Below are 103,578 nucleotides of genomic sequence, written 5' to 3' on the forward strand. Positions count from 1 at the left end.
TAAAATCTAGGGACATTGTTTTGTTACATGATCACCTCAAAGTGACCGCCGATTCGCTGGAAGATGTTATTGAGCATTGTCTGCAAAAAGGCGTCAAGATAGTTCCCCTACATCAACTGATTCAAAAAGAGCCTTATGATCAAAATTAAATTAGAGATCATCCTTCTTTTTGTTTTTCTGAGTTTGCATTTGGCGGCCCAATCCTTCAAGCCAGTTGCAAATCCTGAAAAGATACTCGCCGAGCTACGGAAAACTTCCCAGGCGACAACCTCCATTCAGGCATCATTTAGTGAGGAAAAGCATTTAGCAGTTCTCAAAGATCCTAAGCGATCAGAGGGTGCTTTTTTTTATGCAAAAAAGGATAAAATGCGCTGGGAACAGAAAGAGCCTGTTCGGTATGTGATATTAATTAACGGTGATGAATTAAGGATTCAAGAGGGGGGTAAGGAAAAAAATGTAGGACAGGCCCGAAGAATGGCTGCACAGATCAAAGAGTTGATGATCGGATTGGTTAATGGTGATTTTCAGCAGAATAAGGCTTTTTCATTAAGCTGTCTGGAAAATGATGATGAGGTGATGGTGGTATTGACGCCGGTAAACCGACGATTAAAAAATATATATTCAAAAATATCAATGGTTTTCTCTAGACAGTCATCAAGATTGAAGGAGCTTTCCTTTTTTGAAAAAGGAGGCGACAAAAGCATTATGAAGTTTCAGAATGAAAAATTCAATCAAAAGATCAATGATGGCCTATTTCTGAATTTGTAAGAAACATTATTCCAAAATGCTGGAAAACGACTTATTTTCTATCCTCAAAATGGACCGGGCCGACGGAGAGATCGTTTCAGAAGTCAGTATTAACGCGACACACCCTATTTACAAAGGGCATTTCCCCGGATCGCCCGTCACTCCCGGCGTAATCCTGTTACAAATGGTTAAAGCGGTCATGCAAAACCATCTGCAGCGAGATCCTAGGTTAAATGCCATCAAAACATGCAAATTTTTGGAAATACTCAATCCTGATAAGACGAAATCTTTCAATATAAAAATCTCGTTCAAACAGCTGGAAAGGCTTGAAGTGGTTGCTACCGGCTATTCGGCTGACGTTGTTTTTTTCAAGCTGCAAGCAACATATCATTAGTTCGCAAGCTATCTCGTGATACTAAAACGGACACATTTAAATCCAGGCAAACAGTCCACCCCTTTTCATGACCCTCTCAGATATTCAGTGCTGCATTATAATTCCAACCTACAATAACCAAAATACGCTTCGAAGGGTTATTGACAGTGTATTGCAATTCGCTGATAAGGAAACCATTATCGTGGTCAATGACGGCTCCACGGACGAAAGTGTTTATACGCTGGCTTCATATGGTCTGAAATTGATGGTTTTGAATAATAGTGAAAACCGCGGTAAGGGGTATTCACTTCGGAGAGGGTTTCTGGAGGCCATCAAACTCGGCTATAAAAATGCCATTACAATCGACTCAGACGGGCAGCATCTGGCGTCTGACATTCCGGTTTTTATTGAAGCTGCCCTTCGGAACCCGGGTGCTGTGCTGATGGGCTCCCGCAATATGGAGCAGGAGGGCGTTCCCGGAAAAAGCTCATTTGGAAATAAATTCTCCAATTTTTGGTTCAAATTCGAAACGGGCATTACGTTACCCGATACTCAAACTGGTTACCGGCTGTATCCATTGGAACCTTTAAAAACCACAAAGTTATTCACCACTAAATTCGAGACTGAAATCGAGGTGATCGTGAAGCTGGCCTGGAAAAATGTGCCTATAATTCCGGTAAATATCAATGTCATTTATGATAAGAAAGAGCGCGTAAGTCATTTTCGGCCGTGGCGCGATTTCACAAGGATCAGCATTCTGAATACCTGGCTGGTCATCCTGACACTCCTGTATTACCTTCCTAAACGGCTTTGGATTGATCTACGCAAGAAGGGTTTGTGGAAGTTTATTCTGCACGAAGCCATCAAACCAGAAGAGTCTAATATGATTAAAGCTAAATCTATCGCATTCGGCTTTTTTATGGGTGTACTGCCAATCTGGGGTTTTCAATTGCTTATTGGGATCCCGCTTTCGATTTATTTTAAAATGAATAAAGTACTTTTCCTTACTGCGGCCAACATCAGCATTCCCCCAATGATCCCCTTTATCATTTTCGGAAGCTATCAATTCGGAGGGTTATTTTACAGAAACGGGGTCCAGCTAACCTCGGTGAAGGACCTCACATTGGAATCGATTCATGTCAATTTCGTACAATATTTTCTGGGCGGGACATTACTCGCAGTTCTCTTTGGCGGGCTGAGTTTTATCATATCTTACGCCTTGCTTTCTGTGCTGCGATCAAACCGTAGAAATGACTAGTTTTTGATCGCAACACCTCAATGTTTGTCTACAAAATTTCATAAAATCTATACGAATTAATCAAAAATAAGGCTTTTGCGATTTTGTTATGAGGTGTCATTCTCTATATTTACGGAATTATAAAACCTTTAACCAAATACTGTAACGCGCATGAGTAACATTACCTATTTAGTGCCGGCATTAGGTCTTATTGGCCTGCTGGTTATGTTCTTTAAAAGAGGCTGGGTCGTCAAACAGGATGCAGGGAGTCCTGAAATGAAAGAAATAGCGGATGCAATCGCTGACGGCGCCCTCGCCTTCCTAAAAGCCGAATGGCGTGTACTCATTGTCTTTGGTATCATTGTAAGCATTTTATTAGGTTATTCAGGCACGCTGGTTGCGAATTCAAGTGCCTTCATTGGTATATCGTTTTTGGTCGGTGCTTTTATTTCCGCTTTCGCTGGTTATGTAGGGATGAATATTGCGACAAAGTCGAATGTTCGCACGACCCAGGCAGCACGTACCAGCCTCACCAAAGCATTGGAAGTTTCTTTCACAGGAGGTTCAGTGATGGGTATTGGCGTTGCCAGTCTGGCCGTAATTGGTCTCGGAGGTCTTTTCATTATTCTCTATTCCGTTTTTGTAGATCCTGCCGATGTGAATGGCCTGGGTATGGAAAAGGTGCTTGAAGTGTTGGCCGGTTTTTCGCTCGGTGCCGAATCCATTGCGCTTTTTGCACGTGTTGGGGGTGGCATTTACACTAAAGCGGCTGATGTTGGTGCCGACCTTGTGGGTAAGGTGGAAGCTGGGATTCCCGAAGATGATCCGAGAAACCCTGCTACCATTGCGGATAACGTAGGTGATAACGTAGGTGACGTGGCAGGTATGGGAGCCGATTTGTTTGGCTCTTATGTGGCGACGATCCTGGCTACGATGGTTTTAGGACGTGAGATTGTTGCAGAGGGAGTGGATAATTTTGGCGGTATTTCACCAATTCTTTTGCCCATGGTGATTGCCGGAATGGGCCTGATCGCTTCGATTATCGGAATGCTGCTTGTTCGTGTCAGCGATGACAACGGCAATGTTCAGGGCGCGTTGAATCGTGGTAATTATGCTTCCGTCATCATTGTGCTCATCGTGAGTTATCCGTTAACCATGTGGATGTTGCCGGAAGGTAATCTGACAATCCGTGGTGTTGACTTTAATGCAATGGACGTTTATCTCGCTATTTTGCTGGGCTCTATTGTTGGCGCGATTATGTCAATGGTGACTGAGTATTATACTGCAATGGGCAAGCGCCCGGTGCAATCGATTGTAAATCAATCTTCCACAGGTCATGCTACCAATATTATCGGCGGACTTTCGGTGGGTATGGAATCTACCGTAATTCCAACGTTGGTCTTGGCCGCCGGAATTTATATCAGCTATGAATTTGCAGGATTGTATGGTGTAGCTATTGCAGCTGCGGGGATGATGGCAACAACCGCGATGCAATTAGCGATTGATGCATTTGGTCCTATTGCGGATAATGCAGGTGGTATTGCTGAAATGGCACATTTGCCCGAAGAAGTGCGTGGACGGACGGACATCCTGGACGCGGTTGGTAACACCACTGCGGCCACGGGAAAAGGTTTTGCTATCGCATCTGCGGCACTGACCTCACTAGCGCTTTTTGCAGCATTTTGCGGGGTAGCAGGAATTAATTCTATTGATATTTATAAAGCGAATGTGCTGGCGGGGTTATTTGTCGGCGCCATGATTCCATTTATATTTTCATCCCTAGCTATTGCAGCTGTGGGGCGCGCAGCGATGAAAATGGTAGAGGAAGTACGGAGGCAATTCCGCGAGATTCCGGGCATTATGGAAGGTACTGCAAAGCCTGAATATGACAAATGCGTTGCGATTTCTACCCAAGCTTCAATCAAAGAAATGGTTGCGCCCGGTTTAATTGCATTGATAGTGCCTGTACTGGTAGGTTTCCTTTTTGGACCTGAGGTACTTGGCGGCACGCTTGCCGGGGTTACCGTTTCAGGCGTATTAATGGGTATTTTCCAAAACAATGCGGGCGGTGCTTGGGATAATGCAAAAAAATCGTTTGAAAAGGGTGCTGTGATCAACGGGGAGACGTTTTACAAAAAATCTGAACCCCACAAGGCTGCGGTAACTGGTGATACAGTTGGTGATCCTTTCAAAGATACTTCAGGTCCTTCCATGAACATTTTAATTAAGCTTATGTCCATCGTTTCACTGGTAATTGCCCCGCACATTGCCGTTGACAAATCAGATGCTCATAGCTTAGATGTGAAAAAAACCAATCAAACTGTGACCGCTAAAGCCTCGACGGTAAAGGCAGCAGATAAGGGTGATAAAGTGTTTGCCTCTTATCAAGCTGCGAAGGTTTTGAATTAGATACTAAAAACGTGAGTAAAGGTGCTCGACATTTTGTTTGAGCACCTTTTTTTTGTTTAATAAGGACTGCAATCATTATTTTTACAAATACAAAATATCATAGGGAACTCTCAATGCTTCACAAATCAGTCATAAAACAAATCTTATTATCTTCTAAACCACAGTTGCAGGCTTGGGGAGTATCCAAGTTGGGTTTGTTCGGCTCTGCGCAGCGGGACACAATGAATGAAGAAAGCGATATTGATATCTTAATTGATTTTGAAGACGACCGGGAAACGTATAACAATTGTATCAACACATGTGACTTTCTCGAATCAGCTTTTCAGGGAAGGAATTTGGACATTGTTCACTAAAGGGGTTAAGTCCTTTTATTGGGCCACATATTTTAAGAAATGTTGAATATGTCTAAGGAATACGTTGAATACCTACGCCATATTTTAATTGAGTGCGAGTTCATCAGCTTGGCGATAACCGAAGAAACTCTCAGAGATAATTTCCTTCAAGATGAAGTTATGAAAAGAGCGGTGGTGAGGAGTCTTGAGATTATTGGAGAGGCGACCAAGAAAATCCCTGTTGACGTTAAATTATCCTGGAACAACATTGCCTGGAAAAATATGGCGGGCATGAGAGATAGATTATTCACGATTATATGGGGGTTAACTACCTCATAGTTTGGGATGTTGCAAAAAATATAATCCCGGACATCAAGCTACAGATTGGACAAATAATTTTGGAGATGGATTAAGGGAATGATTTTTGTTGAACAAGAAACCGTCGGGGACATGAGAACGGATTAACCTTCTAAACATCCCGGCAATTATTTCAACAAAACAGGAAATCATGAAAAAAGTATTTGTTCTGGCTGCATTGGTAATAGGATTGTCAACAGCCGCGTTTGCTCAGGATGCAGATCAGACTAAGGGAGAGAAAGCGGTAAGCGAAACGAAAGCTGCCGGGAAAAAAGCAGGTAAGGAGATTAAAAAAGACGCCAAGATCGTAGGTGAAAAAACCGAAGAAGGCGCAGAAGCTGTTGCTGACGGAGCAAAAAAAGGTGCAAACAAAGTAGCGGATGGTACTGAGAAAGCGTACGACGCAACTAAAAAAGGCACAAAAAAAGCTTATAAAGCAACCAAAAAAGAAGCAAAAGAATTGAAAGAGGATGTGAAGGATAAAACAGATAATAAATAATCTGACCTTAATGCATTGAAAAATCCCGGCCACATCAGCCGGGATTTTTTTTGCGCTTATAGATAGATATTCGTATAAAGAAGGTGGTCAGAACTAATGACGCAGGAATCGTAGGAACTTAAATCGGATCGATGCCGGTTAAGAATTTAATACTTTTAGGCCATGAGTCACAAGCAATACTTTTACCTTATTCTGATTTTAGGATCATTGGCGACCGTTAGTCCGTTTTCCATTGATATGTATCTGCCGGGTTTTCCAAGGATCGCCGCAGACCTTCACACGACGATTGATAAGGTTCAACTTTCCTTAACCAGTTATTTTATTGGAATTTGTTTCGGGCAAATGTTATACGGCCCGCTGGTTGATCGTTTTGGACGAAAAAAACCTTTATACACTGGACTTGTCGTTTACATTATCGCCTCTTTCGGCTGTTCGCTCACTTCCTCTGTCGATGCGCTTATTGGTATGCGCTTTTTGCAGGCCATAGGTGGTTGTGCAGGTATGGTGGCTTCTCAGGCACTTGTAAGCGATCTTTTCCCAGTCGAAAGAAGGGCAGAAGCGTTTTCGTCTATTACGCTGGTTATAGCCGTTTCCCCGATGATAGCGCCAACAGTAGGCGGATATGTTACATCTAATATGGCATGGCAGTGGGTCTTCATTATCCTGGCAGGGATCGTGAGTCTTATCGTTGTTGCAGTTTATTTTTTTCTGCCCACCGGCAAGGAACCTGACAACTCAGTTTCATTGCGTCCAAAAGCTGTGCTAAATGGATATGCAACGGTCATCAGGCAGCCGCAATTTGCCATTTACACGTTCGCCGGCGGGCTTGCCAATGCTGCTACTTTTGCCTACATCGCCGGATCTTCTGATGTTTTTATGAACATTTATCATGTTACAGAACAACAATACGGATGGATTTTTGCATTTCTGGCTTTTGCTATGATTGGCTCGACGCAGCTTAACCATTTGCTGCTCAGGAGGTTTAAGAGTGAGCAGATTATTAAAGCAACGCTGATTTATCAAAGCGTATTAGGTATAATCCTGATTCTGGGTATTTACAACAACTGGTTTGGTTTGCTGTGCCTGATCGGAATGATGTTCCTCTTTCTGACGGGACAAGGGTTGACAGGCCCCAATACTTCTGCACTGTCGTTAGCGCCGTTCAGGAAACACACTGGAAGTGCCTCGGCATTGCTGGGCAGCTGGCGGATGGGTACAGGTGCTTTGCTTTCCGGCGTAGTTAGTTTTCTTCATAACCAAACGGCCATGCCAATGGCTGGAACGATGGCCTTTTGTGTAATGGGCGGCTTGGTCATCCTGTTTACCGGAAATGCGGTTGTCAAACATCAGGCAAGAGGAAGAGATATTGAGGATGAAATTTCCGTTCTGTTGTAGAGATTTACAGCAGCTTCACCGATCTTATTGATTGACCAGGATCCCCAAACCAAAATGCTGAGGGTAGTTATAAAGCTTTTGCCCTGTGGCTTTGGCAAGATCTTTCACTGCCTGCCTGACAGCCGGAAAGCTTTCGGTATCGTGAAAAATCGTACAGTCGCTATGCTTGGCTGCCCATAATCCACACTCATAGGTTTCCTCGTAATTGTGGACAATGTCCACATGGGCCAGGTTATATCGTGAGTTATCCTGTGCAATCCAGTCTTTATAATCCGATTTGATTAATTCGATATTGGGATATACGGCAAGCTGGGCGCTGGTTTCAGCGAAATGCTCACTTTTATTGATGGTATGCTCGTCTCCCTCAAATGTGTCGACGCCGGTTACGGATTTGAAATAATTCGAAAATACGACTGACGAATACCCAAACTCTACGCCAAACTCAATGCACCGGTCCTTTTTAAGATCGAATTGATTGATAATATCTTCAATAATCAGCTCTAATCCTTTCCACGCAGAAACGATTTCAAGCATCTTCTCAGGCCTACTCAAGTGCTTTGGTTTATAGGGCTTAATGTCCAGTATGAAGTTTTCTCTGATGTAGGTTCTTAGTCCCATAGCTTTCAGCCTATTTCTTGCCTTGTACGATTTGTACATTTGTAACGCGGCCTTCTTCCACGACTTCGGGATTATGGGAGCAAATAAAAAGACCGACGAGCACCTTATCCGTCAAATTCTTCATTTCATGCGCGCCAACAGTCTGTAAGGGAGCGCCTTTGGCAGCTGCTCTCATGGTATATTCAGTCCCTTTTCGCTCCACCTGTGCGGTTTGAATATTCTTTTCTTTGCTGAAAATCTCATCTTCCGGATCTCGCATTTTCTCCCCTTTGGCAACCCGCCATTGCAAAACAGTAAGTCCGTCGCCATGGACTACTGCACTCAAATGCGATGCGTCCCCGTCAGTGGATTCTCTCACCATCCAACCTACTTTCCGGTGTGCGTCGGTACCTTTTCCGGTCAGCTCAAAATCTGCGGTTACCGTAAAATCGCCGGTCATTTCGCGGAACAAGTATTGAAATTCATCCCTTTCAAACCAGATATTATAACCGGCACCTTTCAGGATATATGATTTTGTCGCTGCGTCATATCGGGAAGAGCCTTCCAATTTTGGCTTGCCGATATCCGCGCTCTTTTCAAAAACCCCGATTTTGGCAGGGGCAAAGCTTGTTAGGACAACTATGGTCAGTAAAATCGATAAAAGGACTCGTTGTTTCATCAGGATTTAATGTTAGAATTTGGTAGGAACAGTATAGAACAGGATAGTTAATAAACAGGAAATGTGCATTATTGCATCAATAAATGTACATTTTTTTAGTTAATTATTTATATTGACGATAAAGAGTACACTGAATCCTGAACCGTATCATGAATTTTAAGTTAATATTTGCCTTTGCCTCTTTCTGGGCTTGTGTCGCATTGATTTTTCAATCCTGTAACCAAACCCCTTCGGGTCAGCCTGCTGAAGAAAAGCTACCCGAACTAGTCAGCTACAATTTTGATATCAGGCCAATCCTTTCCGATAAATGCCTGGCCTGCCATGGGCCGGATGCCAATAAACGGGAAGCCGGATTGAGACTGGATGTTGCGGAAAGCGCTTTCAAAGCATTACAGGAAAATCCAAAAGCCCATGCCCTTGTGGCAGGCAAGCCGGAGCTTTCACAGGCATACATTCGAATTGCGACCGAAGATACGTCACTTAAAATGCCTCCCCCCGCATCCAACCTGAAACTTAGCCAGCGGGAAGTAGACCTGATCGAGAAGTGGATCAAGCAAGGCGCGAAATATGAAAAACATTGGGCGTTTGTGGCTCCAAAGAAACCAGCCCTTCCGGAAGTGGATGACGAGAAATGGCCAAGAAACGAAATTGACCGTTTCATTCTTCAAAAACAAGAGCAAAAAGGTCTGAAACCAAATGAAGAAGCTGACAAAGAGCGGTTATTGAAACGCCTGAGCCTTGACCTGACCGGATTGCCGCCCACTTTAAAAATGATGGACGATTTCCTGGCTGATAATAGTGCTGATGCCTACAAGAAAATGGTTGATCAGCTTTTGCAAAATCCAGCTTATGGCGAGAAAATGGCGATTCACTGGCTGGACTTGGCCCGATATGCCGATTCGCATGGATATCAGGATGATGGTTATCGTACCCAATGGCCCTGGAGGGATTGGGTGATCCATGCTTTCAACAAAAACATGCATTATAATGATTTTGTAACCTGGCAAATCGCAGGTGATCTGCTGCCTAACTCGACAAAGGAACAGCTGTTGGCAACCGGTTTCAACCGGAACCATAAGATTACTGAAGAGGGTGGGGTCATCCCTGAGGAATACAGAACGATGTATGTGACGGACCGTAATGACCTGTTCGGGAAAGGGCTTCTGGGCGTCACGTTGGAATGTGCCCATTGCCACGATCATAAATACGATCCATTTTCCCAAAAGGAATATTATCAGATGTTCGCCTTTTTTAATAACGTCAAAGAAGTTGGGATTGAATCGGTTATTGGTGGTCCGGAGACCTATGCGAAGAAACCGTTGATGGAGATCAGCAATGACGATGTCAAGAATATCCTGACGTTTGTAAACAAGCCTGACACCAACCGACTGATCGTTTCTGTCATGGGCGACCTGGATACCACAAGGAAAACTTACATTCTAAAAAGAGGGGTTTATGACGCCTTAGGGGATGAAGTGCAGCCTGGAACACCATCCTCGATTTTGCCTTTTGATAGCAAATACCCTAAAAACCGCCTCGGACTTTCCAAATGGCTTTTTGACAAAAAGAATCCATTGACTGCAAGGGTTTACGTGAATATTTTATGGCAGGAATTCTTTGGAAAAGGGATTGTGAAGACATCCGGCGATTTTGGTATGCAGGGTGAATTGCCAAGCCATCCTGCATTGCTGGACTGGCTGGCGGTTGATTTTATGGAACATAACTGGGATATCAAGCGATTGGTAACACAAATGGTTACCTCCGCTACCTACCGTCAATCTGCGATCGTGACAAAAGAGAAACTTGGGGTGGATCCTGATAACATTCTTTTGGCAAGAGGCCCGCGCTATCGCATTCATGCTGAATACATTAAGGATCTGGTACTGGCAAGCAGCGGCCTGCTTAATAAAACCATTGGCGGGCCCAGTGTCAAGCCCTATCAGCCGGCCGGGCTTTGGGAAGGAGCTACCTCAGGCCGGGGATTGCTTTCGGTTTACAACCAGGATCATGGTGCAAGTCTTTACAGGAGAGGAATGTACACATTGATAAAAAGGACGGTGCCGCCACCGACAATGAGCATTTTTGATGCCAGTAACAGGGATTTGTGTGAGGTGAAACGGTTGAAAACCAATACCCCCTTGCAGGCATTGGTAATGATGAACGATCCGGCAGTATTGGAAGCGTCGAGAGTGCTGGCGACCAAGCTTTTACAAGAAAAATCTGACAGTAAGGAAAAGCTGAGCAAAGCATTTAGGCTCATTGTATGCCGCACGCCCAATGAAAAGGAACTGGAAGTTTTGACCAGTTATTACAACCAGCAGCTCAAAATCATCAAACCTCAAACCGCAGAAAAAATGATCGCAGTGGGAGAGTATCCAATGATAAAGAACCTGGATAAGAAGACATTGGCATCATTAATGCGGGTGATTTCGACGATTTATAATTTGGAAGAGACGATAACGAAGTCGTGAGGGAGCTGTTGGCTATAAGCTATTAGCTATTAGCCTGTAGCTTCGGTTAACTGAGTAATAACATTGGATTGAAAATGGCAAGAATCGTGATAGCAAACAAAAAAGCTAATAGCTAAAAGCTAGCAGCTAATAGCTCAAGAATATGGAAAAGGAAATCTTAGAACACGGGTTTAATTTTAATAGGAGACGTTTCCTATCCACCATGAGCCTGGGGATTGGCGGCGTGGCTTTGGGGTCATTGTTAATGCCGGATCTGTTGAATGGGAAAGGGTTGGAGGAGGACGGCTTGGCGCCAGGGATTCCACATTTTGCCCCTAAGGCGAAGAGGGTGATTTATATGTTCCAAAATGGTGCTCCTTCGCAACAGGAATTGTTTGATTATAAGCCCAAGCTGCGTGAGATGCTGGGCCAGGAAATTCCGCCATCGGTTCGTGGTACACAGCGTTTGACGGGCATGACGGCCAATCAGGCTTCTTTTCCGTTGGTAGGTTCTTTTGTGGATTTCAAACAATATGGCCAATCACAGGCTTGGGTGAGCAATCTCTTGCCCTATACTTCCAAAATTGTCGACGACCTCTGCATTGTGCGGTCTATGTATACCGAGGCGATTAATCATGATCCGGCTTTAACATTCCTTCAAACCGGTTCCCAGCAAGGAAACAGGCCCAGCATGGGTTCTTGGCTAAGTTATGGTTTGGGAAATGAAAATAAAAACCTTCCAAATTTCACTGTTTTGCTTTCGCGAGGAGTGGGTAATGGACAAGGAGTTTATTCCAAACTGTGGTCAAACGGTTTTCTGGACTCAGTTCATCAGGGCGTGCAATTTAGTAAGGGTGAAGACCCTGTATTGTATCTGCGCGATCCGGAAGGAATGGATCGCCATGATCGCCGGGATATGCTCGATAACCTTTCTCAGTTGAACGAACTGTCGTACCAGGAGTTCGGTGACCCGGAGATTACTGCGAAGATCAAGCAATATGAAATGGCTTATCGCATGCAGACTGCGGTGCCCGAGGTGATGGATCTTTCCAAAGAATCGGATGACATTATCAAGCTTTACGGCCCTGAATGCCTTGTGCCGGGCACTTATGCGGCCAATTGCCTGCTAGCTCGTAAACTTTCCGAAAACGGCGTTCGTTTTGTACAGCTTTATCACCAAGGATGGGACCAGCATGGAAACCTGCCTTTTGAAATAAGCAAACAGGCCATGGATGTCGACCAGGCGTCCGCGGCACTGGTTACCGACCTCAAACAACGGGGTTTGCTGGACGAAACATTGGTGATTTGGGGGGGTGAGTTTGGACGAACTAGTTATACGCAAGGCAAACTGACGGCTGATAATTATGGGCGTGACCACCATCCGAGATGCTTTACAATCTGGATGGCCGGTGGAGGAATCAAACCAGGGATTGTGTATGGAGAAACGGATGAATTGGGTTACAACATTGCGAAGAATCCTGTGCATGTACATGATTTTCAGGCTACTATCCTGCATCAGCTGGGCCTTAACCATGAAAAACTTATTTTCAAACATTTGGGAAGAAGATACCGGCTCACCGATGTTTCCGGTAAAGTGGTAAAGGACATTATTAGCTAATTACCTTCTAATTTATATAGTTACTCAAATTTTTCGGGTCGATTTTAAATGCATTTACGATTTAGGGTTTTTGCGGAACAGGTTTTAGTAGCTTCCAATATTTTTATTTTATTTCTGCTGCTTTTTGAGAACAAATTGGTTATTCCGGCCTGGCTGCAAACTGTGGGCCGCATGCATCCGCTGATCCTGCATTTCCCAATCGTAATTTTGCTGCTTGCGATGCTGCTGGAATTTTTTCGTTTCCGGGCCGATTATGCCACAAACCCTTTCTATAAGAATTTTTTACAGAATTTGCTTTTGGTAGGCGCCCTGTTCGCGGCGGTTACTGTCATAATGGGTCTTTTTCTTTCCAGGGAGGAAGGTTATGAGGGTGCGACACTTACTTACCATAAATGGACAGGCGCGGGTATTTTTTTCATCTCATCCCTTATTTATTGGGTCCGAAACACCAATTGGTATAAAGCACCGTTTGCCAAAACTGCTGCTTTTGTAACTGTCGTAGCTCTTATTATGACAGGACATTATGGTGCGGCATTAACCCACGGAACTGATTTTATCTGGGAGCCTGTCTTAATCGAAAAAGAAATGGCTGCTGTTCCGCTGGACCAGGCTGTGGTTTATACGAATGTGATCAAACCCATTTTCGATCAGAAATGTACCAGTTGCCATAATCCTGACAAGCTCAAAGGAGAATTGATCCTGACCGATCCGGAATCGATTTTAAAAGGAGGGAAATCCGGAAAGTTATTGGTTCCGGGCGATCCAAAAATGAGCCTGCTGCTGCAAAGGGTGCATTTGCCAACAGAAGAAAAAAAGCATATGCCGCCGTCGGGTAAGTCCCAACTTACTTTGCAGGAAATTTCATTGTTGGCATTATGGGTCAAACAGAAGGCGGATTTTAAGAAAAAGCTGACGGATCTGCCACCGAATGATTCATTGCGGATCATAGCATCGGCCTATTTGTTACCTGCCCAGCGGGAGGAAGAATATGATTTCCCGGCTGTGGATCAGGAGGACATCACAAAGCTGAATACAGATTACAGGACGATACTTCCCTTGGCCAGGGAATCGCCTGCGCTGGCAGTCAATATTTACAATGGCAGCGCTTACACTGTGAAGCAACTCGATGACTTAAGTGCAATTAGAAAACAGGTTATCTCTTTGAATCTCAATAAGATGCCTGTGAAAGATCAGGATGTGAAGAGTATTGCGCAATTTGAGAATCTGCAAAAGCTGGACTTGAATTTTACAAATGTTACTGCCCTGGGATTGAAGGAGCTTTCCTCTTTAAAACATTTGCAAAACCTCACACTTTCGGGTACCAAGCTGGATTTCAATGATTTGAAAGGGTTGCTTCCAAATCTGAAAAGTTTGAAAACCGTTGCTGTCTGGGATACGAAATTATCCGCCGCAGACGTGGAGCAATTAAAAAAGACTTATAGGAACCTGGAAATCCTGGGTGGTTTCAAGGACGATGGAATGAATCCTTTGCAATTAAATCCTCCTCAGGTTAAAAATAGCTCGACCATTTTCGCGCAGTCGCTTCCGCTGGATTTGAAGCATCCCATTAAAGGTGTTGATATTCGCTACACCACAGATGGAACGGAGCCGGACAGCATCAATTCTCCATTATTTGAACGTAAGACCGTTCTGACAAAGAGCCAAATCATTAAGGCAAAGGCTTACAAAAAGGGTTGGTATGGAAGCGAGTTGGCCACTTTTGACTTCTTCAAAAGTGCATATAATCCGGATAGTGTGAATTTACTGGCTCCGCTGAACCGGGTGCATCAGGCTGAGGGTGCAAAGACATTTTTCGATCATAAATTGGGTGTTATCGGTGCTAACAACCCCGCCTGGGCTAACAACTGGGCGGGAGTTAAAGATAATGATATGGCATTTGTCTCTGAATTTAAAAAGCCAATTCTGCTGTCGTCAGTGGGCTTGCATTATATGGTGGAAGAAGATACCGGAATATTCCCGCCGGAGCTGGTCGAAGTTTGGGGAGGTGATAATGCCGGGAATTTGAAACTCCTAACCAAATTCAAAGCAACATTGCCCGTCAAAGGCGACAAGCCAACGTTGAAAAGCATAGAGGGAACATTCAAGCCACAAAGTGTTTCTTATCTCAAAATCGTAGCAAAACCACTAAATAAAATACCGGATTGGCACCGCAGCAAAGGAAACAAGGCACTTTTGTTAGTCGACGAAATGTTCCTGAACTGATATAAATTTAAGCTTTTGAAACCCTTCTCCACATTTCTGCGCAGGCGCGCGCATTGTGATAGGGACATTTCCAAAAGTTGATCTTATCACCTTTCACAGGCGTTCCATCTTCTTTTACGGTCCCATACCATTCGCCTTTGTCATTATCAACAAACTCATTGATAATGTAATCCCAGCTTTTCTCGGCCTTCACTTTAAACTGATCCTCCTTAGTGAGTTGATAAGCATTATAAAAACCGACTAATTGTTCCGCAGCAACCCACCAGCTGCGGTCTGTTTGCAAATGTTTTGTCTCGGGATCAAATTCGTAATTTAGCGCCCCATCAGCACTCAATCCTTTGCTGGCGGCAGTCGCCATACGTATCGACTTTTGCTTCATTTTCTCAATCAGCTTCTCATCATGCAGAATTTCGGCGGTTTCAAAAAGCAGCCATGAAGCCTCAATGTCATGTCCGTAAGAAATAATGTTGTCCTTCGCTTTCCACTTTTCATCGAAGAACAATTGCATGCTGTCTGTCTCGGGATTTACAATGTGGGTAATGATTGCATCCAGCATGTCCGCGGTCTGCTTTTTAAGCTTTTTATCCGGCCATACACTGTATAGATTGGTATAGGCCTCTACCAAATGCAAATGTGTGTTCATGCTCTTGATCCATGGGCTTTTACTTAAAATATAATCATCAGTAGCAGACCAATCTCTGGAAAATGCTTCTCTATATCCACCGTTTACGGAGTCGAAAGCATGTTTTTCAATGACATTAAAAAGATCTATTGCCTTTTCCAGCGCAGGTTTATGGTGTGTTATGCGATAATATTCGCTGAGGCCGTACATGGCAAATGCGTTACCATATATTTGTTTTTTTGTTTCCAAAGGCGACCCATCTGCTTTCACAGACCAGTAAACGCCACCATGTTCAGGATCGAAGAAGTTTTTGACAAGTTGCTGATAAGCCCGGTCTGCAAGTGTGAGGTATTTGGCTTCTTTGAAAAGCCGATGCGCGAGCGAGAATGTCCAGAGAATGCGTCCGGTCAAAACCACTGAGCGATCTGAGTCTTTAATCGGTTGGTTTTCGTAATTCACCCGACCATAAAAGCCGCCCTTTTCAGGATCAGGGCCATATTTCTCCCAATAATCCAGAATGGCAACTAATTCTTTTTTAAATGCTTCGGGAGTAAATTCGGCCATGGGACTGATCTTTTTCTAAGAAAAAGCAACCGGCTGATTATTCATACTTATTAGCGTTTGGGCCCAGCTATTTTAACTGGCAATGATTCCTGGACAAAAAAACCTTCCAGTTGTCTGTCATTAGTTTTATACAAATCAGCGCTTCTTCCAAGAACCGAAGCGCACGCCAATTGGATCCCATCGAGAGTTCGAAGACCATTTACGCCATGCCTATTCAGGAGATAACGGGTTTGCCGGATTACGATTTCATCAATTAAAATAAATGAAAATTGAGAGTAATCACTCTCAAACAGGCTAATGATCTTTGCTGCAACCGAATGACTTAGCTCACCAGTGCGGGTCTTTTTCCAGAATGCTGATGCAAATTCAACTTTTGAAATCTCAGACAAATAAATTTTGGAAATAGAGTAGTTCTGAAACAAAAAGTCTAGTTCTTCTGTGCCCTGTTCTTCATGATATAACTTTATCAAAGAAGAAGTATCTAGAAACAGGTTCATCAATAAACTTTCCTGTCTTCAATGACGACGTCGCTTAAAGAGCCGCGATAATTTTTGAGTAGCTTACGAGATGCCAGAAACGAGAAATCGGATAGTTTCAGGCCTTTTTGATCCTCGGAATTTTGATGGATACCAGAATTGCCGGTTTGGTTTACATGTGGAGTTGATAGCATAGTTGTGTTTTTAAATTTTTACAAACGTATCAATTTTTTCCAATATAAAAACCCCCCAAATTTTGAGGGGTCTTGGTCTGCGTAATTCGGAAGAACAATATCAATCTCCCTGGTTTTCTTCCTGAGCCTCGTGATTATCTCCGCCTAGGCTGTAATAATTATTTTCCTCGTCTTCGTTTCCGACGATTTCGTTTTCATCATCAAGCTCGGAGCCGGGTACATCCAGGTCGTCACCTACCAGATCTTCCTCAAAGGTTTTTTCATTCCAATCTTCCGCATCCAATTCGGTAGGAGTTTTTGTGCGGGTGATGTCTTCCGGGTCGACATCATTATCGATCAGACCCTGGCTGAACACATCCTCATTTGCTGGATAGTTTCCGGGTAGATCGTCTGCAAATTGTTCATCATCATCATTCGGGCTCATAATAGTAAAGATTAAAGGTTACCAATTCATTTTCACTCAAATACATATTGAGCGATTATCAGTATCACAAAAAATTATTCCAATCACACGCGTTTACGGAAAAATAATGATCAAGCCAAGTAACAACCTTTCTATCCGAGGCTTTTATGGAAAGTTGAAATTATACAGTCCTCTACCAAATTATCACAACCTCAATTTAACCATTGCATGCAAAAAAATTTAATTAAAACAGCAGGCGCATTTTTAGCGTTGGCCGTCACCACAGGCCTGTTTGCTTATCAATCAATTACCACCATTCCCCTTTTTAACGATACTCGTTTTGCTCCTATCGAAGCCAAAGACCTCAAACTTCCCGAAGGATTTTCTGCTAAAATTCTTGCGACTGACCTGGGCGCTACACGGCACCTTGCTATTGCGAAAGGTGGAAGTATGTATGTCAAATTGTCCAAATTAAAAGATGGGAAAGGAATGTACCTGCTTCGGGATACCAATGGCGACGGAAGCATTGATGAGCAAAAGCTTTTTGCGGATTATCCCGGAACGGGCATATCCATCAAAAACGGCTACTTATATAGTTCATCCAACAAAGGGATTTACCGCTACAAATTGAATGATAAAGAAGAGATCGTTGATTTCGAAAATCCTGAAATGATCGTTGCAGGGTTAGTGGATCACGGGAGGGACAACGCCAAACCTCTGACACTGGATAATAACGGCAACATTTATGTGACCGTGGGTTCATACAATGACAATTGCAGGCAAGCCGGATCGGGAAAAGGAATGTCACCTTGTACCATTCTCGACTCGGCGGGTGGGGTTTGGAAGTTCAAAGCAGATCAGTTGAATCAGAAATTTTCAGATGGTGTGCGGTACGCAACAGGTGTTAAGAATGCAGTTGGGATTGATTGGGACAACAAGACAAATGCACTTTATGTAACGGTGCACGGGAGAGGGAAATTTGATGATATGTATCCGCAATACTACACTTCGAAACAGAGCGCCGAGCTTCCGGCTGAAACCATGTATCGTTTGAAAGAAGGCGACGATGCAGGTTGGCCGTACATTTATTATGATCATTTTCAGAATAAAAAGATGATGGCGCCGGAGTATGGAGGCGATGGTAAAAAGGTTTCAGGAGAAAAGGCAATTAACCCGCTCGTGGCATTTCCCGCACATTTGGGTCCTAATGCATTGCTGTTCTATTCTGGTTCTATGTTTCCTGCGCGCTATAAAAACGGCGCATTTATTGCATTTCACAGCCAATCTTCCGAATTGAAAAAAGGCTATATGGTGGCATTTGTACCCTTTGTAAATGGCAAGCCGGGCAAGTGGGAGATCTTTGCTGATAATTTCGCGGGTGTTGACCTGGTAAAACCTACCGGCCCGATCCAGCATCGACCGTGCGGATTAGCCCAAGGACCCGACGGCGCACTTTACGTGACCGATGACCTGAATGGGACGATTTTCAAGATTGATTACAAAAAGAAATAGAACTTGCCAATAATGTCATCGGGCAAATTTTTTGTCCCGTGACATTATGATACCGTTGCAAAAGCACGCACAGGAAATGTCCCAACTCCTTTGAATTTCGGAGGTACGGCGCTGAAAAGGTAATTGTTCGCAGGCAGCAAATCCAGGTTGCAGAGGTGTTCGACAATTAAAATATCCGCACCTAACAAAATGGTATGAACAGGTCTGCTCTTACCTCGGGTGTCGTCAATATTGTGACTGTCAATGCCTACGAGCTTAACCCCACAATCACGCAGATACTCCGCTGCCCCGGCGGTCAGGAATGGGTGATTTTCATAGTAAGCGTCCGTATTCCAGTTCAGTGACCAATCTGTTCTGACAATTACCGCCCTATTCCTAATTTCCCGATCCTTAAATAAAGAAATTCCGATTTCAAGTTGCCCAGCAGCATCAATGGTGATTGCATCGAGATTCGCAAATGCTTCCAATTCTACTTCGGACAAGTCCTTTCCGTGCGCATAGCGATGGAAAGGGCAATCGATATAAGTGCCTGTGTTGCTTACCATTTCGATCTTCCCAATCTGGAATTCCGTTCCTTCCTCGTACTTACCTCTGGAATCTTCCCGGCTGAGAAAATCACATATGATTGGAGCTGGCAGTCCTTTGTAGGTAATCAGTCCATCGAATATAGTATGACTGAGGTCAATCAGCTTCATAAAATCAATTTTGATTTAGAAGTCAGTATCTGGCTTTTCAAGTTCCATTTCCTTAATCCAAATATTCCTATAATAAACGTCATGGCCTTCCGATTGTAATTTCAGCCCACCGGGTGTGTCGGTAATACCTTTTCCACCTTCGTTACCTCCGTCAATACCTGAGTTCGGGCCTCCCCAAACCTGGCTGATTTTTTGGTTCGTATGAACTTTTTTACCGTTAAAATAAAGCGTAACCATAGGTTGTTCCACGCGCTTGCCATCCTTGAAACGAGCTGCACGGAACAGGATATCATATGAATTCCATTTTCCAACTCCGTTATACGCATAGTAAGGAGATTTGGATTCATTGATCACAGCAGCCATTCCATGTGAAGTGGTGTCGCCATCCAATACCTGGATTTCGTAACGGTTTTGAAGATAAACCCCACTATTGCCGCCTTCTTTGGTGATAAAAAACTCAACATGCGCGCGGAAATCCTTGAATTGCTTTTTGGTAACGATATCAGCAGAGCCATATAATCCGCCCACGGAAGCAGGGTCATTGCAGTTGATAACCGTTCCTTTATCCACAGGATCATTTACAACAGTCCATTTAATAGGTGCTGTTGCTTTCAGTCGTGGGCCTGCCCAATAAATCCATTTTTCGTCCAGCATTTTCCGGCTGCCGTCGAGATACACTTCTGCACCATTCGGCGCTTTCGTACCTACTCCAACCTGCGCGTGGCCACTGGAAATTGACAAAATAGCGAATGCCGCTTGTGCCAAGACTAATGCGCTTAACTTAGAAAAATATCGGTTCATCTCGATGGTCTGGATTAGTTAATAACCGGAAACCTCCGGCAACGGATATAAGCATAAGCATTTTTGTAATTACTCTTTTCTATCATCATTTTTTGTTTTTGTGGAACAAACACCTCACGAAATTGAAACCTACCCGCACCTGGAAACCTTATCTGCTGCCTCAGCCAAACGTATAGTAGATCTCGCTACTTACGGCACGGAAATGGTAAGACGAGGTGCTAATCACACATTTGATAAGATACTTGCAATAGCGAGAAACAAGCTACAAGTTACCAGGTTCCCGGATGTGTATGGAAGGTTTGTGGCGGTTCCGGGACTGGCACTTGTATTGATAGGCAATCTGCATGTGGGCGGTCTCAGTCGGTAGTGCCGCTTAAAGTTTCTCTTCAAACAATTTGAATATTCGCTTATATTCATCTGTCCAGGATGAGGCTTCCGAAAACCCATGATCTTCCATAGGATAGGATGCCAGCTCCCAATTGTTTTTCCCAAGTTCAATCAGTCGTTGCGACAAACGTACAACGTCCTGATAATGAACATTCACATCCACCATTCCGTGGCAAATCAATAAAGGATTTTTTAAACCGGCTGCATAGTAAATCGGAGAACTTTTGCGATAAGCAAGACTATCCGCTTGCGGCTCATTTAGGATATTGGCAGTATATGGATGATTGTAGGCTGCCCAATCCGTCACCGGACGTAGTGCTGCTCCCGCACTAAATATGTCGGGTGTTGTGAAAAGGGCCATTAATGTGATGAACCCGCCATATGAGCCGCCGTAAACCCCAATGTTTTTCGAGTTTATACCGTAAGTTTTTGTAAGCCACCTGGCCCCGTCTATATTATCAGTTAAGTCCTTTCCGCCCATAAACCGATAAATGCCCGTTCGCCAATCTCTACCATAACCGGAGCTAGCTCGATAGTCCAAATCAAGGACAGTATAGCCCTTATCAGTCAGCAAGTTATGGAACATATATTCCCGGAAATATTGGCTCCACCATTTATGCGCGTTTTGCAGATAACCTGCGCCATGGACAAATACTACTGCTTTTCCATTCGATTTTTTAGGTTCATAAATTCGTGCATAAATCGGCAAACCGTCGCTTGACTTGATCGTCACGACCTTCGCTTCACGCCAGGCATACGACAGAAATTCCTTTGAAACAGAATTGGTAATGCGTTCTGGTTGAACATTTTTTGAGGAAGAAGAGGGATTATCCATCCAGAATAACTCCCAGGGCACATTGCTTTTGGAATAGCGAATGGCCAATTTGGTTTCGTCGGGTGATAATGTTACTTCGTGGGCGCCTGGATTTTGTATAAGCCGTTCCCGTTGTCCGCCCGTTGATGCCATGCGGTATAAATGCTGCTCGCCAGGATGTACCTCATTGGTTATCAGATAAAATGTCTTCTTATCCTTTGAAAGTGTAACATTTTGAACTTCGAATTTCCCGGATGTAAGTGCTATCTTTTTGCCAGTCAGCACATCCACTGAATACAGATGCGAATATCCGGTTGCTTCACTCTGAAAGTAAAATGTGTGATCATCCAGCCAACCCGTTTCTCCCGCACTCAATGGATAACCCCCTATGCCAGGCCCGCCAATCCATGCTTCATCCCGCTGCCGATCCAATAGTTTCAATGATAAAGAATCGGAATTGAAGGTCATGATCCAGCGATCTTTGCCATCCAGAGAGCGAATAACTACAACCGCGTTTTCTCCATTTTCTGACCAGAATGGCCCATGTACAACAGTTTTTCGCTCCTTATTTTTCCAGGCTGAATCCTGTTTAGGATAGTCTTTCAGATAATCGGGCTTATCATGAATTCCGGGAATGTCCTTCATGCTGACCTTCCGGGCTGTATCTTTTTTAATATCATAAACCCAGAATTCATAATCTGAACCAGGAGCACCTACCTTTGTTCTCGCGGGCAGATCCTCAGTGAAACCGGATTCGGTGACATAGTTGGGGACAATGGTTGGCTTAGCAGACTTATCCATTTGCGTAAGCCGGTATGCGACAAACTTGCCATCCGGACTCACCAACTGATTGGACACATTCTTTTCGCCAAGGTAAATTTCTTTGGGATGCGCTGGCTTTTCGGCCTCAGTCGTTTTTTCGCCTGCTTCCTTTTTATCTTTCCGCTGTTTCAGTACTTCAAACATGGCGAGCTGATCTTCTTTGAGGAATTTCTCCTGCTCACCTGGTTTCGATTCCGGTTTTTTTGCCCCTGATTTAAAATCAGTTAGTTGACTAAGCAAGCCGGTTTCAAGGGATATGCTGAACAAATTATTGCCACGGGTAAAAATAATGCTTTGCTCATTTCCGCTGAAAATGGGATTAGTTTCGCGCTCGACAGTATTGGTTATCTGGCGAATCGCGAAATTTTGATACCCGATTAAATGTATATCGCCATTTTTTTCATAGAGCCGTAATGTATGCTGTCGATTATAAACGCCATTTCTTCCCGCCATCTTTTTTCGTTCAGCAATAGGGATTTTTGTTATTTTTTTGTCGGCTATTGAAAAGCCATACAAGGAATCAGAAGGATTTTTATCAGGATTCCAATTGAAATAAATGGTCCTGGAATCATCGGCCCAGGTAACGTCACTCGGTGAAGTGCCAATCCAAATCTTAGGATCCCGCATTATTTTTTCAACTGAAAGAGGGGTTAGTTGTTGGGCTGATGAGGTGAAAGTAAATAGTGTACTCGTTATAAAAAATAAGCGCAGAAATTGTTTCATAGGAGTAAAGGCAATGTATTTGAAGCTATATTAATGACCCGTATTTTCGCGGTCTTGGTAGGGAATGGATTTGATTAGGCGGATGTTGTTGTATTCTTCGATCACGACCATGTTTTCTTCCGGGATTATCCCGCGTTTGATCCAGTTACTAACAGTTTGCGTATTGGGGATGTGGAACCGCTTACAGTATTCGGCGATGGTAATCCAATCATGTAGTTCGTATTTCTTCCCATCTTTCGACAAGTAGTTTTGCGCTTCGGCCAATGCATCCCTGCTTTCAGATAACAGTGTTTGCAGGTCATCCTGAGTGTTGGTTATTTGTGGCATGATGCTATTACTACCTTTTGTTTTCCAATTCGTTTAAAACTTCAAGAATTTTTGAAATGACGTCCAGAATTTCGTCAACTTGATCGCTTGTGAGCATTTCAAGATTGTCCCTGAGATATTGGCGCAATGCAGCCAAGCGCATTCTGAGATCAAACTCGTTCATTGTGTGTGTATTAATGTAAATATAATCAAAATTGTTACGACACGTAACAAGTGCTTGTGCCCAATGAAGAATCGAATATAAAGAATTGCTATTTTTAAAGAAATCAGAAATTTGCAAATGAAGATTTTACCGTTACTTGTTGCCCTTGGCCTGACCATTATCTCCTGCAAAAACAAAATCATAATTCCGGAAAAAGGCGTTTCATTCGCGCTTAATGAGTATCGCAAGAAAACGATCGATAGCATTCAGTATGCAATTGAACTGGACATTCCCGATAAAAAAGCGGAGAAAATCATTGGCATAGAAATCATAACCTTCAACTTATCGTCACTGGATTCAGCACTTGTGCTGGATTTTAATTCCGATAGCTCCCACATTCTTGAAGTTCAAGCCAATGATCAGAAAGTTGATTATTACTTTTTGAATGAACACCTTGTAATTCAGACCAAGTTTTTAAAAAAGGGCGAAAATCAACTAAATATATCTTTTATCGCAGGCAATCAGTCTCTGAACAGAAGCGACGAATACCTCTATACGCTTTTCGTTCCCGATCGCGCCTCCACCTGCTTCCCACTTTTCGACCAGCCTAATCTGAAAGCAACCTATCAACTTACCCTGAAAGCACCGAAGGATTGGGAGGCGATTTCCAATGGCAGTCTGGAATCCAAAGTCGTTGAAAGTGGTAAGAGTATTTCTCATTTCGCGCCGACCAAACCCATCAGTTCTTATCTTTTTGCATTCGCTGCAGGCAAATTTTTTAGGGCTTCTAAAAAAGTGGGTGGCCGTGAAATGACAATGTATTATCGCGAAACGGACACGAGTAAGGTGAATCGCAATCGAGACGAGGTTTTTAGTCTACACGCGAAGTCGCTGGCTTGGCTGGAAAGGTATACGACCATTGTTTATCCTTTTGGGAAATTTGATTTCGTGCTGATACCCTCTTTCCAATATGGCGGAATGGAACATCCAGGATCTATATTTTACAATGAGTCCTCGCTTTTTTTGGATGAAAACCCTTCTGTTAACCGATTGCTTTCACGGGCAAGTGTGATTGCGCATGAGTCTGCGCACATGTGGTTTGGGGATCTGGTGACGATGGATTGGTTCAATGATGTGTGGCTCAAAGAGGTGTTTGCCAATTTTATGGCCGCTAAAATCGTGCACCCAAGTTTCCCTGAAATCAATCACAATCTGCGATTTTTGCTGGCACATTACCCCAATGCTTACGACATTGACCGTACCGCAGGAACGAATCCAATTCTTCAAAACCTTGGAAATTTAAAAAATGCGGGGACACTTTATGGTGCGATCATATATATGAAAGCACCGATTGTGATGCGCAAACTCGAAAAGATGATTGGAGAAAACCTGATGCAAAAGAGTTTGCAGGAATATCTCAAAACCTATGCGTTCAAAAATGCTCGCTGGGATGATCTGATTGGGATTATAGATAAAAACTCGTCGCAGGACATTGCGCTTTGGAGTAATGTATGGGTGAAGACCCCGGATATGCCCGAATACGAAATTGTAAAAGATGGTGTATCATTAACTCAGACGAAAGACTCTGTTTCAGGTCGGATTTGGGGCCAGCCGTTGGTTTCCAAGGAAATGATGGCGGATTCTCAAAAAATCGTTTTTCCTAACGCCGACGGTACAGGCTATGGCCATTTTAAAATGGATAGTGCCAGCAAAGCCTATTTCATTCAGCATTATGGAGATAAGGATTCCGTTTTCGCCGATCCGGTCTTTCGGGGAGCCATGTTGGTCAACATTTGGGAGGGGCTGCTTAGGGATGGTAACCCTCGCCCGGAATTGCTGGTTACCAATGTCCAACAAACCCTTCATAAGGAGCAAAATCCGCTACTGATCGATTATATGCTGGGAAATTTGCAAACAGCTTGGTGGCTGTTTTTATCCGAGCAGCAAAGGAAAACACATCAGAATGATGTTGAAAAAACCATTTGGGACCTCTTAAATAATACCAAAGACAAAGGGGTTAAGACATCCTATTTCCGGTCGTTTAAAAATCTGGCTGTGAGTGATGATGGCCTGAAAAAGCTGAAATCACTTTGGGACGGCCAATTAAATATTAAAGATCTTATCCTTTCTGAGGATGACAAGATTTCGCTTGCCTGTGAGCTCGCTTTGAAAAGTTCCGACGGGTCAACAGCGATATTGACTGAACAGTTAAAAAACACCAAAAACCCGGACCGTAAAGCTAAAATGCAGTTCGTTATCCCTGCTCTGAGTCCTGAGGAGGCCAAACGTGATGCTTTTTTTGAAACATTAAAGAAAGAAGAGAACCGGGAAAAAGAGGCTTGGGTATTAGAGGCATTGGGTTATCACCATCATCCATTAAGGCAACAATCCGCTATCAAATATTTGCGCCCTTCCCTCAATCTGCTGAAAGAAATTCAGCTGACGGGAGATATCTTTTTTCCAACCCGCTGGCTGCATAACACATTCTCAGGGCATTCATCAAAAGAAGCCGCCGACATTGCACAGGCATTTTTGAATGAAAATCCGGATTATCCGTATTTTTTGAAAAACAAGATTATGCAGGAAACGGATATGTTGAAAAGGGCGGTAACGGCTAGAAAAGCAGCAGTTGATTTGACCATTCATTAAAAGTAGTACTTTACCTATCAGCTTCTTTTGGTTAAAACTGGCCGCAAATCTTATGACAAACTCCCGGCGCAATTTCATTAAGAACAGTACCACATTAGCAGCCGCCTCTGCGTCCGGACTGAATCCGACATTTAGCTCGTCTTCGACTAAGAAAGATTACATCCAGGACGGCGGTATCCAGTTTTGCCTCGCCCATTTCTTTGGCATGGATAAGCGGCGCATCGAGTTATCCAAACAAATGCGGGTTTTGGGTGCAGTTGGAGGCATTAATCCGAAAAGTGTTGGACTGAATGATGTCAATCCCTGGGATTATGAAGCCGTGATGGCCGTCAAAGAAGCTTGGGTGAAAGTTGGCCTTACATTAAAAGTAATTGAAGGCCCACCCGCGCTATCTGAAAAAACGAAGCTGGCATTAGATGGACGAGATGAAGAGATCGGGCATTTCATCACATTAATGAAGAACCTGTCCAAGGCGGGAATTGATACCATTTGCTATAATTGGATGCCTGTGATCAGCTGGGCACGTACTACCATGGACAGGGTAAGCCGGGGCGGTGCGCTGGTAAGCGCATTTGATTATGAGGACATTAAGGATAAATCTGAAACAAAGTATGGCTCTTTTAGTAAGGAAACCATGTGGAAGAATCTGGAATATTTTCTAAAAGCGGTCGTACCGGAAGCGGAGAAAGTCGGGATGAAACTGGCATTGCATCCCGACGATCCACCGGTAGATTCTATTCAAGGTATTTCGAGAATCATGACATCCGCTGACGCATTTAAGCGGTTAATTGACATTGTGCCCAGCCCGAGCAACGGGATTACATTATGTCAGGGCACATTTGCAACCATGGGCGAGGATATTCCCTCGGTTATCAAATACTTTGGTAAAAAGGGAAAGATCCACTTCGTGCATTTTCGTGACATTCGTGGCAACAAAAACAACTTCGAAGAAACCTTCCACGACGACGGAAAAACGGATATGTACGAAGCCATGAAAACCTACTACGACATTGGCTTTAAAGGCCCAATGAGGCCTGACCATGTCCCGACAATGTCCGAGGATAGCAATGAACATCCGGGTTACAGCAACATTGGTGCACTGTTTGCGATAGGGTATATGCGCGGATTGATTGAATCGATTGCGAAAGGCTGAACGAATTGCGTGATTGGGCTACTATGAATTTTTAACCCATATACTGATCCCAAAAGCCTTCTTTAGGTTCGATTTGTTCCACAACATCCACATGCATTCCATTTGGGTCTATTACGGCGAAACGAAGCTGGCCCCAATCTTCTAGTTTTAAGTGATAGCTTATTTCCATTCCTGCACTAGCCATCCCGTCATATAAATTCTTTGCGTCGGCAACCTGAAAAGTAATGAACGCCCCATTTCCGTTCATGGCCTTTGGCGCAGGCGGAAAGCTCGGATGTTCCTCATTCATGAAAGCGAGCAGACTTCCTTTTTCTCCCGGGGATTGCATTAGTATAAACCAGGATGATTCGAAAAGTGTGGAAAAGCCAAACCAGCGCGTGTAAAATTCCTGACATTCCTTTACATCATGCGTTACAAACACAGTGTACACGTCTTGCAGGTTTTGAGTTAATTCAGCAATATGTTTTGAGTTGTTCATGACTTTAGCTTTTTGATGATGACTAGATCGTTTTTACAAAGCTCCGAATCTTGACAAAAGAAACATTGTAAAAAACGGACAAAATCATTTGTCAAGAGCTTTACCCGGTGTAATTCCATAAAGATTTGTGAACTCTTTGATAAAATGTGCCTGGTCGTAATAACCGTTCATGAGAGATTTGCCTGAATGTAAGATTTGTGAAGGCATACCTCGCAGGATGTTTTGAAACCGGACGACCTTACTAAAAGTTTTGGCTGAGTCGCCAATGTAAAAATGAAAGAGCCTTCGCAGTTGCCTGGGACTTAGACCAGTATCTAAACCGGTTTCTATGTTAACCGAGCCGTCTTTTGCCAAAATGATTGAAATGGCATTGTGTAAACGCGGGTCTGGCTGACTATCAACATGGTGTAGCAGTTCAGTAAAATATTTATCAAATATGATTTTGATTTGAGGATTTGCGATGCCAGGACAAAAATGAGTCTCAATAAAATGAGCTATTTGCGGGATAACTAAGTTCAGGCTTTCAAACCGATTACTCAATTCAGATGCATCGATCCGAAAAAGCTGCGGAAACATGGTCGGCAGAAACCGCACGCCAACATAATTGAAAGAATTATCAAGCTGGAATTCCGTGTATTTTTTGCAAAAACCCATCACAAAACTCTCCTCGGGATTATTAAGCTCAAAGAAAATATCGATACACCCGTCAGCAACAACGCGGTAGAAAAACGGATCATCCAACGGCCGGGAGGTTTTTAACTGCCAGTAGCAATAGATATAGCTTTGAATAGATTGATCTGGCAAAAACTCCTGATAAGTCACATTGCCAGCCGATTGCTTAACCGTCGGCTGGATAGGGTTATAGAGGTTTCGGATGTTTTTGATTAAGTCCAATAGGCTATTGTTGTAGTTCTACCCATTTTTCCTTCCTCCCAATCGATTGAATATTCCAGTAAGTCAAACTCCGCCAAATCCATTCGAATGGGCCCATTCGGAAATAATGCAGCCAGATGTAGCTGAAGACAACGTTCAATGTCCAAACGCAGGGAACGATAAGATAAAGCTGGTAACGGTCGAGATCGTTGAAATAATTGAAGCCGAAACCGTAGAAAATCAAGCCGCAAGTAATGTTTTGAAGCAGGTAATTACTGAAAGCCATCTGACCAACTTTTGCCCAAATGTTGAAGATCCATTTGAATAGGCCGGATTTGTAGAGTAACATGAGCAGCCCCAAATGCCCTATTGTAAGCCCAAGTCGCCGGATCTCATAGGTTTGGATCATGAACCGCTCCAAAAATTTGATCACATCAAATCTGATAGCTACTGACATTTTTAATTGGAAATAAATTAACGGGAATGCGACTAAATATCCCGCAATAGCAAAAAGAAGGTAGAAAGATGGCGTCCTTTCACCGGTTATGATTTTCAATTTATAAAAAGCAATACCAATAATCATGAAGATGAGGCAGTCGAGAAACCCGGTCTGATAAAAATCGGTGGCTTCCAGATAGGTATTTACGTCGGCATAGTGAGACCAAAGTGTCGCATATGAACCTTTGGTTTTTCTAACCTCCTTCGTTACCTGTTTTTTCTTGTTTTCAAGCTTCTGCCTTTCCTGAAACCCCTTCCACTTTTCGATAATTTCTTTTTGTTCTAATGTTTGTCTCCCGGGAGCTATCTTCTTTTTAATGATTGCCTCGGCAGCGATCTTATTTCTCAGCGGCTCACTGCGTTGATAGCTGATTTTAGCAACAAAAAATACCATCAAAATGCCGGCAATGAGGAACAAATACCTTGGTTTAATACTTCTGAGCGGGAATAGAAACAGGCCACAAATGGCGTAGGAATAGAGAATATCACCCGGCCACAGTATCAGATACGCATCAATCAGCCCGAATAAAAGCATCCAGATCAGCCTTCGATAATAGATTTCTGCGGCACTGTCAACATGCATATTTTTAGCTAATCGGGAGGTTAGCAGTACCATCCCTGCACCAAACATCATGGAAAAAAGTCCCCGCATTGACCCCTCAAAGAACATGTTGATGATCCACCATGCATAGTAATTCAGGCCGGAATATTCATTGCGGATGTTCAGATTGGAGACGGTTTCTTCCGGAAAAGCGAAGTAAGGAATGTTCATCAAAAGGATTCCCAGGAGCGCAAAACCGCGGACGGCATCAAGCACATGAATACGTTCGGAAGGCTTAACTGGCTGAATCAGAGTAGAGGTTTCCATAGCAGGAGGTGGGGGGTAGGCATTATTTTTTTGGGAATTTAAAGAAAAAAATCATTGCTTATGGACAATTCAGCATTTGTAAACGCCTACATCAAAGAATTGGAAACGGAATATACGTCTTCCAAAAAATGTCTCGAAAGAATTCCAGAAACGTCATATGCCTTTAAGCCACATCCAACCTCGATGGAAATGCGTTATCTGGTTTTATTAACAGCGGAAATCCCTTTGTGGATTACTTTTATGATAAAAGATGGCGAAGTGGATTTTGCGACCTACAAACGTTTTGAGTGGGAAACCAAAGAAGAGTTGGTTGCCCATTATGAAGAATGCTTCAAGGGAGCTATTGAATCATTAAAGAGCGTAACAGACGAAGATTTAAATGGTGATTTCCACTTGAAAAGTAACGGAAAGATCCTATTCACACAATCAAAATCAGAGGGTATAGCCTCTACGATTAACCACTGGGTGCATCACCGTGGGCAGCTAACGGTTTACATGCGGATCAGCGAAATCCCCGTCCCAAGTATTTACGGGCCGTCTGCTGATGATAAAACTTTCTAATTTCTTTCAGTTCGCCAGACCAATTCTGGCGAACTGTTCTTGTTTAAGGTCTTCTAGTATTGCTTTGGTAGACTCAAAATCTTTGTGCTGGAACGCCCGCAGCCCAAGTGTTTTGGCAAGACTCGCAAACATGATCCGATCATCGAAATATACACATTGACTTGGTGTGGCTTGGGCGATTCCCATTGCAAGCTCAAAAATCCGTGGATCGGGCTTGCGCATCTTCACTTCGCAGGATGATATAAATGCATCGAAGCAAGTGTGCAATTTGAATTTTTGAACGCGGTAATCATTCAATTCTTTCCCTTCATTATTAATTGAAATAATCCGAAAACCGCAATCCCGTTTCCATTCTTTCAGCCAGGCCAGCATACCAGGCAACTCTACGGATTGGGAATACATGAATTCCTTGAAATCTTCCCTGACAAAATCTCTTGGATGGTTAAAGATCACAGTATCAAGATATTGATCCAGCGTAATGCTGCCTATTTCATACACATTGAAAATGAAATTGTGCAGCTGGTCCATTTCCTTATAATCCAGCCCAAACTTTTCAGCTGCCAATATCCGGGATTCATGCCCCCAGCCATTGCTCAGGAGCACACCACCAATGTCGAAAAAGAGAATTTTGAGGTCGTTGACTTGCATAATTTATCTGTTGAATATTCGCATAAACCGCGATCGAATATAACGTATAACTAGTTTGGAAAAACTATCTGCCGGCCGCCAATTTGTGAGTAAGTATTGCTTTGGGGTAATCCAGTGCTTCACTGAAAATGAAAAAACCGTCTCAGTTATCTGAAACGGGTTCTTCATTTTATTCAAAAGGTGTAATAATCAAAAGCTGCTGCATTGTGGTAACCTTCACTTGATTGCCAGATTCAAAACCCAAATTTCGGAGCCATTCGCCGGAAAGTTTGATTTCAGGGACAAACTTTTCTCTGTAGAAACTTTGCCTGATTTTAGGCTGGATTTTGAGGCTTCGCACCTCAGGGCGCTTTGGTTTGACTGCTTTTGGGGATGGTTCTTGTTTTTTTGCTCGCATATTGTTTTTGATTTATCAAATATGCCTGGCGGTGCCGCGAACAGCAAAAACGAACTGCTAATCTGGGACTTGCACCCAGTCTCCGCCAGACGATATTTTCAGTGATTATTAGTTTTAAATGTTCCATTTATTACAGTTGTACTATTCGCACCGGCAATATATGAGATGACATTTTTGTCCTTTAAGTTTTGGTGGTAGGACTTTTCTATCGGCAGTGATGGGTTAACTAACGGTTATTATACCATTTCCGGGCTGAAGCTTTTGACTCGATCGATATAATACTCAGGACGACAATGCAAATGCCACTGACAAGCTGGTGCGAACGTCCAAGTTCGTACCCACTATTTGCAGGCCTCCGGCCGGTCTAACTTGGAAGAACGGCCGGAGGCCTGCAAATAGAAGGCACGAAGGTGACCTTCGCGCCAGCCTTGTAGGTGGCGTTACATTATTTTCAATTCCGTGTCCGGATTGGCACTGCTGTAAATGTAATGCTGCGGCTCGATCACAATTCCTGCCTTGACTGGATTGTTCCAGATATACCTTGTCCTTTGTATAATAAACTTCCGGGATACCAAAGAAACTGGATGATTACTGTGCTGCCAGAATTGAAATTCACACATCGGACTTGAACCTTTGGCAAAATACCTGAACATATAAAGCAACCACTCCTTTCGACTTTCCTGCGGATTTTCATCAATAAGCCGGATGATTTCCTTGGCGGTAAAGCTTTTGAAATCTCTGACTAGTTTCCCTACTTCACCGTCCTTTGCTGAGCAAATTAAATGCAGGTGATTGGACATAATGCAGAATTCGTAAACTTCAAGGCCTTTATGCTCAATACAATAATTGAGGTTTTTGATGATTTCATCGGCGTATTTCTTTCTGGTGAAAACGTCGATCCAGCCGACAACCGTTATTGTGACGAAGAAGAGTCCGTCTTTGTGAAACTTGTATTTTTCAGACATAGCTTGTGTTTTATCACTTTGACGAGCGTTATCTGGAAAAGTAACGGGGTTGGTGTAAGTTTTTTTCGGCAGGAGGCAGTGGAGTTTGTTGGCCGGAGGCCTTGGAATAGGAGGCACGAACCTGGAGGTTCGCGCTAGCTTCGCTTGTTTACTTCACCACCCTCTTCGCCCAGTTAATAATAGTCGAGTAAACTTCGTCACGGACAGCTTTTCGGGATAGGATCAAATCATGCATACCGCCCGGAACAGCTTGAATGCTATATTGCCCAACAATATTTCGTGCCTGCAAATCGATTTGCGCAACATTTATTACGGCATCGCCTGTGAACATCACATCACTCCATTTCTTTTCATCGATCGACTTTGCTGCATGCAGTACAAGAACGGGTTTGCCGATTTGAAGACCCTGAGCAACCTTTACCTGTGCTAAATGTACTGCCCTGATCCAGCCAAAATTAACCGGCGGCGCAATGTGCGGTTTGTAACCCAGGCTGTAAGACCATTCGCCATGCGCATCTTTATGCAGACTTTCGCCGTAAAGCGGACTCAGTCCTGCATCAATACCCATATCAGGATGTTTTTCTGCCCTTTTTACAATCAGCGGAAGCGCGGTTTTTTTTAGACCTGACTTTGTCGGCAAATCAAAAAGTGGGCTGTTCAGCAAAACTGCATCAAACAATTCTTTGCCATTTTTGGCGTCAGCATACAATGAAATGACGAGACCGCCGAGAGAATGTCCACTTAAAAGGATTTTTTCGGAACCCTCACTTTTGATAATTGCTAATGTCGTATCCAGATCGGCGAAATATTCAGACAGGTCCCGGACATTGTTGAATTTTTGATTGGAAAGCCATGATCTTCCATATTTTCGAAGGTCGACAGCGTAGAAGTTATAACCCTCACTGACAAACCTTTCTGCCATTTCTTCCTGGAAGAAATAATCATTGAAGCCGTGAACATAAAGAACGGCTTTTGTGCTTTTTTCGGGAGTCAGCTTTTTAACGATCGTACAGGTTACGCTACCCTCATAATCAGACGGTTGGACGATCGTGGCCTGTTTGAAGCCATTACCAAGAATATCCGCAAAATAAGTGATCTGTCCATAAGCATCACTAACGGACAAAAGCATTAAAAGTAAACAGCGGATTCCAGTTTTCATTCTTAGCAAATTATTCAATTTTCTTCAATTCTGCCCCGCGGTCTGGTTTCAGGTTCACTTTTTTGAACTCCTCATTTGTATTGTTTTCAATTGTAAAACCTTTTGCCATATCAACTTCAATGACGATCGAGTCCGTGGTGAAGTTGAAAATATGCCCGCCCGCTTTGTGATCGCCAGCCAGATAATGCAGATGAAATCCCGGAACATTGGTCCTTGCCAGATAAGGCGGGAGCAGGAAACCATTGCAAATGCCTTCGGAGTTTTTCAGATTGAAAACAGTTTGATTTACTTTGAGATGGTCGGGTAGAGTAGTGTATGGACGCTTGGCAGGCTTTTCAGCACGGGTCGTCATGGTTGCAAATTTGCCTTTTATCCGCAATGCATAAATGGAATTGGCATTCAGATTTTCCAATAAATATTCCTGCACCCTTTCGTAAGTCAAATCCTTCCCTGCCAGGTTGATGATGGTATCTGCATTGAAAAATTTGACGAATGCTGCGGAAGTGCTGTCCGAGTCAGGTACTTCTTTTACCGACCCATCATAAAGGATTTTGTATACATGGCCCTCATCCATCATCAATTCTCCGTCAATCCTATTAAATGTACCGACGCCAAAATCGCCTTTCTTTTTCAGTTTGCCGATCGTCAGGTCACCATCAAAAACGCCCGCCATCAATGCATCGATAATAGAGTACTGGTACATGAAGTCCTGCTCGGAATCATTATTTTCCGATTTTAAAGAAGTGTTTTGTGCTGACTTGCAAGCTGTGAGCGCAAGTTGTGAAAGGATTGGGATGGATATTAACAGGAATTTAAATGAAAAGATTTTCATGGACAGGTTCAGGGATTGCTTGGTAATGCGCATTATTACACAAATAGATGAAGATTTTTCTAAAACGCTAAAAAAGGCTTATGAATAGAATCTAGCCGTCAATATTTAGGAGTATCCCAGGGAATGCCCGGCAACAGTTGATTTTCCAGAAAAAAAAGGTCAACTTAAAACATCTGGTTTTTTGTTAATAATCACTCATTACTGACCATCCCAATGAAACAGCTTTTACTTTTCCTAGCATTGCCAATGCTTGCTTTTGGGCAGAGTGCACCTGTCACGATGTCTCCCAAAGCCGCGAAAATTCATGAAAAAGCGTTAACCATCGATACGCACGCCGATGTTCCCATTAATATGATGAAGCCTGGCTTTGATATTGCAGTCGCCCATGACTATGAAAAGGACAGGTCACAGATTGACTTTCCAAGAATGGTCAAAGGCGGAATGGATGGCATGTTCTTCGCTGTGTATCTGGGGCAGGGAAAACGTACGGACGAAGCCAATGCCGAGGCGAAGAAGAAAGCTCTTGCCATTTTTGATAAAATTCATGAAACCGCAAAGCTGCATCCTGATATGGCTGCAATCGCGACGACCTCCAAAGACGCTTACCGGCTGCAAAAGGAAGGCAAAAGGGCCATGTTTATAGGTATGGAAAATGGCTGGCCAATTGGGAGAGACATCACTAATGTCAAAATGTATTATGACCTGGGGTTGCGTTACATTACACTTTCACACGCATTGAACAATGACATTTGCGACTCTTCCACAGATGGTGATGGGCCAGAGCACAATGGGCTCAGTGCTTTTGGCGAGGAGGTAGTGAAGGAAATGAACAAATTGGGGATCATGGTTGACATTTCGCATGTTTCCGATTCTACCTTTTACGACGTGATCAAGTTGACCAAGGCGCCTGTAATTGCGTCGCATTCTTCTTGCCGGGCTATTTGCGATGTTCCCCGCAATATGACGGATGAGATGATCAAAACGCTTGCGAAAAACGGGGGCGTGATTCAGATTAATTTTGTTCCTGGTTTTGTAAAAAAACCATCTCAGCCGCATGAAATGTCGTTGAAGGCATTGCGCCTAAAAATCCGCCAGACCGATCTTTCTGATGACGACAAAAAAGTTTTACGTGACGAGATGAAGTCGGTAAATGAAAAATATAAGTCTGATATGCCTACCGTACAGGACGCGGTGAACCATATTGAACATGTGATCAAGCTTACCAGTGTCGACCATGTAGGCATTGGCATGGATCTGGATGGAGGAGGAGAGGTGGTCGGTTTGACGGACGTGAGCCAGATCGGTGCAATCACCGAAGAACTGGTTAAAAGAGGTTATTCTGCCAAAGACATCGAAAAAATCTGGGGAGGCAATATTATGCGAGTGCTCGATCAGGTGGAAAAATCAGCGGGTACCATTTAACTAATCCCAATGAAATGAGTGTATTAGAGAAAAGAGGCAAAAAATATATACATTTTAAGAAATAGTTTAATAAAATTGTAAATCTTACGACCTCTTAAAGAATATCATAAATCGAAATATTAATAAATGGCTAAGTCAACCGGAAAAGTAAAAACCAAGTCTGCAATTGAACCAGGTACAAGTCCGGTCGAAACCCCGGCTGGAAGCAATGCGGAAAATGTGCCGGGTCCGGTGTGGAATGCGGTAGAAGCGGTAAGCCGTTTTACAGATTTTGATATTCACCTTTTTCGCCAGGGGAAACATTTCAAACTATATGAGAAATTGGGTTCCCATGTGATGGAATTTAATGGCGTTGTAGGGACATATTTTGCAGTTTGGGCCCCTAATGCATCTTATATTTCAGTAATAGGAAATTTCAACGGCTGGAACAATTCCGGCCACGCGCTCACTACCCGTTGGGACAGCTCAGGCATCTGGGAAGGCTGGATTCCGAATGTTGGCGTTGGAGAAGTTTATAAATACTATGTCGTTTCTCAAAACGGACAGCATCTCGAAAAGTCGGATCCATTTGCGTTATGGTGTGAAGTTGCGCCGCGTACCGCTTCCATCGTTTGGGACACGTGGTATGAATGGGAGGATGCGGATTGGATGAAAATCCGCAAGGAAAAGAACAAACTTAATGCACCTATTTCAGTATATGAAGTGCATCTCGGTTCCTGGCAACGCGATCCGTCGGACCCGGAAAGATATCTGACATTTAAGGAAGTTGCAGTCGGTTTAGTACCATATGTAAAGGAAATGGGCTTCACGCACGTCGAGCTGATGCCTATTATGGAGCATCCTTATCCGCCTTCGTGGGGTTATCAGATCACCGGCTACTTTTCAGTCGCTTCCCGGATGGGTACGCCACAGGAATTGATGTATCTGATCGACCAGCTTCACCAGGCAGGAATTGGGGTTTATATGGACTGGGTACCATCCCATTTTCCGGGAGACGCGCATGGCTTGTTCCGTTTTGATGGTACTGCTTTATATGAGCATGAAGATCCACGCAAAGGTTATCATCCGGACTGGAAGAGCTATATTTTTAATTATGGAAGAAATGAGGTGCGTTCGTTCCTGATCAGCAATGCTATTTTCTGGCTGGATCGCTACCATACCGACGGACTTCGCGTGGACGCGGTTGCTTCCATGCTATATCTCGATTATTCAAGAAAACATGGGGAATGGATTCCCAATGAATTTGGCGGCCGGGAAAACCTGGAAGCCATTTCTCTGCTACGTGAAATGAATGTAGCAGCTTATACAGAATTTCCTGATACCCAAACCATTGCAGAAGAATCAACTGCCTTTCCCGGCGTCTCGCGGCCCGTTTTCGTAGGTGGACTTGGCTTTGGAATGAAGTGGATGATGGGGTGGATGAATGATACCCTGAAATATTTTGAGAAAGACTCTGCATTCCGCAAATGGCACCAGGATCAATTGACCTTTAGCCTGGTATACGCATTTTCAGAAAACTTCATGCTGCCTTTTTCGCATGACGAGGTAGTTTATGGAAAAAAATCGCTGATTAATAAAATGCCGGGGGATGAATGGCAGAAATTTGCCAATCTGCGACTGATGTTCTCCTATATGTTTACGCATCCCGGGACTAAGCTGATTTTTATGGGTGGGGAATTTGGACAGACATCCGAATGGAATTTTCAGCAAAGTCTGGACTGGCACCTATTGCAATCCGCGCCTCATATTGGTATGAAGGAATGTGTAAAGGCATTAAATCAGCTTTATAAAACAGAACCTGCCATGTTTGATTTTTCATTCTCCCACGAAGGATTTGAATGGATCGACACACAGGATCGGGAAAATTCTGTACTGGTTTTCGCAAGAAAGTCTTCGGACCCAACAAAAAATTTAGTAGTAGTACTCAATTTAACGCCAGTTCCGAGAAAGGGTTACAGAGTAGGGGTGATATCCGATGGCAGTTGGCAGGAGATTTTCAATTCTGATGCCCAGACATTTGGCGGAAGCGGGGTTATCAATTATGATCCGATCCCTTCTGAAAATCATCAGTGGCATGGTAAGGCCAATTCGCTGACCCTGGATCTCCCGCCTATGGGTGCGCTGGTATTGAAAAAGGAAAAATCAATAGGCTAATGGGTCACGCTATGTATCGCGGTAGTCAGACCGTTAGCTTAATTTGTTAATATTCGTAAGGCAGAGAACGACATCTCTGCCTTATTTTTTTGCACATTTCTTTACCTTTGCCCATCAAATCATCAGGAATCAAATGAGGAGCAGCCGATTAATAGTACTTTTTGTTTTTATAAGTTCATTCTCAGCATTTTCACAAAGTCTTTCGCGGGTTTCATCCGGAATCGATATGGGGGTAGGTTATCAGGATGCGGTGTGGGTGCCTTCCATTACATATCATCAGGAGTTAAGCCTGACTAATTTCTCCTGGTTTAGGATTGGCTGGGGTGTCAGGGCCTGGGGATATTATGCAGGCCGTACCAACCTTGTTCCTCAAAATTCAGCTTTTTCTGATGACACCTTAAAATTCGGCAAGATCACTTCGAATGGCGCGAGCTTTTTACTAGGTGCCAATTTCCGGTTGTGGAAATTTGATATCGGTGCGAATACGGATCTGGTTGGTTTTGCATTTGGGGTCAAACGGCGGGGTCTTTACACAAAATCGACCCTTTTTGAGGGTGAGGGCGCTGAATACTATAACGATTATGTCCCAAGCGGCCCCAGCACATTCAATGTGCTTCCCCTGGCACTCGATAAGCAAAACGGGCAATCGGAACTGTTTGTACGTTACTGGATAACTGATCGGATCGGTTTAAAATTGGGGTATGTGCATGGAAGGGTAACGTATAGCAGCGATGTTAAGCTTGATAATGGTCAAAAGCGCTTTTCCACCAGTTATGGCGTACCCTACGCCGCGGTTTCATTTCCTTTATATAATTAATACTGTTTTTAATGAGTATTGAGAAACTGGTTGACGCTCATAAATACAAGTTGTGGAAGGGCAACCTGGAAAAAAATGGTCTGGATGTCCATGGCGTGGATGAAATTTATACGCGGTACAATGGACATGGCGAAGTACTTTTTTCTTTATTAATGACCGACGCTACAACCCCAGAAGGAAACAAGATTCCACCAATATGCTTTTTAAAAGGCGAGGTTGTGAGCGTTTTGGTATGCTTTATAGATTCATTAACAAAGGAAAAACACCTCCTGCTCGTCCAGCAGCGCAGGATTTGTGACGGGTCTATGACATACGAACATCCGGCCGGTATGCTCGACAGTGAAAGCGATGCGGGAGCAGTCGCTGCTCGCGAGGTGTTTGAAGAAACAGGCATTGAAGTCAGTGTATCACAACTTGTAAAAGTAAATGACAGCCCATATTACCCCTCCACCGGCACGAGCGATGAGGCGATGTATATGTTCTATTGCGAGCTGGAACTTTCATCGGGCGAAATCAATGCATACCACAACAAAGTACAGGGAATGCTTTCCGAACATGAGTATATCAACACGTTTGTGGTTCCATTTGCTGAGGGACATCGCCTGATTACCAATGTAAACGGCGTTTTGCTGGACTACCTCTACCTGAAAGGCGTGGAAGACTGGGAGCTCCTCAAAAAATTATAGAGCCCGGTTTGAATCAAAAATTTCCAAAGTAATTACCAATCCTTTTGGTCAAAAATTAAATTACGGCCTATATTTGCACCCCGTTACAGGTTCATGGCCTGCATCAGCACCCATAGTTCAATGGATAGAATTTCGGTTTCCGGTACCGACGATATGAGTTCGAATCTCGTTGGGTGCACCAGATAGCTTATCAAAATCAATCAAAACCCTGCAAATCAATGATTTACAGGGTTTTTGTTTTTTGGGAAAGGGTCAAAATATGCAATTGTTTACAAAATTCTGGTGAGTAATTCGAGAGTCAGCTCAAATGGGAGTATTGACTCACCAGAAGTGGCGTAAAGTATTGTATGACAGCTAGTTTACCTCGTAAACATCTTGATTTTTTTGCGCTGCAAACCTACTTTTATTCACATAAAAAAAGTATGGTATGCTTAGTAAAACATTTAATCTGCTCTTTTATTTAAAGAAGCCTAAGAACTATTTAAATGGCAAGATGCCCATTTACTTACGCATCACAACGGATGGCGGCCGTTTTGAACTGGCTGCAAAAAGGGATTGTGAACCGGAGAAATGGAATCCGGCATCGGGAAGGATGGCCAGTACGAAACCTGACGTTCGAAGTGCGAATGCATATCTGGACACTCTGCAGACCAAGGTGTATGAAGCTCATCGGAAACTTATTGATTCTGGCAGGGAAGTAAGCGCGGAATCAATCAAAAATGTGCTGCTTGGGATAGATGATCGTCCGAAAATGATTATGGAAATCTTCTATGAACATAACAAAGAAATGTTCGCGCTCATAGGAAAAGATTTTACAAAGAGCACTTATAACCGTTACGAGGCAGCATTTAGAAATGTGAAGGAGTTCTTACTTTTTAAGTACAAAGCCTCGGATGTAAGCCTAGATAAATTGGATTACAGTTTAATCTCGGCCTACTCTTTTTACCTAAAAGGGAAAAGGAATATTTCCCATAATACCACAATGAAATACCTCGTGTATTTTAAGAAGATAGTCCTGCTTTGTGTAAAAAGCGGATGGATCGTCCGTGATCCTTTTTTCGCTTTTAGCATGGCTAAACAAGAAGTGGATAGGCGGCCACTGGATGAGATCGAGCTTGCTGCAATAGTTGAAAAAAAATTCACGAACGAAAGATTGCGGAAAGTTCGAGATATTTTCGTCTTCTGCTGTTATACTGGACTTTCGTATGTCGATGTTCAAAAATTGAAGCGATCAGAGATGATTGATGGCTTTGATGGCAGGAAATGGCTGTCCATAAAACGACAAAAGACGGATACGCCCTCCAAAATTCCTTTGTTGCCAGTTCCTTTAAAGATCTTGGAACGATATTCGGAACATATTCAATGCATCAGTCAAGATAGATTATTACCTGTAATGACAAACCAGAGAATGAATTCCTATTTGAAGGAAATTGCGGACGTACACTCGGTAATTGGTAAAGGAGATTGTTAATTTAGAAACTTAACGCAGCCGGTCATAGACCAAATGAGCTGATCCGTAAATATTCCTTTCCCAGAGCCTGGGGAAGCATGCTTTTTACATCATAATGATGCGTTTCCAGCACAGCGGCCAGGTGATAGACGTACACTACGGTAATGGCATTGCGCATTTGGACAGTTCCTGTAAGAAATAATCTCTCGGCAACAGCGAAACATTTTTTTGCCCGCTCCATTTTGCCGGTCAAAACCAGCCTCAAGGTCAGGTCTGCAAACTTTTGCATTTGGTCATAGATTCCCAGTTTTAAGCGCTTTTTCATTTGATTAATGCATTTTTAAAGTAATTTTTGAAAAATATAACCGGATTATTGCTGGCTGAAATATTCGGATAATGGGCCCAAAGCGTACACCGGGAAGGAAGAAAGGGCATTCAAAATGATAATGGTCAAAAAGAGGAATATTCCAAAAGTGGTGCTTTCTACTTTCAATGTTCCAGCCGTACTTTCCACGGCTTTACGTTTACTAAGCATCCAGCCAATGGATAAGGCGGCGATGATCGGTACAAAACGGCCTGTTAACATCGCCAGTGAGGTTGACAGGTTCCAAAAAGGGGTGTTGTCGCCAAGCCCTTCGAAACCGCTCCCGTTTCCTGCCACTGAGGAGACATACTCATAAAACATGGTCGATAACCCATGCGGCCCCTGATTGGAAAGCCATCCCAGATCATTGGTTGCTGCTGGGTCAAAATTGTAAACGTAGCACGCTAAGCCAGCGAGCACCATCGGTACCAGTATCTGGGCCACACTGGCAATCACAGCAAGCTGTATTTCACGGATCCCAAGCTTTCTGCCCAAGACTTCCGGCGTTCGGCCGATCATCAGGCTGCCCAGAAATACGGCAACCACCAAGTAGAGGAACAAATTGATCCAGCCCGTACCGAGGCCGCCAAAAAAACAGTCAATCTGCATGGCGATCAGCATAAATAGCCCAGAAAGTGGCATAAAACTGTCATGCATGCTTGCAATGGTCCCGGCAGGCACAGAAGCATTTTCGCCCGCATATAGCGCTGAGTAAAAGCTTCCGTACCGGACTTCCTTCCCCTCCATATTGCCACCGGAAATGTCTATCCCCATCGCGCCTATATTTGGATTGCCACGGATTTCCTGGTAAATAATCGGAATACAGACCATTATAAAGCCGGCGATCATCACAGCGAAAATCATCTTGGCGAATGCGTGGTTTTTCAAGTAAAAACCAATAAAAAAGACAAATGCGAGCGGCAGCAGCAGTACGATGATATAATGGATGACAAAGGAGATTTGATCAGGGTTTTCGAATGGGTGCGCGTCGTTGGTACCGTAGTAGCCCCCACCATTGGAGCCCAGTTCTTTAATCGATATCATGGCCGCAACAGGACCACTCGCAACGATAGTGGTGTCCCCCTGCATGGAAACCACTTGTTGGGCCGGATCAAAAGTCATCGGCATTCCCCTGAAAAGGAAAAAAACTGACACCAAAACGCTTAACGGAAACAGGATCCTGGTTGCGGAACGGACAAAATCAAAATAGAAGTTTCCCAACCCGGCGTCCGTTTTTGCTAGTGAACGTACCACGGCCACACCTACCGCCAGGCTTGCAGAAGCGCTTACAAATTGCAAGAACGTAAATACGGCAAGTTGGGAGAAGTAAGTGGCACCCGATTCACCCGAATAATGCTGAAGATTGGTACTGGTAATGAAGCTGATGGCCGAGTGCAGGGCCAAAGTCCAGTCCATAGAAGGGTTGCCTGCCGGGTTTAACATCAGATCACCTTGAAAGAGCAGGATAAAGAAAGCGTAAACCAACCAGACCAGGTTGAGCAGCAAAAAAGCGGTAAGATACTGTTTTAACCCCATCTCGGCATGAGGATCAATCCCGAGCCATTTGAAGATCCTGTCTTCCACAGGTTCGAAGAAGTCCGAGAAGCTTTTTTGCTTTGAGTAGACCTGGCTCATGTATTTTCCCAAGGGCCAGGAAAATAGTGCTACCACTGAAAACAGTATCAGTGATGCCGGTAGATTGATTTCGTCCATGGTTACCGGAAATAAATACGGCAAACGAATGCCGCTATGGTTATGAACGAAAGTAAAACTACCAAAAGAGGGAAAGGCTTTAACAGAGGCCGTCGCTTGGGTTTCATAACAAATTGTTTTAGTTGGATAAAAACAAATAATGGTTTGCCAACAGGAGTTGCAATTATGGCTCCAACGATATTGAATGATATATATAATGCTGATAATGAACCTTTTAATTTGTTTGTTCCGCCAAAGGCTCCTGTAAATGGCCTATCAAAATGTTTGCGGCTTCTCAAAATGATAAGGTAGCAGCCAAGCCCAGATCAGACGGAAAAGTCGGTAGAAGAAGATGATTCTATCAAAGTGGAATGCTTTATCATTTTGATAGGCCGAAATCAGCCAGTGAGATTCTTGAATTTACATAATATTCTAATAATCAAGTAATTACATTTATAGTAGTAAAGAGGAATAATGTTTGTATCCTATTCACCTATGACAAATTACAGACAGTATGCTGCATGTCGAGTTCGAAAAGCTAACCAGTTTCTACATTGAAGACGGTATTAATTATTGATGATGAAGATAAACTACGTTCCCTGCTTTCAAGGATCATCAAAGCCGAGGGGTTCGAAGTATTGGAAGCCTCTGATTGCAAATCGGGGCTGAGGCAGATGGAAAACCAGGATATCGACGCTGTTTTATGTGACGTAAGGCTTCCGGATGGCAATGGTGTGGAAATGATCGGATTGTTAAAGGCCAAAAATCGTTTGGCCGAAATTGTACTTCTTACAGCCAATGGGAACATTGGTGACGGGGTACAGGCGATAAAAAATGGCGCCATGGATTATATCGTGAAAGGGGACGACAACGATAAAATCCTGCCGCTGCTATCAAGGGCGGTAGAAAAGGCACATTTGGAAAAAAAGGTCCGCAAGCTGGAAGCTATTGTATCTACTAAGTTTTCATTTGATTCCATTATCGGGGAGTCACAGGTTTTGAAAGACGTCATCGGGCTTGCTAAAAAAGTCTCTCAAACAGATACCGTGGTATTGCTGACCGGAGAAACAGGTACTGGCAAGGAGGTGTTTGCGCAGGCGATCCATCATAATGGCGCTAGGGCCGCTAAAAATTTTGTGGCCCTAAATTGCAGCGCTTTTGGCAGGGAAATGATGGAAAGTGAATTGTTTGGCGATAAGCAAGGCGCTTTTACAGGCGCTTTCCGTGACAAGAAAGGGCTTTTAGAGGAAGCGCACAACGGTACCTTATTCCTGGACGAAATTGGTGAAATGCCACTGGAGCTACAGGCTAAACTGCTCAGGGTATTGGAAACCCACGAATTTATCAAGGTAGGCGATACCAGGCCAACCAAATCAAATTTTCGACTGATCGCCGCCACAAACAGGGATTTGAAGGCTGAATCCGAACAAAAAAAATTCCGGGCAGACTTATACTTCCGCCTGAACGTATTCCAGATACTGCTCCCACCGCTTCGGGAGCGGGTGAAGGATATTGCCTTGCTGGTTAATTTTTTCTTGAACCATTTCGCTGAGCAGACTAACAAGAAAAACCTGGGTTACTCCAAAGATTTCCTCAAACGCCTGGAAAGTTATGAATGGATTGGAAACATCCGTGAGCTCAAAAACGCGATCGAAAGGGCCGTCATTGTTAGCGACCAAGAGCTGCAGCCAGAAAGCCTTCCCTTTAACATCCAGCAATCTATTCCGTCCAAAAGCCATCATCTTTCGGCTTTTTCGATGGCAAGCATTGAAAAACTGCATATTCAAAAGGTATTAAATTACTGTCATGGAAACAAGGCAGAGACAGCGCGGTTACTTGAAATAGGGATCGCCACCTTATACCGGAAGATTGAAGAATATGGGATCCAGAAACAGGCGCATTGAAGCTGGCGAAGAGCACAAACCCGTAGTATTCTTTTGATAACGACTTCTCATTTTGATAGGCTTTTTCGTAATAAAATTTCGCCATTCACTATTTTAATTGCCTGAATAACAGTGTAATGAATGAAATGTTTTCAGAATGGTATGTAATTGGTATGCCTTAGTCTAAACAAGTAAAAAGTAATGAAACCAATATATCAATTAAAAAGAGGGCGGCTTTACTCAGGTAGAAAGTCCAACTCTTTGGTAATGCTGTTGGCCATCTATATGCTGGCTGCCATTACGGGCATGATTTACCGAATTCTAACTTAAAATCATATACCATGTTAACAATCCTCTTAGTGGCCGCAGGCAGTTTATGCTTCGTGCTTTTTTACGCAACAGTCAATTTTTTCGAAAAAATCTAGAAACTATGGCAGCATTATTCATTGTATCCATCGGCGTGTTTTTCTATATGTGTTACGTATTGATCAAACCCGAAAAATTCTAACTCCACCGGTCATGGCAGCAGGAAATGATAAGACAAAAAACAAAAATGAATTATGGGAAATACTGACCATTATTCTGATCTGGCTTATAGTCATTTCAATTGTCTATGTCATTTTCTGGAAAGTCAGGATCGCAATCAATCTTTAAAAAAATGAACACAGAAATTTTAGGCGTCATTGCCATGTATGCAATCACCATCCTGATGGCAATCCCATTTGGTAAGTACATTGCAAAAGTCTACGCAGGCGAAAAAACGCTGCTGGACCCGGTTTTCAATCCTATTGAAAATTTATTTTTTCGAATTAGCTCAATAGATCGAAAGGTAGAAATGAACTGGAAGCAACACATGGTTGCCTTGCTGACAATCAATTTTGTCTGGTTCTTGCTGGGTATGTTTGTCCTGATGAACCAGGGCTGGCTGCCATTAAACCCGGATGGTAACCCCGGACAAAGTGCCGATCTGGCATTTAATACCAGCATTTCCTTTGTGGTCAATTGTAACTTGCAGCATTACTCGGGTGAAAGTGGCGTGAGTTATTTATCACAGCTGTTTTTAATGTTCCTGCACTTTGTCAGCGCGGGAACGGGTATGGCCGCAGCGGTGGTATTGTTTATCGCTTTAAAGGAAAAGACGGCTGAAAAGCTGGGCAACTTTTATAACCTGATGGTTGTCTCATGTACCCGCATCCTTTTGCCTGCATCAATCCTGGTGGCAACCATTCTTGCCTTCAATGGCATGCCCATGACTTTCGAAGGGAAGGACAGTATCATTACCATGCAGGGCGACACCGTAGGCGTTTCCACCGGCCCGGTAGCGGCTTTTATTGCCATTAAGCACCTGGGCACAAACGGCGGCGGATTTTACGGTGCCAATTCAGCGCACCCGCTTGAAAACCCCAATTACCTGACCAACATGGTCGAAATGTTTTCTCAAATGATTATCCCGCTGGCTATGATTTTTTCGCTCGGCTACTTTTTGAAAAGAAAGAAAATGGCCTGGATGATTTTCGGCGTGATGACCGTTGGGTTTCTAGTACTGTGCGTACCAACGATTATCTGGGAAGTCCAGGGTAACCCGGCCCTCGCTCAAATGGGTGTCGACATGGGCGCTGGTGCCATGGAAGGAAAGGAGACGAGAATAGGTAGTGCAGCTTCCGGCTTTTGGAGTATAGCCACCACCGTTATATCAACAGGCTCAGTCAACGCGATGCACGATAGTTCGATGCCGCTATCGGGAATGATGCAGATGCTATCCATGATGACCAACGCCTTCTATGGGGGCTGTGGCGCGGGGATATTAAACTTCTTCATTTTTATCATCCTGGCGGTCTTCATCAGCGGTCTGATGGTCGGGCGTACGCCGGAGTTTCTGGGTAAAAAGATCGAAGGGCGCGAAATGAAAATTGCGATGATCGTAGCGCTTTTACATCCCTTGCTGATTTTGGCAGGTACTGCTCTTGCTGCCGCGTTTCCTGCAATTACTTCGGCAAACCTGAACAATCCAGGCTTCCACGGATTTAGCGAAATGCTCTATGAATATACATCATCGGCAGCCAACAACGGCAGTGGCTTCGAAGGACTTGGCGACAACAACCCCTGGTGGAACATTACCACGGGCTTTGTTTTGATCCTTTCCCGCTTCATCCCGATCATTGGGCCGGTTGCGATTGCAGGACTTTTGGCCAAGAAAAAATATATCCCGGAAAGTGCTGGTACGCTCCGTACAGATTCAGCGACATTCGGGATGATGGTTTTGGCCGTGATCGTTATCATTACCGCATTGTCATTCTTCCCATCGCTGACATTAGGGCCAATTGCAGAATATTTTAGTATGCGTTAATCAAACCTGATAAAATTAAATAACAGCTAGCAGCCAAAGCCAATCGCTAACCGCTAATAGCTAATAGCTCCAAAACAATGAAAAATCAAAATGCATCCTTGTTCCAAAAGGATCTGGTGAACGAAGCTTTAAAGCAGTCATTCATCAAACTTAACCCCCGGGTCTTGTTCCGCAACCCGGTCATGTTCACTGTCGAGATCGGTACATTCGTCATGTTTGCCGTCTGTATCTGGATCTTGTCAGGAAACACCACGCAGGGCAGTTTCGGTTATAATTTTGTGATCTTTCTGATCCTGCTGCTTACATTGCTGTTTGCAAACTTTGCCGAAGCAATTGCAGAAGCCAGGGGAAAAGCCCAAGCCAATAGCTTGCGTAAAACGCGTGAAGAGACGCCTGCCAAACTGGTCACTGATAACAAACCGGGCTTTGGCGTAGCGACCCAAAGTGTGATGTCGGCCCAGATGAAAAAGGGCGATGTCTTCATCTGCGAAGCAGGGGATAACATACCAACCGATGGTGAGATCATCGAAGGTTTGGCAACGATAGACGAAAGCGCCATCACCGGCGAATCAGCCCCGGTCATACGGGAAGCGGGCGGTGATAAAAGCAGCGTGACCGGCGGTACGAAGGTGCTCTCTGACAAGATCAAGGTAATGGTCTCCACTGCGCCCGGCGAAAGCTTTTTGGACAAAATGATCGCCCTGGTGGAAGGTGCAAGCCGCCAGAAAACGCCGAACGAAATCGCTTTGACCATCCTTTTGGCCGGATTCACCCTCGTGTTTGTGATCGTGTGTATGACGCTCAAACCCTTTGCGGATTACTCCAACACGCCCATTACGATTTCCGCCTTTATTTCGCTGTTTGTCTGCCTGATCCCAACGACAATTGGCGGCCTTCTTTCCGCCATTGGTATTGCCGGTATGGACCGGGCACTGCGTGCGAATGTGATCACCAAATCCGGTAAGGCTGTGGAAACAGCTGGTGACATTGATGTGCTTTTACTTGACAAGACTGGTACGATCACTATCGGTAACAGAAAGGCGACCCATTTTCATACTGCCAAGGGGGTTACCGATAACCACTTTATAAAAAACGCCGTGCTGAGCTCGATTGCAGATGAAACCCCGGAAGGTAAATCCATCCTGGAACTGGCCAATGCTTCACCTTCTACGTATCAGCTTAATGATCCAAAGTTTATCAAATTCACGGCCGAAACGCGTAGCTCAGGGGTCGATTTTGAGGATACGCGTATCCGGAAAGGTGCTTTTGACTCGATCCGCAACTTGGTAACCCAAGCTGGCAACCAGTTCCCATCTGAAATTGACGAAAGAGTAAAAATGATTTCCAATAATGGCGGCACGCCACTGGTGGTTTCTGAAAACGAGCGTGTACTGGGCGTGATCGAGTTGCAAGATATCATTAAGCCTGGTATCAGCGAGCGTTTTGAGCGCCTTCGTAAAATGGGTGTCAAAACGGTGATGGTGACGGGTGATAACCCACTGACTGCCAAGTTTATTGCTGAAAAAGCTGGTGTAGACGACTTTATCGCCGAAGCCAAGCCGGAGGACAAAATGAATTACATCAAAAGGGAGCAGGAAGGCGGTAAGCTGGTCGCGATGATGGGCGACGGTACCAACGATGCTCCTGCACTTGCACAAGCCGACGTTGGTGTGGCCATGAACAGCGGGACACAAGCTGCCAAGGAAGCAGGTAACATGGTGGACCTGGACAACGACCCTACCAAGCTGATCGAGATCGTTGAGATCGGAAAACAGCTTTTGATGACACGCGGGACCTTGACCACGTTTTCGATTGCTAATGACGTGGCTAAATATTTCGCCATCATCCCGGCATTGTTTATCGCAAGTATACCGGCGCTGCAAGGCTTGAACATCATGGGCTTGAACAGTCCTCAAAGCGCGATCCTGTCAGCGGTGATCTTCAATGCGGTTATCATTCCATTTTTGATCCCGCTGGCTTTGAAAGGGGTCGCTTACAAGCCTATCGGTGCAAGCGCGCTGTTGAGAAGGAACCTTTTCATCTACGGGCTGGGTGGTATTCTGGTCCCGTTTGTCGGCATCAAAGTGATTGACCTGGTAGTCAGTATTTGGATTTAGAAAATAATAAAAAATTAATAGCATACTAGCTAAAAGCTTCAAATCATGAAAACGAACATATTTCCCGCAATTAAACTGACCATCATTACTCTGATCTTTTTCAGCGTGGTGTACCCGGCGCTGATCTGGGCTGTTGCCCAACTCGCCCCTAACAGTGGTCACGGTGAAGTGGTTACCGCCAATGGTAAAAAATACTACTCCAATATTGGCCAGACTTTCACCGAAGACCAATATTTCAACAGCCGTCCGTCCGCAGTGGGCTACAACGCTGCTGGTAGCGGTGGCAGTAATAAGGGGCCTTCCAACCCGGAATATCTTTCGGTGGTGCAGGCCAGGATTGATACATTCCTGGTACATAATCCTGGGGTTAGCAAAAAAGACATTCCTGTTGAGCTGGTAACTGCCAGTGGCAGCGGGCTTGATCCGGACATTTCCCCAAAAGCTGCCCTGGTACAGGTTAAAAGAATTGCAGCTGTACGCAAGGTAGCCGAAGAGAAAGTCAAACAAATCATTGATTCGAACACTGAGAAACCATTGCTTGGCCTGTTCGGACCTGAGAAAGTGAATGTGCTCAGCTTGAACATTGCACTGGAAAAACTTTAAGATTAAACCTTTGGCCCCTACAAGCAGCGACGCGGGGGCCTGGGTCCTTTAATAGCGCCGCTACATTTATTTACACTACCATTTTAATGAAAAGTCTATTATTAAGCGCATTGGGGTTAGCTTTTTTGAACCCCGTTATGGCACAGGATTCGACAGAAACTGCAAATCCTTTAACGATCAGTGGCTACGCCGAAGCCTATTACAATTATGATTTTAACAGGCCACTTAACAACACGGCACCTGGCTTTCTTTACAACTTCAACAGGGCAGGGGAAGTCAACCTGAACCTGGGGTTTATCAAGGCTAACTACACCACAGAGCGGGTAAGGGGCAATCTGGCGCTAGCCACAGGAACGTACATGAATGCAAATTATGCAGCCGAACCAGGCGTGCTGAAAAATATTTACGAAGCTAATGTTGGTGTGAAGATTGCGAAAAACAGCAATTTGTGGATCGACGCTGGTATTATGCCGTCTCATATTGGGTTTGAAAGCGCGATCGGAAAAGATAACTGGGCAATGACAAGGAGTTTGGTTGCAGAAAACACCCCCTATTTTGAATCAGGGGTGAAGCTGGGCTTTACCACCAAAGACGAAAAGCTATATCTGTCGGCGATGTATTTGAACGGTTGGCAGCGCATCCAAAGGGTTGACGGTAATACCACGCCAGCATTTGGTACTCAGATTACTTACAAGCCAGCCGCAACGGTAACTTTGAATTACAGCACATTCATTGGAAATGATAAGCCGGACAGTTTACGCCTGATGCGTTACTACCACAACTTTTACGGCATATTCCAGCTCAGCGAAAAATTCGGTTTGACGGCAGGGTTTGATTACGGTACCGAGCAAAAGGCAAAAGGCAGCAGCAATTATAATAATTGGTTTGTGCCGGTGTTAATTGCACGCTATTCGCCTTCGCCCAGGGTCAATATTGCTGCGCGTGGTGAGTACTTCCAGGATAAAAACGGCGTGATCATTGCCACCGGGACGGAAAACGGTTTTCAGACCTTTGGCGTTTCGGCCAATATTGATTACGCGATTTTCCCAGGTGTGCTCTGGCGTGTTGAAGCGAGGAACCTGAGCAGTAAGGACCGTATATTTTTAGAAAGAGCAACCTCGGACGGGGCAGAAGGTGCTTCCAAAAAAGACAACTTCTTTTTGACAACTTCGATATCTGTTGCATTCTGATTTTATGCCGGGCCATAGGCCCGGCATTTAACTTTACACTATAAATGATCACACAATTTCAGGTAGATTATTTTTTTGCTTAACCCTGGTTACTAAGCCATTATTATTTTTAATTATAGCCAACAAAGATGTCTGAAACCAGTCCGAATGCACAGCACTTCTTGGACCTGATCAAAAGGTCCCGGCGTGGAAAGTTCAAGATCTATATCGGCATGAGCGCCGGTGCAGGAAAAACCTTCCGTATGTTGCAAGAAGCGCACGCACTGCTTCGAAATGGTATTGACGTCAAGATCGGATATATAGAGACCCATAACCGGAAAGAGACGCACGATTTGCTCGAAGGGCTGCCGGTTATTCCCCGTAGAAAATTGTTTTATAAAGGAAAGGAGCTCGACGAGCTGGATGTACAGGCTGTGATCAGCCTTCGTCCCGAGGTGGTGATTGTCGATGAGCTGGCCCATACCAACATTGAAGGCAGCAAAAATGACAAACGCTGGCAGGATGTGCTCGAAATCCTGGACGCGGGGATCAATGTGATCAGCGCGGTGAATATCCAGCATATTGAGAGCCTGAATGAAGAGGTCAAGGAAATCACGGGCGTTGAAGTAAAAGAACGGATCCCGGACAGCGTGCTGGGCGCGGCAGATGAAGTAGTCAATATAGACCTTACGGCCGATGAACTGATCACGCGGTTAAAGGAGGGCAAAATTTACAAGCCCGAAAAAATACATACTGCGCTCAACAACTTCTTTAAAGCAGACCATATCCTGCAACTTAGGGAGTTGGCCTTAAAAGAAGTGGCCAGCCAGGTGGAGAGGAAAGTTGAGTCTGAAATACCAAAAATGGTCGCCTCGCGCCGCGAAAAATTCCTTGCCTGCATCAGTAGCAATGAGGGCACAGCGCGCCATGTGATAAGAAAAACAGCCCGTCTGGCCAGTTATTACAACAGCAAGTGGTTGGTGTTATATGTTCAGACGCCCAATGAAAGTCAGGATAAGATAGCGCTGGACAAACAAAGGCATCTGATCAATAACTTTAAATTGGCCACCGAAAAGGGCGGCGAGATTGTACGGGTGCAAAGCGCCAACATTTCTGAGGCTATTATTGAAGTGGCAGAGCAGCGTGAGATCACGACAATATGCTTGGGTAAGCCACACATTACGCTTATAAAGGTCATTTGGGCCACCAACCTCTTTAACAACCTTTTGAAAAAGCTGTCTTCCTCCAACATTGACCTTGTAATCCTATCCTGAGCAAGAATAACATTTGAGCCGAAAATGAAAATAAAGAACAAACTGAGACTAGGGCTGGGGACCCTTTTTTTTCTGATACTTGCCTTAGGTTTGATTGCAGCCAAACACGTTTATATCCTTAAAGAGGACACAGAAAACATTCTGGCTGATAACTATAAAACCCTTGATTATGCGCAGCGCATGCTGCTTGCTGTGGATGAAATCAATACCAATTCAAAGGCATGGGAAATATTTGGTCAGAACCTGGCAAAACAAAAAAATAATGTCACAGAGGTAGGGGAGGCAGAAGCTACACAGAAGGTCCAGGACCACTTCGAGCTGCTCAAAGCAGCCCCCCGAAACAGCACATTACCTGGTTTAATACGAAAAGACCTGTCTGAGTTAGCCCAAATCAACATGCGGGCCATTCAAAAAAAGAGCGATATCGCTGTGGGTTCGGTCCGCTCAGCAATGGTTGGTATCGTTTTGACTGCAACATTGTCTATTTTGATTGCTTTGACACTACTGATCAACCTTCCTTCCAACATTGGTAACCCCATCCGGGAGCTTACAGAAAGCATTAGGGAAATTGCTGCTAAAAATTATTCCCAGCGTCTTCATTTCTCTGGGAAAGACGAGTTTGGCCAGCTGGCCAGTTCATTTAATTCCATGGCAGAAAAACTGGAAGAATATGACAGCAGTAACTTGTCACAAATCCTGATGGAGAAAAAAAGGACCGAAGCTTTGATCAACAACATGCATGAACCCGTCATTGGCCTGGATGAGAATAAAAATATTCTTTTCGCCAATAATGAAGCAGTCAAAATTACCGGGATGTCACTCGGGGACATGTTAGGAAAATCAGCGGTTGACTTGGCTGTTCAAAATGATTTGATCCGTGTTTTGATACAGGAGAAACAGGGTCACCACAATGGTATCAATTCCAATTCTGCTACGCCTTCACTGAAAATCTATGCGGACAACAAAGAAAGTTATTTCGAAAAAGAGGTCGTCGATATTACGATCATACCAACTGGGGAGCGCCTAAAAAAATTTATTGGCCAGGTAATCCTATTGAAAAATATTACCCCATTCAAAGAACTCGACTTTGCCAAAACCAATTTCATCGCAACGGTTTCCCATGAGCTAAAAACACCTATTTCGTCTATTAAAATGAGTTTGCAGCTCTTGGAAAGCCAGCAGACTGGCGCCCTTAACGAAGAGCAAAAGCAGCTGATGGAAAGCATTAAGGAAGACAGTAACCGTCTTTTGAAAATTACAGGAGAACTGCTGAATATGTCCCAGGTCGAAACCGGTAATATCCAGCTCAATATCCAGCAAAGCAGTCCGTATGCGATCATGCAGTATGCCCTGGATGCCGTAAAGCTTCCTATGGAGCAGAAGGAGATAGAACTGGTGGTGGAAACGGATGAAAATTTGCTTGATGTGAAGGCTGACATGGAAAAAACAGCCTGGGTGCTGATCAACTTTCTGACCAATGCGATCCGCTACTCCCAGCAAGAAGGGAGACTAGTTATCGAGCTTAGGGATGATGATAAAGCGGTCAAGTTCTCAGTGCGGGATGAAGGTAAAGGCATCGACAGCCGTTACCGAAACAAAATATTTGACAGGTATTTCCAGGTACCAGGTAGTTCAAAGACGGGAACAGGGTTAGGGCTTGCAATCAGCAAGGAATTTATAGAAGCCCAGGGTGGGGCCATAGGTGTTACCAGCGAGATCGGCATGGGCAGTACCTTCTATTTTGAACTGGCAAAAGCCTAGTCAGTATCACTTTGATAACGCTTATCAAAATGGAATAGTACCGCACCGGCAAATGTTAATTTTAAAAGAATCAACTATCTGGTTATCAGATAGTTGATTCTTTTTTTGGTAGCGACTTGGCATTGGAATGACCTTTTAATATAGGTTATTAAAACAATCTGAAACTAAAAAAATGATCTCGCAGCATAAAGGAATCAATTTAAAAAAACCAGTATTTCAATCATGGCATACATCAAAACACACAATCACTTCGGCCCAAACAAGCCTAGGACAATTCAGTGGCTATATTCAGCGGCAAATGCCGCTGCAAGTAAACCCGAAACCGGGCCAGCAGAAGACTTTGGAAGGGATCAATGTCCGTCTGGCGACAGCCAAAGACGCCGTTTTTTCCAAAATGATCACCGATGAAATGTGCAGCTCTGCCCTTGCAAGAGGTTGCGGTATTTCAAGGCGCAGTCCGAGGGATATTGAGGCCAAAATGAAAGAAGGCAAGGCTGTTATTGCAGTGACACCTCAAAATGAGTGGGTAGGCTTTTCATACATTGAAACCTACGAAAGCAATGAATTTGTCTGTAACTCGGGGCTGATCGTGGCACCGGCCTACCGGAATTGTGGCGTGGCTAAGACCATTAAGCAAAGGATATTTGATCTGGCCAGAAGCTTATACCCCAATGCCAAAATATTCAGCATTACCACGGGCGGGGCAGTTATGAAGATGAACAGCCGACTTGGGTTTGAACCGGTAACTTATGGTGAAATTACCAGGGAGAAGAAATTTTGGGAGGGTTGCAAGAGCTGCGTCAATTACCAGACTCTTGTAGGCAAAGGGTACAAAAACTGCCTTTGTACAGCCATGCTTTTCAATCCCGCTGAGGAACTTGAAGAAGAAGAAATCGAGATGGAACCAGAACACTATAAATAAAAATGAGATGGAAAATATGAAATCTGTTAGCAAACCAATCCTGTATTTACATATGCTGAATGCCGCATCTTTTGCAGTAATCACTTATGCAGTAATTTTTTGCAGCATACATCTTAAAGGGCTTCCAGAGCAGCTGCACGTATCGCGCATGGCCGGGATAGGACGTGGGGGACTTGTCAATAAAAGCATTTTCTGGGATGACGTATATTTGATGGTGGCTTCGTACCTGGTCATTTCTTTAATATGCCTTTACTTACGGGTTATTCCCTTCCGTAACAACAAGGGGCACGCTATGGCAATAATGGCATCGCTGATGAACCTATGCATTTCTTCGATATTTGCAGTGGTCATCGTTGGCACATTAAAACAAGTGACCCATTAATGAGAAAAGTTTGATTCAAACGTTAAAAGAAGGAGCAAAGCAGCACGTTTAAATGCTGCCTTGCTCCTTTCCTGTTTGCGGATTAAAACTGACCTAAAAGCCATTATGATTAAAAATCAAAACAGGCGGCTTGTATGCGTACATATGCAGCTGTTTTTCTAGTATCATAGCGGCCAGCATTTTATGCATGTTCTGCATATTGTAACCCTTTTCCACCGAAATAAACACCTCATTACCATATTCACCAGTTGCTGCTGCACTCGGCTCTGTAGGTTGTTGCCGGTCTCTGCCCTCTAGTTCCTCAGGTTTTAAAAGATCTGTTTTGTTGTATATAAGTAAGGTAGCTATTTGGTCAGCACCTATTTCGGCGAGCGTTTTTTGAACGACCGCGATCTGCTCTTCACAGGCCGGATGGGAGATATCGGCAACATGCAGCAATATATCTGCTTCGCGCACTTCATCCAGTGTAGACTTGAACGAGTCGATCAGTAGTTCAGGCAGCTTACGTATAAAGCCAACCGTATCTGTAAGCAGAAATGATAAATTATCTATTTGCACATTTCTGACGGTGCTGTCAACGGTCGCAAAAAGCTCGTTTTTGATATAGACATCGGCCTTGGAAAGGTGACGCATCAGAGTGGACTTGCCGACATTGGTGTAGCCTACTAAGGTAACGCGCACGATACCGTTACGCTGTTGTCGCTGGGTAACACTTTGTTGGTCCGTTTTTTTAAGCTTGTCTTTCAGTAAAGCAATTCTGTCTTTCATCGTCTGACGACTATTTTCCAATTCTGTTTCACCACTTTTGCCCAATTTCCCATCGCTGCCCTGATTCCCTTCGGCGGGCTGGTTGCGTGCCAGCCGCGGGTAGAGATATTGTAACCGGGCCAGCTGCACCTGGAGTTTAGACCTGGCGGATGTTGCCCGTTTATTAAAAACCTCCAGAATGAGTAATCCCCTGTCCAGGATCCTCACATTTGGAAATGCCTTTTCAATGCTCCGGAACTGGAGTGGCGTCAACTCGTCATCATAAATGATCATATCTACTGGATATGCCAGGATATAACCCCTTAATTCTTCCAATTTTCCTTTCCCTGTATAAGTTCTGGCATCCGGATGAAGCAAATTTTGAGTGAATAAACAAACCGTTTCGATCCGGATAGTTTTGGCCAGAAATGATAATTCATCCAAATATTCCCATGTTTTGGCAGCGGCTTGCTTTTGCGAGCTTACAGCCACCAAAATAGCCCGACGCGCAGGTTCAGTAGTAGCCTGCAATTTTTCCTTTCTTCCCATTTGATTTGATATTTAACGCAGAGTTCCTTTTGTCCAACGGTCTGCTTAGCCAAATGGCTCAGGTATAATCTCATTCCAAAGGACGGTTAGAAGATTTTTTAGACGTAAGGCGCTGATAATAAGCCAATAGCTAAGAAAGCTTTGAAATCAGTTTAATCTCAATTTGATAGCCTGTATCATTTTGATATTTTTTCGGCCCGATTTGAATTCTGATTTTTATATTGCCGGGTCATTGCATCATTCTTATGCTGAAATCTTAGCTAACCATAACAAGTATATTTTGGACCAACACCACAACATCAAGGAGTTTCACAAGAAAGTTAAATTGGCGGGCGTGATGCTGGCGACGGGCATCGTGTTCGGGGATATCGGTACGTCCCCGCTGTATACGCTTAATGCACTGTTTCATTCCGGGGAAGTTGTCGAGCCGGCAAAGGCGCTCGGTATATTGAGCTGTATCATCTGGACACTGACCCTGCAGACCACGCTCAAATACATCATTATCACCCTTACAGCCGACAATAATGGCGAAGGAGGCATTTTCTCCCTTTACACCTTAATCCGCAGCTATTTCGGCAGATGGTCGGTAGTGCTGGCAGTAGTCGGGGGTGCATTTTTGATTGCTGACGGGATCATTACGCCACCAATCTCGGTAGCGTCGGCCATTGAAGGGCTGCAAAAATTCAACCCGGAGCTTAATACTGTGCCAATTGTCATTGTCATTATTATTTTTCTATTCCTGATCCAGCAGCTTGGCACCCAGCAGATCGGAAAGTTCTTTGGGCCGGTGATGCTGATCTGGTTTTCTTTTATCGGGGTGATTGGTTTGCTGTCGATCTTCTCATATCCATCGGTTATCAAAGCAATAAACCCTTATTATGCTTATGAGCTGCTGATGCGTTATCCTGGCGGTTTTTGGTTTCTGGGTGGTATATTTTTGTGTACCACCGGAGCAGAAGCCCTGTACAGCGACATGGGGCATGTGGGAAGGAACAACATCCGGGTCAGCTGGATTTACATTAAAATCGCGCTATTGCTTTCCTATGGTGGACAGACCGCCTGGCTCATCAATAACGGAGTTGCCAATGATCTGAGCCCGTTCTACAATATTGTCCCGGAGGTAATTTATATCCCTTCGGTGATATTAGCATCCCTGGCCACGGTCATTGCCAGCCAAGCCTTGATCAGCGGCTGCTTTACGCTGGTCAATGAGGCAATCCGTCTTGGTTTATGGCCCAGAAACCGGGTCGTTTTTCCAGGAACGATCAAAGGCCAAATGTATATTCCGTTTTTTAACTGGTTCCTGATGATCGCCTGTATCCTGATGGTGCTTCATTTCCGGGAATCAAAAAATATGGAAGCTGCATTCGGGCTTTCTGTTACATTGACTATGCTGATCACGACATTTCTTATCTCGCTGTATTTAAGGATAAGAAAGGTCCCTACCATCGTAATCGCGGGGATCACTGCGCTTTTTCTGGCCGTTGAAGTCTCCTTCCTGATTGCAAATCTTCAAAAACTTCATGAGGGAGGCTGGATCATGCTGGTCATAGGTGCGCTGCTTACCGGCGTTATGCTGATCTGGTATTATGGAAAGACTTCCCAGGACAAACTTATCGAGCGGACCGAATTATCGCCGCTTGTTTTACAAAAGTTAAAAGACCTGAGCACCAATACCAAGATCCGTAATCATGCTACCAACCTGATCTACCTGACTTCGTCGGATAATCCGGCAAGCGTCGAAAACAGGGTGCTTGATTCCATTTTTCAGGCACCCGCCAAGCGGGCTGATATCTACTGGTTTCTGCATGTGAAGGTGACAGATGAGCCCTATACAGTGCAGTATGAGGCCAGGGCCTTAGCTGTCAATGACGTCTACCACATTGTTCTGCATATTGGTTTTCGCGTAGAGCCGAAGGTGGACCTGTTTTTTCGCAAGATCGCCGCGGAGCTCATGGCAAAAGGAGAGCTGGATTATGAAAAGACCGAAGAGAAGAAGTATGATAATCAGGATTTTGGGGATTACCGGTTTGTGATGGCCAATTCATTTTTATCCTATGATAACAATCTGCCTTACTGGCGGAATTTTCTAATCAAATCCTATTACAACCTCAAATTGATAGGGGTGAGGGAGGATGTGAACTTCGGACTGGATGCAAGCAATGTCATCGTAGAAAGGTACCCACTTGTATTTGCCAAGGCCGACGAGATCAGCCTTGAACGGATTTAGCATCAAGCGGTCCTATATAACGAAATGTTGTAAATCGAATATGGACAGACCTGGTTATCAATTGACGGCCAGGTCTTTTTTGTTGTACTTACTTGTCGCTCATGATCAGGGGCATGTTTCCTTTTCCCCCGATGATCACAATTTTTGAATTTGGAGACGCTGCCAGTTCTTTTTGTGCTTTGATGCTTTCATATTGTAACTGCCTTTCTGTAAGGCTCAGTGCGATAATGGTCTGGTAATCGGCGATCCCTCTGGCTTCCACCCTTTTTCTTTCCGCTTCCTGCTTTTCTTTTTGCAGGACGAACTCCATTTTTTGCGCATCCTGCTCGGCATTGATTTTAGATTCGATCGTTTTCTTAACCGACTCGGGCAAGTTGATATTACGGATTAAAAGCTGCTCTAAAATCAAACCGCGGCTCTTGAAGTCCTTGTCGATTGTCTGATAGATCCTGGTCTGAAACTCATCCCTGCGTTTGGAATACAGGGCAACCGCATCATAGTACACGGCGTTGTCGCGGATACGGGTCCTGGTGATGGGGCGCACAATTTTGTCTTTGTAATCGGTACCAATCCCTTTAAAGATATTGGGCGCTTTTTCAGGCATGATCTTATAGAGCACCGTTAGATCGATCACCACTTCCAGGCCATCGGCAGAAAGTACCCGGATGGCATCGTCCCCCTTCACCTCGCCTTCGTTAGTTACGGCAGACATGGTATAGTTTTGGGTCTTGGTATCAAAAATGGCCACTTCTGCCAAAGGGTTGACAAAGTTCAATCCGTTTTCTAAAACCTCAGGATCTACCTTTCCAAATACTGACTGTACCCCAATGGTACCCGCGTCGATTTGCCGGACGCCTGCTGAGACGATACCGAGAAGCAAAATTACAACACCTGCTATTTTGAAAATACCCGAATATCTGGAAACGTTATAGGAAGCGTTGGCCACAAAAAAACCGGCCATGAAAATCAGGGCTCCGATGAATAGAATAAACATGATCTGCAAAAATAAATGTGAAACATTATGTGTGATATATAGGCAACAAAGCCATGCCTTGACGGGAAGAATTTTATATCTGGCTTTAACTTGTTGATTATAAAAATGTTATAAAAGATGATCTTGATTTTATGTGATATGAAGCCTATCATTATGAAATGCTGCTATCATCTTGATAAAACTGTTTAGGATGAAGGTTGACTTGATTATTGCGGTGCTTTGTCCTGGATGGAGCTTACAAACCGTTAGCACTTCCTTTGCCTGTGGCGTCATAACAGTCAGGCCGAAACCATATCACATAAATCCAAAACAATCCATTCTGATAAGCACTATCATAATGATATCGCCTTTCATGAAGCGATTTTTACGTCAAATCGTAGTATAGCCTGTAAGGCCCTGTAAAACAGTCCATTAATCAATTGAAAATCGGAGGCTCGTTTTGGGCACAAGTTTATTAATCTTGAGAGCAGAAGAGAAAAATACAATACAGATAACTAGTTACAGAAATGCCTTTTTACATACATTATTCTTTTGACCTTTGGCATACACTGATAAAGCCAAACCCCGACTTTAAAAAAGAGAGAACCCGGTTTTTTTACGAAAACTTAAACTATGGCGCTAAATCGCTTGAAGAGATCGAAATGATTTTTCGTGAAGTAGATGTTATGTGTAACGCAATCAATGAAAAAACAGGCAGGACTATCAATGCAGATCAAATGTATTTAATGGTTATTAGCAGCATGAACAATCACTGCTATCCTGTTAATAAAGTGGATCTCGATTGGCTTTTTGAGGAAATGGACGCATTGCTATTTAGGCATATGCCTTTATTATATTCTTTGAAAACGTTCGATCTGCTTAATCAGCTGAAAGAAGCAGAAAACACAACGATGAGTATTGTAGGCAATACGGGTTTTAATAGGGGAAACACCCTAAGGACTGTATTAAACATCTTGGGAATCAGTAAATTTTTTGATGTTCAGTTTTATTCGGACGAAACGGGTATGTCAAAGCCTAATCCCCGCTCTCTCAACTTTTATTAGACGGTCTATATGAGTACTAGGTACTGGTCCTAGAAATGTCATCGAAACGATCTGTAGTGGTGTTAATTTACAGGGAAATAAACCTTATCCTTACGAGCGTGCCTTCGCCAGGCGCACTTTCAATATCCAAACTGGCGCCTAGCAGCTCACACAATTTTTTTAACAATAAACAGTCCTAATCCTCCACTTTTTTTCATTTGGGAAGCAGAAGGACTTTCAATTTGATCCGTCGAAGGTGGTGAACCAAGCGGGTTCTCAGATCGTCCGCCTTACTGGTGCGTATTGATTGGCTGAGCCAAGGGCTGAAGTATCTGATTACACGACAATGACAATCATGCCACAACCATCCTGACGAGCGGGAAAAAAATTATTATCCACTATTATTGCCGAAGAACTTTATAGTAATTGAGCTGCTCATTATTCGGGCGTGAATGCTTGGGCCTACATCATTGACTGACAGACTACTGATAGTTGTTTAAAACAACTATGAATAGCGGGTTTACAACTAATAGTAGCTCTATTTTAGCTGATTGTGAAAATGTGCCCCTATACCTTTGCAGTGTCGAAAATAAACAAAGCGATTGTATTTATGGAAGGAAAAATGATTGGCAGCAAAATTGCCAGAGCTCGAAAAGAGATCAATATGTCTCAAGCGCAACTTGCGCAACAACTGTTTATTAGCCCACAAGCCGTTGGGAAATGGGAACGCGGAGAATCAGCTCCTGACATTCTTACCGTTAACAGGCTCGCAGAAATTCTGCGCGTTGACCTGAACTATTTCTCGAATAACTCTCAACCTGCCAACGATGAAACGGTTTCTAAATTGGCCAATGAAAATATCGGGCAAACGAAACTTGAAATTGACAACCCCTCCGGCGAGCATGTGTTATTAGCAAACTTCAACGATAGCAACCTGCCTAAGAGCGATTTTGCGGGTGTTACTGCACATAAAGGGAACTTTAAAGGAAGCGCATTGCGTGCCTCCAGCTTCGCGGGTGCGGACTTAACTGGCAGTTCGTTTGCGGGCAGCGATGTGAGTGAAGCCGATTTTGATGGTGCTAACCTTACTGACTGTAACTTATCGGGTATTGACCTTAGAAATGCAAGTTTTAACAAATCTATTCTTCTGCGCACCAACTTCTGCGCGTCAGGTCTGGACGGAGCAACATTTAGTGATGTATCACTGACTGATGTGAAGCTGACCGCAACCGACTTAAGAAAAACAAACTTTGAAAATTGTATCTTCAACGGCGTCGACTTCCGGCAATCCGATTTACGGAAGCAGTGCCTGGACGGCCAGACTTTTATTGATGTCAAGTTTGAGGAGACGGTTCTCAATGAAGTTACGTTTAAAGGCGCAACACTCAAAAATGTCTCTTTCCGTTCGGCGCATATGTCTAAGAAAAAACCTATGTGCTTTGATGGTGCTACGATAGATAAGATGACTTGTGTTGTGCTCAAAGGTATGGGAGTCGATTTGTCAAACGTTATAATTATCTAAGGAATGGAGAATATGCAAAACCAAGCAATCCGAGTGGAAGGGCTGCGAAAGTCATACAAACAGCTTCATGTTCTGAGGGGTGTAGATTTCGAGGTGGCAAAGGGCAGTGTTTTCGCCCTGCTAGGTTCTAACGGTTCTGGCAAGACAACGATCGTCAAGATCTTGACCACCTTGCTAAAACATGACAGCGGAAATGTAACGGTAAACGGATTCGATGTTGCACTAAAGCCCGACGGCGTTCGGCAGTCCATTAGTCTGACAGGGCAGTTTGCAGCCGTTGATGAAATATTGACCGGTCGGGAAAATCTCATTTTGATTGCCAGGCTGCGGCACCTTCGCAATGCGCGCCAGGTCGCTGACGACTTGATTAAACGCTTCGGTTTGACCGATGCCGCCGACCGAAGGGCTTCAACTTATTCAGGAGGTATGCGGCGCAGGCTGGATATCGCCATGAGCCTTGTAGGAAATTCGCAGCTGGTTTTCCTTGATGAGCCGACCACCGGGCTGGATCCTGAGGCCCGTATTGAGGTTTGGAAAATTGTCAAAGAGCTTGCCAGCAGCGGGATAACCGTATTTTTGACCACCCAGTATTTAGAGGAAGCCGAGCAGCTCGCCGATCAGATTGCCATTCTCGATAAAGGCACGATCATCGTCAGTGGCACGCTCGCGGAGCTGAAAAAGCTGTTCCCGCCCGCAAAAGTCGAATATATTGAAAAACAGCCCACATTGGAGGAAATATTCCTAGCAATTGTTGGCAAAAACCAGGAAAATTAAATGGAAACGACACAGAGCTATTTTTTCATGGATATGAGCGTTATGCTCGGCCGTTCCATGCGCCATGTTTTCCGCAGCATGGATACCATCATTACGGTCACCCTCATGCCGATTGCCATGATGCTGCTTTTCGTCTATGTATTAGGCGGCGCAATCCAGACTGGCACGGATAATTACGTAAATTACCTATTACCTGGTATCATGCTTATTGCCATTGCAAACAGCATAGGGTACACGTCTTACCGCTTGTTTTTAGATATGGAGCGGGGAATATTCGAGCGTTTTCACTCCATGCCGATCTCACGTTCGGCCGCGTTGTGGGGACATGTGCTGACTTCACTGGTATCCAACGTAATTTCTGTTGCCGTAATCATTCTTGTAGCGCTGGTTATGGGCTTCCGCTCAACGGCGGGAGGACTGTCATGGCTTGCTGTGGCCGGCATCCTCGCACTCTTTACGCTGGCCCTGACATGGATTGCTGCAATTGCTGGATTGTCTGCAAAATCGGTGGATGGCGCAGTTGCAGTTGCCTATCCGATTCACTTTCTACCGTTAATCAGTTCGGCGTTTGTGCCAACCGCTTCTATGCCGGGACCGGTTCGGGCCTTTGCCGAAAATCAGCCTGTGACCTCGATTGTGGAGACAATCCGCTCACTGCTTTCCAATCAGCCAGTAGGCAATGAGATATGGGTGGCTCTTGCGTGGTGTGTTGGGATTATCCTGGTGGCCTATTTCTTTGCGAAGAGAGTTTACCAAAAACGTGTGTAACCGATATTTTGACGGTGACAGACAATTCAAGCGAAGTTTAAGCGTAGATATTGATTGAGGAATGGCGCATCGAGAGCACGCCATTCCCGGCGAACCTGCTGAAATATCATCAAAATAACATCGCAGCGCATGGGCTCAACATTTTAATTTCAAAAGAGGAACCGTGGAGAATTACTTAAGCATTATTAACCTCTATTTTGTCAATATTCTGCAAACTGGTAGTGTGCAATGATTTCAGGATTAGGCAGCTACTCAACAATACTTTTTTGACATTTGATTGCCGACGCTATAAACAGCATCTATAAGCCATTCTCAAAAATTAATTCGGTGGTATTTCTGAACTGTCCAAAATACATTCGTATCTAGCAAAATGCCTGTCCTAATCAAAGGAACAGGTGTTTAAGTTCATAAAACTTTAAAGGAAAGGCGTTTAGCTAGACTTGGCTTTTAAAAAAGTTGCGAACTAAATGCCACCTGTAGTTAGAGAAATTAATGAAACATTATTACTTCATTTTCATATCCTTATGTTCATTTTTCATTTGAAGACAATGTAGGGCGCAGGCCCCGTACTGCTTGTAACTCTCGTGAACCAGAAGAACTAGTTTTCCATTTTTATCTTTGACTTCGCAGGTGCCATTCATAGGAGCAGAAACAGTTAAGCTATCACTAGGACTACTTTGAACGTGATAAACATAATTGCCGTTTTTTGCTGCTTTGCCCAAACTTTTTCCTGTCTTGGCATCAACTAGATTTCCTTGTGAGTCAACATGGGCAATTTTAACTCCGGCAGAATCTTTGATCATTCCATCATGGGTCACCCAACCTATATGCTTTCCTTTGTCATCTGTGATTTTACCAGTAGCATCAATTGATGGGATAGGTTGTTTGTAATTTTGAGCAAAAGATCCTGATGCAGTTACAGTGATTTCGAATGCGAAAGAATGACCGAGCGCAAAAGCTCACCAATGCTGAGTCTGGAATTTCCGCAAAAAGGCGTGGGATTGCTAACAATTAAGTCTTTTGACAGAAACAGGTTGGGAGGGCCAGACCAGCATTTTGAGAAGTTTCTTGCCAAGTGTTTTTCAGAATTGAATGAAAAGAATGTCAAAAATCTGATCATTGACCTCCGTGAGAATGCAGGAGGCCAGGATGAATATGGACCGCTTCTTTATTCCTACCTGACAAGCAAACCATTCAGGTATTATGGGTCAATCGAGTCTACTAGCAAGGTATTTGGAAAGGAGGAAAATCCGTTACTTGCGACATTACAACCACATGCAGAGAATTTCGGCGGTAAAGTATTCATTCTAATCAATGGTTTGTCATTTTCAACCACTGCCGAATTTTGCGCTATCGCAAAAAGTAATGAACGAGCGGTTTTCATAGGTGAAGAAATGGGAGGTGGATATTATGGAAATACATCCGGTCAAACCATAAAAATAGAACTGCCGAATAGCCGCGTTCAGGTAATCATACCAAAGTTAAAATATGAAAATCAAGTCAGAGCGTCCACATATGCAGACCGCGGCATTATTCCTGATCACCAGGTAAGTCCGGATGTGCAGGACTACGTTGATGGCAGGGATTCATCTTTGCAATATACTTTTGATCTGATCGACCGTTCAAAAAAATGATCGGGGTATGATTTTTCATTCTACACTCCTAAAACTTTCAGGAATTCTTCTCTCGGATATGTGTCGCCCAAAGAATTTGAAGAAATCTTAAACAAACCAAGATCGCGGCTTAACCCGTTGTCTTCTTTAGTGTTGCAATTCCATATCTATTAGATTTAATAGTAGAATAATCCGGTGGTTTAACTGCAATCTAGCGATCTTAGCAAATTCCTTTATGAGCGCTACTTAACGCCTGATAGAGTTCAATATATTAAAAAGCATCTGCCTTAATCTGTAATTTGGATGTCAAGATCCAAAAAGACATACCGACGACCGTCTGTGGAGACATGTGACGAATGCCACACTTTCGTCGCAAAAATAGAGCGTGGCTGTTGCACAACTGCCAATATAAAAAGCCAGAACAATCCACACTTTAGCAGCTATTTGTATTGCAAGGAGGACTCAGCGGGGCCACACTCGAACCCTTAATGCGATTTCTGACATTTCTGGATACCCTGAAAATAGTGTAGAGTATAAGACCTATGATTTTAAATAATCTGTCTTTCAGGTATTTCCAGCTTGTACCCCTTCCCATGAACATTCGTTATTCTCAGCTCAGGATCATGGCTTAATTTCTTTCGAAGTTTCGACACAAACATGTCCATGCTGCGACCGGTGAAGACCCTTCATTGATCCAGACTTCTTGCATCAGCGTTTCGCGGGGGATCAGTTCACCGAAATTTTTGTGTAGCAATTCTTCATTCGACAATTTCGGCATCCCTGGCTGTTATCTTCGAATGAATCTTACCTGCAGCAATACCTGTTACTGACCTGGACCCTTTTTGGATACAACAATAAGCCATTTGGATACTTCGCTCTTTTTATACTGTATGACCTTTACATCATACAATTAAAACAATGAAAGATGAAAGTAACACTTATCACAGGAGCTTCGGCTGGCATCGGGGAAGCATTTGCAAAACGGCTTGCTGAAGAAAAACATAACCTATTACTAGTTGCCCGTTCCGAAAGCAAGCTTCAATCATTATGTGAAGGATTGATAGCTGAGTATAACATTAATGCTCAGTACATAGCCATTGATTTGACAAAGCCAGGCTCCGATGAAACACTATTTATCGAAATGCAAAAACGCAACCTCCAGATAGACTGGCTAATTAATAACGCTGGTATTGGCTCCGGAGGCGATTTCTTGGAGCATGAACTTAAAAGTGAAATTGACATGATGCACCTAAATATGGATGCAATGGTAGCTTTGACGCACCGTTTTCTTCCACAAATGCGGGCAGATAAAAAAGGCACCATTATTAATGTTGGATCGATGGCAGGTTTTAGTCCTATTCCATATATGAATGTTTATGCATCCACCAAAGCTTTTGTTCGGTCTTTTACCGAAGCATTACAGGAAGAGAACAGGCTTTTTAATGTTAAAACAATGTTGCTATGCCCAGGTGCAACCGAGACGAATTTTTTTGATGCTGCGAAAATTGGCCCTGATAGAAAAAGCAGTTTTTCTAGCAAAAAACTAGAAACTCCGGAGCAGGTGGTTGCATCGGCATTGAAGGGACTCAAAAGTAACAAACGGATCACCGTTTCAGGAATTCAAAATAAATTGAGTCGAAGGATTATACACTTTATTCCAAATTCAATAATACTCAAAATGTTTGGAAGACAGATGAGGCAAAATCTATATAAAATCTAGGATTTTAAAATAGAAAACCAATAATTTCTCCCTTTATTAATTATGAATCATTAACGGAAATTCAAACCTTTACTGACTAAATTAATATAAAAAACCGAGTTTATTTGGGAACGAGGATGTTGGGGAAAACGTTTAAATGGAAACCTGCAAAATAATATAATTTCAAAACAAATTTTCAAAAAGGTGAATACAAACACATAAACAGTTTGAAGTCTCGTTATTTTTATAAATAAGTTGAAATCAATAGCCTCTATGAAAAGAGATAATAGTACTCCTTTTGTAATTAACTCAATATCGCAACAACACCAAATACTGGCGATGCCCAAACCATTGCATCCATTGGTAAGTATATTGAAGTTTGAAGATTTTCCACAAACTATGCCGGAAATAGATACAAAATTTGTACTAGGATTTTATACAGTTACTATCAAAAAGAACTGTGCTTGTAAAATAAAATATGGGCAGAGCGATTTTGATTTTGATGAAGGAGTAATGTCGTTTTTCGCACCGAACCAAGTATTTGTACCTGAAGATAATCCATCATTACCAGGAGGGGGATGGCTACTTTCATTTCACCCAGACTTTATCAGAAACTATTCCCTTGAAAAAAAGATCAAGGATTATGGTTTCTTTCATTATGCAGTAAGTGAAGCACTCATTCTTTCTGAGCGGGAAGAACTTATGATAGAGAACATTTTTGCAAATATCGACCAGGAGTATTATTTACCAATTGACAATTTTAGTCAGGACGTAATGGTCGCTCAGTTAGAATTATTGCTAACTTATAGTCACCGCTTTTATAAGCGACAATTTAATATCAGGAGGACTATACATAGCGATTTGTTATCTAGAATGGAAGTAATACTATCTGAATATTTTAATAGCGATAAATATGGAAGTGACAAATTACCAACTGTAATTGATTTAGCAAAGAAACTAAATTTATCTCCTAAATATTTGAGCGATGCTTTGCGTAACTTAACAGGACAAAGTGCGCAGCAACATATACATGATAAGCTAATAGAAAAAGCAAAACAAATATTGACAACCACAAATTTATCGGTAAGTGAAATTGCTTATACATTGGGTTTCGAGTATCCGCAATCATTTAATAGGCTTTTCAAAAACAAAACGAAAGTGTCGCCTTTGGAATTCAGGCGGTTGTTTAATTAGTTTAATTAGGGTCCTGCTTGATATCTCAAATATACTTATATTATTTCATAAACAAAGCATATTAAAATTGAAAACCGGTTCAAAAGTCTATCATTATTTGAATTCCAATCCCCAAACGACGAAAAGTGCACGAAATATTTGTCTGGTTTAAAATGGGTGAACGAATTCAAATGCAACAAATGTAAACATGATAAATATTGCACTGGCAATAAGCCATTTGGTCGACAATGCACACGTTCAAATACAGATTCAATCGTCACAAAATGAAGGGAGGCATATTCGAGAATTTGACGACATGCATGGTATCAAGATTACCGCACCCTTTCAAATTAGTTCATTCGTAAGTGCCTAATTCAAAAGAATGATTTTCAAGCCACCGTATTCATAAAAGATGATTATCAGTTAAATGCCTAATTTAATTGAATAATTGACGAGAAGGCTATGCCTGCAACGCAGGTATTGGTCTGGAAACTGTTAAAAAATCTTCAAAAAATGAATTTTTCGTTTATTTAGGTGGTCGGAATATTGAAAAAGGTATGGCAATCCGAGTAGAAGTAAACCACACAGAGAATTTAATGAACCAGAAATGAATATTCTATTAAAATTAGAAGAGGCCGCAATATTTTTACTTTGCATTTTTTTATTTAGTAAATTGAATTTTGCATGGTGGTGGTTTCCTGCTTTGTTACTATTGCCAGATATAGGGATGATTGGTTATATCATAAACCCTAAAATTGAAGCTTTTCCCTACAACCTATTACATCATCGCCTGGTAGCGTCGTTGGTTGCTTTTTATGCCCTTACTTATGGGAATGAATATTGGCAATTAGGGGCGATCATTATATTTGCTCATATTTCGATGGATAGAGTTTTCGGGTATGGCTTAAAGTACAGCGATCGCTTTAGTAACACACATTTAGGAGGCATTGGTAACAAATAGAGATCTGATTCTTGCCATTATTGGAAAATAAATTTTTAAAATATGAGACCAACAAAGGTTATAACCGTAAACCCCAAGGATGGACAGGACTTGTCTGTGGTGGGTGATAATTATCGTTTGCTAATTACTGGCAAGGAAACAGAAAATGAATTTGCTGTGGTTGATATGCTGATACCACCTGGTGGCGGTCCGGGGCCCCATGCACATGCAACTTTTCAAGAAAGTTTTTATGTAATAGAAGGGGAGATAGTTGTGCGGTCAGAAACGCAAATATATACTGCAAAGGCCGGCGCATTTGTAAGTATACCCAAAGGTGGTGCCATTCATTCTTTCAAAAACGAAAGTAGTGCTACCTCGCATATTTTGTGCATTATTGTTGCCGCAGGCCTGGAAGAATTTTTTAAGGAAGTGGGAGAACCTGTTGCTTATGGTGAATTTTTACCGCCGCCAGTTATGGATGAAGCGGCAGGTAAAAAATTGGAATCAATTGCAAAAAAGTATGATCAGGAAATATATCCACCAGATTTTTTTTACAAGATGAAATAGCAAGTTACCAGTTCTCAGAGGGTAGCTCAATACATGCCTGAGAAATAATGTTATACGCGATGCTCTTATCCCTGAGGTTTGTAACTAGTTTAGAGCCTCGTCTCTTCCATACTCTTGGCGCTGATGCAAGAAAAACTAAGGAGTCATATAGAAACCATAGTACCCTTAACCAATGATGAATTTTCATTTATACTATCTCTTTTCACGGTAAAAAGATTTAAAAGAAATGAGTTTATCATTCAGGAAGGTGAGAGTGTTCGGTATGCTTATTTTGTAGTGTCAGGGCTTTTAAAATTGACCTATACAGACGATTCGGGAAGGGAGCATATTGTATCTTTTGCAATGGAAGAATGGTGGGAATCAGACTTTCAGGCTTTTTTCAAACAAACAAAAGCGTCTATGTCTTTACAGTGTCTTGAAGATACAATCGTATTGGGGCTTACATTAGAAAATTATGAGGAGATGAGTTTAAAAGTCGAAAAGATGCGAATTTTCTTGATCAAAATGTCAAATGCTGGTTTTATTGCTTCTCAGCAACGTATCGTATCATTACTTACCAACAACGCAAAAGAGCGTTATGAAAAGATGCTTAAATCGTATCCAGCCTTATTTCAAAGAGTTTCAAAAACTCAGCTTGCTGCTTATTTAGGGGTTTCGAGAGAAACACTTAGCAGATTTTCTTCGTAAGCATAGTAAAATTTCTTTTCAATTTGTGATGTATATCACGGCGCACTATTTTTTATTGTCACAATTTTGTTTCTCAAATTTTAAACAATAGAATTAAAACAAATGGAAAAAATAGCAACTAGTCCATGGAAATGGCAAGATGAACGAGGTTATGCCCAAGCAGTCGAAGTGAAGCATTCTGAAGGAACGCTCTATGTTTCGGGTCAAACGGCTATAAATGCCGAAGGGCAATCAAGTACCGGCGACATGCGAAGCCAGTTAACAGAGACCATACAAAATCTGGAGCAAGTTATCAGCGAAGCTGGTTACGAAAGCAAAAACATTGTGCGGTTGAATATCTATACAACAGCGCCGGCAGAATTGTATGAAAGCTTTGATATTCTTCAGGAATGGGTAGTAAAGCATGGTATTAAACAAGCTACCACATTGTTGGAGGTGAAAGGCCTTTTTGAAACATTAAAAGTTGAGTTGGAGGCTACAGTAGTGAAATAATAGCTTCTAATGCTATACTGGCTTGTAGCTCGTAACAAACGACCTACTGAAACAAAAGCTAAAGATGAATTTAGTTTGTATAGCAAAGCTATCATTATAAACAAAGACCTGACAGGTTTTGAGCTTGTCAAGTCTTTGTTCAAAAGCTCACCAACTAAAATATCTTTCCAGTACCTGTTTTAAAGAGATTGGTTTTTTACCTGTAAGTTCTTCTACTACTGGAAGAATAACATTTACGTGAATGTTTGCAACAAGAGAAGAAATACTTGTTGCGTATCCTGCAATAAAATAAGGAGCACTTGCATTTTTTAGGCAAGTTATATTCGTCAGGTGAGGAATTGGGGTAAACACCGCCGCACTGCCTGCCCAGCTTCCATTTCTTATTTTGCCATGTTCAAGCTAGCCGGTCGTAAATTCATCAGTAGTCATTCACGTAGGAACCAATAGGTGATGGTATAGTTCGTGGATTCTCTGATTCACCAAGGGCAATTTGCCGGTTCTGGAAAGTATTCTTCACTGAAAAATTTTCCTGTGGGCCCATCCTGACCAATCATTGCATATTTAGCGATACGTTGTCCCGCGTCTTCGGCTGTACTTGTGCCCTGATGATTGGTGAAATCGGTCTTAGTCCAACCTGGGCAAACCGCGTTAACTTTGAACGGAGTATTACGAAGCTCGTAAGCAAGATTGATCGTGTACATATTCAGGGCCGACTTAGACGATTGATAAGCCACAAACCTGGTGGGGTAATTACCATCTAAATCGGCGGCCAAGGTAAGTGAAGCCATGCTTGTGCTCACATTTACAATGCGTGGTTCAGGTGATCCTTTCAACAAATCTATAAACGCCTGCGTAACACTGACCACACCGAACACATTGGTTTCATAAACTGTTTTAAATTGATCGATGTTTGTTTCGATTGCTGATTGTTGGAACGCTCCCAATATACCCGCATTGTTGACCAGCACATCCAAAATCTTTGTTTTGCTGCCAATTGTTGTGCGGGCGACATCGATCGAATTCTGATTGGTTACGTCCAGTTGTAGGGCTTCAACGTTGGTGAGACCTTCTGCGGTTAGCTTTTCTACTGCCGATAAACCGTTTCCCAAAATACGTGTACCTATGTAAACGAAGAATCCGTTTTCGGCGAGCCGTCTCACCACTTCATATCCAATGCCTTTGTTACCCCCCGTTACTAATGCTGATTTCATTCTATAAACTGTTTTAAAAACTACCGAAGCAAAAGTAGTCAGCGGAAAAACAGACGGAATGGACAAATCATCTTAGTTACTGGACAAATCGCGCAAGTCTTCTAAAAATGTACTGACGCTCTTGCCGGTGTTCTTTTTGAACAGTCGGGAAAAATAATCAGGGTCATTAAAGCCCAGCTCGAAAGCCAGTTCCTTTACAGAAATGGTGGAGTAGCGCAGTCTCCGCTGCGCTTCCAGCATAAGCCGGTTGGTCATCCATTCTTTTGGCGAAAGGCCCGAGAATTCCTTTACAATACCATAAAGACCGCTTGTGGTCATAGCCAAACTTTCAGCGATCGTGAATACATCTTGCTGCTCGGTAAGGTGGGTTTCAACGGCCAGTCTGAATTCTACATACTTTGACATCTTAGGATCCGAAATATTATCGTGAACGCGATGCTCGAAGTAAGCACTGTTGAACTCAGTTAATAGTGCGTTCAAATGCGCTAAAATGATTTCGGCAGGTTTTTGATTTCCAGCTGAATGAAGCAGCTGGAATAAAATGGAAAAAACAGCCTTTACCCGCTGTTTGGAAACCGGGTCAAAGGTGATTGTGTTTGAATTTAACGGATCCAACAGGAACGGATAGGATTGTGGGAGGAGGGCTAATGTATTTTCATCGAATCCGATTTTATAACCTTGGGTGTCTTGATTCTTCGGTGGATTGGTGAAAATTTGATTTGGCAACCCAAAAACCAGTTGACTATCGGCGATGGTGATATCTTTTAAGTCTACTTTATAGGTTTCTGATCCTTGATCTATAAATACAAAACAATAATGGGCTAGCTTGTGCGGTTGAAGCAACTTCTGCAAGATATCTTCCGGTAGGGAAATCACACAATTTTCATTTACCGTTAGCGACAATTTATCGTGGTGTGTAATCCTGTTTAGCAATCCCTTCGTTTCTTGCATTTCTGGTCATGTATTTAATAAAAGTAACAACAAAAAAGGATTAGCTATTCGGCCACCTTTCGTCTCAAATAAACTTCCGTGGCTGTTGCACAAAGGATCGACTCGAAACTGAAATGGCTTTCAGGTCAGACATTAACCATAGATTCCGATCAGGATTGGCTGACTGCAAACCAAACCTGTATACAGATCGTTTTACTGAAACGCCCGCCTGAATGCAAGAGGGGACTGATTGGTTTTATTTTTAAATAACTTGCTGAATGACTGCAGGTGTTCGAAGCCTAGTTCATAAGCGATTTCACTTACTGTCAGGTCGGTCGTAGAAAGCTTTTGTTTGGCTATGGCGATCAATTTTTCGTGAATGTGTTGCTGGGTATTTAGCCCGGTCAGTGTTTTGAGCAGCCCACTTAAATAGTTGGGTGATATATTGAGTTTTTCTGAAACGAACTGAACAGACGGCGCTCCGTGCAGCGACTGTTCGTTTTTGTTGAAATAGTTATCCAGTAATGCCTCCAATTGCGAAAGCACGCGATGATTGCTGATGCGTCGGGTAATAAATTGACGGTTGTAAAACCGGTCAGCATATCGAAGAAGTCCCTCTAATTGGGCAATAATTATTTGATGCGAGAACAGATCGATGTTTCCCTGGATCTCCCGACCAATGTTTTGACTTATTCCATTGATGATTTCCTCTTCCTTTTCCGAAAGAAAAAGTGCCTCATGGCAGGCATAGCCGAAAAAATCGTAGTGACTGATGCTTTTCGATAAACTTGTATTCCAAAGAAAATCGGGATGGATGAGCAGCACCCAACCTGATGGCTCGGAGGTAGTATCTTCTGCTGTTTCCAGGCGTAATACCTGCCCGGGAGCTAAAAAGTACATAATTCCTTCATCAAAATCGTAAGGCTGCTGACCATACATGATCTTTTCATTCAAGTTACGCTTTACTGAAATCGAGTAAAAGTCGAAGACTGCGCTCGTTGCATTGTTTGCATGATAATTCGAAATGGCCGAATAGTCTACCAAGCTAACCAGCGGGTGAAGTGGGGAAGGCAAACCAGTCACCCGATGGAAATCGGTGATTGACTTTACCCTTAGCGGTGTCGTATTTGCCATTTGGGATTCAGAGTTTAGCTTTTGCATTTTGAATACTGGAATCCAACATCTTCAGTGTGGTATTTGGGGCAATCCGGCTCATCGCTTTCAACACTTTAGCTAAGCCGGGCTTGATTTCGCTAGTACCATTCACGATGCCCTTGATGGCAAGCCTGACCAATTTATCAGTCTTCATATTTACGCTGCTGTCCACCAATCCTTCAAACGGATCTCCCAACGAAGTGTCGGTGGCGGGTGGGGCAAGTTCAATAACCCTCACGTTGGTTTCTTTTAATTGTAGCCGCAAAACCTGCGTATAGGCGTGAACGCCTGCCTTGGCGGCGCTATAAATAGGTGACACCGGAAAAGGGATAAAAGCCAAACCCGAAGAGACATTCACGATCAAGGCCGATCGCCGGTTCAGCAAATGAGGCAGGAATTGATGTACTATCCGAATCGTACCGACAAGATTTATGTCGATTTCAGACGTGATATCCTCCAAGCTCATATTGCGGTCGCGCAGATCAAGGTTCCGCATGATACCCGCGTTGTTGATGATCATATTGAGGTTAGGAAACTGCTCTGTAACCAAGGTGCACAATTTTTCAATGTCTTCCGGTTTACTCACATCGCTTTGAAACGTATGGATATGTGGAAGCTCTGTTTTAATATGCAAGAGCTTCCCTGCGTCTCGGCCAGTAATGATAATGTCAGCAGCGCCAAGCGCCGATAACTGTTTCACCATTTCCAAGCCAATGCCACTGGTTCCGCCTGTAATCAGTATTGTACTGTTTTTTATGTCCATTTTTCTTGTTGTTTATACGGACAAAGGTCGGAAGTCCCTAGACGATAGGTTTATCCAAATCTATTTATGGTTTAGTCAAATATCTAGAAATTTGAGTCTTAATTCATACGGTAGTTAAAACAAACAATGGCAGATTTCAGATTTACTGCCTAATCGGTCCGAGGAAGCTGTGCTATCGAAATGATGGATGGAGGATCCAACTTAAACATGTCAGTTTGCAGACTGAGCTGAGCCTCAATTTTAGGCGCGATTGATTTATATCTGAAATATTAGCTCCCTTCTCCCGCATCGGTTTTTGTGATCACCTGCGTTCTGTGAATCATCCCCCAATCAATCATGGAATCGATCACATTTGCAATGTCTTTTCCGGAGTTTGTTAACCTGTACTCAATGAGCACCGGTGTTTGATTGTACACCTTACGTTCCACAATGCTGTTGATTTCAAGCTCCTTCAATTCTTTTGATAGCATTCGGGGTGTTATCTTTTCTGTACTGTCCAGTAAATCTTTAAACCGGTTTACGCCACGAAGGAGCGCTGCGATGATAGGTAATTTCCATTTGCCACTGATAACGTTTAACGTATCTGTTAAGGCCAAAATGTAAACCCGTGGACATTGCGGGCCTTTTTCACTTCCAATAAAATCTTTAAAGTCACTCATATCAGATATTCAGAATGTTCAGTATACAAAAGTATACTGATATTTTAGGATAACAAACTATACTAAATATATCAGGCCTGTTAACTTTGCTTATCAAAAACAAAAAATAACATGATATTAGTTACTGGTGCGACGGGTCAATTTGGTGGGAAGGCCATAGATCATTTATTGAAAAAAGGAATTGAGTCATCCGAAATCTCAGTTTTGGTTAGAGATGCAGTCAAATCAAAGGCTCTTCGGGAAAAAGGTGTTGAAATAAGAGTAGGTGACTATGCTAATTATGATTCATTGGTTGGTGCTTTTAGTGGTGTAGACAAGCTACTGCTTGTTTCGAGTAATGATCGGCAGGCTGTTGAAAACAGAACAGCTCATCATCTGAATGTCATCAAAGCTGCAAAAGAGACTGGCGTTAAACACATTGTTTATACTTCTTTTGTTAGAAAACCTAACTTTGAAGATTCCGCCATTGCAGTATTTCAGAATTCGCATGTCGAGTCAGAGGCTTTTTTAATGAATAGCGGGATCGATTATACGATCCTGCAAAATGGTATTTATCTGGAAATGATACCGGTCTTTTTGGGCGAAAAGGTTGCAGAGAAAGGCGTTATTCTATTTCCTGCCAGAGATGGTAAAGCCAGTTATGTACTTCGAGAGGAACTGGCTGAAGCCGCAGCTCATATTTTGGCTACGGATGGCCATCAAAATAAGTTGTACCAGCTGACCAATACCGCTTCTGTGTCTTTTTATGATATAGCTGAGGAGTTATCTAGGGTCACCGGGAAAAAAGTGTCATATCAATCTCCGCCGGTAGCAGAATTTGAATCAACGTTAAAAAACTTTGGTGTACCTGATCAGTATATCGGCATGTTTACCATGTGGGCTGTGGCATTATCACAAAATACGATGGATGCAGACGATAACACATTAGAAGGCTTCTTAGGCAGAAAGCCGACGTCAATGAAGCAGTTTATCGACCAGGTTTACGCAAAGGTTGGTTTTGAGACAGCCCCTTAGGTTTGTACAGGTTCCACTTATCTATCCCGTCTTTTAATTTAACCCATGGGAACGCCATTGGCTTCTTAATTCATCTTGCAACTCCGCAATCGCTTTCTTTTTATTCTGCTTGATCCGGTCAAGCCACGTTTTTGGGCCGCCGTGGGGGTTGTACCTGGAACCCCAATAAAGGATTTCCACCATGACCGGTACCAACTCGATGCCTTTGTCAGTGATCAGGTAAAGGAATTTTGAAGCGTTTTTAGGGGAGGTGACTTTGGATACAATTCCTTCGTTCAAAAGCAAGTTCAGCTTTTCAGTAAGTACAGCTGAGGATATTTTCTCATCTGAGGCCCGGAACTCGAGGAAAGAATTTTTGCCGTTAAACATGATATCCCGCAAGAGTAAAAGCATCCATTTGTCACCGAAAATTTCCACCGAATAATTGATGGGGCATGTTGATCTCCTCTCGGTAATTTTCATAATCTTAGAACAAAAGTAGTCTGTTTTATGAACTACTTTTGTTGATTTGCAGTTCATAAAACAGACTACAAAAATAGCTAAAATTTAATTATGGACTTTACAAACAAAAACGTCGTTATCACAGGCGGAACAACCGGAATCGGGTTGGCGACAGCAAAAGCCTTTATCAGCGCAGGGGCAAATGTCTGGATTACAGGAAGAAATGCAGATAATCTGCAAAAGGCCAGCACGGAAATAAACAGCCCAAAACTAACTACTGTCGTATCGGATACTTCAAAACTTGCAGACATTTCGGTTCTGGAAAAAGCATTTTCAAAAAACGGAAACAAACTGGATGTTCTTTTCCTGAATGCAGGAATTGGAGCATTTGAGCCGATCGAAAAAGTGACCGAAGCCAATTTTGACGCACAGTTCAGTACCAATGTGAAAGGTAATTTTTTCACGCTACAAAAATTCTTTCCCCACCTGGCAGATGGAGCATCCGTATTGTTCACTTCTTCATCGGCCGCAAGTGCTGCAAATCTGGGAACCAGCGTATACTCCGCAACCAAAGGTGCAATCAACAAGATTGCCCAAATTGCAGCTAACGAGCTGGCGGCAAGGAAAATCCGCGTAAATGTCATTAGTCCGGGAGCTATTGCGACACCGGGTCTGGATACTGTCGCAAGTGATGAAGCGAAAGAGTTTTTGGCAAGCGCCACCGCATTGCAAAGGCTTGGCCATCCCGATGAAATCGCAAAAACAGTATTGTTTCTGGCTTCTGATGCCGCAAGCTTTATTTCTGGAACCGAGGTTGTAGCTGACGGTGGTTACCATAGCTACGCATTAAAGTAAAACGGTAATATCTTTTACACATGGTAAAAATAAGCGGCATCTGCCGCTTATTTCCGTTTTCAGTAACTGGTTGATCTATTTAAGTAGGCATTTCCTAGTTGAGTTGTTAGTTGTCTTTCTCCCGGAATCTATTCATTCCCCTTTGATAACATGACATCTCAACCCCGCCAACTTTGCAACAGAAAACCCGCGGAGCTTATAACTTTTCTTTTACCTTATAGCTGATAGATTTCGTCGTGAATCTCACTTCCAGTATTTAGCCTGGATCTGTGCCTGATAAGGCATTAGCGCATCCAATAACTGCCATCCGTCTATCAGGGGCATATTAATATCCAGTAAGATGACTTGTGGCAGCTGATTATCCACAAGCTGTACCTTGATAAATGAAAGCGCGTCTACCGGATTTTGATAAGTTGTGAGTTTATCGAATAATCCTGTGCTGGATAAAAGTAGTTTAGCCAAAAATACACTTGTCGGATCATCGTCAATGATTAATACGTCCATGGTTATCTGCTTTACAACAAGGTTATCTTAAAGGTTGCACCCTGATCGGGCTGGCTGCTTACCTTAATTTGACCACCAATGCTCTCAATGTGCATTTTGACCAGATACAGGCCAAGGCCGCGGCCAGAGTGCTGCGGATGAAAACGCTTGTAGAGTTTGAACATGTTTTCTCCTACCTTCTCCAGGTCAATGCCTAGACCGTTATCACTGATTGTAATCAACTTGCCATGCCCGGCCGTTTCCTTTGCTGTCAGCTCAACCCGTAGTGGGCGCTGTTCAGCACGGTATTTGATCGTATTGGAAAGCAGGTTAAAAAAAATGCTGTAAAGATTGGCCTGGTTTGTTCGTATCAGAAAGCCGGATGGAATTGACACCTTCACAGTCCCCCTGCATTTGTTTATATCATCCCGCAGGTCTTGAATGACTTGGCCGACAATCTGCTCCAACAACACGTCCTGCTGATCTGGAAGTCCTTCTCTATTACGGACCGAAAGAATCATATCCAAATCTTTGATGACCTGGTCCAGCTGCTGAAGACTGCTTTTCACATGAGTATAAACCTCCTTATGCATGGCAGAATTCGGTTCTATGCTGCCAAGCGCGTCAACCAGCCCGATTGCGTTAGACATTGGACCGCGTAAATTGTGGGCGACCATGTAGGTGAACTGCTGCGATGGATTGGGTTATAATGACTATTTGGAGCAGCTTACTTATCTACTCTTTTTGAAGATGGCTAACGAGAATTTAAGTAAGTATAAGTTGCCAGATATTTGTGATTGGCAAAGTCTTATCCAAAATAATGGTGGTAATCTATTAGATCAGTATGAAAATATACTCAAAACGCTTTCCAACTCGGGTGGGATGCTAAGTAAGATTTTTGCAAATTCCTCAAATAAAATACATGATTCTTCTAAACTAAAAAAACTAATAGGGTTGATAAATGAGCAAAATTGGACATTAACTGGAACCGATATTAAAGGTGAGATCTATGAATCACTTTTACAAAAGAATGCCGAAAGTAGTGGAGCAGGGCAGTATTTTACTCCTAGGGCAATAATACAGGCTATGGTTAATTGCTTACAACCAAAGGCATTAGAAACTATCGCAGATCCATCCTGTGGAACTGGGGGATTTTTTCTTGGAGTATTAGACTACCTTGAAAAGCAGAGTCTTTCTAAGAGAGAGGTGGAATTTTTAAAGTTTAATACATTTCATGGTTGGGAAATTGAAAAATCTACGGCTAGATTGTGTCTAATGAATTTATATTTACATGGAATCGGTGATTTGGATAAGACGCCGGATATTCACGTGACAGATAGTCTTAAAGTGGATTTCAAGGAAAAGGTCAAAATAGTTCTTGCCAATCCACCTTTTGGCAAAAGTAGTAGTGACATCCCTACTATTGATGAACGGCAGGCGCATAAGGAAGGTTTTTTCTTAAGAAGAGATTTTTGGGTTACAACTAGCAACAAGCAACTTGCTTTTTTACAGCATATTGTAACTATGTTACAAGAGGATGGTAGAGCAGCTGTCGTTTTACCAGACAATGTTTTGTTTGAAGGCGGGGCTGGTGAGACAGTTAGAAGGCGATTGTTGGCCGAGCTAAATCTCCATACAATTCTTCGTCTGCCAACAGGAATATTTTATGCCCAAGGGGTGAAAGCAAATGTTCTTTTTTTTGATAAACAAGGTGATTCAGTAGAACCTGCTACAAAACATGTATGGGTTTACGATTATAGGACAAATATTCGCCATACTCCTAAAAAGAATATTCTAACTTATGACAGTTTAGGTGATTTTGTAAGCAGTTATAAGCCGGGAGATAGAGAAAGCCGAAATGAATCTTGGAGCAAATCCAATCTAGACGGCCGATGGAAAAAATTCAGCTACGACGAAATAATTGCAAGAGATAAGGTAAACTTAGATTTATTTTGGATAAAAGATGATAATATAATTGATTTGGATAATCTGCCGGACCCTGAAGATTTGATTAGCGAAATAATCGAGAATTTGGAAATTGCTCTTTCTAATTTTAAATCTATTAAAGAATCTATCTCTTATGATGGCTAACAACGTATTCTTAAGTTGGTCGGGTAAATTGAGTAATTCTATTGCATTCGCTTTTTACGAGCATCTGCCGTTTATTTTACAAAATTCTTCTTCATTCTTCTCGCCTGAAAGTATCGAGAAGGATTCCGTTTGGTTTAATAGAGTTATTACAGAACTATATGAGATTGAAACTGGAATCGTTTTCTTAACTAAGGAAAATATTAAGTCTGAATGGATTTAATATCCGACATTAAGGCAATAATCCAAGCACCTAAGGAGACTGCCATCCGCGCGGTTGATCACGAACGGACCTTAATGTACTGGAAGGTTGGGCAACGAATATTTGAAGAAGAGCAAGTGGGGAAGGACAGGGCCGAATATGGTCTTTACCTTACACAACTTATTGCGGAACAACTTGAACCTGAATTTGGTAGTGGATTTTCTAGACGACAAATTGAGCTGTTTAGACAGTTTTATCGTCAGTTCCCAATTGCGAATACACTGTATTCGCAATTGAGCTGGAGTCAATATAAGTTGCTGATTCGATTAGACACACAGGATAAAAGGGAGTTTTACATTGCCGAGACAGTTAAAAATAACTGGACGGTTCGTCAGCTTGAAAGGCAGATCAACAGTAGCTTGTGGGAGCGCCTACTATTGAGCAATGATCGTGAAAGTGTTTTAGCCGTTGCCCGAAGCGAACAGAACCCATCTGACGCAAAAGAAATTATCAAAGATCCGATGTACTTGGAGTTTTTAGGTTTGAAAAAAGGGAATCATCTTATTATGAGAAGGATCTAGAACAGGCAATCATCACTCATCTTCACGATTTTTTATTGGAATTGGGAAATGGCTTCGCTTTCGTAGCCAGGCAAAAAAGACTTCATATCGAAGGTGACGAGTTTTTCGTCGACCTGGTTTTCTATAATAGGCTTTTACAGTGTTTTGTGATCATAGAGATCAAAACGTCAAAACTTAGTCATCAGGACATAGGTCAGCTGCAAATGTATGTGAACTACTATGACCGTTTTGAAAAGAGAGATTTTGAGAATCCAACTATCGGAATACTTCTCTGTGCAGATAAGAACAATGCAGTAGTCAAGATCTCACTGCCTGAAGATAATAAAACAATTATTGCCAGTGAGTACAAACTGTACCTACCGAGTGAAAAGCAGTTGATTGATGAGATGAATAAGGAGATTGAAAAATTACAGAAAGAAGAATAACTTCATAATGGGCTCATTTTTCTTGCTAGTACTTCAAAGGTTTAATAATCAGTTAATTACTTAGGCCTATAATCTCTTGGCTTAATACGTTTACCAAATAATATTTTGTTGTATAACAGGCCTTATGTTCAGCGCGGCCACTTTTAGTCGGCGTATGTCTAATTAAGACAAGCCGTCATTCGGACCGCAGGCTCTTGACTGGGTCCATTCGGACCGCCTTTAAAGCTCTATAAAAAACTGTGATTAATGCGATCAAAAATGTGGATGCAAGCGTTAATATGAATACCCAAACATCAATTTTGATTTGGAACTTGAAATCCTGCAGCCAGCCGTTCATCACCCACCAAGCAATTGGTGCGGCAATGGCGAACGCAATCAGGATCAGGGCCGAAAACTCCTTTCCAAAAATCCAGAGCACCTCGAAAATGCTGCCACCTAGTACCTTACGGATGCCTATCTCCTTTGTTTTTTGGGCTGCCATAAATGAGACCAAACCATACAAGCCAAGCGCCCCGATGAAGATCGCGACGAAAGAAAATACCTGGATCAGTTTGAGCATACGTTCTTCGGTTTCGTAGAACCGGGCGATGCTTTCATCCAGAAACTGGGATTCGAAGATCTGATCGGGATATTTCGCCGTCCAGGCCTTTTCAATGGCCGACATGGTATTCTTTACATTCGCCAGATTCACTTTGATGGCCAGCACGGAGTAATTGGGATTGAAAGTGGTAATGGCTATGGCATTGATGTCTTCGTGGAAGGACCGGTCATGAAAATCTTTGACGACACCAACGATCGGGGCTACCATCGTTCCTCCATTTGCGGCAATGACCTTACCGATCGCTTCCTGAGGTGTTTTGAAATTCAATTTTCTGGTAAATGCTTCATTGACAAGAAACTCCCGCACTGAATCGGTCGGGAAGATATTTCTTCCTGCCGCAAGTTCCAGACCAAAAGTGGTAATATAATCTGCGTCAGCAGCTTTGATGCTCGTCGGGAAACTAACCTCTTCCGATTGATTGTCAAACCAGATACTGTTATTCCACGCCTCCGAGGAAGCGGGTGCCGAAAAACAAAGTGATACTTTTTCAACACCGGCAATCGCTGAAATTTCGCTTTTGAGTGTCTTCAATTTTACATTCGTGCTATCGATGCCCAGTGGAAGCATGATGATAGCTTCTTTATCAAATCCCAGATTGGCCTGGTTGGCATACCGCATTTGATTGATAATCACTACCATCCCAATGATCAGGATCTGAGAAATTGCAAACTGGATCACGATCAGTATCCGGCGTGTATTGAAGCCGCCGATACTGGCTTGCGACATTTTACCTTTCAACGCGGCGATAGGCTGGAAACGCGCCAGGACAAGACCGGGATAAGAACCTGCGAAAAAGGTCACTATGATTCCCAATATTAAAATAAATGACAACAATAACCTGTCAGAAAACAGATTAACGGACATTTTGGTATCAAAAAAGGAATTGGCGATCGGTAGGATCAGACATGCGAGAACCAATGCGATGATAATTGCAGCCGTTGAAATCACTAATGTTTCGGAAAGAAATTGCCAGAAAAGTTGCCCTTTACCGCCCCCCAAAACTTTCCGAACCCCAACTTCTTTGGATCTCTTGAACGCTTGTGCAGTCGCAAGATTGACAAAATTGGCGCATGCGGTGGCTATCAAAAACAGACCAATGACCGACAGGATCCATAAATTCCGCCTTTCCATCGGGCCGTCGTACCGGGAATCAAAATGGACGTCCGCGAGCTGCTGTAACTTATAATGGTGCACGTTTTTATTCGTTGGCCGGTATCTTTTGACATAACCTGGGAACACTTTTTCAACCTGGGATACTGTTACACCGGGCCGTAACCGGACAAAACACTGCATCACATCCTGGATGCCACCCCACGAGTCATCGCTGGCCAGCCACGGACTAAATGCTTTCAAATTATTGTAGGAGACATAAATACCCGTTTTCCGGTCCGAATTTTCAGGCAGGTTTTTCAAAACCCCTGTCACGGTGAAAGCAATTTTGTTATCGAACCAAAATACCTTTCCAATCGGATTTTCCTGGGCGAAATACTTTTCTGCGATCTTCTCGGTAATAATGGCCGTTCCAGGGGCCTCCAACGCCGTCGCCTTATTACCTTGTAGTAACGGAAAGTTGAAAATCTCAAAAAAATCAGATTCTGCAAATGCCAGATCATCCTTAAACTTCCTGAGCTCCTTTCCATTCTTTAGTGTAATGAGTGACTCTTCGAAAGTCGCGATCCGGGCAACTTTTTCTCCGAAAGTATAGTCGTTCCTGAAAACCTTGCCCAACGGAGCAGGTACACTTCGCTGGTAGTCGATATTGTCACGGTGCTGTTCGGTGACGATCCGGTATATCCTGTCGGAATCCGCGTGAAAATTATCAAAACTCAGGTGGTATCGCACCAACATAAAAATCAGGATCGCGCAGCTCATTCCCAGTGCAAGTCCCGCAATGTTGATCAGGGTGTATGCCTTGTTACTTTTCAGGTTTCTCGCTGCGACTTTCATGTAATTACTAAGCATGGCTATTGGGTTGGATTTTGAAAAATCGGCTGAATAATGTGGTAGGCGGCCCGGTTCCGCGATTCTCCGCCAAAGCCGGGGATGGATCAGAAGCATTATATCCAGTAGGTAAAGCCATTGCGCCGGCATGCGGCCTAAACGCGTACACCGTTGTTGGAACAGTTCAAAAAGGTCGCCAAGGATTTCCTCACGCAGGTGCGGGGCAGCGATCCTTTCAATGAGACGTTCGGCCCAGCGTGGTGGCAAATAGTTTGAAGATTTCATATCAATTGCCGAATGCAGTTTCTGAAATACCATCCCAAAGCTCATTGCGCACTCGTCGTGCCTCACGCAGCGCATGTTCGCCTGCCATTGTTATTATATAAAGTCGTTTACGTCGTCCGCCCCGTTCGGCCGAAGCCTCTCCGAACCGGGATTTGACCATCTTCTTCTCTTCCAGCCGCTGCATGGTCCGGTGCACAACACCCAGGCTCACGGGTCTGCCTAAACGTTTATTTAATGCTTCCAAAATGGCCACACTGTAAGCGTCATCGTAAAGCATGGCAATCGATAGCAACACGACCTCTTCAAATTCGCCTAATTGGGTACCTTTCATGTCTAATTTGAACTGGATTCCAAATATATCTTTTTACTTTGCATAGCAAATCAGAAGCCAGGAAATAAAATTGGTCCTAACTCGCTAGAATAGAAGATAATTGGAAATTAAAATTAAGTGTTTTGTCCGATTTTGGCCGCCTACTGTTCAGATTCGAACATTTGCTCGCATGGCTTATTCGGTTTAGATTGCTTGCCCGGCAGCAGCATCTTAAAGAGCCACGTTCTGTGCGGTTATAAACGTGACAAATTAATTATCGAGGCCGTGTTGATGGTACCGGGCTTTCATCCAATAGGGGAGAACCATTGATTCAGGTGCATTTCTGGCTCGCCTTGAACAAATCCTAGGTAAATAATTAAGTGCTTCTCTCTAAGGATTCGGTTAAATACTCGACTAATTATGAAAAAGGATCATTGAAACAGGAATTTGTAACCCTTATCGAAAAACAAAGGAATTTGTTCTCATAACAGGCCCTGAAATTAAGTAGTTTTTCTTCCATAACACCATGAGCTGACTAGGTGATGTAGAAGTACAATTTCCCGACGACTGACTAATGCAAATTCACCGGTTCGGAATTTGTCTTACAAAGTCAGTAGAGGGGTAATATTTGATACACTGAATTGTGAGATAACAATTTGAGACTGCGGATAAGTCGGTTGAGGTAAAATCGAGAGTCCAGGCTCAGCGTTGTCAGAAATGGAGGTTTTTTGCGACTGAGTTATGATTTAGTCAGATCATCAGTAAAATGCTCAGTATGATTTGGTTGAGCAAATTTGTCGCTATTATATGCCTGAGAGGTGCCGCGTGGAATAGATAGGGACTTCCAGTTCTCACCCATTACCATTTTACCTATAAAAACGATTTGACCAATATGGTATGGATAATGAGCCAGTTGTCTATTAATTGCCTGAATAACTGTATGACCTTGATTTCGTATAAAAATCTCCTTATTTAAATCTACAATGCTGATTTCTTCAAGGGCTTTAAACAGACATGCCCAACCACTATTCCAAATCTCAAATAATTGAGTTTTTGACTGAATATCATTTTGAAACTCGCTTTCCCGTTGACGCCAATCCTTTTCGCCATCGGCAGTAAGAAAGTCGGTCCACCTTGACAGCATATTGCCAGAGAGATGTTTTACAATAATGCCAATACTATTACTATCTGGATGAATTTGACTAAAAAGGGCTTCTTCGGGTAACTGATTAATGGTCTGCTCCCCTAACCACTTATAATACTGAAATTGTTTTTTAACGCTATCTAGATAGTCAGCAGATTGTGCATTGAAAGGGTTGTCAAGGGGACTTAGCATATAGTCTGAAAACAAATGGTAGATAATTACAAGAGCAATTCCGCATGAAAATACTCCATAATCTTACTTCACCTTAGTAGCAGCAAAGGATCAGGAACGAACTGGGCAAAGTGCGTTCTCCTTGTACAAAACCAAGAACTTTGCTAAAACGCTTCTCACCCTCTTGTTCTGTGTTCCGTCATTTAACATAAAAAGGGTTATCCGATTCCGAATTGGTCAATCTCACGAAACCCTCGTGGCTGTTGCACAACTGCAGTTCAAACTTCTTACGCTAGTTCAGGGTCGGATCATGTGAACGAAAAACCAAATTCTGCACCCAGAAGACAGGTGAATCTGTCCAATTGCTCTGAGAGGTAATCTTTGGCCTTATGAAGGGCATTTTCAGCTACCTTCTTAGGGTTACACTTCAAATATTTTTTAATATTAAAGGCAATCGCCGCCATCAGCATCGTTTTATGAGCGCCATCAATTCCGAGTACGGGAATCTTGTCGAGCCCATAATATTGTGTTAAGCTGCCAAAGACCGGTTCGACTGTTCCCTGCCTCAGACCTTTCATGCGTTTCCCGGCTGTCGTGTGTTGGCGTAAATAAGCACGCTGATATTCTTCCTCATAGATCGTCTTTACAATTCTCTTCGTGCCAGCCTTTGGAATACATTCCTGTTTCAATGGGCATGTCGTGCAGTCACTTCTTGTAGTCCAGTATGCCTTTAGGGGCTTACCTTCTGCGCTGTACTCGAGAGACCGAAACGGTAACTTTTTCCCATTGGGACAAGTGTAGGAGTCTGTTTCCTTATTGTAATCAAAGCCATCCACCTGCGGTCTGAACTTTCCGAAGACTGGAATCCATCCAGTGATTTTGCGCTTTTCCAGGAATCGATAATTGTATCCGTTGGAATAGCCTGCATCAGCCATCAGGTCAGTTAGTCTCAGGTGATTTCTACTGAGTCTATCCTGCAAGACACTGATGATTCTAGGTAAGTATTGGCTGTCACGACCGTCAGCAAAGTCGGCTTGGATATGACTTATCACCCCATGGGCAGCATCAACAGACATTGAACAATGATAATTGAATTTTCTCGTTTTGCCTGGTTTAATGGAGATTCTGGCATCTGGATCACGCGGGTTGTAATGTGTTTTATTGCTTAATAGCTGCGCTTTTCATTATTGGCACCCAGCCGATTTGACTTGGTAGCCTTTAAATTGTCTTGGTGCTTTGCCAGGCGTTTAAGTTGATTAGGATTCGCAGTCATAGCGGTCTTGTTACCTTGGTCACCTTCCTTTTCACCCCTATTGTCGGAGTCGACTGCTGTAAGATGCGCTTTAATTGACTGTGCCGGAACCCTCAATTCAAGGTTTTCTATTGATGCATTTGCTTTCACAGGTGCAGAATCGACGGCATGAGTGTGACCGGATACCATTCCTTTTTCAACGCACATGGCAAAGACCTTATCAAACAACGACTCGAAGAGCAAAGCGGGATATAGTTGCCTGGTCCGGCTAACAGTAGAGTGCCAAGGTAACGGTTCGTCAATATCATAGCCGATGAAGTACAGAATATCCATCCGCATTGAGCAATGCTCTAACAGACGACGATCAGATGTGATATTTTCCAGATAGCCTGTCAGCATCAATTTGAAGAAAACGACGGGATCAATTGATGGATTCCCCGTTTTGCCATACAGCTCGCGAGTGTCCCTGTATAAAAATTGCAAATCGAGCGTTTCGCTGAGCCTGCGATAGAAATTTTCCTTAGGAACGCGATCTGAAAGTTGGAAGCTGATGAAGAGCTTTTCCGAGTAATTTTTCCTTCCTTGCATTCCTGAAGTTACGAAAAAATTAGGTGTTCGAAAAGGGCGAAAATCGGCTAATTTAAAAATTAGAAAACATTTATCAGGTAAAAGTCGAACACAAATGAAATGCGAAAGCTGCAGAATAAATGATGTTGAGGTTGAAGAACTGGCTGATGAAGGAGAAAACCCCTACTACTTATGTGATCCGTGCTATGAAAGGTTGTTAAATAAGGCACTTAGGCCTCTGGAGTTTTTCAACCTCGCTGCAATACATGGGCACGGTTACTATTTACATGATGATTTCTATGACTATGAAACAGGCAATGCTACCCAACCACACATTGAGGTGATTGACGCAGGCAATTACCCGTTTCCTGACTTAGAGCAAATCAAAAATGACCTGAATCGCCTAATTGACTTATCATTTGTTCAATATATTACAGACGACATCATTATCGAACGGCTTTCCAATTTTGAGAAAACTGAAGTCATGAAGATAGTTGCCGAGAAGGTACTATACAATCGTGCAATCAACTACAAGGCGTACGAAATTGTTGGTAAGGTGGTAGGATTGGAGGCAGCAGGCTGGATTAAAAGTGAATGGATCAGCCGACGAGAAAACGAACTTTCAATCTTCGCAGAGGCGCTGGCAAAATGCCTACTATTTGAAGAGGCATTCGCGATCATTACGACAGAGCTTGAGAATGGCGATGATAAGTTTTTATCCGAAAATGTTTCAGCTCTAATCTATTTTAAAAATGAGAGGACGCTCGACTGGATAGAGAAGGTCAGCCACCGGATCACAAACGTCTCGTCTTTTTGGGGACAGCTCGCAGCGAGTTCAGAATTTAACTGGGAGCGGGCAACACAATGGCTAAGAAATGGTAGGCCTCTAAGTCTGATAGCTCTTGACGGTTTAATTTTTTGTACTAGTGCAGGAAACAGACAAAATCAATCTCTATGGCTGCGGGCCTTAGATCCGCGACTGGAAGGCGGCCCTAGCTCAGAAGTCATTGCTAATACGCTTCAAGAATATTTAAACGTGGATAGTGTTCCAAGAACAAAAAATGCGGTAAGTGCATAATTGACTCCTTATCAACAATCTATCCAAATTGACACGTTGATACCACAACGACTACTTCATGCACTAATAAAATCCATTATAATAACTACGCAATCAAATACCGAGTTGTGCAACAGCCACGTCCGAAATTTGCAACAAATCATATTTACAGCGAGATGTGCAGTCTCACGTTCGAGGGTTTTATGAGAAATTGGGAATCTGTTGAAAAAATTGAAAATCTACCAGATTAGTCAGTTATCTGATTTTTCTGACCAGAGCGCGCATGTCCTCAATTTGTATCTCAAATCCATCTACTTTTCCGGAGGTGTCTTTGGTAAATACATGATTGTTCGGAAATACTTCATAACAAATAAATTGGCCAGAAGAAGTAAAATGCATCTGCCATGCATCAGGCATCCTGCTGTCTTTTAAGTATAGTTTACCATCCTTGTTATAAATTTCAAGTTTTGTCGGAGAGCCCCCTTCGGCAAAACCATACATGCCAACATATTTGCCCATTTCCTGTGCACTGACTGAAATGTCCTTCACATTTGCCTTTTGGGCGGCCAGGCTGGCGGCAAAAAGCGATGGGGTCATTGTGTTCTTATCGGATCCATTGCTCAGCATGGTTACATACACATCTTCGGTCGGCAGGTATATCTCAAAAGATGAAAAACCGTTGATATTTCCGCTATGCTGCCATGCCTGACCATCTGCAAGCGGCTGTAATCCAAAGCCAAACCCGTAATTTGTTTTTTCGCCGTTGCTTAATGTAAAAGGTGTAACTGCCTGTTTGAAAGTTTCAGGTTTCAGTATCTTATTTTCAATCAATCCCTTTTGCCATTTAAACAGGTCATCCACCGTCATCATCAAAGCACCCGCCGAATAGGTCGCTGATGCATTCAGGTATTCAGCATTGCTCACAGTAGTATCGGACATTCCGGAATAACCTTTTACCCTGTTTTTTACGATTGTTAAGGGGTAGTCGAAAAATGCGTGATCCATTCCAAGAGGTTTGAAAATATTCTCTGTTAAGTATTCAGCGTAAGATTTTTGGCTCATTTTTTCAATGATAAAACCAAGTAAAATATATCCCGAGTTGCTATAATGATATCCAGTGCCGGGAGAAAAATCGAATGGTTGATTTTTGAAAATCGCGATAATATCAGCCGGTTTATTGTCCTTTTTACCCAAGTCCACATCAGGGTGTTCAATCTCCGTATAGTTTTTTATTCCGGAGGTATGCGACAGCAGATTTGCAATTGTGACTGTCTGGCCGTTTGTGGGGTAGTCGGGAACATACTTTTTTATGTCATCCTTCAGATCTAACAGCCCTTTTTCGGCCAAATGCAAAATGGCCACGGCTGTAAATTGTTTGGTCAGCGAAGCAATGCGAAACACGTGCGCAGTCGTCATGGGCACATTCAATTCCAAGTCAGCCATGCCAAATGCTTTTTTGTAAATAACTTCCCCTTTTTTGGACACCAGCATGGCACATCCGACGCTGTTGTTTTTAAACTTCGCAGCCAGCAATCGATCCAGCGTTTGTGTAAGCTGCTTACCTTCTGGAAATGATTGTGCGGTTGCGCAAAAAGCAATGGACATAAACAGCAGCAAGTTCGGTAGAAATTTCATATACGTCCCGTTTAGTTAGTTTAAGCTAATTAATCGGATAATCGAAAATGAAAACTATACCAAAACAAAAACTCACTGAATAACAATAAGTTATAAACTATAACTTAAAAAAAATGTCCGTTAGCGTACAGCATGTGTCCGCTTAAAGCTGGACTTTCATTTAACTGAGATTTTTGCCGAAAGGAAAAAGCACCTGATCAAAGTGTGGGTTTACACAGGTCTTGTATCCTACTAAGAAAGGCAAAGGTGTCAGTACCTTCATACAGGCTCAAAATTCTCTTTTTCCATGACTCGTATAAAAAAAGAACTGGTGGTGAATTCGGATTTGTGGACTAAAGTAGCCTGATGATTTTTTCATAGGATCGCTGTGTCATAAAACGTCCAAACAATGCGCTGAGATTTTGGCGCGAATGGGAGGGATGACTGTCTCACGCTCGAGCATTTTGAGACATTGGAACGTAAAATCCAATATCTTCGGCTCTTACCTATTTTTGATATAGATGAAACTAAATTTAACATATCGATTAGCAACCGAAGCTGACTTGCCCCGTATTGTCGAAATGCTTTTAGATGATCCTTTCGGGGCGTTAAGAGAAAAAGTGGAGCTAGGAAATATTCAACCCTACCTCATTGCTTTCAAGAATATCCGGGAAGAAAAGAACCACGAGCTGACAATCATTGAGTTGGATGGTGAAATTGTAGGAACATATCATTTAACGTTCAATCAATACCTCACGCACCAAGGTGGATTAAGGGCGCAAATAGAAGCAGTAAGAGTAGCATCAGATTATCGTGGTAAAGGTGTCGGCAGACAGATGTTCAATTATGCAATTGACCGTGCAAGAGAGAGAGGTTGTTATCTTGTGCAATTAACCACTGACAAAAAGCGACCCGAGGCATTAAAGTTTTATTATGAATTAGGGTTTGTAGACAGCCATGAAGGAATGAAGCTTAAAATCTAATAATGTTAGGAGCGAATTAAGTGCCAGTCTCATAAAACGTCCCCATCTGTGCGACTAGCATAGACCCCTCATGAGCAAAGGAATGAGCGTCTCACGTTCGAGCGTTTTGTGAGAGTTTGGCTAAGTCATTTCGAATTTACTTAGCGATCTAATCACCAACTAATGCCCTTGCGGAAATTAAAAAGCGGACACGGCTGTCCGAAACCGTACGACAAAGTCGAAAAAAGTGGCTCTTATGAGTATCCAGAGCCGGTTTCTAATCTTGGTATGATAGTTGACTTTCTTTCAGAGGGATCACGCTAAACTATTTCCATGACCATTCGCATTTACACAATCTTGATCTACTTGACCGTCCTTCTGGATGTCAGTGCCCAAGACAGATTAACGGTTATCAAGGCCAAAGCACTCGTCGACGTTCGCAACGGCCAACTGATTACACCAGCCCTGATATACTGCCGGCAGGGAAAAATAGAAAAGATAGATAACGGCCCTAACATACCTGCTGATGCAATTATCATCGACCTGGGAGGTAAATACCTGTTGCCTGGCTTGGTGGACGCTCACAGCCATTTGTGCCATGAATACCAATATGAATTAGAAAAGGTATCGGGAGCGAATATCGTAACAGAAACGACCATCACCGATAATGCCACGCGGGCGTTGATTGGCGCCCGCAACGCCCGGGACATGTTATTCGCGGGTTACACGACGGTAAGGGACCTGGGCAATTCAGGCGAGAATACCGACGTTGCATTGCGCGAGGCCATCAACAAGAACTGGCTTCCGGGGCCGCGCATTTACGCCGCAACCCGCGCTTTATCCCCGATTGGGGGACAGTTCAGTAAAATGACAGCGGATGCCCGAAAGGTTCTTGTACCAAAGGAGTATATTGAGATCTCCGGCGTGGAAGAAGCCCGCAAAGCAGTAAGAGAAGCGATCTTTAACGGGGCCGATTGCATCAAGGTCATCGTCAATAACAATCAACTCTCTCTGAATCAAGATGAATTGACTGCAATAGTTCAAGAGGCCAAGGTGGCCAACCTGAAAGTTGCCGCGCATGCCACCAACGGAGACCAGCCAGCTTTGAACGCCATCAACGCCGGAGTAAATTCAATTGAACACGGCTACACGCTGTCTGCACCAGTATTGAAATTAATGGCTGAAAAGGGAATTTATCTGGTGCCAACCGACCAAACAGGCGTACCAAGATACCAGCAACGCATCAAACGCGCACTGGAGGCTGGGGTTAAGATTGCGTTTGGGTCAGATATGTATTATCACGATGCACAGCGTAACCGGGGCGAAGTGACGGTCAGTACCTATCACGCCTATACTCAATCAGGAATGAGCAATTCGCAGGTTCTCCGTTCGGCGACGATGATTTCCGGTGAACTAGTAGCCGGGCCGGGAAAGATTGGACTTTTAGAGCCTGGATATTTGGCCGACATCATTGCGGTGGACGAAGACCCACTGATGAAGATTGAAACGGTTGAACACGTCGTTTTTGTCATTAAGGAAGGAAAGGTTATTAGCCGACCTGAATAAGCCCTATATCGGCAGTGACTGAAAACTTTAACAGATCATTTTGGAAACCAAACCATTAGCTATCAGAGCCAAACAACGTCACCAAATATTCAAAACTGGATTACTAAAATCAAATGGAACAATACCAATAATGCCGGCAATCCGAAGTCAATCAAAGTTAAACTGACGTCGAAAACCGGTACTGGGAGTTCAACAGTAGATCATTCTGCCGAAAGTGCCATCTATCCGGTTACAGTTAAATATATTGGTGACATAGTATCGATGACGGTTGCTGGCACGACGCTATTTCCCAATCAATCACATTCAGGAAAAATTGATCGAAAAGGCAAAAGAATATCTTGCTGTAACAAATTTGTCGGTTGCAGAAATTGCCTATCATTTGGGCTTCGAGTACCCTTACTCATCAATAAACTGTTTAAGAAAAAGATGAATGTTTCCCACCTGGAATTTCGGCAGAATTTCAATTGAGAGATGTTTATGCTCCGGCACAGAAGCGATTGAGGACCGTACGATCAATCAGCTTAACGTTTATACCTGCTTTGCGTTCGCCGCAGCACCTGTTAATTTTAATCGTTTATGATAGAAAATATAAGAGCAGGCCAATAGGGCAACTAATACAAGCATAAATGCCCAGTCTTTAAGAGGAAAGCCTGAAGCATAAAAAGAATAAGTCGCGCCGATCAGATCAAATATGAAACCCGCATACGCCCATTCTTTAAGCCGCGGAAAACCCGGCGTAAGAATAGCTATTACGCCAAATACTTTTGCTACCGCTAAGAAATGAAATACATATGGCCTGTACCCCATAGCTTCCATCATTTTTGCGCCGTCAGGATTTTCGATAAAGCTTGATGCTGCCGAAAAAAGCATCATGGCCAAGATCAACCCGGTTGAGATCCAGTAAATATTGTTAATTGTTTTCTTGTTCATGATAATTGTAAGCTGATCGATTGCCAAGGTACTTGCAACTTTTTGGTTTCGCAAATTTGTCTGTTACTTTTCGATCTTTCAGTTTCGTAACCGCCACGATCGAGATGACATGGTAGTCGAAAGGACCAGGAATTGGCTCGACTCAGGAAAGTACTCCGCGACGCACAACTTGAACGCGATATACTAAAAAAGGCTGTCGGCATTTTCTCCAGGAGCGATGGCAAATATTCCGGTTCATAAAAAATCACCAGAAATCATTTCCCATTGAGAAGATGTGCCTGGTATTTGGAGTGAGTAGAAGCAGATTCTACACTTGGCAGAACAATGGATTGTCAAAGACAGCCATTGAAATCAAATCCTTGACAAACCTATCTATGGCCCGCTGTCGGAAGAAACTTTTAAAATGAAATGTGCCGAAATTGGAATCAAGCAGCCGAAGTTTGATCTATCGTATTAACGCCTACCTTTAGATACTCTCGAAATTGTCTTATAATTAGTCCGAAAATTGTGACTGGTTTAAGTCATGATGAATAGGGGACCTTTTCTAATCTTTTTTTTCTAATGCTTGAAATAATTTACGGAGTATAAAATATGCCCTCATGTGGGGGTACCAATTGCCATATGCACCAGAAGTAATGGCGATGACCATATTTTCTTTGGGAACAACCACCAAATGATTTCCGCCATTTCCAGACGCCCAGAAATAGTTTACTTCTCTTGTTCCAAATTTTCTTTTAGATCTGTACCAAAGCATCCCATATTCGTCTGCCAAAGGATTATAGTTCCCTATGGCAGTAGAGTGTTCATTCAGTATACGATTCATATAATCATAATCGACTAATTGCTTATTTCCCCATTTTCCTTTATTCGCAACCAACAAACCTAACTTTGCAAAGTCCAGCGTGGAAATGTAAAGATTGCCGGCAGCACCAGTCTGATTTGCTGCGTTGGTGTACCAGTAAAACTCTTTAATTTCCAGGGGGTAAAAAACTTTTTGCCCGGCAAAATCCCTTAGGCTCATGCCAGATTTTTCTTCGATGATAGCTCCAATCAAAACAGCATTGATATCTGCATAAACCCATTTTTCACCTGGCTTGCTGGATAATGGAACGCTTAACAAATAGTTTACCCATTCGTCCTTTGCTACCCATTTTCCTTCACTACCCTCCGTTTTAGGGTTATCAGAATCGGCATCTAAACCTGAAACCATATTCAACAGATGAATCAGCTTGACCTTTTTATAATCTTCGTGCATAGAAGGGTACTTCTCCTTGGAAAAGAAAGAGTAAACATTCTGATCTAAATTTTGTACCAATCCGTCTTTAATAGCCACGCCCAGGAGCAAAGCAGTAATACTCTTTCCGGCAGACCGGATATCATGTATGTGGTTCCGCCAAAATGTATTGAAGTAATTCTCCATTACAATTTTATTGTCTTTAATAACAATCAATCCACGGAAATCTCTTTGCGTGAATTTAGAAATTGTATCAATAAGAGCATTAATGGAATCTTTGTTGAAACCGGCATCTTCCGGGTTAACGACGGGAAGATTGGAGATAGCTTTCATTTGTGCATATGTGGAGAACGATAAGGACAAAAGAAAGAGGATAAGGAATTTTCGCTTCATACTTCTAATAGAGTTTATTGAGCAATAAAATGGGATATCATCAATGGACATCCTTACAAATGGTGGTACGCGGATCTGTCCAATACTGAATTTGTAAAATCGCTACTGACAGATAGCACAATCTCGTAAAGAGTCTCATCGGTACGACTGGTTTAAGGCGTGATTAGAAGGGAACGCGTGTCTCCCGTTCGAGGGTTTGGTGAGACCAGGGAAATTCATCCGACTGTTCCGAAATAGCGTGTAACCTCGAATATCTCTATTTTTCTGCTCGGCAGCTATTTATCTTGGAAACAACTAATTTAGTGTCTCACTTTACGATCGGAAAATTACTATGAATAACTTTTCCTACACATCAAGACTAGGTTGTTTCTTACTAGCGCTGGCGCTCCTAACTGCTTGCAAACATAAACGGGACGTTGATCCCGTGGAAAACGTCCCGATCGGAAAAGCCTTTGTAACGATAGAGAGCGAGGAAAAAAAAGAAACGTATATAGAGGGTAATTCCGGTATTGAATCGCTAAACCTTGCTAATTTCAGCACTGAGAATGCTAATCCTGGTCACGGAGGAGGAATTTCGATCAATGGTAAAGATAGATGGGAATTTTACTTTTACTACAGTGAAGATGAATATTATGCAAATACCGGCAACTTCACTAAGCTTTTCCATTCCGGGCCCTTTGAATTCATTAAATTAAATAGAGATTTTAAATTTTTGAACATTAGAGGTGTAGAAATTATCAAGCGATATACCAATGCCGATGGCAGTGGTGGATATAAAAGTACCGTCTACCAGGAAGATTTATCGCCTCAAAAATTCGAGGTTACTAATGCCTATTTTTACAATGAAACATACGATCGCTTCATTTGGGTCGAAGGAACTTTTGAATGCGGGATAGGATATTTTGACGACATAAAGCCTGTCAAAGGGAGGTTCCGCATAAAAGTTCAGCATAATCTCGAATGATAAATCTAACTTTCTGAAATCTCAGGATATGATCGAATGCAAATAGAAGGAGAAGGAAATTTGTCCTGTCAGAAATAGAAGTTTAGTGACGCAGGATGGATGGCTTAGAGGTATAGTTGTATGTGGCCATAGCCGGCAGTGTGGTCAACTTCTCAGTTCGTCTCCAATCAATGCAACGATCTGAATACCCTGCGTAGGGAGACAGTTGTCTAAGGAGCGAGCTAATTGCGAATCATAACAATACATCAGGAATGCTGATATTGTCTTTGAAGTTTGAATATATTGCAGTTGGAATCAATGTGGTAGGTCTTATCCATGAATATGTATGAGAAAGTTTTTTACAATTTTGGTAGTGGCCTCATTGTGCCTTGTTACTTCGGTGGAAGCCCAGCATGCGCCATTTTGGGAGTTTGGTGTTCTGGCCGAGTATGGACAGGATCGGTATCAAAAAAGTTACGCGCCTGAAATATTTTACGAAGGTTCAATTACTAATTTTTCATCAAAGTGCTCCTGGTGTGCAGGTTTTTATCTTGAAAGGTCCTTGAATCCTCATTGGTCTGTCATAGGGCAAGTATTTTATGCACAGAGAAAGGTTCAACCACAGACCTTTTACTTCCCTAGCCAGACGGCCGCTCAGTGGTATTGGAGCGAAGTGCATCATAGGGGCGTTGCCGATGCCGGGTTGCGGTGGTATCTCAACCCGCAATCAAAGATTTGTTTTTTCGCAGAAGGCAAGTTGGGGGCGAATGTATTTATTTCTGCTGTGCAACACGAACAGACTTTTGGAAGAATTGTCCATTCGAATGTTTTCGGTTTTCAGCGAACTGCACCAATTGCGTCCTGCTCGCTGGGCTTCAAATGGTCGCGACTGACCGTCTCGGCAGAATACAGGGACGATCTGCTGGTCTCAAAACGGGACGATAAAAGGACAGGGATTTCGAGTAGGGGTGTTTTTGGAAAAGTTGCGTTTACGCTGATACGTAAGGACTCATAACATATTCGGCGCTATGTGTTCTTCAAATAAATGCAGGACAATTAAAATTTGGCTCCAACTGTGCTCTGATTTGGACTACGAATATTAAAGACAGCTGTCTTAGTTATGAGGTTTTTCTGAGATTGGCAGAATTTATGTTTGGATAATTGATTTATATTATTAAGAAAACACAGAACAAGACCCTGAGTGCCGATCTGTGAAAGTTCTTAGTAAAGTATAAGGAGAGAGCACTTTTCCCATTGCGTTCCGGAGAAGCTACGGTTCAGAGAAGCTGTAACTTTTACATTGTTTGATGAAACTGAGCCGTTTATGTTTAAATAAGATCTTCAATTTAGATATGAAATCAATATCAAGCATCATTTCGAATGCTCTTTTTATGGTGTTAACCATACTGACAAATTGTATTGCACAGAATAAAAAGGATAGTTCTCATTTCCCTACATATGAAGAAATTAGAGGGAATAAAAGTGAAATCATTGACTATGTGGCACCACATAAATCGAGTAGTGACTATCAGCAGGCGATTAACGAGACAAGGATATTAGACAGATATTGGAATGCATTCAACTATCCAGCAGATAGCACAGTGTACTATCTTAATGGCAGACAAATTAAAAGTGAAAAAGAAGCCAAAAAAGAATTAGACAAGCGATCAGCCAAAATTGAACGTGTGGTCATAGGAGCAGTTGGAACTAATGGGAAGCGCGAGGTTGAAATTGATTATCAGGTAAATCCAAAGATCTAGGGCATTAAAGCTTGTCGTAGGTCAGACTGATCGACTCCAGTCGCAATTAACTTCTGAAAATAGCATCACATCTGAACAGGTAGGCGAGGTGGTGTCTCACGTTCGAGCGTTTTGTGAGGATGCGCCGCAGCCTAATTTTAGAACGGTTCAACAACCTTTATGTCACCGACAATGTTAGCATTGAAATCTTCTAAGTCCTCAGCTGGCACCCTTAACTCGTTGTGAATTGTTCCGCCGACATTGTACCGAAAAAGTGACCAACGGTAAAAAACTAAAATTTTTATTGCTTCTTATTTTTCGTGGATGTAATCCATTTTGGGACTAAAAATCAAAACCCCGGAAAATTTCCCGGGGTTGATCAGTTTATTCAACAATTCTTAAAGTCAACTTTGCTTACACAAGTATGTGTTTAGCATTGCATGTGGTTTAATTATAGTTTCACGAATTTCAGGTTCTCTGTGAAATTCGCCCCCTGGATCACAATGTGGTAAAGCCCCGAAGCAAGTGATGAAGCATCAAGCTCATATCCGCTGGTGTAGCTGGCACTTGCCGGAAGCGAGAGCACAATCTTGCCACTCTGATTGGCAACCTGAACGCTGAAAACCTGATTCTTGTGCATGTTCGGATTGAATTTCAGCTTGCCGCTGGTTGGGTTAGGATATACGGCAAGAATATCTGACGAACTGATGATTTCCAAAGTCCGGATCTGGGAATATTCGAATTTACCATCATAATCAAGCTGCTTTAAACGGAAGTAATAATGCCCTCCCGCCAGGTCATTGATGGAGTACTGATATTGATGGGAGATTTTAGAGTCACCATTTCCGTCCACATAACCCACCTTCACGAAATTCCTGGCATCCGGGCTCATTTCAATGTCGAAGCCTGCATTATTAGTTTCCTCGGAAGTTTCCCAGGTTAGTGATGCATTGTTCTTTCCTTTCAGTTCCACATTGAAGCTTGCAAGTGTAACGGGAAGTGCCGTATTAATACCAAAATTGACGTTGGAAATATCAAAGAAGATATTAGGTGTATTCGCCATAGTCCTTCCTCCAATTAAAGGCAGATCCGCATTGCTGCTACTAGCAGCGACCTTTATCCTGCCTCTTATTGTATTTGCGGTTAAAGGAAAGATAATAATGGCAATTCCGTTGTTCGGGACGGCCGATGCCAGGGTCGTTGGAAATGTCAGTCCACCGTCTGTCGAAAGCAAAATGTCCACCAATTGACAATTGATTGTCAAAGGGTCATTGGTATTATTTACACTCCATAAAATTGTTTGTGGTGAACCTGCCAAATGGCTTCCAGTTAAACCGAGCAAACTTCCCGGCGTATCGTTGGTAATTAAAAATGGGCCGGAACCTGCGTCGACAGTGACAGTGACATCCGCAAACTCAACACCACTATCATTATCCCGCACCGTTAGTCGGTGGGTCGTGGCAATGCCTATGGATGGCAATTTGTCTCCTTTCACATAATTTGAGCCATCCAGGATCGCTGATAATCTCGGGTAGTACCTCGTTCCGGGATCTGCACTCTGACTGATTGAGATTGGAGCATAAGACCTAAAAAAGGGCGGCCTGGTAGGATCAGAGATGGTTGTTGCAGTGAGATCGGCCTTCTCAATGACGTCACTAATATTGGTTCCTTCCCAAGAATAACTTAAAACATCTCCGGCATCGGCATCTGTGGCAGAACCACTCAAAGCGAAGGGTGTTGACTTCGGGATCGTCCAGGTTGCCTGCATGGTGCTAATAACGGGTATCGCATTAAATGTTGGCGTTGATGTAAAACAGGATAGCCCGGAAATGAAAGCAGTAGCCTGATCATAATTAACAGTATGAAAATTAAGAATAGGGGCGTACGGTGCTTCATAGTCGTCATTTCCAACTAAACCATCTGCAGCATCGCTGTTGTCACAAGTATATCCATAACTCATTATAGTAGTCCCAGAACCAGGTTCAACCGAAGTGTCGAGCGTCCGCGTAGTGCATACAGGTACATTACTATTATAACTATGGGTCATATTAAATTGGTGTCCAATTTCATGCTGAATGAGCTGTTGGTCGAATACATCCGCGAAAGAACCATCGCCTACACCAGAAACACCTTGGCCTTTCGTACTAGGGTCGCAAACGGAACCACGAGACGCAATGCCTCCTCCAGAACCTCCGACATATCCAAGTACATGACCGATATCGTAGCCTGCCGTGACTACAAGGTCCAGATTGGTTTGGTTTTGATCCAACATCGCTTCCTGGTCATCGTTGTTGTACGGATCCGTGCCACTGTAAACAACCTCTTCACCAGTCACTAACATCAACGCCACGCTTAATTCCTTTCTATATACTGCGTTCAGGTTGTTGACATAGTTTGTTAGAGCAATGAAGGCCAATGCAGGGGTGGCGCCTTTCTGTGCAGTAAACTCAGCATTAGCCGCCATAGCTAGTCGAAAGGTCCTGAGATCAGTACCTGTGGAGGCGGTTGCCGAAACGCGTTCATTTTTACCATTTCCATTTAAAGCGGGCGTATTACTTCCGGTATCCAAAGTGCCGCACCGGTTATTCGATGTTTTGTTTTTTTCTGTTTTCGGACTCTGGGCGTCACGGGAGAAGTAGGCCCTGTACAGATTATCTTTTACATCATTGCTGGTTTTCTCAAAATAGACCGCATCGTTTTCCACACCCAAAATGATGGCATTGAACCCGCCTGACGTCATGTTAACCCGGATTGTATACTCTTTATGAGAATTTCCTTTCCCTGCATAAGTTTTAATGTCAGGATGCTTTACCGCTATCTCCGGAGCCAGGATCGGAGATTCAAATAGGTTAAAAGTTTCAGTGGTCCCGTTTGGCAATGGAATTTCTAAATCCAATCCTTTTGCTGTTTTACTTTTAAATTCCAGTTGAGCATTTAGCAAATAATTTCTCAGGTCCCCGGTCTTCAAGCGATAGAGGGAAAGTTTGGTAATATGTTTCGTTATCGACTGATCTAACCGCGCGTTAATAGGAGCTTCTGAAAAAAATCCTTTTTGCGCGAAGGACGACGAAAGGCTGGTACTTAGTATTGTCACGACGACAATAAGCCTGTGGTAGAATTTGAATTTCATGCAGTAGAGTTGTTGAATAGATGAAAAATTAAAAGTTGAGTAAGCACTATCAGTACCGTATGAGCTGACTGAGGTCTATGGCACGTAAATGTGCACAGTAACACAGAGGTTAAGGACGTCTTTACTAGTAAAATGATAGAATGCTTATGCGAATTTGCCCACTTTTCCGAATAAATGCTACCGGTTTTACTATATTTTACCTAATAATAACAATAGAATGCGGCAAAATAGGAATTTGGGAACTGTGGTTTTAGAACTTGTACAACTGATTCTATGAGCCCAAACGTAAATTGCTATACATTGCTTGGATTGTAGCTAGGACTTACCCGCATCAAACTATGATGGCAGTGCTTGGGACTTGAAGATACTTTTACCTAATCTTGAAAAATAAATTATCGGCTTCCTTGTTTTCTAAGACAGTACCACAAAACTTCCGTTCGCTGCCAGTGGATTAGACGAGAGAGTCCAGTATTAGTGGCTCCTCAGGTGTCAAGTTGCTAATAGTTATCCGTCTATGCCAGATATTGGTAAATCGTTTTGGGCTTGATAAGGCTTTAGGAATACCAAGAACTGCACTTTTCCTTCACCTTATTGGAAGTTCGTACAAATTTTCCACCTTGATTAATGATTCAGATTTTCGAATCACCATAATGTCCAAACGTATGATGGTTAAAAAGTTCTTTGGTGTTTATGCATTTTTACTTTTAGGCGCGCTTACTAGTTGTAAGGAAAAATCTGCGGAAAATCTGGTGCCTGACAGTAAGTTGGTTCGTATCTCCCCGGAATTTGAACAATTCCTTATAGACACAAAAATTGATACGGATTTGAATCCGGACGGGCAGATCAAATATGGAGAAATTAAAGGTATAGACAGCCTAACTATTTTATTTACTGGAAATGGCAAAAGTTTGGAGGGGTTGGAATACTTCACTGATCTCAAGTATCTGAAATTCACTGGTTACCAGCAGCCAACCGATGCAACTAATCGCTATTACTATGCTTTTACAGCCGGTATAGTAAAGGAGTATATTCCCACCATAGATACATTGGACGTGAGTAGTAACCTGCATCTGGAATCTCTGGAATGCTCAGGCAATTCAGATGGGGGTGGGTACTCTTCATCAATAGGTCACCTGAAACTTGGAAAGAATGTGTCACTGAAGAGAATAATTTCACGAAGATGCATGATGCAATCCCTCGACCTTTCAGGTGTCCCGAATCTCGACAATTTGGATATTTTGGAATGTTACAATTTAACTATTGTCAGTTTATGCGAAAATACAATGATCCGATCGCTGGCTTCAAGCCAGGTCCGGGAATTCTATATATCTCCTAAGCTTTTTGTCAAGCCAAGCTGGGAGACAGGAGGAGCAGTATTTTTTGAGTGTAAGTAGATGTTACATAATCGTTTATCGAATCAAGCCATTAACATTATGATGAACAACTATGGATAAAAAGTGCGAATTACTACTGTTACGATACGTTCAGTCATCGCTACTACCTAAGCGCCGTGAGTAGGGTGACAATGTATTAGGTTGGAGGGTTTCCTGAGACTGACGAACCTGAACGCCAAAAAGGCTTACTTAAAAGATATTTGCTTGACATGATATTTAATGATGCAACTCTTTTTTGT

The 103,578-nt window shown here is 43.0% G+C and carries 99 protein-coding genes, 1 tRNA gene and 1 pseudogene (1 of these 101 cut by a window edge); 59 read left to right on the forward strand and 42 right to left on the reverse strand.

What is annotated here, in order from left to right; translation table 11 throughout:
* The 9 genes and pseudogenes from FHS68_RS21025 to FHS68_RS21065 form a co-directional block, all read left to right on the forward strand.
* On the forward strand, nt 1-149 hold the end of the coding sequence (locus tag FHS68_RS21025; RefSeq protein WP_167274451.1) for a polysaccharide deacetylase family protein. 622 nt of this gene lie to the left of the window's left edge; 149 of the gene's 771 nt are visible here — the last part of the coding sequence; the start codon falls outside the window, past its left edge; its stop codon occupies nt 147-149.
* Nucleotides 136-768, forward strand: a complete 633-nt coding sequence (gene lolA2, locus FHS68_RS21030; RefSeq protein ID WP_167274454.1) for a flexirubin biosynthesis/transport protein LolA2 — start codon at nt 136-138, stop codon at nt 766-768. Before FHS68_RS21025 ends, lolA2 begins: the two co-directional genes overlap by 14 nt.
* A gap of 16 nt (nt 769-784) precedes the next feature.
* Nucleotides 785-1,141: an ApeI family dehydratase gene (locus tag FHS68_RS21035; protein ID WP_167274456.1), complete on the forward strand. Its 357-nt coding sequence runs from the start codon at nt 785-787 to the stop codon at nt 1,139-1,141.
* Between the two features lie 67 nt (nt 1,142-1,208).
* The gene (locus tag FHS68_RS21040) at nt 1,209-2,378 is read left to right on the forward strand and encodes a DUF2062 domain-containing protein (RefSeq protein ID WP_167274459.1); all 1,170 of its coding nucleotides are present in this window, start codon (nt 1,209-1,211) and stop codon (nt 2,376-2,378) included.
* Between the two features lie 150 nt (nt 2,379-2,528).
* On the forward strand, nt 2,529-4,766 hold the full coding sequence (locus FHS68_RS21045) for a sodium-translocating pyrophosphatase (protein WP_167274461.1): 2,238 nt from the start codon (nt 2,529-2,531) through the stop codon (nt 4,764-4,766).
* Nucleotides 4,767-4,879: 113 nt separating this feature from the next.
* Nucleotides 4,880-5,119: a nucleotidyltransferase family protein gene (locus tag FHS68_RS26835; RefSeq protein ID WP_208408379.1), complete on the forward strand. Its 240-nt coding sequence runs from the start codon at nt 4,880-4,882 to the stop codon at nt 5,117-5,119.
* Nucleotides 5,120-5,278: 159 nt separating this feature from the next.
* A pseudogene (locus FHS68_RS26840) lies at nt 5,279-5,511 on the forward strand (HepT-like ribonuclease domain-containing protein).
* A gap of 95 nt (nt 5,512-5,606) precedes the next feature.
* A complete protein-coding gene (locus tag FHS68_RS21060; protein ID WP_167274464.1) occupies nt 5,607-5,954 on the forward strand; it encodes a hypothetical protein in 348 nt (115 codons plus the stop codon).
* A gap of 162 nt (nt 5,955-6,116) precedes the next feature.
* Nucleotides 6,117-7,349 carry a multidrug effflux MFS transporter gene (locus tag FHS68_RS21065; protein ID WP_167274466.1) on the forward strand — a complete coding sequence of 411 codons (1,233 nt, stop codon included), beginning with the start codon at nt 6,117-6,119 and terminating at the stop codon, nt 7,347-7,349.
* 24 nt (nt 7,350-7,373) lie between these two features.
* Here the strand turns inward: FHS68_RS21065 and FHS68_RS21070 are convergent, their stop codons facing one another.
* Nucleotides 7,374-7,967 (reverse strand): class I SAM-dependent methyltransferase, encoded by a 594-nt coding sequence (locus tag FHS68_RS21070; protein WP_167274469.1) that lies wholly within the window; start codon nt 7,965-7,967, stop codon nt 7,374-7,376.
* Between the two features lie 10 nt (nt 7,968-7,977).
* Nucleotides 7,978-8,625 carry a hypothetical protein gene (locus FHS68_RS21075; RefSeq protein WP_167274472.1) on the reverse strand — a complete coding sequence of 216 codons (648 nt, stop codon included), beginning with the start codon at nt 8,623-8,625 and terminating at the stop codon, nt 7,978-7,980.
* Nucleotides 8,626-8,774: 149 nt separating this feature from the next.
* Here FHS68_RS21075 and FHS68_RS21080 point away from each other — a divergent pair, with 149 nt between their 5' ends.
* The 3 genes from FHS68_RS21080 (at nt 8,775) to FHS68_RS21090 (ending at nt 14,916) form a co-directional block, all read left to right on the forward strand.
* Entirely contained in the window at nt 8,775-11,096 is a 2,322-nt protein-coding gene (locus FHS68_RS21080; protein WP_167274474.1) for a PSD1 and planctomycete cytochrome C domain-containing protein, read from the forward strand.
* Between the two features lie 142 nt (nt 11,097-11,238).
* On the forward strand, nt 11,239-12,693 hold the full coding sequence (locus FHS68_RS21085) for a DUF1501 domain-containing protein (RefSeq protein ID WP_167274477.1): 1,455 nt from the start codon (nt 11,239-11,241) through the stop codon (nt 12,691-12,693).
* A gap of 48 nt (nt 12,694-12,741) precedes the next feature.
* Complete coding sequence (locus FHS68_RS21090) at nt 12,742-14,916, forward strand: c-type cytochrome domain-containing protein (protein WP_167274480.1); 2,175 nt, start codon at nt 12,742-12,744, stop codon at nt 14,914-14,916.
* A 7-nt stretch (nt 14,917-14,923) separates the two neighbouring features.
* Here the strand turns inward: FHS68_RS21090 and FHS68_RS21095 are convergent, their stop codons facing one another.
* From FHS68_RS21095 to FHS68_RS21110, 4 genes are all read right to left on the reverse strand, one after another.
* Nucleotides 14,924-16,102, reverse strand: coding sequence for an AGE family epimerase/isomerase (locus FHS68_RS21095; RefSeq protein WP_167274482.1), 1,179 nt, complete (start codon nt 16,100-16,102; stop codon nt 14,924-14,926).
* A gap of 50 nt (nt 16,103-16,152) precedes the next feature.
* Nucleotides 16,153-16,599 (reverse strand): type II toxin-antitoxin system VapC family toxin, encoded by a 447-nt coding sequence (locus FHS68_RS21100; protein ID WP_167274484.1) that lies wholly within the window; start codon nt 16,597-16,599, stop codon nt 16,153-16,155.
* Nucleotides 16,599-16,772 (reverse strand): hypothetical protein, encoded by a 174-nt coding sequence (locus FHS68_RS21105; protein ID WP_167274487.1) that lies wholly within the window; start codon nt 16,770-16,772, stop codon nt 16,599-16,601. Before FHS68_RS21105 ends, FHS68_RS21100 begins: the two co-directional genes overlap by 1 nt.
* A gap of 100 nt (nt 16,773-16,872) precedes the next feature.
* Complete coding sequence (locus FHS68_RS21110; protein WP_167274489.1) at nt 16,873-17,196, reverse strand: hypothetical protein; 324 nt, start codon at nt 17,194-17,196, stop codon at nt 16,873-16,875.
* Nucleotides 17,197-17,403: 207 nt separating this feature from the next.
* Between FHS68_RS21110 and FHS68_RS21115 the strand changes: the two genes are divergently transcribed.
* Entirely contained in the window at nt 17,404-18,687 is a 1,284-nt protein-coding gene (locus tag FHS68_RS21115) for a PQQ-dependent sugar dehydrogenase (RefSeq protein ID WP_167274492.1), read from the forward strand.
* A gap of 44 nt (nt 18,688-18,731) precedes the next feature.
* On the opposite strand, the gene FHS68_RS21120 is transcribed toward FHS68_RS21115, so the two are convergent.
* Together FHS68_RS21120 and FHS68_RS21125 are read right to left on the reverse strand one after the other, a co-directional pair.
* A complete protein-coding gene (locus FHS68_RS21120; protein WP_167274494.1) occupies nt 18,732-19,382 on the reverse strand; it encodes a cyclase family protein in 651 nt (216 codons plus the stop codon).
* A gap of 15 nt (nt 19,383-19,397) precedes the next feature.
* Entirely contained in the window at nt 19,398-20,183 is a 786-nt protein-coding gene (locus FHS68_RS21125) for a 3-keto-disaccharide hydrolase (protein ID WP_167274497.1), read from the reverse strand.
* Between the two features lie 100 nt (nt 20,184-20,283).
* On the opposite strand from FHS68_RS21125, the gene FHS68_RS21130 reads away from it, so the two are divergent.
* Nucleotides 20,284-20,550, forward strand: coding sequence for a hypothetical protein (locus tag FHS68_RS21130; RefSeq protein WP_167274500.1), 267 nt, complete (start codon nt 20,284-20,286; stop codon nt 20,548-20,550).
* Nucleotides 20,551-20,556: 6 nt separating this feature from the next.
* Here FHS68_RS21130 and FHS68_RS21135 read toward each other — a convergent pair whose 3' ends face one another.
* From FHS68_RS21135 to FHS68_RS21145, 3 genes are all read right to left on the reverse strand, one after another.
* Complete coding sequence (locus FHS68_RS21135; protein WP_229212000.1) at nt 20,557-22,833, reverse strand: S9 family peptidase; 2,277 nt, start codon at nt 22,831-22,833, stop codon at nt 20,557-20,559.
* A 126-nt stretch (nt 22,834-22,959) separates the two neighbouring features.
* Nucleotides 22,960-23,256, reverse strand: coding sequence for a hypothetical protein (locus tag FHS68_RS21140; protein ID WP_167274506.1), 297 nt, complete (start codon nt 23,254-23,256; stop codon nt 22,960-22,962).
* Nucleotides 23,257-23,266: 10 nt separating this feature from the next.
* Nucleotides 23,267-23,419, reverse strand: coding sequence for a hypothetical protein (locus FHS68_RS21145; protein ID WP_167274507.1), 153 nt, complete (start codon nt 23,417-23,419; stop codon nt 23,267-23,269).
* A gap of 117 nt (nt 23,420-23,536) precedes the next feature.
* On the opposite strand from FHS68_RS21145, the gene FHS68_RS21150 reads away from it, so the two are divergent.
* Together FHS68_RS21150 and FHS68_RS21155 are read left to right on the forward strand one after the other, a co-directional pair.
* Nucleotides 23,537-26,047: a M1 family aminopeptidase gene (locus FHS68_RS21150; RefSeq protein WP_167274510.1), complete on the forward strand. Its 2,511-nt coding sequence runs from the start codon at nt 23,537-23,539 to the stop codon at nt 26,045-26,047.
* Between the two features lie 52 nt (nt 26,048-26,099).
* Entirely contained in the window at nt 26,100-27,200 is a 1,101-nt protein-coding gene (locus FHS68_RS21155; RefSeq protein ID WP_167274512.1) for a mannonate dehydratase, read from the forward strand.
* A 31-nt stretch (nt 27,201-27,231) separates the two neighbouring features.
* Here FHS68_RS21155 and FHS68_RS21160 read toward each other — a convergent pair whose 3' ends face one another.
* The 3 genes from FHS68_RS21160 to FHS68_RS21170 form a co-directional block, all read right to left on the reverse strand.
* Nucleotides 27,232-27,678, reverse strand: coding sequence for a VOC family protein (locus FHS68_RS21160; RefSeq protein ID WP_167274515.1), 447 nt, complete (start codon nt 27,676-27,678; stop codon nt 27,232-27,234).
* A gap of 84 nt (nt 27,679-27,762) precedes the next feature.
* On the reverse strand, nt 27,763-28,572 hold the full coding sequence (locus tag FHS68_RS21165) for a DUF6597 domain-containing transcriptional factor (RefSeq protein ID WP_167274517.1): 810 nt from the start codon (nt 28,570-28,572) through the stop codon (nt 27,763-27,765).
* Between the two features lie 4 nt (nt 28,573-28,576).
* Nucleotides 28,577-29,917, reverse strand: coding sequence for a DUF418 domain-containing protein (locus FHS68_RS21170; protein ID WP_167274520.1), 1,341 nt, complete (start codon nt 29,915-29,917; stop codon nt 28,577-28,579).
* 60 nt (nt 29,918-29,977) lie between these two features.
* Between FHS68_RS21170 and FHS68_RS21175 the strand changes: the two genes are divergently transcribed.
* Nucleotides 29,978-30,478 (forward strand): DinB family protein, encoded by a 501-nt coding sequence (locus FHS68_RS21175; protein ID WP_167274523.1) that lies wholly within the window; start codon nt 29,978-29,980, stop codon nt 30,476-30,478.
* 6 nt (nt 30,479-30,484) lie between these two features.
* Here the strand turns inward: FHS68_RS21175 and FHS68_RS21180 are convergent, their stop codons facing one another.
* The 5 genes from FHS68_RS21180 to FHS68_RS21200 all read right to left on the reverse strand — a co-directional run bounded on the left by FHS68_RS21180 (nt 30,485) and on the right by FHS68_RS21200 (nt 34,512).
* Entirely contained in the window at nt 30,485-31,126 is a 642-nt protein-coding gene (locus tag FHS68_RS21180) for an HAD family hydrolase (protein ID WP_167274525.1), read from the reverse strand.
* Between the two features lie 169 nt (nt 31,127-31,295).
* The gene (locus FHS68_RS21185; RefSeq protein WP_167274528.1) at nt 31,296-31,523 is read right to left on the reverse strand and encodes a SymE family type I addiction module toxin; all 228 of its coding nucleotides are present in this window, start codon (nt 31,521-31,523) and stop codon (nt 31,296-31,298) included.
* A gap of 440 nt (nt 31,524-31,963) precedes the next feature.
* Nucleotides 31,964-32,488 carry an REP-associated tyrosine transposase gene (locus tag FHS68_RS21190; RefSeq protein ID WP_167274531.1) on the reverse strand — a complete coding sequence of 175 codons (525 nt, stop codon included), beginning with the start codon at nt 32,486-32,488 and terminating at the stop codon, nt 31,964-31,966.
* A 148-nt stretch (nt 32,489-32,636) separates the two neighbouring features.
* Nucleotides 32,637-33,647 carry an alpha/beta hydrolase gene (locus FHS68_RS21195; RefSeq protein WP_229212001.1) on the reverse strand — a complete coding sequence of 337 codons (1,011 nt, stop codon included), beginning with the start codon at nt 33,645-33,647 and terminating at the stop codon, nt 32,637-32,639.
* Nucleotides 33,648-33,657: 10 nt separating this feature from the next.
* Nucleotides 33,658-34,512, reverse strand: a complete 855-nt coding sequence (locus FHS68_RS21200; protein ID WP_229212002.1) for an acetolactate decarboxylase — start codon at nt 34,510-34,512, stop codon at nt 33,658-33,660.
* A 180-nt stretch (nt 34,513-34,692) separates the two neighbouring features.
* Here FHS68_RS21200 and FHS68_RS21205 point away from each other — a divergent pair, with 180 nt between their 5' ends.
* The 6 genes from FHS68_RS21205 to FHS68_RS21230 all read left to right on the forward strand — a co-directional run bounded on the left by FHS68_RS21205 (nt 34,693) and on the right by FHS68_RS21230 (nt 41,029).
* Nucleotides 34,693-35,901, forward strand: coding sequence for a dipeptidase (locus FHS68_RS21205; protein WP_167274536.1), 1,209 nt, complete (start codon nt 34,693-34,695; stop codon nt 35,899-35,901).
* A gap of 126 nt (nt 35,902-36,027) precedes the next feature.
* Entirely contained in the window at nt 36,028-38,055 is a 2,028-nt protein-coding gene (glgB, locus tag FHS68_RS21210; RefSeq protein ID WP_167274538.1) for a 1,4-alpha-glucan branching protein GlgB, read from the forward strand.
* Nucleotides 38,056-38,188: 133 nt separating this feature from the next.
* Nucleotides 38,189-38,872, forward strand: coding sequence for a hypothetical protein (locus tag FHS68_RS21215; RefSeq protein ID WP_167274540.1), 684 nt, complete (start codon nt 38,189-38,191; stop codon nt 38,870-38,872).
* Nucleotides 38,873-38,883: 11 nt separating this feature from the next.
* On the forward strand, nt 38,884-39,558 hold the full coding sequence (locus tag FHS68_RS21220) for an NUDIX hydrolase (protein ID WP_167274543.1): 675 nt from the start codon (nt 38,884-38,886) through the stop codon (nt 39,556-39,558).
* Nucleotides 39,559-39,664: 106 nt separating this feature from the next.
* Nucleotides 39,665-39,739 (forward strand) — tRNA-Arg (locus FHS68_RS21225).
* A gap of 246 nt (nt 39,740-39,985) precedes the next feature.
* Complete coding sequence (locus FHS68_RS21230) at nt 39,986-41,029, forward strand: site-specific integrase (protein ID WP_167274545.1); 1,044 nt, start codon at nt 39,986-39,988, stop codon at nt 41,027-41,029.
* Nucleotides 41,030-41,051: 22 nt separating this feature from the next.
* Here the strand turns inward: FHS68_RS21230 and FHS68_RS21235 are convergent, their stop codons facing one another.
* Both FHS68_RS21235 and kdpA (FHS68_RS21240) read right to left on the reverse strand, forming a co-directional pair.
* The gene (locus tag FHS68_RS21235) at nt 41,052-41,333 is read right to left on the reverse strand and encodes a DUF7674 family protein (RefSeq protein ID WP_167274548.1); all 282 of its coding nucleotides are present in this window, start codon (nt 41,331-41,333) and stop codon (nt 41,052-41,054) included.
* A gap of 45 nt (nt 41,334-41,378) precedes the next feature.
* Nucleotides 41,379-43,085: a potassium-transporting ATPase subunit KdpA gene (gene kdpA, locus FHS68_RS21240; protein WP_167274551.1), complete on the reverse strand. Its 1,707-nt coding sequence runs from the start codon at nt 43,083-43,085 to the stop codon at nt 41,379-41,381.
* Between the two features lie 533 nt (nt 43,086-43,618).
* Between kdpA (FHS68_RS21240) and FHS68_RS21245 the strand changes: the two genes are divergently transcribed.
* From FHS68_RS21245 to FHS68_RS21290, 11 genes are all read left to right on the forward strand, one after another.
* Nucleotides 43,619-44,968 (forward strand): sigma-54-dependent transcriptional regulator, encoded by a 1,350-nt coding sequence (locus tag FHS68_RS21245; protein WP_167274553.1) that lies wholly within the window; start codon nt 43,619-43,621, stop codon nt 44,966-44,968.
* A gap of 409 nt (nt 44,969-45,377) precedes the next feature.
* Complete coding sequence (locus FHS68_RS26845) at nt 45,378-45,455, forward strand: potassium-transporting ATPase subunit F (RefSeq protein WP_167274753.1); 78 nt, start codon at nt 45,378-45,380, stop codon at nt 45,453-45,455.
* An 11-nt stretch (nt 45,456-45,466) separates the two neighbouring features.
* The gene (locus FHS68_RS26610; protein WP_262889607.1) at nt 45,467-45,601 is read left to right on the forward strand and encodes a hypothetical protein; all 135 of its coding nucleotides are present in this window, start codon (nt 45,467-45,469) and stop codon (nt 45,599-45,601) included.
* A 4-nt stretch (nt 45,602-45,605) separates the two neighbouring features.
* Nucleotides 45,606-47,294 (forward strand): potassium-transporting ATPase subunit KdpA, encoded by a 1,689-nt coding sequence (gene kdpA, locus FHS68_RS21255; RefSeq protein WP_167274556.1) that lies wholly within the window; start codon nt 45,606-45,608, stop codon nt 47,292-47,294.
* 77 nt (nt 47,295-47,371) lie between these two features.
* Nucleotides 47,372-49,411, forward strand: a complete 2,040-nt coding sequence (kdpB, locus tag FHS68_RS21260) for a potassium-transporting ATPase subunit KdpB (RefSeq protein WP_167274558.1) — start codon at nt 47,372-47,374, stop codon at nt 49,409-49,411.
* Nucleotides 49,412-49,456: 45 nt separating this feature from the next.
* Nucleotides 49,457-50,014, forward strand: coding sequence for a K(+)-transporting ATPase subunit C (locus FHS68_RS21265; RefSeq protein WP_167274561.1), 558 nt, complete (start codon nt 49,457-49,459; stop codon nt 50,012-50,014).
* A gap of 86 nt (nt 50,015-50,100) precedes the next feature.
* Nucleotides 50,101-51,204 carry a porin gene (locus FHS68_RS21270; protein WP_167274562.1) on the forward strand — a complete coding sequence of 368 codons (1,104 nt, stop codon included), beginning with the start codon at nt 50,101-50,103 and terminating at the stop codon, nt 51,202-51,204.
* A gap of 128 nt (nt 51,205-51,332) precedes the next feature.
* Nucleotides 51,333-52,457 carry a sensor protein KdpD gene (locus FHS68_RS21275; RefSeq protein WP_167274565.1) on the forward strand — a complete coding sequence of 375 codons (1,125 nt, stop codon included), beginning with the start codon at nt 51,333-51,335 and terminating at the stop codon, nt 52,455-52,457.
* Nucleotides 52,458-52,481: 24 nt separating this feature from the next.
* Nucleotides 52,482-54,218 carry an ATP-binding protein gene (locus tag FHS68_RS21280; RefSeq protein ID WP_167274567.1) on the forward strand — a complete coding sequence of 579 codons (1,737 nt, stop codon included), beginning with the start codon at nt 52,482-52,484 and terminating at the stop codon, nt 54,216-54,218.
* A 298-nt stretch (nt 54,219-54,516) separates the two neighbouring features.
* A complete protein-coding gene (locus tag FHS68_RS21285) occupies nt 54,517-55,140 on the forward strand; it encodes a GNAT family N-acetyltransferase (RefSeq protein WP_167274570.1) in 624 nt (207 codons plus the stop codon).
* A gap of 7 nt (nt 55,141-55,147) precedes the next feature.
* Nucleotides 55,148-55,522 (forward strand): hypothetical protein, encoded by a 375-nt coding sequence (locus FHS68_RS21290; protein WP_167274572.1) that lies wholly within the window; start codon nt 55,148-55,150, stop codon nt 55,520-55,522.
* 93 nt (nt 55,523-55,615) lie between these two features.
* Here FHS68_RS21290 and hflX read toward each other — a convergent pair whose 3' ends face one another.
* Nucleotides 55,616-56,818 (reverse strand): GTPase HflX, encoded by a 1,203-nt coding sequence (hflX, locus tag FHS68_RS21295; protein WP_167274574.1) that lies wholly within the window; start codon nt 56,816-56,818, stop codon nt 55,616-55,618.
* A gap of 280 nt (nt 56,819-57,098) precedes the next feature.
* Here hflX and FHS68_RS21300 point away from each other — a divergent pair, with 280 nt between their 5' ends.
* Nucleotides 57,099-59,048: a KUP/HAK/KT family potassium transporter gene (locus FHS68_RS21300; protein ID WP_229212003.1), complete on the forward strand. Its 1,950-nt coding sequence runs from the start codon at nt 57,099-57,101 to the stop codon at nt 59,046-59,048.
* 88 nt (nt 59,049-59,136) lie between these two features.
* Here FHS68_RS21300 and FHS68_RS21305 read toward each other — a convergent pair whose 3' ends face one another.
* Nucleotides 59,137-60,042, reverse strand: coding sequence for a prohibitin family protein (locus FHS68_RS21305; RefSeq protein WP_167274577.1), 906 nt, complete (start codon nt 60,040-60,042; stop codon nt 59,137-59,139).
* Between the two features lie 506 nt (nt 60,043-60,548).
* Between FHS68_RS21305 and FHS68_RS21310 the strand changes: the two genes are divergently transcribed.
* The 4 genes from FHS68_RS21310 to FHS68_RS21325 all read left to right on the forward strand — a co-directional run bounded on the left by FHS68_RS21310 (nt 60,549) and on the right by FHS68_RS21325 (nt 64,128).
* A complete protein-coding gene (locus tag FHS68_RS21310; protein ID WP_167274578.1) occupies nt 60,549-61,085 on the forward strand; it encodes an HAD family hydrolase in 537 nt (178 codons plus the stop codon).
* Nucleotides 61,086-61,674: 589 nt separating this feature from the next.
* Nucleotides 61,675-62,586: a pentapeptide repeat-containing protein gene (locus FHS68_RS21315; protein ID WP_167274581.1), complete on the forward strand. Its 912-nt coding sequence runs from the start codon at nt 61,675-61,677 to the stop codon at nt 62,584-62,586.
* 3 nt (nt 62,587-62,589) lie between these two features.
* Nucleotides 62,590-63,360, forward strand: a complete 771-nt coding sequence (locus tag FHS68_RS21320) for an ABC transporter ATP-binding protein (protein ID WP_310588623.1) — start codon at nt 62,590-62,592, stop codon at nt 63,358-63,360.
* On the forward strand, nt 63,361-64,128 hold the full coding sequence (locus FHS68_RS21325; protein WP_167274584.1) for an ABC transporter permease: 768 nt from the start codon (nt 63,361-63,363) through the stop codon (nt 64,126-64,128).
* A 503-nt stretch (nt 64,129-64,631) separates the two neighbouring features.
* On the opposite strand, the gene FHS68_RS21330 is transcribed toward FHS68_RS21325, so the two are convergent.
* Nucleotides 64,632-64,931, reverse strand: coding sequence for a hypothetical protein (locus tag FHS68_RS21330; protein ID WP_167274586.1), 300 nt, complete (start codon nt 64,929-64,931; stop codon nt 64,632-64,634).
* A gap of 138 nt (nt 64,932-65,069) precedes the next feature.
* Here FHS68_RS21330 and FHS68_RS21335 point away from each other — a divergent pair, with 138 nt between their 5' ends.
* A complete protein-coding gene (locus tag FHS68_RS21335) occupies nt 65,070-65,762 on the forward strand; it encodes a S41 family peptidase (protein ID WP_167274589.1) in 693 nt (230 codons plus the stop codon).
* A 527-nt stretch (nt 65,763-66,289) separates the two neighbouring features.
* Here FHS68_RS21335 and FHS68_RS26850 read toward each other — a convergent pair.
* Nucleotides 66,290-66,406 (reverse strand): hypothetical protein, encoded by a 117-nt coding sequence (locus FHS68_RS26850; protein ID WP_208408382.1) that lies wholly within the window; start codon nt 66,404-66,406, stop codon nt 66,290-66,292.
* Between the two features lie 260 nt (nt 66,407-66,666).
* On the opposite strand from FHS68_RS26850, the gene FHS68_RS21345 reads away from it, so the two are divergent.
* From FHS68_RS21345 to FHS68_RS21375, 7 genes are all read left to right on the forward strand, one after another.
* Nucleotides 66,667-67,461, forward strand: coding sequence for an SDR family NAD(P)-dependent oxidoreductase (locus FHS68_RS21345; RefSeq protein WP_167274591.1), 795 nt, complete (start codon nt 66,667-66,669; stop codon nt 67,459-67,461).
* Between the two features lie 252 nt (nt 67,462-67,713).
* Nucleotides 67,714-68,634 carry a helix-turn-helix domain-containing protein gene (locus tag FHS68_RS21350; RefSeq protein WP_167274594.1) on the forward strand — a complete coding sequence of 307 codons (921 nt, stop codon included), beginning with the start codon at nt 67,714-67,716 and terminating at the stop codon, nt 68,632-68,634.
* 66 nt (nt 68,635-68,700) lie between these two features.
* Nucleotides 68,701-68,901 carry a transposase gene (locus tag FHS68_RS26855; RefSeq protein ID WP_374757528.1) on the forward strand — a complete coding sequence of 67 codons (201 nt, stop codon included), beginning with the start codon at nt 68,701-68,703 and terminating at the stop codon, nt 68,899-68,901.
* Nucleotides 68,902-69,220: 319 nt separating this feature from the next.
* Nucleotides 69,221-69,574, forward strand: a complete 354-nt coding sequence (locus tag FHS68_RS21360) for a DUF4260 domain-containing protein (RefSeq protein ID WP_167274599.1) — start codon at nt 69,221-69,223, stop codon at nt 69,572-69,574.
* A gap of 42 nt (nt 69,575-69,616) precedes the next feature.
* The gene (locus tag FHS68_RS21365; RefSeq protein ID WP_167274602.1) at nt 69,617-70,120 is read left to right on the forward strand and encodes a cupin domain-containing protein; all 504 of its coding nucleotides are present in this window, start codon (nt 69,617-69,619) and stop codon (nt 70,118-70,120) included.
* A 123-nt stretch (nt 70,121-70,243) separates the two neighbouring features.
* Complete coding sequence (locus FHS68_RS21370; RefSeq protein WP_167274604.1) at nt 70,244-70,807, forward strand: Crp/Fnr family transcriptional regulator; 564 nt, start codon at nt 70,244-70,246, stop codon at nt 70,805-70,807.
* Between the two features lie 102 nt (nt 70,808-70,909).
* A complete protein-coding gene (locus FHS68_RS21375) occupies nt 70,910-71,299 on the forward strand; it encodes a RidA family protein (protein WP_167274607.1) in 390 nt (129 codons plus the stop codon).
* 476 nt (nt 71,300-71,775) lie between these two features.
* Here the strand turns inward: FHS68_RS21375 and FHS68_RS21380 are convergent, their stop codons facing one another.
* The 5 genes from FHS68_RS21380 to FHS68_RS21400 form a co-directional block, all read right to left on the reverse strand.
* A complete protein-coding gene (locus tag FHS68_RS21380) occupies nt 71,776-72,510 on the reverse strand; it encodes an SDR family oxidoreductase (protein WP_167274609.1) in 735 nt (244 codons plus the stop codon).
* Between the two features lie 72 nt (nt 72,511-72,582).
* Nucleotides 72,583-73,461 (reverse strand): helix-turn-helix domain-containing protein, encoded by an 879-nt coding sequence (locus FHS68_RS21385; protein WP_167274612.1) that lies wholly within the window; start codon nt 73,459-73,461, stop codon nt 72,583-72,585.
* Nucleotides 73,462-73,653: 192 nt separating this feature from the next.
* Entirely contained in the window at nt 73,654-74,574 is a 921-nt protein-coding gene (locus tag FHS68_RS21390; RefSeq protein ID WP_167274615.1) for a helix-turn-helix domain-containing protein, read from the reverse strand.
* Between the two features lie 7 nt (nt 74,575-74,581).
* Nucleotides 74,582-75,358 carry an SDR family oxidoreductase gene (locus tag FHS68_RS21395; RefSeq protein ID WP_167274617.1) on the reverse strand — a complete coding sequence of 259 codons (777 nt, stop codon included), beginning with the start codon at nt 75,356-75,358 and terminating at the stop codon, nt 74,582-74,584.
* 269 nt (nt 75,359-75,627) lie between these two features.
* On the reverse strand, nt 75,628-76,017 hold the full coding sequence (locus tag FHS68_RS21400) for a winged helix-turn-helix transcriptional regulator (protein WP_167274620.1): 390 nt from the start codon (nt 76,015-76,017) through the stop codon (nt 75,628-75,630).
* A gap of 111 nt (nt 76,018-76,128) precedes the next feature.
* On the opposite strand from FHS68_RS21400, the gene FHS68_RS21405 reads away from it, so the two are divergent.
* Nucleotides 76,129-77,031, forward strand: coding sequence for an SDR family oxidoreductase (locus FHS68_RS21405; RefSeq protein WP_167274622.1), 903 nt, complete (start codon nt 76,129-76,131; stop codon nt 77,029-77,031).
* Between the two features lie 33 nt (nt 77,032-77,064).
* On the opposite strand, the gene FHS68_RS21410 is transcribed toward FHS68_RS21405, so the two are convergent.
* A complete protein-coding gene (locus FHS68_RS21410; protein WP_167274625.1) occupies nt 77,065-77,493 on the reverse strand; it encodes a winged helix-turn-helix transcriptional regulator in 429 nt (142 codons plus the stop codon).
* 90 nt (nt 77,494-77,583) lie between these two features.
* Between FHS68_RS21410 and FHS68_RS21415 the strand changes: the two genes are divergently transcribed.
* The gene (locus FHS68_RS21415) at nt 77,584-78,327 is read left to right on the forward strand and encodes an SDR family oxidoreductase (protein WP_167274628.1); all 744 of its coding nucleotides are present in this window, start codon (nt 77,584-77,586) and stop codon (nt 78,325-78,327) included.
* A gap of 243 nt (nt 78,328-78,570) precedes the next feature.
* Here FHS68_RS21415 and FHS68_RS21420 read toward each other — a convergent pair whose 3' ends face one another.
* Nucleotides 78,571-78,831: a response regulator gene (locus FHS68_RS21420; protein WP_167274630.1), complete on the reverse strand. Its 261-nt coding sequence runs from the start codon at nt 78,829-78,831 to the stop codon at nt 78,571-78,573.
* An 11-nt stretch (nt 78,832-78,842) separates the two neighbouring features.
* Nucleotides 78,843-79,460: a sensor histidine kinase gene (locus FHS68_RS21425; RefSeq protein ID WP_167274633.1), complete on the reverse strand. Its 618-nt coding sequence runs from the start codon at nt 79,458-79,460 to the stop codon at nt 78,843-78,845.
* Between the two features lie 100 nt (nt 79,461-79,560).
* On the opposite strand from FHS68_RS21425, the gene FHS68_RS21430 reads away from it, so the two are divergent.
* From FHS68_RS21430 to FHS68_RS26495, 3 genes are all read left to right on the forward strand, one after another.
* Entirely contained in the window at nt 79,561-80,901 is a 1,341-nt protein-coding gene (locus FHS68_RS21430; protein WP_167274635.1) for an HsdM family class I SAM-dependent methyltransferase, read from the forward strand.
* Nucleotides 80,902-81,111: 210 nt separating this feature from the next.
* A complete protein-coding gene (locus tag FHS68_RS26490; RefSeq protein ID WP_229212004.1) occupies nt 81,112-81,681 on the forward strand; it encodes a DUF1016 N-terminal domain-containing protein in 570 nt (189 codons plus the stop codon).
* A gap of 11 nt (nt 81,682-81,692) precedes the next feature.
* Nucleotides 81,693-82,106, forward strand: coding sequence for a PDDEXK nuclease domain-containing protein (locus tag FHS68_RS26495; protein ID WP_310588625.1), 414 nt, complete (start codon nt 81,693-81,695; stop codon nt 82,104-82,106).
* A 175-nt stretch (nt 82,107-82,281) separates the two neighbouring features.
* Here FHS68_RS26495 and FHS68_RS21440 read toward each other — a convergent pair whose 3' ends face one another.
* The 5 genes from FHS68_RS21440 to FHS68_RS21460 all read right to left on the reverse strand — a co-directional run bounded on the left by FHS68_RS21440 (nt 82,282) and on the right by FHS68_RS21460 (nt 88,398).
* Nucleotides 82,282-84,933: an ABC transporter permease gene (locus FHS68_RS21440; RefSeq protein WP_167274638.1), complete on the reverse strand. Its 2,652-nt coding sequence runs from the start codon at nt 84,931-84,933 to the stop codon at nt 82,282-82,284.
* A 1-nt stretch (nt 84,934) separates the two neighbouring features.
* Nucleotides 84,935-85,264: a PadR family transcriptional regulator gene (locus tag FHS68_RS21445; RefSeq protein ID WP_167274641.1), complete on the reverse strand. Its 330-nt coding sequence runs from the start codon at nt 85,262-85,264 to the stop codon at nt 84,935-84,937.
* 718 nt (nt 85,265-85,982) lie between these two features.
* A complete protein-coding gene (locus FHS68_RS21450) occupies nt 85,983-86,579 on the reverse strand; it encodes a DUF1572 family protein (protein ID WP_167274643.1) in 597 nt (198 codons plus the stop codon).
* A gap of 287 nt (nt 86,580-86,866) precedes the next feature.
* Complete coding sequence (locus FHS68_RS21455; protein WP_229212005.1) at nt 86,867-87,634, reverse strand: transposase; 768 nt, start codon at nt 87,632-87,634, stop codon at nt 86,867-86,869.
* An 89-nt stretch (nt 87,635-87,723) separates the two neighbouring features.
* Entirely contained in the window at nt 87,724-88,398 is a 675-nt protein-coding gene (locus FHS68_RS21460) for a transposase (RefSeq protein ID WP_167274646.1), read from the reverse strand.
* Nucleotides 88,399-88,492: 94 nt separating this feature from the next.
* Between FHS68_RS21460 and FHS68_RS21465 the strand changes: the two genes are divergently transcribed.
* Nucleotides 88,493-89,455 carry a hypothetical protein gene (locus FHS68_RS21465; protein ID WP_167274649.1) on the forward strand — a complete coding sequence of 321 codons (963 nt, stop codon included), beginning with the start codon at nt 88,493-88,495 and terminating at the stop codon, nt 89,453-89,455.
* Between the two features lie 234 nt (nt 89,456-89,689).
* On the opposite strand, the gene FHS68_RS21470 is transcribed toward FHS68_RS21465, so the two are convergent.
* A complete protein-coding gene (locus tag FHS68_RS21470) occupies nt 89,690-91,069 on the reverse strand; it encodes a serine hydrolase domain-containing protein (RefSeq protein ID WP_167274651.1) in 1,380 nt (459 codons plus the stop codon).
* A gap of 500 nt (nt 91,070-91,569) precedes the next feature.
* Between FHS68_RS21470 and FHS68_RS21475 the strand changes: the two genes are divergently transcribed.
* Entirely contained in the window at nt 91,570-92,031 is a 462-nt protein-coding gene (locus tag FHS68_RS21475; RefSeq protein ID WP_167274654.1) for a GNAT family N-acetyltransferase, read from the forward strand.
* A gap of 312 nt (nt 92,032-92,343) precedes the next feature.
* Entirely contained in the window at nt 92,344-93,576 is a 1,233-nt protein-coding gene (locus tag FHS68_RS21480) for an amidohydrolase family protein (RefSeq protein ID WP_167274657.1), read from the forward strand.
* A gap of 528 nt (nt 93,577-94,104) precedes the next feature.
* Here FHS68_RS21480 and FHS68_RS21485 read toward each other — a convergent pair.
* Both FHS68_RS21485 and FHS68_RS21490 read right to left on the reverse strand, forming a co-directional pair.
* Nucleotides 94,105-94,506 carry a DoxX family protein gene (locus FHS68_RS21485; RefSeq protein ID WP_167274660.1) on the reverse strand — a complete coding sequence of 134 codons (402 nt, stop codon included), beginning with the start codon at nt 94,504-94,506 and terminating at the stop codon, nt 94,105-94,107.
* 544 nt (nt 94,507-95,050) lie between these two features.
* Nucleotides 95,051-96,133 carry a serine hydrolase domain-containing protein gene (locus FHS68_RS21490; protein ID WP_167274662.1) on the reverse strand — a complete coding sequence of 361 codons (1,083 nt, stop codon included), beginning with the start codon at nt 96,131-96,133 and terminating at the stop codon, nt 95,051-95,053.
* Between the two features lie 331 nt (nt 96,134-96,464).
* On the opposite strand from FHS68_RS21490, the gene FHS68_RS21495 reads away from it, so the two are divergent.
* The 3 genes from FHS68_RS21495 to FHS68_RS21505 all read left to right on the forward strand — a co-directional run bounded on the left by FHS68_RS21495 (nt 96,465) and on the right by FHS68_RS21505 (nt 98,836).
* The gene (locus FHS68_RS21495; RefSeq protein WP_167274665.1) at nt 96,465-97,097 is read left to right on the forward strand and encodes a hypothetical protein; all 633 of its coding nucleotides are present in this window, start codon (nt 96,465-96,467) and stop codon (nt 97,095-97,097) included.
* 325 nt (nt 97,098-97,422) lie between these two features.
* A complete protein-coding gene (locus FHS68_RS21500) occupies nt 97,423-98,091 on the forward strand; it encodes a hypothetical protein (protein ID WP_167274666.1) in 669 nt (222 codons plus the stop codon).
* 337 nt (nt 98,092-98,428) lie between these two features.
* Nucleotides 98,429-98,836, forward strand: a complete 408-nt coding sequence (locus tag FHS68_RS21505) for a hypothetical protein (protein ID WP_167274669.1) — start codon at nt 98,429-98,431, stop codon at nt 98,834-98,836.
* Between the two features lie 430 nt (nt 98,837-99,266).
* On the opposite strand, the gene FHS68_RS21510 is transcribed toward FHS68_RS21505, so the two are convergent.
* Nucleotides 99,267-101,945: a reprolysin-like metallopeptidase gene (locus FHS68_RS21510; RefSeq protein ID WP_167274671.1), complete on the reverse strand. Its 2,679-nt coding sequence runs from the start codon at nt 101,943-101,945 to the stop codon at nt 99,267-99,269.
* A 662-nt stretch (nt 101,946-102,607) separates the two neighbouring features.
* Here FHS68_RS21510 and FHS68_RS21515 point away from each other — a divergent pair.
* Entirely contained in the window at nt 102,608-103,339 is a 732-nt protein-coding gene (locus tag FHS68_RS21515) for a hypothetical protein (protein WP_167274674.1), read from the forward strand.
* The last annotated feature ends 239 nt before the right edge of the window (nt 103,340-103,578 follow it).

Origin of the sequence: Dyadobacter arcticus (assembly GCF_011762185.1) — a bacterium.
Lineage (GTDB): Bacteria > Bacteroidota > Bacteroidia > Cytophagales > Spirosomataceae > Dyadobacter > Dyadobacter arcticus.

Coding starts and splice junctions, on each gene's coding strand:
- lolA2 (WP_167274454.1), top strand. CDS start 136: ATGATCAAAATTAAATTAGAGATCATCCTTCTTTTTGTTTTTCTGAGT.
- FHS68_RS21035 (WP_167274456.1), top strand. CDS start 785: ATGCTGGAAAACGACTTATTTTCTATCCTCAAAATGGACCGGGCCGAC.
- FHS68_RS21040 (WP_167274459.1), top strand. CDS start 1,209: ATGACCCTCTCAGATATTCAGTGCTGCATTATAATTCCAACCTACAAT.
- FHS68_RS21045 (WP_167274461.1), top strand. CDS start 2,529: ATGAGTAACATTACCTATTTAGTGCCGGCATTAGGTCTTATTGGCCTG.
- FHS68_RS26835 (WP_208408379.1), top strand. CDS start 4,880: ATGCTTCACAAATCAGTCATAAAACAAATCTTATTATCTTCTAAACCA.
- FHS68_RS21060 (WP_167274464.1), top strand. CDS start 5,607: ATGAAAAAAGTATTTGTTCTGGCTGCATTGGTAATAGGATTGTCAACA.
- FHS68_RS21065 (WP_167274466.1), top strand. CDS start 6,117: ATGAGTCACAAGCAATACTTTTACCTTATTCTGATTTTAGGATCATTG.
- FHS68_RS21070 (WP_167274469.1), bottom strand. CDS start 7,967: ATGGGACTAAGAACCTACATCAGAGAAAACTTCATACTGGACATTAAG.
- FHS68_RS21075 (WP_167274472.1), bottom strand. CDS start 8,625: ATGAAACAACGAGTCCTTTTATCGATTTTACTGACCATAGTTGTCCTA.
- FHS68_RS21080 (WP_167274474.1), top strand. CDS start 8,775: ATGAATTTTAAGTTAATATTTGCCTTTGCCTCTTTCTGGGCTTGTGTC.
- FHS68_RS21085 (WP_167274477.1), top strand. CDS start 11,239: ATGGAAAAGGAAATCTTAGAACACGGGTTTAATTTTAATAGGAGACGT.
- FHS68_RS21090 (WP_167274480.1), top strand. CDS start 12,742: ATGCATTTACGATTTAGGGTTTTTGCGGAACAGGTTTTAGTAGCTTCC.
- FHS68_RS21095 (WP_167274482.1), bottom strand. CDS start 16,102: ATGGCCGAATTTACTCCCGAAGCATTTAAAAAAGAATTAGTTGCCATT.
- FHS68_RS21100 (WP_167274484.1), bottom strand. CDS start 16,599: ATGAACCTGTTTCTAGATACTTCTTCTTTGATAAAGTTATATCATGAA.
- FHS68_RS21105 (WP_167274487.1), bottom strand. CDS start 16,772: ATGCTATCAACTCCACATGTAAACCAAACCGGCAATTCTGGTATCCAT.
- FHS68_RS21110 (WP_167274489.1), bottom strand. CDS start 17,196: ATGAGCCCGAATGATGATGATGAACAATTTGCAGACGATCTACCCGGA.
- FHS68_RS21115 (WP_167274492.1), top strand. CDS start 17,404: ATGCAAAAAAATTTAATTAAAACAGCAGGCGCATTTTTAGCGTTGGCC.
- FHS68_RS21120 (WP_167274494.1), bottom strand. CDS start 19,382: ATGAAGCTGATTGACCTCAGTCATACTATATTCGATGGACTGATTACC.
- FHS68_RS21125 (WP_167274497.1), bottom strand. CDS start 20,183: ATGAACCGATATTTTTCTAAGTTAAGCGCATTAGTCTTGGCACAAGCG.
- FHS68_RS21135 (WP_229212000.1), bottom strand. CDS start 22,833: ATGCGGGATCCTAAGATTTGGATTGGCACTTCACCGAGTGACGTTACC.
- FHS68_RS21140 (WP_167274506.1), bottom strand. CDS start 23,256: ATGCCACAAATAACCAACACTCAGGATGACCTGCAAACACTGTTATCT.
- FHS68_RS21145 (WP_167274507.1), bottom strand. CDS start 23,419: ATGAACGAGTTTGATCTCAGAATGCGCTTGGCTGCATTGCGCCAATAT.
- FHS68_RS21150 (WP_167274510.1), top strand. CDS start 23,537: ATGAAGATTTTACCGTTACTTGTTGCCCTTGGCCTGACCATTATCTCC.
- FHS68_RS21155 (WP_167274512.1), top strand. CDS start 26,100: ATGACAAACTCCCGGCGCAATTTCATTAAGAACAGTACCACATTAGCA.
- FHS68_RS21160 (WP_167274515.1), bottom strand. CDS start 27,678: ATGAACAACTCAAAACATATTGCTGAATTAACTCAAAACCTGCAAGAC.
- FHS68_RS21170 (WP_167274520.1), bottom strand. CDS start 29,917: ATGGAAACCTCTACTCTGATTCAGCCAGTTAAGCCTTCCGAACGTATT.
- FHS68_RS21175 (WP_167274523.1), top strand. CDS start 29,978: ATGGACAATTCAGCATTTGTAAACGCCTACATCAAAGAATTGGAAACG.
- FHS68_RS21180 (WP_167274525.1), bottom strand. CDS start 31,126: ATGCAAGTCAACGACCTCAAAATTCTCTTTTTCGACATTGGTGGTGTG.
- FHS68_RS21185 (WP_167274528.1), bottom strand. CDS start 31,523: ATGCGAGCAAAAAAACAAGAACCATCCCCAAAAGCAGTCAAACCAAAG.
- FHS68_RS21190 (WP_167274531.1), bottom strand. CDS start 32,488: ATGTCTGAAAAATACAAGTTTCACAAAGACGGACTCTTCTTCGTCACA.
- FHS68_RS21195 (WP_229212001.1), bottom strand. CDS start 33,647: ATGAAAACTGGAATCCGCTGTTTACTTTTAATGCTTTTGTCCGTTAGT.
- FHS68_RS21200 (WP_229212002.1), bottom strand. CDS start 34,512: ATGCGCATTACCAAGCAATCCCTGAACCTGTCCATGAAAATCTTTTCA.
- FHS68_RS21205 (WP_167274536.1), top strand. CDS start 34,693: ATGAAACAGCTTTTACTTTTCCTAGCATTGCCAATGCTTGCTTTTGGG.
- glgB (WP_167274538.1), top strand. CDS start 36,028: ATGGCTAAGTCAACCGGAAAAGTAAAAACCAAGTCTGCAATTGAACCA.
- FHS68_RS21215 (WP_167274540.1), top strand. CDS start 38,189: ATGAGGAGCAGCCGATTAATAGTACTTTTTGTTTTTATAAGTTCATTC.
- FHS68_RS21220 (WP_167274543.1), top strand. CDS start 38,884: ATGAGTATTGAGAAACTGGTTGACGCTCATAAATACAAGTTGTGGAAG.
- FHS68_RS21230 (WP_167274545.1), top strand. CDS start 39,986: ATGCTTAGTAAAACATTTAATCTGCTCTTTTATTTAAAGAAGCCTAAG.
- FHS68_RS21235 (WP_167274548.1), bottom strand. CDS start 41,333: ATGAAAAAGCGCTTAAAACTGGGAATCTATGACCAAATGCAAAAGTTT.
- kdpA (WP_167274551.1), bottom strand. CDS start 43,085: ATGGACGAAATCAATCTACCGGCATCACTGATACTGTTTTCAGTGGTA.
- FHS68_RS26845 (WP_167274753.1), top strand. CDS start 45,378: ATGGCAGCATTATTCATTGTATCCATCGGCGTGTTTTTCTATATGTGT.
- FHS68_RS26610 (WP_262889607.1), top strand. CDS start 45,467: ATGGCAGCAGGAAATGATAAGACAAAAAACAAAAATGAATTATGGGAA.
- kdpA (WP_167274556.1), top strand. CDS start 45,606: ATGAACACAGAAATTTTAGGCGTCATTGCCATGTATGCAATCACCATC.
- kdpB (WP_167274558.1), top strand. CDS start 47,372: ATGAAAAATCAAAATGCATCCTTGTTCCAAAAGGATCTGGTGAACGAA.
- FHS68_RS21265 (WP_167274561.1), top strand. CDS start 49,457: ATGAAAACGAACATATTTCCCGCAATTAAACTGACCATCATTACTCTG.
- FHS68_RS21270 (WP_167274562.1), top strand. CDS start 50,101: ATGAAAAGTCTATTATTAAGCGCATTGGGGTTAGCTTTTTTGAACCCC.
- FHS68_RS21275 (WP_167274565.1), top strand. CDS start 51,333: ATGTCTGAAACCAGTCCGAATGCACAGCACTTCTTGGACCTGATCAAA.
- FHS68_RS21280 (WP_167274567.1), top strand. CDS start 52,482: ATGAAAATAAAGAACAAACTGAGACTAGGGCTGGGGACCCTTTTTTTT.
- FHS68_RS21285 (WP_167274570.1), top strand. CDS start 54,517: ATGCCGCTGCAAGTAAACCCGAAACCGGGCCAGCAGAAGACTTTGGAA.
- FHS68_RS21290 (WP_167274572.1), top strand. CDS start 55,148: ATGGAAAATATGAAATCTGTTAGCAAACCAATCCTGTATTTACATATG.
- hflX (WP_167274574.1), bottom strand. CDS start 56,818: ATGGGAAGAAAGGAAAAATTGCAGGCTACTACTGAACCTGCGCGTCGG.
- FHS68_RS21305 (WP_167274577.1), bottom strand. CDS start 60,042: ATGTTTATTCTATTCATCGGAGCCCTGATTTTCATGGCCGGTTTTTTT.
- FHS68_RS21310 (WP_167274578.1), top strand. CDS start 60,549: ATGCCTTTTTACATACATTATTCTTTTGACCTTTGGCATACACTGATA.
- FHS68_RS21315 (WP_167274581.1), top strand. CDS start 61,675: ATGGAAGGAAAAATGATTGGCAGCAAAATTGCCAGAGCTCGAAAAGAG.
- FHS68_RS21320 (WP_310588623.1), top strand. CDS start 62,590: ATGGAGAATATGCAAAACCAAGCAATCCGAGTGGAAGGGCTGCGAAAG.
- FHS68_RS21325 (WP_167274584.1), top strand. CDS start 63,361: ATGGAAACGACACAGAGCTATTTTTTCATGGATATGAGCGTTATGCTC.
- FHS68_RS21330 (WP_167274586.1), bottom strand. CDS start 64,931: ATGATCAAAGATTCTGCCGGAGTTAAAATTGCCCATGTTGACTCACAA.
- FHS68_RS21335 (WP_167274589.1), top strand. CDS start 65,070: ATGACCGAGCGCAAAAGCTCACCAATGCTGAGTCTGGAATTTCCGCAA.
- FHS68_RS26850 (WP_208408382.1), bottom strand. CDS start 66,406: ATGGACATGTTTGTGTCGAAACTTCGAAAGAAATTAAGCCATGATCCT.
- FHS68_RS21345 (WP_167274591.1), top strand. CDS start 66,667: ATGAAAGTAACACTTATCACAGGAGCTTCGGCTGGCATCGGGGAAGCA.
- FHS68_RS21350 (WP_167274594.1), top strand. CDS start 67,714: ATGAAAAGAGATAATAGTACTCCTTTTGTAATTAACTCAATATCGCAA.
- FHS68_RS21360 (WP_167274599.1), top strand. CDS start 69,221: ATGAATATTCTATTAAAATTAGAAGAGGCCGCAATATTTTTACTTTGC.
- FHS68_RS21365 (WP_167274602.1), top strand. CDS start 69,617: ATGAGACCAACAAAGGTTATAACCGTAAACCCCAAGGATGGACAGGAC.
- FHS68_RS21370 (WP_167274604.1), top strand. CDS start 70,244: ATGCAAGAAAAACTAAGGAGTCATATAGAAACCATAGTACCCTTAACC.
- FHS68_RS21375 (WP_167274607.1), top strand. CDS start 70,910: ATGGAAAAAATAGCAACTAGTCCATGGAAATGGCAAGATGAACGAGGT.
- FHS68_RS21380 (WP_167274609.1), bottom strand. CDS start 72,510: ATGAAATCAGCATTAGTAACGGGGGGTAACAAAGGCATTGGATATGAA.
- FHS68_RS21385 (WP_167274612.1), bottom strand. CDS start 73,461: ATGCAAGAAACGAAGGGATTGCTAAACAGGATTACACACCACGATAAA.
- FHS68_RS21390 (WP_167274615.1), bottom strand. CDS start 74,574: ATGGCAAATACGACACCGCTAAGGGTAAAGTCAATCACCGATTTCCAT.
- FHS68_RS21395 (WP_167274617.1), bottom strand. CDS start 75,358: ATGGACATAAAAAACAGTACAATACTGATTACAGGCGGAACCAGTGGC.
- FHS68_RS21400 (WP_167274620.1), bottom strand. CDS start 76,017: ATGAGTGACTTTAAAGATTTTATTGGAAGTGAAAAAGGCCCGCAATGT.
- FHS68_RS21405 (WP_167274622.1), top strand. CDS start 76,129: ATGATATTAGTTACTGGTGCGACGGGTCAATTTGGTGGGAAGGCCATA.
- FHS68_RS21410 (WP_167274625.1), bottom strand. CDS start 77,493: ATGAAAATTACCGAGAGGAGATCAACATGCCCCATCAATTATTCGGTG.
- FHS68_RS21415 (WP_167274628.1), top strand. CDS start 77,584: ATGGACTTTACAAACAAAAACGTCGTTATCACAGGCGGAACAACCGGA.
- FHS68_RS21420 (WP_167274630.1), bottom strand. CDS start 78,831: ATGGACGTATTAATCATTGACGATGATCCGACAAGTGTATTTTTGGCT.
- FHS68_RS21425 (WP_167274633.1), bottom strand. CDS start 79,460: ATGTCTAACGCAATCGGGCTGGTTGACGCGCTTGGCAGCATAGAACCG.
- FHS68_RS21430 (WP_167274635.1), top strand. CDS start 79,561: ATGGCTAACGAGAATTTAAGTAAGTATAAGTTGCCAGATATTTGTGAT.
- FHS68_RS26490 (WP_229212004.1), top strand. CDS start 81,112: ATGGATTTAATATCCGACATTAAGGCAATAATCCAAGCACCTAAGGAG.
- FHS68_RS21440 (WP_167274638.1), bottom strand. CDS start 84,933: ATGAAATCTTCAAACTATTTGCCACCACGCTGGGCCGAACGTCTCATT.
- FHS68_RS21445 (WP_167274641.1), bottom strand. CDS start 85,264: ATGAAAGGTACCCAATTAGGCGAATTTGAAGAGGTCGTGTTGCTATCG.
- FHS68_RS21450 (WP_167274643.1), bottom strand. CDS start 86,579: ATGCTAAGTCCCCTTGACAACCCTTTCAATGCACAATCTGCTGACTAT.
- FHS68_RS21455 (WP_229212005.1), bottom strand. CDS start 87,634: ATGTCTGTTGATGCTGCCCATGGGGTGATAAGTCATATCCAAGCCGAC.
- FHS68_RS21460 (WP_167274646.1), bottom strand. CDS start 88,398: ATGCAAGGAAGGAAAAATTACTCGGAAAAGCTCTTCATCAGCTTCCAA.
- FHS68_RS21465 (WP_167274649.1), top strand. CDS start 88,493: ATGAAATGCGAAAGCTGCAGAATAAATGATGTTGAGGTTGAAGAACTG.
- FHS68_RS21470 (WP_167274651.1), bottom strand. CDS start 91,069: ATGAAATTTCTACCGAACTTGCTGCTGTTTATGTCCATTGCTTTTTGC.
- FHS68_RS21475 (WP_167274654.1), top strand. CDS start 91,570: ATGAAACTAAATTTAACATATCGATTAGCAACCGAAGCTGACTTGCCC.
- FHS68_RS21480 (WP_167274657.1), top strand. CDS start 92,344: ATGACCATTCGCATTTACACAATCTTGATCTACTTGACCGTCCTTCTG.
- FHS68_RS21485 (WP_167274660.1), bottom strand. CDS start 94,506: ATGAACAAGAAAACAATTAACAATATTTACTGGATCTCAACCGGGTTG.
- FHS68_RS21490 (WP_167274662.1), bottom strand. CDS start 96,133: ATGAAGCGAAAATTCCTTATCCTCTTTCTTTTGTCCTTATCGTTCTCC.
- FHS68_RS21495 (WP_167274665.1), top strand. CDS start 96,465: ATGAATAACTTTTCCTACACATCAAGACTAGGTTGTTTCTTACTAGCG.
- FHS68_RS21500 (WP_167274666.1), top strand. CDS start 97,423: ATGAGAAAGTTTTTTACAATTTTGGTAGTGGCCTCATTGTGCCTTGTT.
- FHS68_RS21505 (WP_167274669.1), top strand. CDS start 98,429: ATGAAATCAATATCAAGCATCATTTCGAATGCTCTTTTTATGGTGTTA.
- FHS68_RS21510 (WP_167274671.1), bottom strand. CDS start 101,945: ATGAAATTCAAATTCTACCACAGGCTTATTGTCGTCGTGACAATACTA.
- FHS68_RS21515 (WP_167274674.1), top strand. CDS start 102,608: ATGATGGTTAAAAAGTTCTTTGGTGTTTATGCATTTTTACTTTTAGGC.